81 protein-coding genes, 1 tRNA gene and 5 pseudogenes (1 of these 87 only partly in view) are annotated in these 93,174 nt (G+C 69.6%); 41 read left to right on the top strand and 46 right to left on the bottom strand.

Annotated elements, in window-relative coordinates:
* Positions 1–613 carry the 5' portion of an IclR family transcriptional regulator gene (locus tag ABZX65_RS22320; protein ID WP_355342653.1) on the bottom strand. It extends 353 nt beyond the left edge of the window, so only the first 613 of its 966 coding nucleotides appear in the window; its start codon is at positions 611–613; its stop codon lies off the left edge, out of view.
* Between the two features lie 364 nt (positions 614–977).
* On the opposite strand from ABZX65_RS22320, the gene ABZX65_RS22325 reads away from it, so the two are divergent.
* From ABZX65_RS22325 to ABZX65_RS22360, 8 genes are read left to right on the top strand one after another with little or no spacing between them, the layout of a single operon-like run.
* Entirely contained in the window at positions 978–2,075 is a 1,098-nt protein-coding gene (locus tag ABZX65_RS22325; RefSeq protein ID WP_355342656.1) for an ABC transporter permease, read from the top strand.
* Entirely contained in the window at positions 2,072–3,007 is a 936-nt protein-coding gene (locus tag ABZX65_RS22330; protein WP_355342659.1) for an ABC transporter permease, read from the top strand. Before ABZX65_RS22325 ends, ABZX65_RS22330 begins: the two co-directional genes overlap by 4 nt.
* Complete coding sequence (locus ABZX65_RS22335; RefSeq protein ID WP_355342662.1) at positions 3,004–3,900, top strand: ABC transporter ATP-binding protein; 897 nt, start codon at positions 3,004–3,006, stop codon at positions 3,898–3,900. The genes ABZX65_RS22330 and ABZX65_RS22335 overlap by 4 nt, the downstream gene beginning before the upstream one ends.
* Positions 3,897–4,997, top strand: a complete 1,101-nt coding sequence (locus ABZX65_RS22340; RefSeq protein WP_355342665.1) for an oligopeptide/dipeptide ABC transporter ATP-binding protein — start codon at positions 3,897–3,899, stop codon at positions 4,995–4,997. Before ABZX65_RS22335 ends, ABZX65_RS22340 begins: the two co-directional genes overlap by 4 nt.
* Positions 4,987–6,639: an ABC transporter substrate-binding protein gene (locus ABZX65_RS22345; protein WP_355342668.1), complete on the top strand. Its 1,653-nt coding sequence runs from the start codon at positions 4,987–4,989 to the stop codon at positions 6,637–6,639. Before ABZX65_RS22340 ends, ABZX65_RS22345 begins: the two co-directional genes overlap by 11 nt.
* On the top strand, positions 6,636–8,075 hold the full coding sequence (locus tag ABZX65_RS22350; RefSeq protein ID WP_355342671.1) for an amidase: 1,440 nt from the start codon (positions 6,636–6,638) through the stop codon (positions 8,073–8,075). The genes ABZX65_RS22345 and ABZX65_RS22350 overlap by 4 nt, the downstream gene beginning before the upstream one ends.
* Positions 8,072–9,325 (top strand): ring-opening amidohydrolase, encoded by a 1,254-nt coding sequence (locus ABZX65_RS22355; protein ID WP_355342674.1) that lies wholly within the window; start codon positions 8,072–8,074, stop codon positions 9,323–9,325. Before ABZX65_RS22350 ends, ABZX65_RS22355 begins: the two co-directional genes overlap by 4 nt.
* Positions 9,322–10,386 carry a hypothetical protein gene (locus ABZX65_RS22360; protein WP_355342677.1) on the top strand — a complete coding sequence of 355 codons (1,065 nt, stop codon included), beginning with the start codon at positions 9,322–9,324 and terminating at the stop codon, positions 10,384–10,386. Before ABZX65_RS22355 ends, ABZX65_RS22360 begins: the two co-directional genes overlap by 4 nt.
* Positions 10,387–10,640: 254 nt before the next feature.
* Here the strand turns inward: ABZX65_RS22360 and ABZX65_RS22365 are convergent, their stop codons facing one another.
* From ABZX65_RS22365 to ABZX65_RS22390, 6 genes are all read right to left on the bottom strand, one after another.
* Positions 10,641–12,602 carry a hypothetical protein gene (locus tag ABZX65_RS22365; protein WP_355342680.1) on the bottom strand — a complete coding sequence of 654 codons (1,962 nt, stop codon included), beginning with the start codon at positions 12,600–12,602 and terminating at the stop codon, positions 10,641–10,643.
* Positions 12,603–12,921: 319 nt separating this feature from the next.
* The gene (locus ABZX65_RS22370; RefSeq protein ID WP_355342683.1) at positions 12,922–14,301 is read right to left on the bottom strand and encodes a SpoIIE family protein phosphatase; all 1,380 of its coding nucleotides are present in this window, start codon (positions 14,299–14,301) and stop codon (positions 12,922–12,924) included.
* 8 nt (positions 14,302–14,309) lie between these two features.
* Entirely contained in the window at positions 14,310–15,623 is a 1,314-nt protein-coding gene (locus tag ABZX65_RS22375; protein ID WP_355342686.1) for a SpoIIE family protein phosphatase, read from the bottom strand.
* Positions 15,620–16,033: an anti-sigma regulatory factor gene (locus ABZX65_RS22380; RefSeq protein ID WP_355342689.1), complete on the bottom strand. Its 414-nt coding sequence runs from the start codon at positions 16,031–16,033 to the stop codon at positions 15,620–15,622. Before ABZX65_RS22380 ends, ABZX65_RS22375 begins: the two co-directional genes overlap by 4 nt.
* Positions 16,030–16,434, bottom strand: a complete 405-nt coding sequence (locus tag ABZX65_RS22385; RefSeq protein WP_355342692.1) for an STAS domain-containing protein — start codon at positions 16,432–16,434, stop codon at positions 16,030–16,032. The genes ABZX65_RS22380 and ABZX65_RS22385 overlap by 4 nt, the downstream gene beginning before the upstream one ends.
* A complete protein-coding gene (locus ABZX65_RS22390; protein WP_355342695.1) occupies positions 16,431–17,285 on the bottom strand; it encodes an STAS domain-containing protein in 855 nt (284 codons plus the stop codon). Before ABZX65_RS22390 ends, ABZX65_RS22385 begins: the two co-directional genes overlap by 4 nt.
* 587 nt (positions 17,286–17,872) lie before the next feature.
* Between ABZX65_RS22390 and ABZX65_RS22395 the strand changes: the two genes are divergently transcribed.
* On the top strand, positions 17,873–18,100 hold the full coding sequence (locus tag ABZX65_RS22395; protein ID WP_355342698.1) for a hypothetical protein: 228 nt from the start codon (positions 17,873–17,875) through the stop codon (positions 18,098–18,100).
* 112 nt (positions 18,101–18,212) lie between these two features.
* Here ABZX65_RS22395 and ABZX65_RS22400 read toward each other — a convergent pair.
* From ABZX65_RS22400 to ABZX65_RS22410, 3 genes and pseudogenes are all read right to left on the bottom strand, one after another.
* A pseudogene (locus tag ABZX65_RS22400) lies at positions 18,213–19,195 on the bottom strand (aminoglycoside phosphotransferase family protein).
* 232 nt (positions 19,196–19,427) lie between these two features.
* A pseudogene (locus ABZX65_RS22405) lies at positions 19,428–19,583 on the bottom strand (MarR family transcriptional regulator); the annotation flags it as partial.
* Between the two features lie 191 nt (positions 19,584–19,774).
* On the bottom strand, positions 19,775–21,301 hold the full coding sequence (locus ABZX65_RS22410; RefSeq protein WP_355342701.1) for a multicopper oxidase family protein: 1,527 nt from the start codon (positions 21,299–21,301) through the stop codon (positions 19,775–19,777).
* Between the two features lie 289 nt (positions 21,302–21,590).
* Here ABZX65_RS22410 and ABZX65_RS22415 point away from each other — a divergent pair, with 289 nt between their 5' ends.
* Complete coding sequence (locus ABZX65_RS22415) at positions 21,591–22,418, top strand: class I SAM-dependent methyltransferase (RefSeq protein WP_355342704.1); 828 nt, start codon at positions 21,591–21,593, stop codon at positions 22,416–22,418.
* A 183-nt stretch (positions 22,419–22,601) separates the two neighbouring features.
* Here the strand turns inward: ABZX65_RS22415 and ABZX65_RS22420 are convergent, their stop codons facing one another.
* Positions 22,602–23,213, bottom strand: a complete 612-nt coding sequence (locus ABZX65_RS22420; RefSeq protein ID WP_355342707.1) for a hypothetical protein — start codon at positions 23,211–23,213, stop codon at positions 22,602–22,604.
* A 668-nt stretch (positions 23,214–23,881) separates the two neighbouring features.
* Here ABZX65_RS22420 and ABZX65_RS22425 point away from each other — a divergent pair.
* Positions 23,882–24,031 carry a hypothetical protein gene (locus ABZX65_RS22425; protein ID WP_355342710.1) on the top strand — a complete coding sequence of 50 codons (150 nt, stop codon included), beginning with the start codon at positions 23,882–23,884 and terminating at the stop codon, positions 24,029–24,031.
* A gap of 454 nt (positions 24,032–24,485) precedes the next feature.
* On the opposite strand, the gene ABZX65_RS22430 is transcribed toward ABZX65_RS22425, so the two are convergent.
* Complete coding sequence (locus tag ABZX65_RS22430; protein ID WP_355342713.1) at positions 24,486–24,926, bottom strand: hypothetical protein; 441 nt, start codon at positions 24,924–24,926, stop codon at positions 24,486–24,488.
* An 851-nt stretch (positions 24,927–25,777) separates the two neighbouring features.
* Here ABZX65_RS22430 and ABZX65_RS22435 point away from each other — a divergent pair.
* From ABZX65_RS22435 to ABZX65_RS22455, 5 genes are all read left to right on the top strand, one after another.
* A complete protein-coding gene (locus ABZX65_RS22435; RefSeq protein ID WP_355342716.1) occupies positions 25,778–26,218 on the top strand; it encodes a hypothetical protein in 441 nt (146 codons plus the stop codon).
* A gap of 382 nt (positions 26,219–26,600) precedes the next feature.
* Positions 26,601–26,804 carry a cold-shock protein gene (locus ABZX65_RS22440; RefSeq protein WP_311297653.1) on the top strand — a complete coding sequence of 68 codons (204 nt, stop codon included), beginning with the start codon at positions 26,601–26,603 and terminating at the stop codon, positions 26,802–26,804.
* 329 nt (positions 26,805–27,133) lie between these two features.
* Positions 27,134–28,675 (top strand): DEAD/DEAH box helicase, encoded by a 1,542-nt coding sequence (locus tag ABZX65_RS22445; protein WP_355342720.1) that lies wholly within the window; start codon positions 27,134–27,136, stop codon positions 28,673–28,675.
* A 71-nt stretch (positions 28,676–28,746) separates the two neighbouring features.
* Positions 28,747–29,055, top strand: coding sequence for an SCO5918 family protein (locus tag ABZX65_RS22450; RefSeq protein ID WP_355342723.1), 309 nt, complete (start codon positions 28,747–28,749; stop codon positions 29,053–29,055).
* 466 nt (positions 29,056–29,521) lie between these two features.
* A complete protein-coding gene (locus tag ABZX65_RS22455; RefSeq protein WP_355342726.1) occupies positions 29,522–29,725 on the top strand; it encodes a cold-shock protein in 204 nt (67 codons plus the stop codon).
* A gap of 575 nt (positions 29,726–30,300) precedes the next feature.
* On the opposite strand, the gene ABZX65_RS22460 is transcribed toward ABZX65_RS22455, so the two are convergent.
* Positions 30,301–30,633 (bottom strand): MerR family transcriptional regulator, encoded by a 333-nt coding sequence (locus ABZX65_RS22460; protein ID WP_355342729.1) that lies wholly within the window; start codon positions 30,631–30,633, stop codon positions 30,301–30,303.
* Positions 30,634–32,134: 1,501 nt separating this feature from the next.
* Between ABZX65_RS22460 and ABZX65_RS22465 the strand changes: the two genes are divergently transcribed.
* Positions 32,135–32,362 (top strand): hypothetical protein, encoded by a 228-nt coding sequence (locus ABZX65_RS22465; RefSeq protein ID WP_355342732.1) that lies wholly within the window; start codon positions 32,135–32,137, stop codon positions 32,360–32,362.
* A 2,440-nt stretch (positions 32,363–34,802) separates the two neighbouring features.
* On the opposite strand, the gene ABZX65_RS22470 is transcribed toward ABZX65_RS22465, so the two are convergent.
* On the bottom strand, positions 34,803–35,330 hold the full coding sequence (locus tag ABZX65_RS22470; RefSeq protein ID WP_355342735.1) for a hypothetical protein: 528 nt from the start codon (positions 35,328–35,330) through the stop codon (positions 34,803–34,805).
* A 478-nt stretch (positions 35,331–35,808) separates the two neighbouring features.
* Here ABZX65_RS22470 and ABZX65_RS22475 point away from each other — a divergent pair.
* Positions 35,809–36,942 (top strand): annotated as a pseudogene (locus tag ABZX65_RS22475) (IS110 family transposase); the annotation flags it as partial.
* A gap of 62 nt (positions 36,943–37,004) precedes the next feature.
* Here ABZX65_RS22475 and ABZX65_RS22480 read toward each other — a convergent pair.
* Positions 37,005–37,193, bottom strand: coding sequence for a hypothetical protein (locus ABZX65_RS22480; protein WP_355342738.1), 189 nt, complete (start codon positions 37,191–37,193; stop codon positions 37,005–37,007).
* 494 nt (positions 37,194–37,687) lie between these two features.
* The gene (locus ABZX65_RS22485) at positions 37,688–37,912 is read right to left on the bottom strand and encodes a hypothetical protein (RefSeq protein ID WP_355342741.1); all 225 of its coding nucleotides are present in this window, start codon (positions 37,910–37,912) and stop codon (positions 37,688–37,690) included.
* Positions 37,913–38,093: 181 nt separating this feature from the next.
* Here ABZX65_RS22485 and ABZX65_RS22490 point away from each other — a divergent pair, with 181 nt between their 5' ends.
* The 4 genes from ABZX65_RS22490 to ABZX65_RS22505 all read left to right on the top strand — a co-directional run bounded on the left by ABZX65_RS22490 (position 38,094) and on the right by ABZX65_RS22505 (position 40,696).
* Positions 38,094–39,332: an IS701 family transposase gene (locus ABZX65_RS22490; RefSeq protein WP_355342867.1), complete on the top strand. Its 1,239-nt coding sequence runs from the start codon at positions 38,094–38,096 to the stop codon at positions 39,330–39,332.
* Positions 39,333–39,511: 179 nt separating this feature from the next.
* Positions 39,512–39,682, top strand: a complete 171-nt coding sequence (locus ABZX65_RS22495) for a hypothetical protein (RefSeq protein WP_355342744.1) — start codon at positions 39,512–39,514, stop codon at positions 39,680–39,682.
* Positions 39,679–40,122 (top strand): hypothetical protein, encoded by a 444-nt coding sequence (locus tag ABZX65_RS22500; protein ID WP_355342747.1) that lies wholly within the window; start codon positions 39,679–39,681, stop codon positions 40,120–40,122. The genes ABZX65_RS22495 and ABZX65_RS22500 overlap by 4 nt, the downstream gene beginning before the upstream one ends.
* A gap of 262 nt (positions 40,123–40,384) precedes the next feature.
* Positions 40,385–40,696: a hypothetical protein gene (locus tag ABZX65_RS22505; protein WP_355342891.1), complete on the top strand. Its 312-nt coding sequence runs from the start codon at positions 40,385–40,387 to the stop codon at positions 40,694–40,696.
* Between the two features lie 49 nt (positions 40,697–40,745).
* Here ABZX65_RS22505 and ABZX65_RS22510 read toward each other — a convergent pair.
* The 3 genes and pseudogenes from ABZX65_RS22510 to ABZX65_RS22520 form a co-directional block, all read right to left on the bottom strand.
* Positions 40,746–40,961, bottom strand: a pseudogene (locus tag ABZX65_RS22510) (helix-turn-helix domain-containing protein); the annotation flags it as partial.
* Positions 40,962–41,260: 299 nt separating this feature from the next.
* The gene (locus ABZX65_RS22515) at positions 41,261–41,473 is read right to left on the bottom strand and encodes a hypothetical protein (protein WP_355342750.1); all 213 of its coding nucleotides are present in this window, start codon (positions 41,471–41,473) and stop codon (positions 41,261–41,263) included.
* 40 nt (positions 41,474–41,513) lie between these two features.
* Positions 41,514–44,927, bottom strand: a complete 3,414-nt coding sequence (locus ABZX65_RS22520; protein WP_355342753.1) for an RHS repeat-associated core domain-containing protein — start codon at positions 44,925–44,927, stop codon at positions 41,514–41,516.
* Between the two features lie 499 nt (positions 44,928–45,426).
* Between ABZX65_RS22520 and ABZX65_RS22525 the strand changes: the two genes are divergently transcribed.
* Positions 45,427–45,621 (top strand): hypothetical protein, encoded by a 195-nt coding sequence (locus ABZX65_RS22525; RefSeq protein WP_355342756.1) that lies wholly within the window; start codon positions 45,427–45,429, stop codon positions 45,619–45,621.
* Positions 45,622–46,304: 683 nt separating this feature from the next.
* Positions 46,305–47,072 carry a transposase gene (locus ABZX65_RS22530; RefSeq protein ID WP_355342759.1) on the top strand — a complete coding sequence of 256 codons (768 nt, stop codon included), beginning with the start codon at positions 46,305–46,307 and terminating at the stop codon, positions 47,070–47,072.
* A gap of 230 nt (positions 47,073–47,302) precedes the next feature.
* On the opposite strand, the gene ABZX65_RS22535 is transcribed toward ABZX65_RS22530, so the two are convergent.
* Positions 47,303–48,133: a class I SAM-dependent methyltransferase gene (locus ABZX65_RS22535; RefSeq protein ID WP_355342762.1), complete on the bottom strand. Its 831-nt coding sequence runs from the start codon at positions 48,131–48,133 to the stop codon at positions 47,303–47,305.
* 73 nt (positions 48,134–48,206) lie between these two features.
* Between ABZX65_RS22535 and ABZX65_RS22540 the strand changes: the two genes are divergently transcribed.
* Positions 48,207–48,794: a TetR family transcriptional regulator gene (locus tag ABZX65_RS22540; protein WP_355342765.1), complete on the top strand. Its 588-nt coding sequence runs from the start codon at positions 48,207–48,209 to the stop codon at positions 48,792–48,794.
* A gap of 707 nt (positions 48,795–49,501) precedes the next feature.
* On the opposite strand, the gene ABZX65_RS22545 is transcribed toward ABZX65_RS22540, so the two are convergent.
* The 3 genes from ABZX65_RS22545 to ABZX65_RS22555 all read right to left on the bottom strand — a co-directional run bounded on the left by ABZX65_RS22545 (position 49,502) and on the right by ABZX65_RS22555 (position 52,055).
* A protein-coding gene (locus ABZX65_RS22545; RefSeq protein WP_355342768.1) for an IS5 family transposase occupies positions 49,502–50,304 on the bottom strand; the annotation gives its coding sequence in 2 pieces (ribosomal slippage) (positions 49,502–49,960 and positions 49,963–50,304; 801 coding nt in all).
* 54 nt (positions 50,305–50,358) lie between these two features.
* A complete protein-coding gene (locus ABZX65_RS22550; RefSeq protein ID WP_355342771.1) occupies positions 50,359–50,808 on the bottom strand; it encodes a HEAT repeat domain-containing protein in 450 nt (149 codons plus the stop codon).
* The gene (locus ABZX65_RS22555) at positions 50,805–52,055 is read right to left on the bottom strand and encodes an IS256 family transposase (RefSeq protein ID WP_355342774.1); all 1,251 of its coding nucleotides are present in this window, start codon (positions 52,053–52,055) and stop codon (positions 50,805–50,807) included. Before ABZX65_RS22555 ends, ABZX65_RS22550 begins: the two co-directional genes overlap by 4 nt.
* 126 nt (positions 52,056–52,181) lie before the next feature.
* Here ABZX65_RS22555 and ABZX65_RS22560 point away from each other — a divergent pair, with 126 nt between their 5' ends.
* From ABZX65_RS22560 to ABZX65_RS22585, 6 genes are all read left to right on the top strand, one after another.
* Complete coding sequence (locus ABZX65_RS22560; protein WP_355342777.1) at positions 52,182–52,352, top strand: hypothetical protein; 171 nt, start codon at positions 52,182–52,184, stop codon at positions 52,350–52,352.
* Between the two features lie 160 nt (positions 52,353–52,512).
* Positions 52,513–53,373: an aspartate/glutamate racemase family protein gene (locus ABZX65_RS22565; RefSeq protein WP_355342780.1), complete on the top strand. Its 861-nt coding sequence runs from the start codon at positions 52,513–52,515 to the stop codon at positions 53,371–53,373.
* Positions 53,374–53,439: 66 nt separating this feature from the next.
* On the top strand, positions 53,440–54,678 hold the full coding sequence (locus tag ABZX65_RS22570) for an MFS transporter (RefSeq protein WP_355342783.1): 1,239 nt from the start codon (positions 53,440–53,442) through the stop codon (positions 54,676–54,678).
* A gap of 195 nt (positions 54,679–54,873) precedes the next feature.
* On the top strand, positions 54,874–56,241 hold the full coding sequence (locus ABZX65_RS22575; protein ID WP_355342785.1) for a PLP-dependent aminotransferase family protein: 1,368 nt from the start codon (positions 54,874–54,876) through the stop codon (positions 56,239–56,241).
* Positions 56,242–56,950: 709 nt separating this feature from the next.
* The gene (locus tag ABZX65_RS22580; RefSeq protein WP_355342788.1) at positions 56,951–57,727 is read left to right on the top strand and encodes a VOC family protein; all 777 of its coding nucleotides are present in this window, start codon (positions 56,951–56,953) and stop codon (positions 57,725–57,727) included.
* 1,527 nt (positions 57,728–59,254) lie between these two features.
* Entirely contained in the window at positions 59,255–59,800 is a 546-nt protein-coding gene (locus tag ABZX65_RS22585; protein WP_355342791.1) for an RHS repeat-associated core domain-containing protein, read from the top strand.
* Between the two features lie 807 nt (positions 59,801–60,607).
* Here ABZX65_RS22585 and ABZX65_RS22590 read toward each other — a convergent pair.
* From ABZX65_RS22590 to ABZX65_RS22615, 6 genes are all read right to left on the bottom strand, one after another.
* Positions 60,608–61,375: an IS5 family transposase gene (locus tag ABZX65_RS22590; protein WP_355342794.1), complete on the bottom strand. Its 768-nt coding sequence runs from the start codon at positions 61,373–61,375 to the stop codon at positions 60,608–60,610.
* A 161-nt stretch (positions 61,376–61,536) separates the two neighbouring features.
* Positions 61,537–62,133, bottom strand: coding sequence for a hypothetical protein (locus tag ABZX65_RS22595; protein ID WP_355342797.1), 597 nt, complete (start codon positions 62,131–62,133; stop codon positions 61,537–61,539).
* 426 nt (positions 62,134–62,559) lie between these two features.
* Complete coding sequence (locus tag ABZX65_RS22600) at positions 62,560–62,766, bottom strand: hypothetical protein (protein WP_355342800.1); 207 nt, start codon at positions 62,764–62,766, stop codon at positions 62,560–62,562.
* Between the two features lie 14 nt (positions 62,767–62,780).
* Positions 62,781–62,975, bottom strand: a complete 195-nt coding sequence (locus tag ABZX65_RS22605; protein ID WP_355342870.1) for a hypothetical protein — start codon at positions 62,973–62,975, stop codon at positions 62,781–62,783.
* Positions 62,976–63,464: 489 nt separating this feature from the next.
* Positions 63,465–65,516, bottom strand: coding sequence for an RHS repeat-associated core domain-containing protein (locus ABZX65_RS22610; RefSeq protein WP_355342803.1), 2,052 nt, complete (start codon positions 65,514–65,516; stop codon positions 63,465–63,467).
* A 756-nt stretch (positions 65,517–66,272) separates the two neighbouring features.
* Entirely contained in the window at positions 66,273–67,154 is an 882-nt protein-coding gene (locus ABZX65_RS22615) for a DUF5655 domain-containing protein (RefSeq protein ID WP_355342806.1), read from the bottom strand.
* 702 nt (positions 67,155–67,856) lie between these two features.
* On the opposite strand from ABZX65_RS22615, the gene ABZX65_RS22620 reads away from it, so the two are divergent.
* Entirely contained in the window at positions 67,857–68,054 is a 198-nt protein-coding gene (locus ABZX65_RS22620) for a helix-turn-helix domain-containing protein (RefSeq protein ID WP_355342873.1), read from the top strand.
* A gap of 845 nt (positions 68,055–68,899) precedes the next feature.
* Entirely contained in the window at positions 68,900–69,280 is a 381-nt protein-coding gene (locus ABZX65_RS22625) for a tyrosine-type recombinase/integrase (RefSeq protein WP_355342809.1), read from the top strand.
* A 196-nt stretch (positions 69,281–69,476) separates the two neighbouring features.
* On the opposite strand, the gene ABZX65_RS22630 is transcribed toward ABZX65_RS22625, so the two are convergent.
* Positions 69,477–69,550: transfer RNA gene (locus ABZX65_RS22630), tRNA-Pro, on the bottom strand.
* Between the two features lie 159 nt (positions 69,551–69,709).
* On the opposite strand from ABZX65_RS22630, the gene ABZX65_RS22635 reads away from it, so the two are divergent.
* Entirely contained in the window at positions 69,710–70,000 is a 291-nt protein-coding gene (locus tag ABZX65_RS22635; RefSeq protein WP_188280171.1) for a YiaA/YiaB family inner membrane protein, read from the top strand.
* Between the two features lie 82 nt (positions 70,001–70,082).
* Here ABZX65_RS22635 and soxR read toward each other — a convergent pair whose 3' ends face one another.
* A complete protein-coding gene (gene soxR / locus ABZX65_RS22640) occupies positions 70,083–70,631 on the bottom strand; it encodes a redox-sensitive transcriptional activator SoxR (protein ID WP_355342812.1) in 549 nt (182 codons plus the stop codon).
* 54 nt (positions 70,632–70,685) lie between these two features.
* Here soxR and ABZX65_RS22645 point away from each other — a divergent pair, with 54 nt between their 5' ends.
* Positions 70,686–71,411: a transketolase gene (locus tag ABZX65_RS22645; protein ID WP_355342815.1), complete on the top strand. Its 726-nt coding sequence runs from the start codon at positions 70,686–70,688 to the stop codon at positions 71,409–71,411.
* Between the two features lie 31 nt (positions 71,412–71,442).
* Here ABZX65_RS22645 and ABZX65_RS22650 read toward each other — a convergent pair whose 3' ends face one another.
* Positions 71,443–71,571, bottom strand: coding sequence for a hypothetical protein (locus ABZX65_RS22650; RefSeq protein ID WP_355342818.1), 129 nt, complete (start codon positions 71,569–71,571; stop codon positions 71,443–71,445).
* Positions 71,572–71,584: 13 nt separating this feature from the next.
* Between ABZX65_RS22650 and ABZX65_RS22655 the strand changes: the two genes are divergently transcribed.
* Positions 71,585–72,487: a transketolase C-terminal domain-containing protein gene (locus ABZX65_RS22655; RefSeq protein ID WP_355342876.1), complete on the top strand. Its 903-nt coding sequence runs from the start codon at positions 71,585–71,587 to the stop codon at positions 72,485–72,487.
* A 288-nt stretch (positions 72,488–72,775) separates the two neighbouring features.
* Here ABZX65_RS22655 and ABZX65_RS22660 read toward each other — a convergent pair whose 3' ends face one another.
* Positions 72,776–73,531 (bottom strand): hypothetical protein, encoded by a 756-nt coding sequence (locus tag ABZX65_RS22660; protein WP_355342821.1) that lies wholly within the window; start codon positions 73,529–73,531, stop codon positions 72,776–72,778.
* A gap of 356 nt (positions 73,532–73,887) precedes the next feature.
* On the opposite strand from ABZX65_RS22660, the gene ABZX65_RS22665 reads away from it, so the two are divergent.
* On the top strand, positions 73,888–76,878 hold the full coding sequence (locus tag ABZX65_RS22665) for a glycoside hydrolase family 2 TIM barrel-domain containing protein (RefSeq protein ID WP_355342824.1): 2,991 nt from the start codon (positions 73,888–73,890) through the stop codon (positions 76,876–76,878).
* On the top strand, positions 76,875–77,495 hold the full coding sequence (locus tag ABZX65_RS22670; protein WP_355342827.1) for a GNAT family N-acetyltransferase: 621 nt from the start codon (positions 76,875–76,877) through the stop codon (positions 77,493–77,495). Before ABZX65_RS22665 ends, ABZX65_RS22670 begins: the two co-directional genes overlap by 4 nt.
* Here the strand turns inward: ABZX65_RS22670 and ABZX65_RS22675 are convergent.
* The 4 genes from ABZX65_RS22675 to ABZX65_RS22690 form a co-directional block, all read right to left on the bottom strand.
* Positions 77,471–78,781 (bottom strand): MBL fold metallo-hydrolase, encoded by a 1,311-nt coding sequence (locus ABZX65_RS22675; RefSeq protein WP_355342879.1) that lies wholly within the window; start codon positions 78,779–78,781, stop codon positions 77,471–77,473. The two genes, ABZX65_RS22670 and ABZX65_RS22675, sit on opposite strands and share 25 nt — an antisense overlap.
* Before the next feature lie 229 nt (positions 78,782–79,010).
* A complete protein-coding gene (locus ABZX65_RS22680) occupies positions 79,011–79,976 on the bottom strand; it encodes a GNAT family N-acetyltransferase (RefSeq protein ID WP_355342830.1) in 966 nt (321 codons plus the stop codon).
* Between the two features lie 66 nt (positions 79,977–80,042).
* Entirely contained in the window at positions 80,043–82,061 is a 2,019-nt protein-coding gene (locus ABZX65_RS22685) for a M3 family metallopeptidase (protein WP_355342833.1), read from the bottom strand.
* Positions 82,062–82,249: 188 nt separating this feature from the next.
* Positions 82,250–82,510, bottom strand: a complete 261-nt coding sequence (locus tag ABZX65_RS22690) for a DUF5302 domain-containing protein (protein ID WP_355342836.1) — start codon at positions 82,508–82,510, stop codon at positions 82,250–82,252.
* Between the two features lie 102 nt (positions 82,511–82,612).
* Between ABZX65_RS22690 and ABZX65_RS22695 the strand changes: the two genes are divergently transcribed.
* A complete protein-coding gene (locus ABZX65_RS22695) occupies positions 82,613–83,647 on the top strand; it encodes a saccharopine dehydrogenase NADP-binding domain-containing protein (RefSeq protein WP_188279675.1) in 1,035 nt (344 codons plus the stop codon).
* A 76-nt stretch (positions 83,648–83,723) separates the two neighbouring features.
* On the opposite strand, the gene ABZX65_RS22700 is transcribed toward ABZX65_RS22695, so the two are convergent.
* From ABZX65_RS22700 to ABZX65_RS22720, 5 genes and pseudogenes are all read right to left on the bottom strand, one after another.
* Positions 83,724–83,921 carry a DUF6126 family protein gene (locus tag ABZX65_RS22700; protein ID WP_355342840.1) on the bottom strand — a complete coding sequence of 66 codons (198 nt, stop codon included), beginning with the start codon at positions 83,919–83,921 and terminating at the stop codon, positions 83,724–83,726.
* A gap of 149 nt (positions 83,922–84,070) precedes the next feature.
* Positions 84,071–84,697: pseudogene (locus tag ABZX65_RS22705) on the bottom strand (XRE family transcriptional regulator); the annotation flags it as partial.
* A 70-nt stretch (positions 84,698–84,767) separates the two neighbouring features.
* Entirely contained in the window at positions 84,768–85,574 is an 807-nt protein-coding gene (locus ABZX65_RS22710) for an SAM-dependent methyltransferase (RefSeq protein WP_355342843.1), read from the bottom strand.
* 121 nt (positions 85,575–85,695) lie between these two features.
* Positions 85,696–85,911, bottom strand: coding sequence for a DUF397 domain-containing protein (locus tag ABZX65_RS22715; protein ID WP_355342882.1), 216 nt, complete (start codon positions 85,909–85,911; stop codon positions 85,696–85,698).
* A gap of 105 nt (positions 85,912–86,016) precedes the next feature.
* On the bottom strand, positions 86,017–86,841 hold the full coding sequence (locus tag ABZX65_RS22720) for a helix-turn-helix transcriptional regulator (protein ID WP_355342885.1): 825 nt from the start codon (positions 86,839–86,841) through the stop codon (positions 86,017–86,019).
* Between the two features lie 178 nt (positions 86,842–87,019).
* Here ABZX65_RS22720 and ABZX65_RS22725 point away from each other — a divergent pair, with 178 nt between their 5' ends.
* The gene (locus tag ABZX65_RS22725; RefSeq protein WP_355342846.1) at positions 87,020–87,481 is read left to right on the top strand and encodes an ATP-binding protein; all 462 of its coding nucleotides are present in this window, start codon (positions 87,020–87,022) and stop codon (positions 87,479–87,481) included.
* On the opposite strand, the gene ABZX65_RS22730 is transcribed toward ABZX65_RS22725, so the two are convergent.
* Positions 87,482–88,273: an SGNH/GDSL hydrolase family protein gene (locus ABZX65_RS22730; RefSeq protein ID WP_355342849.1), complete on the bottom strand. Its 792-nt coding sequence runs from the start codon at positions 88,271–88,273 to the stop codon at positions 87,482–87,484.
* A gap of 259 nt (positions 88,274–88,532) precedes the next feature.
* Here ABZX65_RS22730 and ABZX65_RS22735 point away from each other — a divergent pair, with 259 nt between their 5' ends.
* Positions 88,533–89,345 carry a tyrosine-protein phosphatase gene (locus tag ABZX65_RS22735; protein ID WP_355342888.1) on the top strand — a complete coding sequence of 271 codons (813 nt, stop codon included), beginning with the start codon at positions 88,533–88,535 and terminating at the stop codon, positions 89,343–89,345.
* Positions 89,346–89,405: 60 nt separating this feature from the next.
* Here the strand turns inward: ABZX65_RS22735 and ABZX65_RS22740 are convergent, their stop codons facing one another.
* From ABZX65_RS22740 to ABZX65_RS22750, 3 genes are all read right to left on the bottom strand, one after another.
* The gene (locus tag ABZX65_RS22740; protein WP_355342852.1) at positions 89,406–90,860 is read right to left on the bottom strand and encodes an aspartate aminotransferase family protein; all 1,455 of its coding nucleotides are present in this window, start codon (positions 90,858–90,860) and stop codon (positions 89,406–89,408) included.
* A complete protein-coding gene (dxs, locus tag ABZX65_RS22745) occupies positions 90,847–92,859 on the bottom strand; it encodes a 1-deoxy-D-xylulose-5-phosphate synthase (protein WP_355342855.1) in 2,013 nt (670 codons plus the stop codon). The genes ABZX65_RS22740 and dxs overlap by 14 nt, the downstream gene beginning before the upstream one ends.
* Before the next feature lie 36 nt (positions 92,860–92,895).
* Positions 92,896–93,174 (bottom strand): flavodoxin-dependent (E)-4-hydroxy-3-methylbut-2-enyl-diphosphate synthase (locus ABZX65_RS22750; protein ID WP_355342858.1); only part of this gene is annotated, 279 nt, incomplete at its 5' end.

A 93,174-nucleotide genomic window follows, 5' to 3' on the forward strand; every position in this document is an offset into this window, starting at 1 on the left:
GCCGGTTGATCTCCCGGACGGTGCCGGAGGTGAAGGACGCGCGGGGGTAGGACGACAGCAGCGTCTCGACGAAGGCCGGGTCCTGGTAGGCGAGGATCGCGCGGGCCGAGGCGGCGGCGTGCAGCGGCACCTCCTGGCCGAGCCTGACGAACAGCCGCAGCGGGCGCTTGGTGCCCGCGATGGACACCGCGACCACCCGGCCGTCGATCAACTGGGTGAGCACCACGCTCTCCCCGCACCGCCGTTCGGCCTCCACCAGCGCAGAGGGCGGCTGGATCACGAACGGCTCGTAGTCCTCGACATGGCCGAGTTCGAGCGCGTTGGGGCCGAGCACGTACCGCTTGGTGGTGGGCGACCGGCTGACGAAGCCGGTGTGCTCCAGGGTGCTCATCACCCGGTGCATGCTGCCGACGGGGATCTCCAGTTGCTGGTGGAGCTGCTGGAGGGTGAGGCCCTGGCGGTACGCGGACAGGTGGGTGAGCACCGACAGGGCCCGCACCACCACGTGCATCGGCTTGTCTGCGCCCGACCGCTCCGGACCCGGCTTGTCCGAACCCGCCGTCTCCGCACCGGACTTGTCAGACCGTGGTCGCTGGGCGCCGGTCTTCTTCATGAGGTGTCCCCATCCCGTTGATCCCGTTGATCCCGCAGATCGCCTGGATCGCATCGTCGCGCAGGTCGCGTCCGTCCCGCTGGTCGCCACTGGATCCCTTGGATTTCCCCGCCGTTACCGCTGAGGTGTCGGCGAGAGTCATTCCGTAACACGGAATCAACATATCGGCTCCGCACCACTGGAGTATCGGAGCCTCACCGGCCCCCTGTCAATGACACTTCCTCAGACTGCGCAGCGGGAATGCCGATTCGCAAGGTCATCGGGCACGAAACCCTTGACAGCCGGACCGGGGCCTTCCAATACTGTCGAATCCGCAGTGCGGAATATTCGTTTCCGTCTCACGGAAATAAGGGAAGGGGGGTTGATGACCGTCTCCGACATCGAGGTGGCCGTACCTCCGGCCGCCGCCAGGCCGCCGAACCGGTCCCCGTCCCGTGGCCTGCTGCCACGAGGCGCCCTGCTGCTGGTCGCCCGCAAACTGGGCGGCGCGGTGCTGGTCGTCTGGGGCGTGGTCACCTTCACGTTCGTCGTGGCCCGCGTCGTGGCGCCGGACCCGACGGGCCTGCTGGTACCGCCCGGGGCGAGCGAGGAGGTCCGGGCCCAGGTGCGGTCCTCCCTCGGCCTGGACCACAGCATCCCTCGCCAGTACCTCATCTACCTGCGCGATCTGCTGCACGGCGACCTCGGTACGTCCTTCGGCACCGGCCGCGCCGTCAGCGCCGACCTGACCAGCAGGCTCCCCGCCACGCTGGAGTTGGCCGTACCCGCCCTGATCATCGGCGTCCTGCTCGGCACCGCGCTCGGCGTGATCAGCGCGGTCCGCCGGGGCAAGGCCGCCGACCACGCGATCCGGGTGGTCACCGTGGCGGCGCTCGCGATGCCGCAGTTCTGGCTCGGCCTGGTGCTGTTGTCGCTGTTCTTCGTCCGGTTCGGCATCCTGCCGGGACCCATCGGCCGACTGCCCGCGGGCCTGGCGCCGCCGCCCGGCGTCACCGGCAGCTACGTCATCGACGGGCTGCTGGCCGGGCAGTGGGACACCGTCCGGCAGGCCCTGCTCCAACTGGTGCTGCCCTGCGTCGTCCTGGTCTGCGGCATCTTCGCCCCCATCACCAGGGTGGCCAGGTCCGGCATGGTCGAGGCGCTGCGCAGCGAATACGTCAGGACCGCGCACGCCTACGGTTTCAGCCGGTCCCGTATCTACCGCAGCTACGCGCTCCGCAACGCGCTGCTCCCGGTGATCACCATGATCGCCGGCGGCGTCGCCTTCGCCTTCACCGGCGCGGTGCTGGTCGAGGGGGTCTTCGGCTGGCCGGGCATCGGCCAGTACGCGCTGACCGCCGTCCAGCAGTCCGACTTCCCCGCGCTCCAGGGCTTCGTGCTCTACGCGGCCGTCGTATACGTCGCCCTGTACGCACTGGTCGATCTCGCCTACTCGCTGGCCGACCCGAGGATCCGCTCATGACCGCCCCGGCCCCCGTGCCCTCCGCCGACCTGACCGCCGCCCCCTCAGCGGGCCCGCCCGCGGGGCCCGGCGGCCCGGACCAGGACCGGCGCCCGTCCGGCCGTCGGCTGACCCGCCTGCTGCCCGGCGCCGGCGGCGCCGACTCGCTGACCGTACGCCTGGGCCTCGGCCTGATGGCCGTGCTGCTGGTGGCCGCCGCGGTCGGCAGGATCTGGACGCCGTACGACCCCGAGCAGCCCGGCGTGGGGCTGCCGTACCAGTCCCCGGGCGGGAAGCACTGGTTCGGCACCGACCAGGCGGGGTCCGACGTCTTCTCCAAGACGCTCGCCGCCACCTGGACCGACCTGTGGCTGACCCTGGTGGCGGTCGCCATCGCCTTCGTGATCGGCAGCCTGCTCGGCGCGGTCGCCGGGTACTGGGGCGGCTGGGCGGACGCGGTGATCATGCGGGTCACCGAGATCCTCCAGTCCTTCCCCGCGCTGCTGCTGGCGTTGCTGCTGGTCACCACGCTCGGCTCGGGCCTGGCCAATGTGATCGTCGTGGTCGCCTTCGTCGGACTGCCCGGCTATCTGCGGCTGTTGCGCGCGGAGGTCAAGGGCCGCAAGTCGTGGGAGTTCGCCGAGGCCGCCGTGCTGGCGGGCAACAGCGGACGGCGTGTCCTGGCCCGGCACCTGGTGCCCAACGGCCTGACCCCGCTGGTGTCCTACGCGGCGGTCAACGCCGCCTGGGTGGCGATCGTGGTCTCCAGCCTCGGCTTCGTCGGCGTCGGGATCGAACCCGGCAGCCCGGAGTGGGGCTCGATGATCGCGGGCGGCAAGGACTCCCCGGACGCGTACTGGATCTCGCTGTTCCCCGGCGTCTGCATTCTGCTGCTCGCCGCCGCCTTCTACCTGCTCGGCGACGGCCTGCTGGAACGGGAGGACGACCGATGAGCGCCACCTCCGGCGCGGCCGTACAGCCGCCCGCGCCCCTGGCCGACGGAGCCGGGAACGCGTCCGGCGCCGACCCCGGCGTCCCGCTGCTCACCGTGGCCGGCCTGTCCGGCGCCTTCCGCTCCGGGCACGGCGACCGGGCGCGCGCCGTCCAGGTGCTGCGCGATGTGAACTTCGAGCTGCCGCGCGGGCAGATCACCGCGATCGTCGGCGAGACCGGCAGCGGGAAGTCGCTGACCGCGCTCACCGTGATGGGACTGTGCCCGCCCCGGCTGGCCGTCGAGGGCTCCATCCGCTTCGACGGGAAGGAACTGCTGGGCCTGGACGAGGCCGGCTACCGCGGACTGCGCGGCGGCCAGATCGCGATGGTCTTCCAGGACGCCCGCTCCTCGCTCAACCCGGTGCTCACCGTCGGCCGCCAGCTCACCGACGTGGCCCGGCTCCACCACGGCCTCGGCAAACGCGCGGGCCGCGCACTGGTGGCCGAGACGCTGGCACGCGTCCGGATCCCCGATCCCGTGCGGCGGATGGCGCAGTACCCGCACCAGTTCTCCGGCGGCATGGCGCAGCGGGCGATGATCGCGATGGCACTGCTGTGCCGCCCCCGGATGATGCTGCTGGACGAGCCGACCACCGGGCTGGACGTCACCACCCAGGCCGACGTGATGGAACTTGTCGTGGAGCTGGCCCGGCAGGACGGGCTCACCGTGTGCCTGGTCACCCACGACCTGGGCGTCGTCGGCGAGACCTGCGACCGGGTGGTGGTGATGCGGGGCGGCACGGTGATCGAACAGACCGCCGCCGAGGACTTCTTCCGGGCTCCGCAGGCCGACTACTCCCAACTCCTGCTGGCCGCCAACCGCGTTGACGACGACTCCGGGAGGCCGTCATGACCTCGTCCGCCGTACCCGCTTCTTCCGCCTCAGTCAAAGCCTCCGCCGCCGACTCGGCCGCCGTCGGCGCGTCCGCCCCGGCCGGGTCCGAACCGGTCCTCCAAGTGGACGGCCTCCGGACGGAGTTCACCGTCCGCAGCCGGGGCCTGCGGCACACCCTGCGCGCCGTGGACGGCGTGGACCTGGTGCTGCGGCCGGGCGAGACGCTGGCCATCGTCGGAGAGAGCGGCTCGGGCAAGTCCACGCTGGCCCGGTCGATCCTGCGGTTGGTCGAACCGGCCGCGGGCCGGGTGACCGTCGCCGGGCGCCCGCTGTCGTCCTTCCGCGACCGGCGCGAGGTGTACCGGGACGTGCAGATGGTCTTCCAGGACCCCCGCTCCTCCCTCGACCCCCGGCAGAAGATCCGCTCGATCCTGGACGAGCCGCTGCGGCTGCACCTGCGAATGCCCGCGCCGCGGCGCGAGGCCCGAATCCGTGAGCTGCTGGCCTCAGTTGAGCTGTCCGAGGACCTCCTGGACCGGCGGCCGGCCGCGCTCTCCGGCGGCCAGCGGCAGCGGATCGGCATCGCCCGCGCGCTGGCCGTCCAGCCCAGGGCCGTCATCCTCGACGAGCCCACCGCCTCGCTCGACGCCTCCACCCGGGGCGTCGTGCTGGACCTGCTGGCCCGCCTCCAGCGCGAGACCGGCATCGCCTACCTGCTGATCTCGCACGACCTCCAGGCCGTACGCCGGATCGCGCACCGCGTGCAGGTGATGTACGTGGGCCGGGTCGTGGAGTCCGGCACCACCGAGGAGGTGCTGCGCCGTCCCGCTCACCCCTACACCCGCGCGCTGCTGGACGCCGCCCCGGTCGCCGCGTACGGCGGCCACACCCGCGCCATCCGGCTCAGCGGCGAGAACCCCGGCCCCTTCGACCTGTCCGCCGGCTGCGCGCTGGCCCCCCGCTGCCCGCTGGCGGAGGGGTCCTGCACGGCCGGAAGGCCCCCGCAACTGTCCTTCGGCGGCACGCACGACGCCGCCTGCCCCATCACCCACCGACAGGTCAGCGCCGACCTCTCGGCCGCGCGAAGAGAGAGGCAAGACTCAGATGACCAGTAGATCTCCGCGGCGCGCCCGGCTGTTGGCCGGTACGGCCGCGGTCGCGGTCGCCGCCGTCCTGACGGCCTGTTCGTCCTCGGCAGGCACCACCGGACAGAGCGCCGCCAAACCGCCCGCGGCGCTGGTCGCCGCCTGGCCGAGCGACATCTCCACCATGGACCCGGGCAACGTCAACACCGACCAGGACAAAGAGCTGGCGATGAACGTCTACCAGAACCTGGTGGGCTACAAGACCACGGCCCAGGGCGGCCACTCCGCCTCCAACGGCCTCGCCGCCGCACCCGCCCTCGCCTCCTCCTGGACCATCGCCGGGGACACCGTCACCTTCACTCTCCGCGACGGCTTGAAGTTCTACCCCAGCGGCAACCCGGTCACCGCCAAGGACGCCGTCTGGTCGCTCCAGCGGGCGCTGAAGCTCAACGGCGCCGTCGAGCTGAACAACAGCGGTATCTTCGACGCCGCCCAGATCACCGCCCCCGACGCCACCCACGTCGCCATTCGCTACCAGGACAGCGCGGGCAAACCGATCAAGGCCAGCGAGGTCAACATCGCCACGCTGCGCACCTGTTGGTACGGCGTCATCGACTCCGCCGCCGCCCTCAAGAACGCCGGCCCGTCCGACCCGATCGCCGCCGAGTGGCTGAAGAGCCACGTGGCGGGCAGCGGCCCGTACTACGTCAAGAGCCGGCAGACCGGCCAGTCGCTGAACCTCGCGGCGGTGCCCGGCGCGGCCCTGAACGCACCGAAGTTCTCCGCCGTGACACTGCGCGTCGTCAACGACGGCAATGTGGCGGGCCTGTTGCGCGGCGGCAGCGTCAACATCGCCCAGTACGGCCTGAGCCCCCGGGACGCGACCTCGCTGAAGTCGGCCGGCTTCAACGTCCAGCACGCCAACACCTCCAGCTACCTCTACCTCCAACTCGCCTCCGACGCGGGCCCGTTCAAGGACCCGCTGGTGCGGCGCGCCGTCGCCGAGGCACTCCCGTACGACGCGCTGGTGAAGAACGTCTACTACGGCCAGGCCGAGCGTGCCGACTCCTACGTCTCCGCCGGCGCCCCCGGCTACAGCGCCGCCTGGAAGGACTACGGCGACGCCGCGAAGGCCAAGAGCCTGATGGCGCAGGCCGGGAATCCGTCGGTCTCCACCAAGCTCCGCTACCCCAGCGAGAACACCGACTTCGCGACCGCCGCCCAGCTCATCAAGAGCGCGCTCAAGCCGATCGGCGTCGACGTCACCCTGCAACCGCAGACCTCGGCCGCGCTGATCACCTCGATCATCGGCCGCGCCACCGCCAAGACCGGCGGCAGCGCCGACGACGGCATGGTGCTCACCACGCTGTCGACGTACGTGGAGGACGCCAAGACCCCGGTGAAGCTGTGGACCGTGACCGGCGGGGTCGTGAACTTCTCCCGCACCAGCATCCCGGAGATCGACCGGCTCCAGGGCGAGTTCGCCATGGCGGCGCCGAGCCCTGCGCGTGACCAGGCGTACGAGAAGATCCAGCAACTCGCCGCGCAGGACGCCGCGTTCCTGCCGCTGGTGGTCACCGGCCGCACCCTGGTCAGCGCCTCAGGGGTGTCCGGCCTGACCTTCACCCCGGAGCCCGTCACCCTCTACTGGACGCTGGAGCCCAAGAAGTGACGGCCGGGCAGGCCGGGCCGTCGACCGGGGAGTCCGGCTCCGAGCCGTTGTGGCGCCGCTCGGCGCGGCAACTCGCCGCCTCCTACGCCGAAGGCTCGGCCACGCCCGCCGAAGTGCTGGAAGCGGTGGTCGAGCACGCCGAGCAGGTCGACCGGCGTCTGAACGTCTTCGCCCACCGCGCCTTCGACGCCGCCCGGCGGTCCGCCGCCGCCAGCGGTGAACGGTGGCGCGCGGGAACCCCGTTGAGCGCGTACGACGGCGTGCCGCTCACGGTCAAGGACAACATCCCGGTGGCCGCGATGCCCTGCGCCTGGGGCAGCCGGCTCTACGCCGACCGCACCCCGGAGCGCGACGAACTGTGCGTCGGACGGCTGCGGGCCGGCGGCTGGGTGATCCTCGGCAAGAGCAATGTCTCGGAGTTCACCCTCGGTCTCGGCAATGTCAGCACCCTGCTGCACGGCACCACCCGCAACCCGTGGAATCCCGCGCTCACCACCGGCGCGTCCACCGGCGGCGGCGCGGCGGCGGTGGCCGCGGGCGTCGGGCCGGTGGCGCTGGGCACCGACGGCGGCGGCTCGATCCGCTGGCCGGCCGGGTACTGCGGGCTGGTCGCGCTCAAGCCGACGCTGGGCCGGGTCGCCCGGCTCGACGGCCTGCCGACCGTGCTGCACGACCTGGAGGTGATCGCACCAGCCGCCCGTACGGTGGCGGACCTGTCCGCGCTGCTCGGGGCGGTGGCCGGGCCCGACGCGCGGGACCGCCGTTCGCTCGGTGTGCCGGACGGCCCCGCCTTCCGCGGCCGGCCGCTGCGGATCAGGATGGTGGGGCGGTTCGGCGACTATCCGGTCGAACCGGAGATCACCGCGTCGCTGACGGCCGCGGCCGACCGGCTCAGCACGCTCGGCCACCGGGTGGAGACCGGCGAAGTGCCCTTCGACTTCGGCCGGTTCGACACCCACTGGCGGACCATCGGCACCACCGGCCTGGCCTGGCTGATGCGCCGTCACCCGGACTGGCGCGCGGCGGTCGGCGACATCTACCCGCCGATGGTCGAGCACGGCCGCTCGTTGAGCGCCGCGGACTACGTGGACGCGCTCGACGCCTTCCGTGACCTGTTCGCGCAGCTCGCCGACTTCTTCACCGGCACCGACCTGCTGCTCACCCCGGTCGCCGGGGCGATGCCCTGGGCCGCCGACCAGCTCGCCCCGCCCTACCAGCGGGTGTTCACCGGCATCGCCAACGCCACCGGTGTGCCCGCTCTCAGCCTGCCGGGACCGCCGTCCCCGGCCGGCCTGCCGATCGGTTTCCAGCTCGTCGGCCCGTACGGCGCGGACCGGGCGCTGCTGGACCTCGCATCCGACTACGAGGCCGCGTACGGCTGGGCCGACCGCTGGCCGGCTGTCGCCGCCCCCCTTCCGAAAGGCGCCCGAGCATGACAGTCAGGATCGACTCCTTCGACACCGCGGGGCCCGGTGACACCGACGGGCTGGTGGCTGTGCTCAGCGCCCACGACCCGGCACGGATACGGCGGCTCGCTCTGCTGGTGAAGACCGAGGGCAGCGCCGAGACCAACGACTTCTCACGCGAACTCGCGTCCTGGCGGGCCCGGGAGGCCGTGCTCGCGCACGGCGGCGGGGACCTGCTGGAACGCTCGGTGTTCCTACACTCCACGGGCGCCGAGGGGGCGATGACGCCGTTCGGCTATCTCGTCGTCGAGCTGGACGACGCGGACGACGCGGACGGCTCGGACGGTTCGGGTGCCGCAGAGGCCGTTCCCGTGACGGACGGCGCGGGTGCCGTTGCCGTGACGGACGACGCGGAGTCCACCGGCGGGGAGGCGGCCCCGGCTCCTCGCGGGGCGCCCGGCCCAGCGGGCACGCTCTGCGTGGGCATAGGGCGCAGCCGCCGGATCCGCGGTTCCGAGATCGGCTCGGCCGAACACGTCGCGCTGGCCGAGCAGGCCGTCGCGGAGGCCGTCGCGGACGCGGGTCTCGACCCCGCCGACGTCGCGCTGGCCGTCGTCAAGACGCCGCTGACCGCACACGACGAGCCCATGCGGGTCACCTCCGCCGAGGCCAAGGCGGTCGGCGCGCTCGGCGCGGCGCTCGCGCTCGGCGAGGTGGAGCGGGCCGACGTCGTCCCGGCCGCCTTCGGCCGTGACCTGACCCTGCACTCGCGCCGCACCATGGTCTTCTCCAGTTCGGAGGCCGCGTGTGTCGAGGTCCTGGTGTTCGGCAACCGCCCCGGCGCGGGCGGCGACCTCCGGATCGTCTCCGGCCTGCTCGCCGACGTCCTGGACGCGCCCGGCATCCGCCGCGTCCTGGCCGCGGCGGGCGCGGAGTTGACCGCCGACGGGACGGTACGGGAGCCGGGACAGGTCGCGGCCCTGCTGATCAAGGCGGGCAACCGGCGGGACGGCACTCTGCGTGGCGCCCGGACCACCGTGCTGACCAGCCAGTTGGACCCGGACAAGCACGTCCGGGCGATCATGAGCGGGGTGGCGGGAGCGGTGCTCGGCACCGGGCGGATGTTCATCTCCGCCAACTCCGTCCACCAGGCGCCGGACGGGGGCGGCCTGTGCGTCGCGATCGTCGGGCCGCCCGTCTCCGGCGCGCCGGCCACCGACGTGCCGCCGCGCGGCGTACCGGCTTCCGTCGCGGCCTCCCCGGCGGGTGGCGCCGTATGAGCCTGCCGACCCTGCCCATGGTCGGTGACGCCGACGTACGGTCGGTGATCACCGTCGCCGACGCGCTGGAGGTGGTCGAGGCCACCTACGCCGACTTCGGCGCCGACCGGCTCTCCCTGTCCGCCCCCACCATCACCCGGCTCGGCGTGAGCGGCGGCACGCGGGGCTTCGGCCTCAAGGGCGCGCTGCTCGACCGGTACGGGGTCGCCGGGGTGCGGGTCACCCCGACCCACACCGCCGGGCGCAACAGTTGGTGCCTGGTGCTGGAGACCGAGTCCGGCCGCCCGTTGGTCGCCGTCGAGGAGACCTGGCTGCACCGGCTGCGGACGGCGGCCTCCGCCGCCGTCGCCGCGCGGCTGCTGGCCCGGCCCGACAGCAAGGTGCTGACGCTGGTCGGCGCCGGACAGATCGCCGCCTTCGTCCCGGCCGCGTTCGCCGAGGCGTTCGCGCTGGAGGAGATCCGGGTGGTGGCGCGCACGGCCGGCTCCGCCGCCGACTTCGTCGCCCGGCAGCCCGTCGCACCGGGCGCCACCCTCACCCCGTACGACGGCCTGGACGCCGCCGCACCGGGCTCGGACATCGTCGTCGCCCTCACCTCGGCCCGCCAACCCGTCGTCCACCCGCGGCACTTCGGGCCCGGCGTCACGCTTCTCGGCCTCGGCGGCGGCGCGGAGATCGCGGCCGAGATCGTGACTGGGCCGACGCCGTACGGCAAGCGGGCCCCCGCCCCCGACGCCGCCGAGGCAGCCGGGTGCGGAGGCGTCGCGGGAGCCGTGCTCGCCCCGGAGGCCACCGGGCACGGGACCGGGACGGCCGACCGCTTCTTCGTCGACGATCTCGGCTACGCCCGGGAGATCGGCTCGGTCGCCTCCTGGCTCGCGGCGGGCCTGCCCCCGCGGACCCTTGACGCCCGGCTCACCGGCTCCCTCCCCGCCGTCGCCGCCGGCTCCCTCCCCGGCCGCACGCACCCCGACGAGCGGGTCCTCGGCATCGTCCAGGGCGTCGCCGCCTGCGACGTGGCCCTGGCCTGCCTGACAATGCGCCGCCTCGGCATCGGCTGAACCGCCCCCGCTGATCCCGTCAGCGGGCGGCGCACCTCACGGAACACCGTCCCCGCGGGTCAGCGAGGCAGGCGACCGGGCACGGAGGCCGACCCTTCGGCCCCGGTCGCCGCCGTGGCGTCGCCCGGCCTCCGGCGCTGACGCGCGCGGCGTTCGCCCACCTGGACATGCCGACTCGGGGCTGGCCCACCACCTCTGAGTCGACCGGGCTCCGGACCGGCGGACGCGGGCCGGTGGTACCGGCCCGCGTCGGGTCAGCGCACGGTGACGGGCTTTGTGGTGGCCGCGCCGTTGGTCCAGCCGCTGCGGTGGGCCGTGATCGTGACCGTGATCTTCCGGCCGCGGTCGGCCTTCACCAGGGCGTAGGCGGACTTGGTCGCACCCTTGATGGTCTTGCCGTTGCGCTTCCACTGGTACGTGTAGGAAGTGGCGGACGGCGACCAGGTGCCGCGGGCAGCCGTCAGCTTGTGACCGACCTTGACGGAGCCGGAGATCGACGGCGCGGTGGTGGTCTTCAGCGCGGGGCCGACCTCGACCTTCCGCGCGGGCGAGGTGGAAGCGACGGAGCCCGCGCCGTTGCTGACCGTGACCCGGCAGGACACCTTGTGGGCGTAGTCGGCAGAGGTGAGGACGCGGGTCTTGGCGGTGGCACCGGAGATGACCGCGCCGTCGCGCAGCCAGGCCAAGGCGGCCTTGGCGTTGGTGCCGTTCCAGGCGGCGGAGCAGGTGAGGGTGGAGCCGGTTCGGGCCGTTCCGCTCACCGCGGCGTTGGTGGTGATCTGTGGCTTGACCATCAACAGGGTCTGCGCCTCGGACCACACCTGGGAGGTGTAGCCGCCGCTGCCGACGTACTCGGCCTTGCGCCACAGCACCGTGGCCCGGCCGTCCGGTCCGGCAGCCACCTCGCCCGCGAGGGCGTCGGTGTTGGGGACGTCGACGACAGGTGTGCTGTTCAAAGCGGTGGCCTGGCTCCAGGTGCCGTCGGCGCGCACCGCCCACTCGAGGTAGTGGTCGTTGCCGTTGTCGATGCTCGGCACCTGCGGCCACACGACCTGCACGGTTCCGTCAGCGCCGATGGAGGCGTCCACCCGCCAGTTCACGTAGCCGGTGGACAGCGTCTTCGGCGCCGACCAGGTCCCGGTGCTCGCGGTACGGGTCACGGTCTGCACAATGGGGACACCGGCGGTGGGGCTCCAGCCCGTCCACACGTAGGTGACGTCACCGTTGGGCGCGGCCAACGGTTCGCTTCCGTCGCTGTAGTTGATGGCGGAAACGGCGGTCTGAGCTGCGCTCCAGCTACCCGAAGGAGCGGTGCGGGTGGCGGATTTGAGGTCGTTGGCGCCGTTGCGCCACAGCACGGTGGAGGCGTTCTTGGCGTCCATCGCCACCTGTACGTCGCTTGACGTGGCGTCGGTGCCGGGCAGCACGGAGGCACCGCTCCAACCGGACCGGGCCGAGGTGCGGGTGGCGGTGGAGACCGTGTGCTCGCCGGTGAAACGGTTGAGTTCATCCCAGACCGCGGTGGCGGCGCCGCCGGGGGCCACCGCGAGGTCGATGCTCCAGAGGGATCCGGTCGTGGTGGAAGCCAGCGTCCGGGGTGCGGACCACGCCTGGTCGCCGGGGGCGAGGGCGGCGGTTCTCACATCGTAGTTACGGTACCCGTCGCCCTGGTCCCAGACGGCGGTGAAGGTGCCGTCGGCCGCCGCGGCCAGGCGGGGCGTGGACATGTCCAGGCCGTCCCAGGCGGCGAGGGTGGCCGGGGCGGACCAGGCCGCCGTGGCCGGGTTCCAGCCCGCGGCCAGGGCGACCAGCGAACCGTCCGCGCCACTGCCGTCCAGCCAGGACACCACGGCCCGTCCGTCGGCGCTCACGGCAAGGACGGCCGCGGAATTCTCGGCACGCCCGGTCGCCAGGGTGTGCGGCGCACTCCATGTCGTGGTTCCGGCAGGCCGTACGGCGGTCCGGAAGTCCCAACCGGTGGCCCCGGCGGCCTTGTCCCGCCACAGCGCGAACGCGGCGCCGTCACCGGCCACCTGGACATCGATGAGAGACTGCTGGCCGTCCGCTCCGGTCAGGGCGACGGCCGCGCTCCACGGTCCCGCCGAAGCGGTGTACCCGGCGGCGGCCGAGGGAAGGGCGGTGCCCAACGAGACCGCGGCCACGGTGACGGCGAGCGCCACGGCGGCAGTCTTCGGTGTGCGTATCTTCAGTGCCATTACGGCTCCTGTCTCAGGCGAGCGCTCTTGCGCCCGGCATGCTCGCGCACATCGGAGCGAGGCGGCACAGCACCGGTGGAAGGCACATGGCGCGGATGCCCTCATGCGGACCACGACGCCCCCACTCCCGCGCCGTGGTCATGATGACAGGACGGAGCAACGGACCACGATGCCGGGTGCTGGCAACCCTGTACGGCCCCCCACGTCATCGCCGAAGTCGGCGGCACGGGCCGTCGACACCGTCGATCGCCGGCGGTGCGGCGGGTCTCACCCGGCGGCCCGGCACGGCCCCGGGCAGGACCACGGCCGACGGCGACACTCACCCCTCCGCTGGCGGCGGGGTGAGGCGGGTGGTGAAGACGATGATGTCGTCGTCGGGCTCGGCGCCGAAGGTGTCGAGCAGTTCCGAGCACAGGGCGTCGGGTTCTTGGGGGCCTGCCGCGGCGGTGGCGGCGAGGAGTTCGAGGCGTTTGTCCAGGATGCTGTCGCGGGTCTCGATGAGCCCGTCGGTGATCATGAGGAGTCGGCTGCCGGGTTCGACGGGGTGCGCGGTGGCGGGGGGATGGGGCAGGCCCAGGCCCAGCAGCGGGCCGTGTTCGGTCAGGTAGCGATAGGTGCCGTCGGGGTGGAGGAGCAGCGGCGGGAGATGGCCCGCGTTGGCGATACGCAGGCAGGCGTTGCCGGGCTCGACCAGCGCGATGCAGACGGTGGCGGTCCATCCGGGCCGATGAAGACCCAGGAGGCGGTCGAGCTGCTCCAGCAGTACGTGCGGGGGGTGGTCCTGGGCGGCGTAGGCGCGCAGTGCGTGGCGGAGTTCGCCCATGACCATGGCGGCTTGCAGGGAATGGCCGACCACGTCACCGACCGCCAGGAGGAGCCCTCGGGAGGTGTCGACGGCTTCGTAGAAGTCACCGCCGATCTCGGCCGTGGTGGCGGAGGGCAGGTAGCGCACGGCGAGTTCGGCGCCGGGGACCTGTGGGAGGGTGGCGGGCAGGAACGTACTCTGCAGAGCCAGGGCGAGCTCGTGTTCCTGGCTGTAGCGCTCGACGACGTCTTTGTGCTCGACGGAGAGTTCCGCGTACATGGCCATGACGCCGGCGTTGGTCTCGGTCAGTTCGTCGTTGAGCCGTTCGAGTTCGTCGCGCTGGGCGTGTGCTTCCTGGAGTGAGGCGATCAGGTCGCGGGTCTGGGCCTGGAGGTCGTCGATCGCGCTGGCCGGGCTCGCGGACGCGAGGAGCGAGCGGACCTGCTCAATCCTCAGGTCGCGGGCGGCGAGTTCGGGGATCGGGCAGGCGATCTCGACGCGGCCGGGGCCTGACGGGGGCCGCGCGGGAGCGGCGGGGGCGGTCTCGTAACGCGTCTGGGGCAGCAGCCGGGTGACGGCCGTCAGCGACTCGCGGCTGGGGGCGCGGTCGTCGCCCCACTGCAACACGGTGAGGAGAACGGGTGGTTCCTGCCGCATGCTGAAGACCGCGGTCATCGGCGCCGGGCGGAGCAGGTCCCGGCCCGGTTCGCTCACCGCGGGGCGGAGCAGGTCCCGGCCCAGTTCGCTCACCGCGGTGGCCAGACGTACCTGGTCGCGGCTGTCCAGGCCGACCGCCTCGGTGATGGTCTTGGCGTGGCGGCGCAGCGCGAACACGTCCCGCTCGGTCCTGATGGGGGTGACCAGCAGCGGGGTCGGGCTGAGGCGGTCGGACACGGGCGGGCTCACTGGGCCGCTTTGGCGATCACTGCGCTGGCGTCGTCACGGCGGGTCGCGGCCAGGCGCAGCAGCCCCGTGGCGATCACCGCGGGCGGATGGTGCAGCATCCCGGCCAGATCGGCGCCTTTCCAGCGTTCGCTGAGCCCGTCGGAGTGCATCACCAGCGCCCCCTGTGCGGGCATGCGGTATTCATGGGTGCGCAGTTGGTGCGTCTGGTGGCCGACGATGCCGGGGTGGGACAGCAACGTGGTGCGGGTGGTCCGGGTGAGCAGGACCGCGGTGATGTTTCCGACGCCGCAGAACAGCACCCGCCCGTCGGGCTCGAGACGGGCGACGGCCACGGCGGCGCCGCGGGTGCCGCGTAGCGCGCGGTGCACTTCTTCCATCACCTGCTCGGGCGTATGACCGGATCCGGTGCGGAACGCCTGGACGGCCGCCTGTGCGGCCAGCGCGGCCAGCGGGCCGTGGCCCAGTCCGTCGCAGGACATGACGAGCAGGCCCTCGCCGGGCCCTGGCACGGCGCCCCGCACGGGCGCGGGACGTCCGCCTCCGCGCACCGACGCCGGACGTCCGCCCCCGTGCACGGGCGCAGGACGGCCGCCTCCGTGTGCCGACGCCGGACGGCCGCCCGAACCCGGCCACGGACCGGCCCGGAGGCCGGCGTCCGCGGCGCTGACCGCGGTGGGACGGGGGCTGGTCAGGTCCGACCAACTGGGCGGTGCGCCGGCGGCCTGGTCAGGGGCTGTCGGCGCTTGGCCGCGCGGCGCCGTTGTCCGCGCGTCCATACGCGCGGCCCACGCGTCGCCGCAGGACTGTTCGCCGCTGATCGGGCGGGTGATGCCTCCGACGGCGGGTTCCCCGGCCGTGGCGGGCGCCGCGGAGCGCGGCCAGAAGCGGGCCAACTGGACGGTGCCGACGCCCGGTTGGGAGTGGATGTCGAAGGTGTCGGCGAGACGCTGGACGGCGCCCAGGCCGATGCCCAGCGTGCCCGCGGTCGACATCCCGTCCCGCAGGGCGGCGGAGACGTCGGCCATGCCGGGACCGCTGTCGACAGCGATCACCTCCACACCTGCCACCACGTTCCCCGCGGACTCGGCGTGGCTGCGCAGCACCCGCAGCAGCAGGGAGCCGTCGACGGCGTGCTTGGTGATGTTGGCCGCCAGTTCCGAGACGGCCAGCACCAACTCGGCGGTGCGCTGATCGCCCAGGCCGATCCGGCGGCCGAGCGCCGCCGCCGCGCCACGCGCGGCGTCGAGCCGGTCGCGGAACCAGGCCACGTCCTCGCAGTCGGCCAGCCCGGGGGAACCGGGGGTCGTCATCGGACCCACTTGGTGATGGTGACGGTGGTGCCTTCGCCGGGCGTCGTCTCCAGTACGAAGTCGTCGACCAGCCGCTTGGAACCGGGCAGTCCCAGGCCCATTCCGCTGTCCGAGGTCCAGCCGTCGGTCATCGCCAGGTCGATGTCCGCGATGCCCGGTCCGTCGTCGGTGAAGACGAGCCGCACGCCGCGCCGTCCGTGCTGCTCCACCAGCAGTGCGGTCATGGTGCCCCCGCCGCCGTGGATGAGGGTGTTGCGGGCCAGTTCACTGGCCGCGGTGATCAGCTTGGTCTGCTCCACCAGGGAGAACCGGCATTCCTGTGCCAGCGCGCGCACCAACTGGCGGGCCTGTACGACCTGGGTGGTGGCGGTGATCTCCAGTACCTCCGGGGTACGGGAGGCGCCGTTCATGCGTCAGCCGCTGCGTCCGGCACGGTGCTTTCGAAGCCGTGCCCGACGCGGTCGTGTTCGAGCATGCGCAGGCCCTTGTCCAAGGTGAGCGCGGTCCGTACGTTGCCGAGCGAGAGGCCGAGTTCGACCAGGGTGATCGCGACGGCGGGGCGCATGCCCACCACGACGGTCTGGGCGTCCAGCAGCCGGGCGAGGTTGGCGATGGTGGCCAGCATGCGGCCGACGAACGAGTCGACGATCTCCACGGCGGTGATATCGATGATCGCCCCGTGCGCGCCGGTGTCCACCACCGCGGCGGCGAGGTCGTCCTGGAGTCGCATCACGGCCTGGTCGTCGAGGTCGGTCTGGATCGAGACCAGAAGTACCTGCCCGATCCGCAGGACGGGTACCTGCTCGCTCATCGGCCACCGGCCTGCGGCGCCGTACGGGAGACCGTGACTCCGGAACGGCGCAGCGCGTGCCGCAGGGCGTCCGCCAGCGTGGCCTTGGTGACGATGTCACCGAAGTCGATGCCCAGCGCCACGATGGTCTGGGCGATCTGCGGGCGGATGCCGGAGATCGTGCACTCGGCGCCCATGAGCCGGGCCGCCACGACGGTCTTCAGCAGATGCTGGGCGACCTCGGTGTCCACGGCGGGCACACCGGTGATGTCGATGATCGCCTGCTCCGACCCGGTGTCGATCAGTGCCTGGAGCATCTTCTCCATGACCACCATGGTGCGCGCCGAGTCCAGGGTTCCGACCAGGGGGACGCCGACCACGCCGTCCCACAGCTTCACGACCGGGGTGGACAGCTCCAGCAACTGCTCCGCCTGCGCCGCGATCAGCCCTTCGCGGGTACGGGTGTAGACCTCGATGGTGAACAGCCCGAGCGTGTCCAGCAGCGCGGCGAACTGCAGGTACGCCTGCGGGTCGCTGTCCTCGCCCTCCAGCGCCGGCGCCAGGACCTCCCTGAGCGCGAACACGCTCACGGCGGTCTCGGTGGGAGCGAAGCCCTGCATGGCCCGGTTCCGCGACAGTTCGGTCAGCAGCGCACGTACCTCGCCGAACGCCTCGTCGTGCCCGTCCACGCTTCCGCTGCCGAGCGCGGCCAGCAGCGCGGCGTAGATCTCCCGGAGTTCCCGCTCGACCTCGGAACGGCTCACTCGTCCGCCGAGCGAACCGGTCACCTTGTCGGCCCACTCGGCGGCCAGATCCTCACCCCGGACGGACAGCAGACCGATCAAACGCTTAGCGATGTCTTTGCCAGCCACAGGGAATCCTCTCTCAACGGGATCAAGCGATCCTCGCGGAACTCTAAGCCATACGGGTGAGAGGCAGCCGGGTGATCCCCCGAGGCGCCGCCGCTCCGCTCCCCCACGAAGCGACGCCCCTTCCGCCCCCCGTACCACCGACGATCACGAGAGACGCCAAGCCCACCAACCGGGTCAAACCCTTCTGGTCGACGGCGCCGAAGCCAAAACGCCCCGCCCCCCGAGCACGAGGCGGCGTCGCCGACCCTCCCGCGCCTCGGCCTCTCCTGCGCATTGCGCCTCCCCCTGGCCGGGCGGCCTCGCTTCTCCGGCCGCGCACGGCCATTCCCCGGGTAACACGGGTCATGTCATGAGGAAGGTCACGCCGAAGTTCTTCGCGGAGACGTATGCCGTCGGCGGGGCGCGGGATCTGCTCAATGGCGCTACGGCGCCCCTGAAGCAGACGGCATCCGACGTTACGGTCCGCACCGTGACCTACGCCGTCAACGGCTCCGGGGACCTGGCCTCGGTGAACGACACCCTCAACCGCACGACGTCCTTCGGCTACACCGCGCACAAGCCGACGTCGATCATCAGCCCAGCCGCCGGTGCGGCCCGGCGACTCGGTGACCCGGCTGTACTACCCCTCCGCGACCCGGACCCTGCCGGTCGCGCCCAACACCGACCAGGCCCAGCCGGTCGCCTCGGTGCCGCACACCACCTACGACCTCGCCGAGCGGTGCCTCGCAGTCCGCGCTCTACGGCAACAGCGCCGCCGCCTGCACCGCGGGTCGGGGACCGGTATCTCCTGGGGCCAACCTCGGTCAGGCAGTTGACGAGACGGTCAACGCCCACCGCTCCCGCGTGGCTGAGCCGCTTGCCGCAGCGGGAGACCGCCGCTGATCGCGTCCGCCCAGGACCGCTGGCGGCCGGGCCACCGGTCCGGATTCATGCGTACCGGTCGAAAAGGGCCTGGAGGTATCCCTCCAGCCGCCTGGTCAGCACGGTGGGGGTCAGATCAGCACGGCCCACCTCGCGCCAGGGGATGGCGACCTTCTCGGCGTCCGGAGCGAAGGCCAACGCGTCCAGCAGACGCCAGTAGAGATGAGCGGCGCGGTCCTCGGCCAGCGTTCCTCCCGCATCGAGGTAGCGGTCGGCGAAGCGCATGCCCGCGGGAACGCCGTGCAGCAGGGCCAGGGCCGTCGAGCAGTGGGCCACGTCCAGGTCGGCCGGCCCCCAGGAGGTCTCCACCCAGCCGACGACGCCGCTGATCCGCAGACCGTCGCCGTCACCCGTGAAGAGGACATTGCCGGGATGGAAGTCCCGGTGCAGGAAACAGGCCCGGTAGTCCGGGGGCTCGCGGCGGATCACGTCCACGGCCCGTTGCCACAGCTCAGGCCGCTCGGTGTCTTCGGGCGGGCTCACCCGCTCGGGAGAGGTCCACGCCTGATAGGTGCGCGGCCGGGCCTCCGCGGTCACCGGCAGCCGGTGGATGCGCAGCAATTGACGGGCAAGCAGTTCGGCACGCCGCTCGGCCCCTTCATCGCCCAGGCGCACGGTCCCGGGCAGCAGGGACATCAGCAAGGAGGGATGGTCGCAGTAGCGCGCCGTTGCGTCCACCGCCACAAGCGTGGCTGCGGGCACGTCCTGTCGCCGAGCAGGCGCAGGACGGCTGCCTCGTGGGTCAGCAGGCCCTCCGCGTGCCGGACGAAGAAGGGCTTCGCAAAGGACCGCAGGACTAGTGAGCGTCGACCGCCCGGCCCGCAGATGCCCAGGCGGCGCATCTCCGACGTCCAGCCGCCACGCAACCGTACGACGTCCTCGATGCGCTCGGCCGCTGACAGCCCCTTCTCCACCCAGGCACGCGTCGCACCCCAGCCCTGACCCTCAAGATCGGCACCGATGTGCCCGGCCCCCTCGCCCGAAACCATGAAGGCAGGCTACCGACCTCACCGACGGACGCATCCCATGCCCGCGACGCCCGCAACGGTCCCGTTCGCCCGCTCGGCGTGCGCCGCCTCGAACCTGTACCCCTCAGACGTCGATTCGACCATGCCCAAGACGCTGGCCAGCGCCGCCGTCAACCGGCTTCCGCACCCTACGCACATGGTCTCCCCCGACCGGTTCGCAGACAGGCCGAGAGGAAGAAGTTGGCCCGGAGGCTTTGCTGCGCTGGACATTGGCGACCATCTTGCGCAGCACCTTGAGCGCGGCTACGTACCCTTCGTCGCTGATGCCCTCGTGGACCACACCGCGCAGCTCGGTCACCGGCTCGCGCAACCGCGCCCTGGCAGCGTCCCCGGCATCCGTGAGCCGCAGAGCGCTGCCCCGACTACCTGGTGGCGGGCACCGACGGGCGTCGTAGCCGACGTCCAGCACGGTCAGGGCCTCCGGATCGGCCTCGGTCCGCTGGCCTGCGGCGAAGAGCGGCTCGACGGCCGGTCTCCGGGGCAGGGACGACCGAGTAGGGCCGGCCGGGCGTCGAGCAACAGACTTGGTCCCCGCCCTGGTCATGAGACGTATTCGATGAGTTGCATCATGCCGCGGTCTTCGTGCTGGAGGTGATGGCAGTGCACCAGGGCCCGGCCGGGAAAGTCCTTGAAGCGGACGCGGAGGGTCACCGAGCCGGACTTGTTGATGGCGACGGTGTCCTGCCAGACGGGTGTGTCGAGTGCGCGGCCGTCGACGGCGGTGACCAGGAAGTGGTTGGTGTGCAGGTGGAAGGGGTGATTGGCGTGGCTGGCGGAGTCGTTGGTGAGCGTCCATTCCTCGGTGTCGCCGAGCCGCAGCGTGTGGTTGACGTAGGAGGGGTCGAATCGCCCGTAGGTCGGATCCGACGGGTCAGCCGCGTCGCGGGTGGCGGGGGTCGCGCCGTCACCGGTGATGCGGAAGGCGTGGGTGAACGCCTGTCCGGGGAAGGCGTCCATGTCGCTGTGGAAGGTCAGGGCCCGACGCCGGGTCACCTCGGCAGGGTCGATGAACGGCGCGGGGCCGGGCAGCTCGGTGGGCAGGTCCATCCGTACGCCGGGTCCCGACTGCACGGTCATGGTGGCCAGCAGGGTGTCCCCGGCCATGATCCGGTAGTTGCCCGGGTGCTGTGCGCGGATCATGACGTCCGCGCGGTTGCCCATGGCCAGGGTGACGCGCTCGCGCTCCACGGGCCGGGTGAAGGCGATGCCGTCCATGGCGATCTGGTGCAGGGTGTGCCCCTCCACCTCGATCGGCAGGACGGTGAACGCGGAGGCGTTGACCAGGCGCCAGCGCTGTACCTCGCCCACGCGCAGCCGCACCTGCGGCCGGTAGTTCCCGTTCACGACGAAGGTCGAGGGAACCGAGCTGAGATCGTCCTCGGCGTGCAGGTCGGGTACCTGGCCCCGGGCGAGCTTCAGTTCGCCGACGCACATCACCAGGTCGCTCGCGGCGGCCACCTGCGGGACCTGGTCGATGGCCCCCTCGACGATCAGGGCGCCCATCAGCCCGCTGGACAACTGGACGGCGGCTGCTCCGTGTACGTGGGGGTGGTACCAGAACGTGCCGCCCTCGTGATCCGCGGGAATCTCGATCCGGCTGCGGTAGCTGCGCGTGTTCAGGCCGTTGCGCGGGTCGTAGGGGGTGAACTCGCGGAAGACGTTGTCCGCGTTCCCCGTCGGCGAGACGTGCAGGCCATGAGTGTGAACATTGATCGAGTTGAACTTGTGCGGGACGTTGTGGTCGGCGTGGGAGGTCTGGTCGGGGTTGGGCGGCAGGTCGTTGACGTGCTCCAGGTCGAGGACGTCGCCCGGGCGCAGCCGAAGTGTCGGCCCGTTCACATGCCCGTTGTAGAGCCGGAGGTTGACGTTGCCGACGCCGGGCAGCACGCCGCGGGTGAACGCGACCCGCAGAGAGGTCGACAGGACGCCGCCCTGGGAGCGGATGACCGGCGGCTGCGGGAACGGCGCGGGCGCGGCTGCGGCCCGGGGCGCGAGCAGCGCCCCCGTCGCCAGCGCCGGGGCCGACGCCAGCAGCGCACGCCGGCTGACACCACGTGATGAACCCATGAAACGCCTCCACACGATGCCGACCAATGTCGCGTCAAGCATTGCGAAATGCGCAAATGCCTACAAGCACGACACGCCTGACCCTTGATGCGCCGCGTCACTCCGGGAAGCTCTGGCCGTCGGCGCCGACCCGCCGCACCTCGCCCCGGCCTTCCACCTGTCCCCCACCGCCGCGACCGCTGCGCGGCCATCGCCCAGGGCAGACAGAGAGGACCGACACGGCTGCTGTCGAGGAGCCGCCGTTAAACCAGTGGCGTCCCCGTGGACGAACCTCATAGCTTGTACGCCCATGACCGATACTCCGGAGATGCGCCCGAATCCGCGCGACCTCGGCCGGGTGTTCAACGAGGTGCCGGAGCTCTACGACCGGGTCCGGCCGGGCTACCCCGACGAACTGTTCGCGGACCTTGTCGCCGTCACCGGCACGGACGACAGGTCGTCGGTGCTGGAAGTGGGCTGCGGCACCGGTCAGGCGACGCGCTCGCTGGCAGCACTCGGCTGCTCAGTGACGGCCGTCGAGCCGGGCGCGGAGATGGCCGCGCTCGCTCGCCAACGGATCGCGTCCTTCGGCAACGTCGACGTCGAGACGTCGACGTTCGAGGAGTGGGACGACCGCGGCCGACGCTTCGACGCTCTCGTGGCCGCGTCCTCGTGGCACTGGGTCGACCCGTCGATCGGCTGGCAACGGGCGCACGACGTGCTCCGTCCCGGAGGCTGGATGGCGGTGCTCGGCCACGTCGTCGTCCGCCGGCCGGGAGAGCAGGAGCTCTACGCCGAGACCGCCGATCTCCACGAGCAGCTCTGCCCCGGGGACCCCGACTGGCGTCATCCTCCCCTGGAGGACGACGTGCGCGCCACCGACCAGGGCTGGGGCCTGGTCGACGATCCCGGAGGACTGTTCGGCCCACCGATCGTGCGCTGGTACCCGACCGTGCAATGGTTCGACGGAGACGGCTTTGCCGATCACCTCCGCTCGTTGTCGCTGTACCGGAGGCTCGACCGCGACATCCGTGAGCCCCTGCTCGACGCGGTAGCCGAGCGCGTCCGCACGCGGATGGGCGACCGAGCAGCACGCCGCTATCTGAGCGTCCTCCGGGTCGGCCGGCGCGCCGAGTGAGCCACCCGCGCCGTGCGCGCGGATCGGCCGTGGACTCGGCCGTGGGCGTGGAGATTCCGCATCGCCACGACTGGGCGCGCTCCACCGAATGGCGGCGGGCCCAGGCATTTCCCGCGAACAGCGGCTCGACAGCGCCCCGCCGCGCCTCCCCTCGCGCGGCAGGGCATGGGGCACCCGTTAGCGCTACTTTTCGAGGTAGTCCCGGGCTGCATCCAGCGTCCCTGCGACGTAACCGCCGACCGGCAGGTTCAGCCCCTCGTACTGGCCCTCCTCGTCCAGGCTGCCGTCCGGCTGGTAGAGACGCACGATCGGCGTGGGAAGCTCATTGCGATCCAGCGGCGGATCCCACCCGACGACCCGGCCGAGGTAGGACCGGTCGTCGTCACGGGCCGCGTAGTACAGCAGGTAGTGCGCCGGATCGACGTAGAAGGGTGCCGCGGGGTGCTGTCCCGGCCCGCCGGTCTGCGGCTGCGGCCACTCCCCGGTCGTGGATGCCGCCCGCCACGCCTGTTCGACGTCCTCGGCGGTCCGGCCGATCCACCACCGCTCGGTCACCTCACCCAGCGAGACGTACTCGGGCTCGCCCTCCACCCCGCCGGTGCCGACGAAGCGCACGACCGGCTCTACGGCAGAGGTGTTGATGGGATGCAGGTACCGGTAGAAGGCCACGACGCGCCCCACCCGCAGGTGGCCGTCCCGGTCCTCGCCGTAGAAGAAGCGGCCGTGCCGGTAGTAGGTGTCGGTGATGTCCTCGTAGACCGGCCAGTGCTCGAAACGGGGATTCCGGTAGTGCATCGTGATCTCCCTGTGGTCGCCGCAAAGCACCACAGGGTACTGCCCGGAGGCTCAACTCACCTTATTGCGCTGGTAGTTCACCGGCAGCCCCGGGCCGCGCGGGCTCACCGCCGGTTGAGACGATCTTGGTCCAGGGTGAAGTGGCGCTGACCTGGCCGGCGGGCCCTTCGTGCACCGTCGGGACGACAGGATGTGAACCTGCGACTCCTTGATCACCAATTCGCGAAGTCCTCCTTCGCTCGCTACCGCGCACCGCAGGTGGTCCCCGGTTGCTCCCTGGCAACCTGGGCCCGCACCTCACAAGACGTCCCTTTTCCGGTCTGCCTCACCGGGCGGCATCTGACAGTCGAACATCGGCGCCGTGTCCCAACGCCCCGCACGCAATGCGTTGTTCAGGGCGGTCGCGAGACTCGGTCCAGCGCCAAGGGGCTGGACGTAGTGGGCACTGTCCGTGCCCGCCGTGCCCGCGTGGAACCCCATGCAGCGGCGGGCTGTACTCGGTTGGAGTAGGCGATGCCGATGTGGGGGCGCAGCGTCGGGGTGGGGTGTAGGCCGGGCAGCCCCGCGGCGCGAGTCGACGTGTCGAGATGGGAGTGGAGCCGACGGACGGGGGTCCAGGGTGCAAGGCTGTATCGGACGGCGCCGCGGGAGCCTGTCATGGGGATGGCGTGCACGGTAGCCGCCGACGGCACGTGGTGTCCGGCCAGGTCAACGAGACGGGCGAGTTGGTGTTCGGTGACGTCGTGGGCCCGTCCGATGCGGCCGAGAGCGAGGTGGAGGCCGGTGCGGTCGATGGCGTCGAAGCCCCGGACCGGTGAGGACGGTCCGGCTGCGCTCTGCCTGGTCTGCCAGGTCCGGTGCATCGGTGAAGGGCACGAGCCAGTAGTAGGCGCGTGTCGCTTCGGTCCAGCCCGGCCGGTCCCGGTGGTTGGTCGGAACCGGATCTTGACCGCCCGGCCCTCGTCCTCGCCGCCCAGGAGATAGCAGTCCCAGGGGCTCGGCAGCGCCGCACCGGCCTGTAACCGATGGCCGCTCCGCCCACACCGCGCGGCCGGCCCTTCTCCCGCAGCCTCAGGAATACCGCCCCCAGGGCTGCGCGCCGCCACGGCCGAAGGCCGCGAGACGCCGGAGCGGGCGCCGCCCGAAGGCCCCAGCATCGCTGACGTGGACGAACCGGCCGTCGACTGCCGACAGCTAGAGTCAGGCGCCGCGCCGCGCCGCGCCGCGCCGCGCCGACCAGCCCTGCCCGCCCGACTGGCGCCGGGCCGCGGCCTACCAGAGGGAGTTTCTGACCTGCCCGTCGTGCAGGGTCACCACCTGCGTGCCCGGGGTGTGCATCCAGTCGAGGACAGCCTGGAACTCGGGCCACCGCGTGGAGGTGATCTTCCAGTGCTTGCTGATGTCGGCGCTGGTCCGGTAGCACTCGTTGAGGACGTACACCGTCCGACCCGTCAGCGCCGAGGCCGGGTCCAGCGGGTCGGCCCGCTCCGGACCCTTCGCAAGGCCATAGGCGACCAGGAAGGACTGATGAGTGCTCCTGACGAAGCGGGCATGGCTGTCCCACAGGCGGTCACCGACAGCGACGTTCTTGGCATCCGTGGTAACGGCGATGGTGAGCAGATGGTCCTGGGCTGTGCAGGGGTTCGGCGATGCGGTGTGCCGCGCCGCTGCCTGCGGAACCGCTGCGGCCGTACCGTAGCCCAGAGCAGCCACACCCCCCGCCGCCACAACCGCTCCTACGGCAGCGCACAGTGCAAGCCGCTTGCCACGCGTGAGTTGACTTGGCACAGGAACATCCCTTCGTGCGAACAGATCTCCGCGGGTCCCGGAAGCCGGCTCGAAAAGCGGGCCCGGCACCACGCACCCATCCCCAGTAGGCGGCTCCCCGCGTGCCCACGCCTGCCGGACCGGTCAAACAGGTGACTACGAATCCAGCCCCCGCCACAGAACTCGCGGACTTAAGGCGGCTGGGAAAGCTTCCAGTTCCCGACGGATGGCCTCTTCGTCGCGCAGAGCGAGCGTGACCGGAAGATCAGCAACGGAAGATCCCACGCCCCGGATGCCGCAAGGTGGTACCGGCTCGGATGTGGTAATGGGTCGAGCGCCCGAACCTGCGGCGAGTCAGGCGATGCACCTGCCCTGTCCCCCAGCGGAGCAGGGGGACAGGGTGTGGCCTGCGGATGGTCCGGCTGACGGGTGGTCGGGGGCGGTCTCGGGATGGCGGCTCGGGGACGTGGTGGAGGAGGGATGACAGGCGGAGGAAACGGAGGGAGCGCGTCGACCGTCATGACGCCTCCGGCAGCGGCCGGGAATTCCAGACCGACCGGGATGAACTGGCGATACGCGCGTACGGCTCAATGCCTGTTGCGTTCACGTTCTCCGTGTGACCGGGTATGAACGCGGTCGTTTATTGGCCGCCTGCCATCGCGGCTGATTGGAGATTACAGGTGGGTTTTCGTCGGTCTCTTGGCTACGGAGAGTCGCCTTGCCCGACTGACGGCTGGACCCTCGCCCGCCGCGGCCCAGGTGCGCGGGGTACCGGCTGGGCGCGGTAGCTTACCCGGGTGAGCCTCCTTGATGATGTGGCCGAGCGCGACGGCTGGCGGTGCTGGGTGTGCGACGAACCGGTCGACCCCGAGATGTCGGTGAACGACCCGCGGGGGCCCAGCGTGGACAGCCGGACCGCCGACCGGAAGGCCAAGGTCGCCGAGCGGCTGGCGCACCGCGGCTGCAACACCCGCAAGGGCGCGGTCGAGGTGGTCATCGCCTGGCCGGACCGCCTGTACGTGGTCGAACCCGCGCCGCTGATTACCGTTGCCGGAAGACTGGAGCGCAAGGGGGGCCGCGAGATGGTGGGCCGTTGTCCGACCCGGCGGGACGCCCAGGAGGCCGCGGATTGGCTGGTGGACCGGTTCTCCCGACTGGTTCCCGGGCTGCCGGTGACCGCCGAAATCGAGCCGGGCGGCGGCCAGTTCCTCGTCATCCTGGCCACCGGCCGCCGCTGACCGGGCAGTTCGCCAGCCCCCGCACGCGTCGCCCGCCTGCGCGCGAGGGGCCGGTCGGTGACCGCCTCCCCCGGCATCCTGTCCGCCGACCCTGTCAAAGCCCAGGTGGAATATCTGACACCGCCGGCACAGAAATACCAGCAGACCGACCGCAGCATTTCGTGCCTTTAGCGGCCAGTAATCGGAGATCCAGCATTACCGCTGGTGGCATGCTATGGTTTCCCCAGTTGCAGTTGTGGTTCCCAAAGACTTCAAGTGCCTTCACTGCTGTAAGCGGTGGAAGCACTTTTGTATTTCCGGTGCATTCCGGATGGGGCAACCTCGCGGCGACGCGGAGGCCGCACAGTGCGGGCTCCGGGCACTGCCCCGAAGGAGATATGACATGGCTACTGGCACCGTGAAGTGGTTCAACGCGGAAAAGGGTTTCGGCTTCATCGAGCAGGACGGTGGCGGCGCTGACGTGTTCGCTCACTACTCGAACATCTCCGCTTCCGGCTTCCGCGAGCTGCAGGAGGGCCAGAAGGTTTCGTTCGACGTCACGCAGGGCCAGAAGGGCCCGCAGGCCGAGAACATCGTTCCCGCCTGACGCTCACGCGTAGCAGTAGGCCGGGGCCCGCACCTTGGGGTGCGGGCCCCGGCCTACTTGGCTTCCCCCGCCGCCCCCGGCCGCCATGGCGGCCCGCGCGCCTTCCCGGCCGCCCGGAGGAGCACCTCTGCCGCAGCGGGGAAGTCCAGCCCCGGTCCGCCATCAACGTGTGAGTACCGCTGGTGCCCGCGGGAACGACCGGACAGCTCGTCGAGAGCTCCAGATGGCCCGCTTCGTACATTCACTTTCATCGGTTCGTTCCTGTGCTCCCTGTGCGGCTCGTCTGCCGCCGGGGATCCCTCGACGCACCGCATCGAGGAAGGTTCTCCGTGAACCGCACTGTTCGCTCCACCGACCGCTACTCCCGCACCCGCTCCCCGGGCTCCGGCTCCGGCTCCGGCCGTGGTGGATACCGCGGCGGCCAGGCCCCGAGCCGTTCCGGCGGCCCTTCCCGCTCCGGCGGCTACGGCGGTCGGCGGCCCTCGGCCCCGCTGGGCGAGTTCGCCCTGCCGGTCTCCGTCACTCCGGCCCTGCCGCCGGTGGAAACCTTCGCCGAGCTCGACCTGCCCGCCACTCTGCTGACGTCGCTGGCCACACAGGGAATGGCCGTGCCTTTCCCGATCCAGGCCGCGACACTGCCCAACTCCCTCGCGGGACGTGACGTGTTGGGCCGCGGGCGCACCGGCTCCGGCAAGACCCTCGCCTTCGGCCTGGCCCTGCTGGCCCGTATTGCGGGTCAGCGCGCCGAGTCCCGGCAACCGCTGGCCCTGGTGCTGGTTCCGACCCGCGAACTGGCCCAGCAGGTCACCGACGCTCTCACCCCGTACGCCCGCGCCCTGCGGCTGCGGATGACCACGGTCGTCGGCGGCATGTCCATCGGCCGGCAGATCAGCGCGCTGCGCGGCGGAGCGGAAGTCGTCGTGGCGACGCCCGGACGGCTCAAGGACCTCATCGACCGCGGCGCGTGCCAACTGGGCCAGGTCGGCGTCACCGTCCTGGACGAAGCGGACCAGATGGCCGACATGGGCTTCATGCCGCAGGTCACCGCGCTGCTCGACCAGGTGCGCCCCGACGGCCAGCGGATGCTGTTCTCCGCCACCCTGGACCGCAACATCGACCTGCTGGTGCGCCGCTACCTCAACGACCCGGTGGTCCACTCCGTCGACCCGTCAGCCGGCGCGGTCACCACCATGGAGCATCACGTTCTGCACGTGCAGAACACGGACAAGCACGCCACGACGACCGAGATCGCCGCGCGCGACGGCCGGGTGCTGATGTTCCTCGACACCAAGCACGCCGTCGACAAGCTCACCGAGCACCTGCTCAAGAGCGGTGTACGGGCGGCGGCGCTGCACGGCGGGAAGTCGCAGCCGCAGCGCACCCGTACCCTCGCGCAGTTCAAGACCGGGCACGTCACGGTGCTGGTGGCCACCAACGTGGCCGCCCGCGGCATCCACGTCGACGACCTCGACCTGGTGGTCAACGTCGACCCGCCCGCCGACCACAAGGACTACCTGCACCGCGGTGGACGCACCGCCCGCGCCGGTGAGTCCGGTCGCGTCGTCACCCTGGTCCTGCCTCACCAGCGCCGCGAGATGACCCGTCTGATGACCACCGCAGGCATCACCCCGCAGACCACCCAGATCCGGTCCGGGGAAGCCGAGTTGAACCGCATCACCGGAGCCCGCACGCCTTCCGGCGTGCCCGTCACCATCACCGAGCCAGTCGCCGACCGCACCAGGCGCAGCACGTCCGCCGCCTCCGCGCGCGGCCGGCGCAGCCGCCCCGCCGCGGCCCGGCGCTCCGCCCGTCCGACCACGGCCTCGACGGAGGCCCAGGGCCGCCGTACCGCACTCAGCCCGGCGGCCTGAACGCCGCCGGACCGCACTCACCAGGGCGAACCGGCTCCTGTCCCCATCCCCCCTCATCTCCGCGAGGTCCCATGCGCTGCATCATCGCCCACTTCCCCTTCGACCTCACCAAGAGCGGCGTGCAAGCGTCCATGAAGGGCATCAAACCCGAGGTCGTCACGGGCGAGTACGTGATCATCGGCCGACGCCACTACCCCGTGAAGCAAGTGGGAGAGGTGATCACCCGCCAGGACCGCCGCGACTTCAGCGCCGCCGAGATGACCCGCGCTCTCCTCAGCCTCGGCTACACCTGCCGCAACACCGCCACCCACGTCCCCGTCACCGCCTCCAGTCCACTCCGGACAGCCCAGTCACTGCTCGGCATCCCCGTGACAGCCTGACCCACGAGGAGAACCCACACTCGCGGCACACCGGCGGGCTCCTGGCTCCGAGCAGCAGGCGCCCGATCCCGCCTCGTCCCAAGCGCGGAGGTCACTCCTCGGCCCGCGCCAACCCGGCCAACGGCCGTGCCAGGCTTCCGATTCGAGCGGTCGCCGACCCATGCATGTCGCGGGCGGATGCTCAGCCCGCGGTCGCCGACCCTCGCATGTCGCGGGCGGACGCTCAGCCCTCTGCCCCACCAGCCGCCGGCGGGGCAGACGCCAGGGGCCTCTCGGGCGACGCCCGAGGAAGAGGGCTGCGGGCGGCCTCGCCGCAGATGCCCGCGTCCACCAGCCCGTGGGGCCGCGCCAGCCGCGTGATTGACGACTGGTTCTTCCTTTTCACCGGTGCACGGACAAGAAAATTCCACAAAGATGCGGAGTTCGCGAATCTGTTGCCGCACGCCGAGCGAGCAGGAGTTACAGAATGGCCACAGGTACTGTGAAATGGTTCAATTCAGCTAAAGGATACGGATTCATCGAGCAGTCGGGCGACGGTGAAGACGTCTTCGCGCACTACTCCAATCTCGTCAACGACGCTCTTCCTGGGCTGACCGAAGGCCAGAGGGTCCACTTCGACATCGGGCAGAACCCAAGGGGTCTGTACGCGGAGAACATCACCTGCGACTGACGCCGGGCCACTCCCGGCCCGTCCCAGTCGGCTCGCTGTCCGGTGGCTCCGTAGCGTGGACACGGCGGTCTTCCCGGTCCGGACCCCTCCGCGATCCGACGGTCGCGGCCCGCCCCCCTACACACGGCTCGTCGAGCCGGGCGCCTGTACCGGAAAAGACCCGCGGCTCTCGTGAGAAGTGCCGATCTTTCTCCGTACGCTTGGTCAAGCACCCGAGCACAGCGGGCCCCTCGCGGTCGATCACCTTCTCTCCTGGCAGGCCCAAGGATTGGCCGTCGCCGGCACACCACAAAAGCGGATTCGACCACCCGCGTGCAGCGAGCCACGCATCCCCGGCTTCGGCCCGGCGACCACCCGCTCCACGACGCCCCCGCGGCGGGGGCCGGAAAGGACCGGTGGCCGGGCCCGCTGGCGGAAGGTGCACCAGCGGTGTCCGGGACGATGTCGGGTGGCGTGTCGGCACCAGACCGGGAATCACGCTCAGGAGCCGGCGGCTGAACGTCTTCGGCGATCATGTACACATATGAGGAGCACTTCCGCGAGCCGCAGAGGCTCCCTCGTGTCAGGGAGACCGGTCAGACGTCGGCCCGGTCGCCGGGTTGGGAATGGCGTAGTTGTTCGTTGATGCGCTGCGCTTCCTCGAGCTGGTCTTCGAGGATCACGATGCGGCAGGCCGCCTCCACCGGGGTGCCTCGGTCGACGAGTTCCCGGGCGCGTGCGGCGATGCGCAACTGGTAGCGGGAGTAGCGCCGGTGGCCGCCCGCGGAACGCAGCGGGGTGATCAGGCGGGCTTCGCCGATCGCGCGGAGGAAGCCCTGGGTGGTGCCGAGTATCTCGGCGGCCCGGCCCATGGTGTACGCGGGGTAGTCGTCGTCATCGAGACGCCCGTTCGTGTCGCCTGCTGTCATCGCACCTCTCTGCGGAACGCGTGGAGGGGCCCCGGTGCCATACCGGCACCGGGGCCCCGAAGGAACTGCTACACCATCTGCCGACCTGCTATTGCGTCGGCCTACTGTGTCCGCACCGCCACCAAAGGGTGAGCGGCAGGTGCGGGGATCGCGGTTGCTTGACCGGAGACCACCTCACTATCGATGTCCTGCGGTACCCGGACTCAACACTCCGCCCGGGCGATCCCGATGGCGCTCAACTCCTCCGTTCTTCCCTCTGGATCAACTGCCTGCCAAACGTGAACTGCACACTTCTCGTACTGCTGATGGCCTCTACCAGCACCACTCTTCGACAGCCAGCCCCGTCGCCCGTCCTGCGTCTTCTCTGGCTTGGAACCCCACTGCCGAACCTCCCGGTGCGCGCGCCCGCAGCCGACGCCTTCACCGAGGTACTGCTCACTGACTTCGCTGCTGGTTACCGCACACTGCACTTACCGCTGCTACCGCTGCGGTCCTTCTCACGGCGGCCCCTGATCACTGCGGGCCGCCCGGTCCGGTCGTCAGTCCCATCGCCCGTCTGGCAACATCCCTGGCTTTGGAACTCCACCACCGTACCGACCTGCGTCATGTGCGTACTGCCTCCCGGCAGTTCGTCTCTGCCGGGCCCTCTGTCTCTCTGGGTACAAGAGAAACCGTACCCACGCCACCACCAAATGTCTACTCCGGCCATCACAGATTTTCAGTCACCGGGGGCCGAGGTAACCTGCCACCAACTCCGACGCCGGCCTCTTTGCTAGCCCCCACCGGGGACGGATCACCACCACCGTCCTGCGCGACGCCACCCACTGGGACGACATCGTCCAGACCCTCGGCTACGAACACCCGCGCCGACACGACCTGAGACACACCGGCCCGACCTGGACGCCGGACGCCGGAGTCCCCCTGCACGTCCTCCGGTTGATCGCCGTCCACGGCTCCCCGCAGACCACCCAGCGCCGCCTCCGACGCCTCATCACATGGAAACCGCTGCCGACAACCCGAAGGGCCCGCTGGCCTGGCTAAATGCCAGTCCAGCGGGCCCTTCGTGCACCGTCGGGACGACAGGATTTGAACCTGCGACCCCTTGACCCCCAGTCGCGAAGGCCAAGGGAATTTCCCCGCCATTCGGGACCAATCCCCCGCGCATTACGCCTAGTTATGCGTCCATCGCTCACTACCGCGCACCGCGTGTGGTCCCCGGTTGGTCCCCTGCCGTAACGGACGAGACGGTCGCCCGAGCCCGCACTGCGGCCGAGTGCCTGTTCGAAGCCGGTGATCAGGCTCAGGGTCTGACGGCACTTGCGGGCAACCGCAAAAAGGTCCTGGGCGCATACGGATGGTGGCGCCACGACTGGTCGGGCTGCTGCAGCAGCTGGCCGACGAACCATGGTCCGTCCCCCGAGCCCTGTTCGCTCAGACCACTCCAGGTCCACCACTGCTGTTCGCGGGTCTGGTCCCGGGGAAGCCGATTTCGACGCACTCCATGACACAGAAGCTGAACCGGCACAGAATCTCGTGCCGCGCGGCCCGCACCTCCGCCCTCGCCACCAACCTCCCCAGCCCCATCCTCGCCGACCTGACCGGCACGCACCGCCACACCGCGATCCACTGGGTCGCCTACGTCAGACGCGACTGGACCGAGTACGTGGCGGCACGAGCCGAGGACGAGGGCCACAAGCGGGAGAAGAAGCCATCCACCAATTGCAGGTAACCCATATCGTCGTGTCATGAGCGAGGCGATCCGGGCACACGGCCTCTACTACCCCTTCTTCCGGATACGTGATGACGGTTGGCTGAAGGTGACGCCCTTGTACTGGCCCAAGATTGTACGTTTAGTCCCTGCGAGCGATGACCTCGCAGCCTATACGGCCCGCCCGTCTTCCAACCCTGCGGTGCCGACGCACGCACTCACACGAAATGTCGCCCACACCATGCGGGTGCTCACGGAGGAACTCGGTGTCGTCGAACGGGTTCCTCCCCGCATGGTCCGGCTGGGTGTGCGGCGTCGACCGAACAGGTGCCTCAACACGACCCCTCACCTGTCAAGACAGGTGAGGCGGGGTGCCAGCCGGGGCGGCGACCGCGGCACGGCGTCGCGCGCGCAGCGGCAGTGGAACGGCTCAAAACCCTGAGCGTCGTCCGCAGCGGGAGGGGAGCCAGCGCGTGGCCGTTCGGCTGGGAAGCAGTCCCGTACGCCCCCAGGCGGTTTTCCCGGCTCTCTCGGCTTCGGTGCCCGCGCGGGTCGGCGGCCTGACGCCCGCCGAGGGATTCGAAGTCCGCGGCCAGGAACCGGAAATCGGACCTGCTCCCGACCACGTGTGCCGCCGCCTGGGCATGCAGGAAGGAGAGCAGGCCGCTGTCCGGCGATGGACCTATTTCGTCAACGACACCGTGATCCGCACGGTGGACACGACGGCACCGCTGCGGCTTGTCCGGGGCAGCGCCTGGATGCAGGACGACCGTACGCCAGAGAATCTGACCGAGACGCTCGCCGGCCCCGGCCACACCGTGTCGAGTGTCGTCGACGAACTCCGTCCACGGCTGACGCAGCCGGTGGAGGCCACCCGTCGGGGGCCTGAGCGGCGACGACTCGCTCCTCGCGATCGAGATCATCTCCACCGCCTACACGAATACGGGCCAGGCAGTCCAGGTCACCGTGACTACCCTGCCAGCACATCTCAACGTCACCGTCTACGAGCGGGGGCGGATGCGCCGGGCACCTGCGGGTGACCGTCCGCCGTACCCGGCCTGCATACGCCGGATCCCGGCGGGACGCACTCCTCGACGGGTACCGGCGGCCACAGCTCGCACGCACTCTGCCCGCGCGCAGGCCCTTGCCCCGAACCGCCCCAACTGCGGAAACCTGGGCAACCGGAAACGGCCCTCATCTGACAGAATTTCCGCCCCGGCCCAAAGGAATGACCGAGTCGACGGGGAGGTGCGGTCCTCCCTGGAGGAGCACGCGAATCAGGAAGGAAAACTCCCGTTGCCCCAGCTTGCGTCAGCCAGGGCGCCCAGGGCGTCATCACCCGTTGCTGATATGCCCGCATTCATGATCGACCATTCAAACTCCCTCAACCGCGACGATGCCGTCACGGTCGCCGCCCCGGGGGACTCAGGAAGACAACTGACCCTCCGTCACCGACGTAGCGTCCGGCGTCGCTGGTGTCAACAACGCCGACCATGGGGCGTTCCAGCGCGGGGAGTCGGCGTACGGCGGCGTGCGAGGCGCCCAGAAGACGCTTCCCCGGTCTCATACAAAAAGACGCATCGGTAGGCCATATGTCTAACGCGAGCGCATTTCAGACAGTAGCTGATTCTCCGAGATTAACCCGTTTCGGGGTGATCTTGAGTGCCGCTCTATTTGCACTGGTCGGATGCACGAGCGCCCACCCCCACGGCTCCATGGAGAATCGGAACCCGCAGCGGGCGGCAGGCGCAGGAGACGAAGCGGGAAGAGAGCGTCCCGGCCATCCGAAGCTGAGTGTTCCCTCGGCTGCACCCAGAAGGAATGGCTCATTCCGCTATCAGTCATATGATTCCCCACCCTCTGATGCTGCGGTGCCGCACAGGTATGAAATCGACGTCGACACAGGAAAGGCCTGGGAGGTCAGCGGCCCATGGCGTGTCCCCGTGCCAGCGGACACGGTCCCGGCCGACACGATGTCACCGCCCCGCCCGAGCTGCCCTCCCCCGTCGCCCCCCGCAGCCCCACCGCCGTGCGCCCGACGGTGAAGGGCGGTTCGGGGGATTCTTGCGACACCGGGCGCGCAGCTCCGCTGTGCCGTCTTGTGAAGCCAGCCGTGTCAGCGCCGGGTGATGGCAAGCCCCTGCGCTGGGACAACCCGCACGAGGTGCCGGATCACCGACGGAGCTGGCCGTGCACGCCCAGCGGGCAGAAAAACGAGGTCTGCGGCGGCTGCCGACGCTGTGCTGTGCTCCTGGCACCGCGAACTGGCCGATCAGTTCGTGCGCGTGGGCGATGGTCGGGGTGGTGTACCAGGCCGGGCGGCGGCCGTGCGGGGTGAACGGCGGCGGCAGACGCGGGTCAATGTCGATGCCGGTCGACCAGTCAGGAGTCGGGCACCGGGCTGACACACACGTGCCGGTCGCGGTGGCGCTCAGCGGCGACAGCTGCATCGCTGGAAGCGTCAGAGCCGGAAAGAGGAGAAGCCCGGCGGGAACCGGTGATCGTGGTCCAGGTTCTCGCGTATACGGGTCACTTCGGCGGCGGTCAGCCGCCGCTGCCCTCCGTTCGTGAACAAGTGCCACTGCCAGTCGGCTTCGTGCCAGCTGTACGCGACCACCGGGTCCAGCGGCTCCGCTTCCAGCTCTGCGGCCTCCTCCTCAGTGAGCGGCGGAAGCCCCCAGGCCAGGCCGGCCCAGCCGAAGCGGTAGGGCGGCTCGCCCGCGGGCTGGCGTGCCAGCTTCGCGTACGGCCGCCCGGCCTCGGCGGCACTGTGCCGCGGTGCCAGCACCGGTTCGAGGCCGATGACGATCAGCCCGCTGTCCGGGTCGCCGTCGTCGAAGGTGACCTCTTCCAGCGGCCAGGGCCACCACCGGGGCATGGGCCCGACCATGGCGCCGTCGTCGTAACGCGCCTGCCACCGGCGGAGCCGGTCGAAGAACGCGGCGTCCTCGTCCTCACCGAGGGCACTCTCACCCGTGTTCTCGCTCATGACCCCAGTAGAACCCACCCCACTGACATCGGCCGACGGCCTATCCACATGTGCAGCCTGTCCGGCGCGGCCATCGTCTACGAGCAGTCACCCCGAGGTGATCATCACGGTCGGCACCAGGTTCTACTCGTTCGACGGCCGGACACTGGAGGTCTTCGGCGGTGACCCAGTCCGCTTCTACATACGGAACATGTACGTACACGTCACCCGCATCCGAGACCTGTTGCCCGGACGTCGCCGATCGAACTTCCCTACGTTGTGGCACGGGTCCGGGCCAGCCCTTCGTACGGTTGGCCCGCCCAGGGGTGTCGGGTGTGGCTTCAAACTTCTGCCGCTTGTGGCTGCCATCGACTGGCCACACGACACCCCACGACGGCTCGGCTGCCAATTAGGAGATGCGCACGGTCGCTCCGTAGGGAATCGACAGCGAGGTCTTCCGTGGTACGTCCGCACAGCCCGACGCACGGAGGAACCGCGTGGCCGCCGGCTGCTGTCTCGACGGGTCGCCAAGGATGAGCCGGAGCTGCTCCATCTCCCCGCCGACATCCTGGACTTGGGCGACGAGGTGACGCGGGGCATCGACCTCGCCGACGGCGGGGCTGCCCTGGTGATCGCGGTGCTCCTCAACCACGGCCAGCGCGCCTTCTGCATCTCCGGACGGGCCATCAACCGTGCCTCCGAGGGCTACCGCGGCGAGGACAAGACTGATACCAAGGACGCGGCGGTGACCGCAGACCAGACCCGCATCCGCCGGAACCTGCAGGTCCTGCGGACCGGCGACGAGACCGCTACCGACCTCAAGCTCCTCACAGCCCACCACTCGGACCTGGTCGGCGACCGCACCCGCACCGTCAACCGCCTCCACATCCACCTGACCGGCATCTTTCCCGCGCTGGACCGGGTCCTGGACCTCATTGACGCCGGGCCGTTGATGCTTCTGACCGGCTATCAGACCCCGGCCGCCCTGCGTCGCCTGGGCACGAAACCGCTGGCGAGCTGGTTGCGGAATCGCGGCGTTCGTGGTGCCGGCCAGATCGTGGAGGCGGCGCTGGAGGCCGCCTCAGGCAAGCGCACCAGCGTCCCGGGCGAGAAGACCGCAGCCCGGATGGTCCATACCCTGACCGCCCAGGTCATAGCCCTCAACCTGCAGGTCGCCGAGATGGACAAGCTCATCGCGGCCCGGTTCCGTGATCACCGCGGTGCCAAGATCCTCGCCAGCCTGACGGGCCTGGGCCCCATCCTCGGAGCCGAGTTCCTGGCCGCCACGGTCGGCGACATGGCCGCCTTTGCCAGCCCGGACCGCCTCGCTGACTTCGGCGGAGTCGCGCCCGCGCCCCGCGACTCCGGCAAGATCAGCGGCGACCTCCATCGCCCGCAACGCGACAACCGCAAGCTCCAACGGGTCTTCCACACCTCCGCGTTGATCAGCATCCGCCGCTGCGAGGAATCCCGGCGCTTCCACGACCGCAAGCGCGCCGAGGGCAAGCGCCACACCCAGGCCGTCCTCGCCCTCGCCCGGCGACGGGTCAACGTCATCTGGACTCTCCTGCGCGACCAACACTGCCATCAGCCAACCCGGGCTGGGACGCCGGAGTTGGCTACGACGCGCTGAGCCTGCGGCGCGGTAAGTCACCAACCCCACATACTTCTTGGACGCGCCCGCACGGCTTCGATCTACGGCATGCCCTCTGCCATCTCGAATCCGGACATCTCATCCCAAGGGATGGCGTTCCAGAGGCGGATCAATGCCACCCAGATGCGGTTGACGAGCGGCCAGTCAGGAGTGTCCCCGGTGAAAGTGATCGTTGCGAGCATGTCGCAGCCCCAGATGCCCTGTTCGTTTTCCGGTGATGCAGCGATCACCGACTCCGCGATCCAATCCGCTCATACGTGGACCTCAAGTGCTAGCGAGTCAGCCGCGCGATGTCCGGCGAGTCCCCTGGTCGCCAGCGAGCACACGGCAACCTCGTCCCATAGGGACCAGACCGTTGTGTCAAGAGAAGATCACCAACAGGCAGGATTCGTCCAGGAGGCGGCTGATCGCTGCCTGCCCGCTCTCCTCGCCTGATCGACAGAAGAACGTGAGTTGGTATGCCACGTTCGGATCCCTCCTCCCCAACGACTCGTCCCGATCATGATAGAGGCCGTCACTCCATGCCTCTGGGGGTTAGGCGACGGCGCTCGCGAGGGCCAGCGGGGCTTGACATACGGCATGAGGAATCGGTGACACACGCTAAGTTCCATCGCGCAGGGCACTCGCAGCGAAGGTTGAGCAATTTCACCGAACTGTCCCGTCTCAAGCGATCTGGCCCTAGTACGGCAGCTGTAGATCGTGATCTTGTCCTTCGAGTGGCCCTCTATCCTGCCGACCCGCCTGCTGAGTCCTCTGCGCCGTCGACGACCGAACGAACGCACCTCATCCAGTCCTCCCAGGCAGCGGGGTCTGTCGTTCCGCCGTCCGCCTCGATGCCGATGTCGCCCAGGAGCGTGAGAAGGTCGTCCCCGGCGCGGTTCGCGAACTGCCACACGAACCGCGACATGGCGACGAAGGCCTCGCGCTCGTTCAACTCGTAGCGACTCATCAGGGCTTTCCAACCTCGGGCGGAGCCCGGTAGTCCAGGGCCGAGGGTCGTGATCTGCCTGCCTGGGCAACAGCGCGGCCACCGAAGATCATCGTGGTTTGTGAAGACAACGAAGGATCAAGCAGTGGCCGCAGGTCACAGCGTAGACGTTGAACGATGGCAGGTGATGTTCGAGGGCCTGATGGCCCGCGTCGCAGGTCGGTTCGCCCGGGTGGAACCCCGCCGCCGCGCCCGCTCGCTGGTGCTGGGGCTGCTGTCGGATCTGCCGCGCAAGAATTGCTGGACGATCGCGGAGCATGCCGGAGACACCACCCCCCACGGGATGCAGCACCTACTGGGCCGTGCCAAGTGGGACGCCGATGCGGTCCGCGACGACATCCGCACCTACGTGGTGGACCACCTGCGCGACGAAGAGGCGGTCCTCGTCGTCGACGAGACCGGCGACTTGAAGAAGGGCATCGCGACGGTGGGCGTCCAGCGCCAATACACCGGCACCGCGGGCAGAATAGAGAACGCGCAGGTAGCGGTCTACCTCGTTTACTCCGCGCGGGCCGGACACGCCGCCATCGAGCGGGAGCTGTATGTCCCGCGTTCCTGGACCGAGGACCGCCAGCGGTGCCGGGCGGCCGGCATACCCGCCGCTGTGGGCTTCGCCACCAAGCCCGCTCTGGCCGCACAGATGATCGCCCGCGCCCTGGACTCCGGCGTCGCGGCGCGATGGGTGGCAGGTGACGAGGTCTACGGCGGCAATCCGACCCTTCGCACCGCACTGGAACGCCGCGAGGTCGGCTACGTCCTCACGGTCGCCTGCGACCACCAGATCGCCACGAGGGGAGGAAGACTGCGGGCGTCCGCGCTGGTCAAGAAGATGCCCAAGCGGGCCTGGCAGAAGCTCTCCGCCGGGACCGGCGCGAAGGGCCACCGCTTCTACGACTGGGCCGTGGTCCACATCGCCGATCACCGCCCCGGACACCACCAACTCCTGGTCCGCCGAAACCGGCGCACTCGCGAACTCGCCTTCTACCGCTGCTATTCGCCCATCGCCGTGCCACTGTCCACACTCGTACGGGTAGCCGGGCGCAGGTGGACGGTCGAGGAGACCTTCCAGACGGGAAAGGAACTGACCGGATTGGACGAACACCAGGTCCGCCGGTGGACGTCCTGGCACCGCTGGGTCACCCTCGCGATGCTCGCGCACGCCTTCCTCGCCGTCGTCACCGCAGACGAACGCACTCACCGGCCCGCACCAGACGGGCTGATCCCATTGAGCAGCAACGAGATCGCGCATCTGTTCAACAGACTGATCGCACGGCCCGCCCACGCTGCAGCGCACCGCCTCCGCTGGTCCCACTGGCGACGACGCCACCAAGCTCGCGCCCGCGACAGCCACTACCTGAGACAAGCAGCAGCTCAACCATGATCACGATCTACAGCTGCCGTACTAGTCTCAGCTGATCTGGTCCGTGGACGGGGAAGCTGTGTCAGCTGTATCCCGCAACTCGTGCCAGGGATCCGCGCCTGATGCGTTGTCCGTGGTGAATGCGATGATCGAGGTTGGCAGCGTGAGCACGCTGGTTTCACGACTCGGGGACGGCTCGTATGGACAGGTGGCAGGAGCTTTCGGTACTGGTGGAGGAGCGGCTGAAGGCGGCGTCGACCGGCGAGCGTGGCGTGTTCACTGCTGGCGTTGCGGAACGGCTCATGAGCTGGCACGAGGCCCTGCCCGATGACGAGCAGGCGCCGTTCACCATGGGCCTTCGCCCCTGTTGAACTCGGTATGGGACGGCGTCCTCGGTGACACGACGGCCTTCTCGGCGGTGAAGCGCGGTGTCGCCGAGTCCATGCTCAGTGAGTACTGCCACAACGACGGGCAGGACGGCCCCGATGACGCGGACGAGGCGGCCGCAACTGCGACGTTGGATGCCGCGCACGCCTATCTGTTCGGCTGCTACGACCTCGCCAACTGGACCAGCCGCCGGGCGGTGGACGCCATTGACCAACACCTGGAGTACCCCGCCGAACAGGAAGAAGGCGAACTCGTCCCTGATACGGACGAAGCGCTGGCTTCCGAGTTGCAGCGGCAGCTGCGGGATCTCGACCTCATTGCGAACTACTCGAAGGAGCTTCGCCACTCCACCACGGGACTGCCCATCGACACCTCGATCCGACTCCGCGTGGAGCTTCGAACTCCTCTCTCTAGCCGGGCATGAGCGCCGCAGCAGACCTCGCAGCGCCGCAGCCCCTGCATCAGGCCGGCCGCCAGCAAGGAGGTCGCGAGCCGCCCGCCGCAAGGAAGTGCAGCAGACTCGGAAGTACCAACTGTCTGGTTTCCTGCGGTGCGGCAGAGTGAACCTGTCAGGTGAGATCTGCGCGTCTACCCTGGTCGGGAACCCAGTGACCCAAAGGACGCCGCATGGCGCCTACTCGTGCAACTCGTCCAACAGTCGCGGTCTCGCCCGGCGGATGGACAAGGTGGATGAAGCCATCATCGAACTCGTCCTGAAGGTGCTCTCGGAGCAGTACGCGGCCAAGAGGCCGGAGATTCGGATCTGGCACGAACAGGGCACTCTCGACTCTTTGTTGGAGCGGAAGCGCCTTCTCAAAGAGGCGTACAACGCTGGGACGATCCAGCCGGCTGACTTCTTCCAGATGCTTCCCGACCTGGAGGGGCAGATTCAGGAGTCGGAGAGCGACCGGGCCGCGTTCCTGGGCGAACAGGAAGCGCGGAACTTCCTAGCGGTTTCACACGCGAGCGTTGGGAGCAGTTCGACCTGCGACAGGTAATTTTTCGCGGCGCCGCTGAACGAGGCCGGTCCACCAGACCCTCCAGCCGGCCGGCGACGAACCGGCACCGCCATTTACGCACCGTCTCCCGAGAGACACCCAGGTCATCCGCAACCTGCGCGTTCAAGCAGCCCTCCGCACACGCCAACACGATCCTCAACCGCAACACCAGCGCCTGAGAGGCGGTCTGCTTGCGCAACCAGCCCCGCAACACACGGCGTTCGTGAGCAGACAAGTCCAACGGCAACGGCTTAGGACCAGGCACCGACCTAGCCTACAACCGCAAGTGAACTACCGACTCAGGACACTAGATCGCGTGACCGAAACTGTCGCCCACCCTGCACGACACCCGAGCCGGTCGTACGATATCGACACATTCCGAAGAAAGCAGACTATAGCCCCGGCTCCACTTGATGGCGCTTCCGATACGACTCGACAGGCGTGCGACCAGAGCCTCAGCTTGATGTCATGCGATCGGTCGGCGTAAGCGTCGAGATGCCCCTGACTAGGGTGACGTTCCCTTGCAAGGGAACGTCACCCTAGCTGGATTTCACTGCTCTTCTACTAACGCTTTCCCGCGACCAAGGCGTAGATAGCGGCGGCGAGACTGAGAACACCGACCCACATGAAAAGGGTGCGGTTGACAAACTTGAGAGTTTTTCCTGCCGCCTCGCCACTATGCCGAGTGGCCGCCTTGGCAGGTCCATTTGTAGCGAAAAGAGCCAAGGCGATGAAGATTAGCCCAAGTGCGGTCGCAAATATGACGAATCCGATCATCGCCAAATCTCCTCTCTATGTGAATTCGACCTCTTGCCGTTTAGCCGAATTCCCTATTGACAAAATCCTCGCCAGCGTAGGAGGCAAATCCTTCGGCAACGAGACAGCCAGTTCCCACTGCAAGTCCGCCCACGCCGGTTGTTACTCCGAATCCCACTGCGATCGATGCGCAGGTCGCACCTGTCATGGCACCCGCGGCTTCTCCGGCCAGTGAGGCGACGGCACCCACGTAGTTGCCACTGCGGATGTTTGTACCGATTTCGTACACGGTCTTGATCTTGTCCAGACCATCGACGAGATCGCCCAGAACATTCTTTCCGGTGGGATCGGTGTTGTTGATGGGGTCGTCGCCTGCGTAGGCGTAGCGGTTGCCCTGGGCGGGGTCGGCGAGGAACGAAAGTGCGTCCTGGCTGGTGAAGCGGCCGGTGGTGGGGTTGTACCAGCGTTGGCCGTATTTGATCCAGCCGGTGGTGCGGTCGTAGGTGCCGCCGACGAAGCGGTAGGGGTTCTGGGCTGCCGCGGAGCCGGTGGCGGTGGTGGTCTGGTAGGCGCCGTAGGGGTCGTACTGGTAGACGGTGGAGGTGACCGTGGACTGGTTGATGAATTCCACGGGGCTGCCGAAGCCGTCGATGATGTAGTACGCCTCGGTGCCGGTGGTGGTGCGCAGGACCAGGGGCTGGCCGGTGGTGGGGTCGTGGTCGATGTAGGCGGTGCCGGCGTCGAGTGTGACCTGTTCGATGACGGGCTGGCCGTTGCCGTCGGGGCGGCCGTAGACGTAGTCGATGTTGTCGCCGGTGTCGGTGGTCTGGTGGGTCAGCTCGGTCTGGCTGGTGCCGGCGTAGGTGTAGGTGCCGGTCCCGGCCGGTGTGGTGGCCGCGGTCATCTGTCCGGCACCGTTGTACGTGACCGAGGACAGTGACGGGGTTTTCGTGAGGTTCCCGGCGGCGTCGTAGGTGTAGCCGCTGGTGGTGATCTGGTTGGCGGCGTTGTGGGCGAGGGTGATCGCGCCGGTGGCGGTGGTGCGGTTGCCGCGTGCGTCGTAGCCGTAGCTGTACGTGGTCCCACCCCCCGAAGTCGCCACTGACGTCAGCCGGTTGCCCGGGTCGTATCCGTAGGTCGTCGTTTTCCCCGTCAGGTTGTCCTTAGACCACTGCAGGAGGCTGCGGTCGTCGGTGGTGGCGGCGGAGCAGGTGGCGCCGGGTGTGCCGCCTGCGGTGCGGCAGTAGGTGACGTCGAACTGGCGGGTGGGTGAGGTGGCGGGGCCCTGGTCGGCCCAGACTCGGGAGGGGCGGCCGGAGGCGTCGTAGTCCTGGTGGACGTGGGCTTTGTAGAGGGTGTGGTTGTTGTCGGTGCCGTACCAGGTGTCGGTGCGGCGGCCGTGGTCGTCGTAGGCGAAGCGGATCTTGGTGGAGGCCGGCGCTGCGGTGATGAGCTGGGTGAGGAGGTTTGCGTCGTCGTAGGTGTAGGTGGCGGTGCCGCGGGCGTCGGTGAGGGTGACGAGGTTGCCTGACTTGTCGTATCCGTAGGTGAGGGTGCCGCCGCCGGAGGTGGCGGTGCGGGTGGCGAGGTGGCCGAGGTCGTCGTAGGTGTAGGTGGTGGTGCCGGTGGCGTCGGTGCGGGTCCGGACGCGGCCGAAGCTGTCGTAGGTGTACCCGACGGCGTGAGTGCTGTCGGAGTAGGTGACCGAGGTGATGCGGTCCGCGTCGTCGTAGCCGTAGGTGGTGGTGATGTTCCGGCCGTCCTTGGCCGTGGCCAGGCGTCCGTACTTGTCGTAGCTGAAGGTCTGCCCGCCCAGGGAGCCGCCGGTCACCGGGGTGACGGAGGTGGCCTGGTGGGTGGCGGAGTCATAGCCGTAGGTGGCGCTGGTGCTGTTGCCCGGGTCGGTGGAGGTGGCGACGGTGCCGTCGCTGTTGTAGGTCACCTTGGCGACCGCGGCGTTGGCGTCAGTGGTCTGGTCGCGCTGCCCGGCACCGGAGTAGTGGTAGGAGCTGCTGTTCGACTGCGCGTCGGTGGACGCCGAGGGCAGGTACTTCGTCCCGGCAGCGGTGTTGCCGTACAGAGCTGACTGCGACGAGCCGGTGGGGGAGGTCGTCTTGGTCAGCGACTCGCCGCCGTTGGCGTTGTACTCGTTCGACGAGGTCGAGGCTCCGCTGCCGGACCCGACGGTGCTGGTGGAGGTGTCGAAGTTCGCGGTGTACGTCTTGGAGCGGACGTTGCCGTCGGCGTCGGTGGCCTTGGTGACGTGCGCGGTGTTGTCCGAGGTGAGGTCGTAGGTGGTGTGCGGCACCGTAGCGACCGACTGGGCCTGGTTGGTGTTCGGCGCCGCCAGCAGGGTTTGCGTGGCCGTCGGGTAGGACAGCCGGGTGATGGAGTCGCCGGGGGAGCCGGTGGCGGTGTTGTGCTGGGTGACGGAGGTGACCCCGCGGGCGCCGTAGGTGAAGTTGGTGATGCCGCCGCCGGGGTTGGTGATCGACGTCAGTTGGTGGGCGGTGTAGCCGAAGGACGTGGTGCGGTTGAGGGTGTCCTTGACCGAGGCCAGGTCGCCGCTGCTGTTGACGGTGTAGGTGACGGTGCGGACCGAGCCGTCGGAGGCGGTCTGCTTCAGCGTCGTCACATGGCCCGAGGCATTGGCATAGACGCCGGTGCGCTGGCTGGTGGTGCCGCGGGTGGCCACGATCGAGGCCGGCAGGCTGCCGCTGTAGCCGAGTGTGGTGGTGTTGCCGTTGCGGTCGGTGATCTTGGTGAGTTTTCCGGCGGAGTCGAAGGTCTGCTTGGTCTGGCTGGCGTGGTCGGTCAGCGTGTAGGTGCCGTCGCTGTTCTTGACCAGGTCCGCCTTGAACCCGCCCGGCGCGGTGAAGCTGCTGCCGCTGGACACGAACAGGCCCGTTACACCGGCCTGGCCGCGGTAGGTCACCGATCCTTCCTCATGCACCGTCAGCGAGACGTCGTACGGGGTCAGCAACCACCCGTACCCCGCGGCGGCCGAGGTCGAGGTGAACCCGGATCCCACCGACTCGCTGTTGTACGACGCGCCGAGACCGACATCGCCGTTGATCCCGGGCAGCGTCAGATCGCTGGTGGACACCAGAAGGTTCCCCGAGCCCACGTCGACCTGCGCCGAGACATGGTCGCCGGCGGAGAACGACAGCCGCGTCGCACCCGGCCGTGCACCCGCGCCCAGCATCGGCGAGACATGCGTGTCCTGAAGCGTCGTCAACGCCGAGCAGGTGCCGCTTTGGCAGGCCTGCACCTGCCAGTCGAACTCCGTACCGATCGGCATAGACGTCGGCAGCGTCAGCCGGGCGACCGAGCCCGAAGCGACCGTCACCGTACCGCCGTTGACCAGATCCCACGCCCCGTACGCGGCATACGTCCCCGCGAAGAATTTCGCCGTGACCTGCCCGCCCGACGGGCTCGACACCTTCGCCGTCAGCACCGGCTTCACACTGTCCACCAGCGCAACAGCCTGCGTCGGAACGTCCGGCGCGGCAGCCACCGCCGGCGCACCCGCCGCGATGACCACCCCCGTGGTCACCACACCAACAACCGCTCCCCAGCGGCCGAGTATGCGTTTCCGCACGTGTAGCCCACCCCCATCACAGTCCGTGCCGCACCAGTCGGCGGGCACGCCTGAAACATCCTGGAGGGGCCCGGCAGTGGAACGTTGTTCTCCGGCAAACGAATGCGATGCGTGACAGTGATGGCATTCGGTCACCTCAAGATCTTTCGCGCGATGCACCGCGGTTTCGACAGAGCAATGGTGCTCCAATCCAACACGTCGCAGCGCTAATTGGCGTGTCGACCGAGGATTCGACCGCGTCATCGCCCAGGGTGACGTTCTTCACGGCATAAGCCCACTCAATCCGGGAATCGCACGCAATTGCGATTCTCTTAAGGTTCTGTGCACAGGAGTGGGCTAGTTCAAGAAGAACGCGCCCGAGTGGTACGAGGAGATGCACGAGCGTCAGCGCAAGGCCCATTCTTCACGCCGCATCCGAGTCCAGCACGGCATCGGCCATATGAAGAACTGGAGATCCCTCGCCCGCCACCACGGCCGCCGCGAAGACATGAGCGACATCATCCAAGCCGTCGCCGCACTGCTCTCCCACCAGCAGGCCGCCACGTCGGCGATCAGCACGCAAAGGTGAGCACAACCGCCGACCCACGGTCCTCGACGCGCCACCGCCAACCATGCACGAGCTCGTAAGGGTTGTCCCGCTATTTGTGCGTCCGGCCCATCGTGTGGTGGCGCGGACACTGACCGGGCGGCCGACTGGCCAGATCGGGCTCTAGGAATCCGGTTGGGCCCGCCCGCGGACGATGCGTATCCTCTCGGACCATGTGCTACCACGCGTTCAACGGTGCCTTCCGGCACTACGTGTGCATCGCGTGCCGGCTCTCCTTCAAAGGCACCACATGGCCGATCCGGAAGCGCATCTGTCCTGGCTGTCGTGAACAGCTCGTCTTCGCCGGCTACGACTTTGCTGCGCCCCGGCGACGCGACACGAAGGCATGGTCAGTTGTTGCGACTGTGCTCGCGGAGGGGCTGACCTACGATCACCACCCCGGCTGCGGCTGCTCACGGCTCCCCTCTTTCCGGCCCCGGACCCGAGCTCAGGTGCGTGTCCGGCGCCGCGCAGCCGAGCGGCTGGGCCTGCCTCTGTCGGTGACTCTCGCTCGACGCGACGCCTTCACCTCAGAGAGCCGCGACGAGCAACCGCCCTCTCCGTCGGCCGCGAAGCGCGATACGACCTGAGCGCCGCGGCGACGCGGCAAGCCGCGCTGGCCATGTGAGCGGTCAGGGCGTGGTTCGCCTTGAGAAGATCCCGCTGTGGCGGGAATGATCACGGCAGCGGAGCCGTCCTGGATACCCCCGTTCACCGGGCTGCGCTCGCGCGACTTTCGAAAGCTGGTCACGCTGTCGCGCCGAGAAGGCGCCGATCGAACTCGCCGCGGGCGTCCCTGGTCACTGCCGCTGGAAGAGCGGGTACTCCTGGTCACCGCGTACTGGCGGACCAACCTGACGTTGCGGCAGCTCGCCCCACTGTTCGGTATCTCCAAGTCATCCGCCGACCGGATAATCGGCCACATCGGGCCGCTGCTGGCACTCAAGCAGCGGCAGCGGTTCCACGCCGGCACCGTGCTCATCGTGGACGGCACACTGGTGCCTACCCGCGATCACAGCATCGCCGAGCAGTCCAAGAACTACAGGTACGCGACCAATCACCAAGTGGTCGTCGACGCTGACACACGGCTGGTCGTTGCGGTCGGACGACCAGTGCCGGGCAACCGCAACGACTGCAAGGCATGGGCAGAATCGGGTGCGAAGGCAGCCGTCGGCAGGACCACGACCATCGCCGACGGCGGCTACCAGGGCACTGGCCTGGTGGTCCCGCATCGTCGGCCCGCGGGCGGCGAACTGTGCGGATGGAAGCATGAGCACAACCGCTCCCACAAACAGGGCAGGGCTCGTGTAGAGCACGTCTTCGCGCGCATGAAGACCTGGAAGATCCTTCGCGACTGCCGACTCAAGGGTGACGGTGTCCACTACGCGATCTTGGGTATCGCCCACCTGCACAATCTTCGTCAGGCCCGCTGATCGGACGGCCGACCGGCAACCAGGAGCGCACAAGATCAATTGCGGGACAGCCCTTACTCCCTGAGTGTCGGCGTTCCGCCTCGATGCGCGCGATAGGGGCGCTGCTGCTGATGATGGCCGCGGCCCGGGGCAAAGGGCCGGAGAAACTTCCCCTCTTGCGAGTCTTCTTCCCGCTTCCCCCGGGAACGTTGCTGTGCTCATCGGTGTACTCGCGCCCGGTGTTGCGGCGGTCACGGCGTTTGGGAGCGGGTGGAGGTGATCACGATGGATGTGTAGGGCATGGTGGCGTGGCCGCCGAGCTTGTCGATCGCGGTCCCGGCGCTGTCCAGGACCTCCGCCATTTTGTCTGCGGGGAGTTGGGTGAGGCCGCCGAAGGTGGGGAGCTGGTCGAGCCACTCCTCTCGGGAGTAGGTGCGCTCCCAGGCGAAGCGCCACTGTTCGGGCTCGCTGAAGCTGCCAGTCTGCCGGATCCCGTCGGCGATTTTCGCGAACAGCGGCTGGTAGGCGTCCACGGCCGAGCCCCTGAGCAGGCCGGGGTTGAACGGGGAATCGGGGGCGACCCGTTGGAGTGCTTCTGCGAGGGCGTCGATCACCTCGGCCGGGAGCTGGGGGACGTGGTGGAAGGGGGCGAGTCGGCCGCCGGGCTTAAGCACCTGGGCCGCCTTGGCCGCGCCGGCGACGGGGCCCACCCAGTGCCAGGCGGTGCCGGCGATGACCGCGTCGAACTGCCGCCCGGCCGGCTGCCAGTCCTCGAACGTGGCGACCTCGACCTCGATACGGCTGCGTCGCGCGAAGGCGGCCATCCGCTCGTCGGGCTCGACACCGAGCACCGTGCAGCCGGCCGCCTGGAACTGCCGGGCCTCGATGCCGGTCCCGGCTCCGACGTCGAGGACGTGCCGGCCGGGGCTTGCCGCGACGATCCTGTCCACCAGGGCCTGGGGATACGGCGGTCGGGCGCGGTCGTAGCGTTCGGCGTCCACTCCGAACGACTCGGCTGTCTGCCGGTGGCGGTGGGGCTCGGGGCCGGACTCGGACGGCTGTCCCTGCGATAAAGTGGGCATGCGCCCACACTAGTGGGCGCATGCCCACTAGTTAAGGCAGAGCGGCGCGGAGAGGGAGACAATGCCGTCAGGGGTGCACATCCACAACGTGCGCGGTCAGCTGTTCGAAGCCGCCGAGCGTGTCCTGCTTCGGGACGGGCCCTACGCGTTGACCAGCCGGGCGGTCACGGAGGAGGCGAACTGCGCCAAGGGTGTGCTGCACCGGCACTTCACCGATTTCGACGCATTCCTGGCAGGACTGGTCCTCGACCGCGTCCGCGGCATCGAGGACCGGACCACGACTCTGCGCGCGGCCGCCGGCACCGGGAGCGTGGTGGACAACCTCGCCGACGCGCTGCAGGATCTGTTCGGGCCGGTCACGGTGGCGATCGTCGCGCTCATCACTTTCCGTGACGGCCTCCGTGCCCGGCTGCGCGAGGCCGGTCTGACCGGCATCCCACTCGCCATGCAGGGCACCGCCATGATCGCCGCATACCTCACCGCCGAGCGGGAGGCGGGGCGTCTGGCCGGTGACGCCGACATCGACACACTCGCCCCCACCCTCGTCGGGGCCGGGCACCTGCTATTCGCCGACCGGACAAGCGCCCCACCGCAGACCGCCGCCGTCCACAAGATGGTGACCACCGTCGTCGCCAGCGCCCTGCGACCACTCCCATCGTGACCTGAGCGCACAGGCCGCACGCCGCCGCCAGCGGCAGACAGCTCCCAGATGAATCGTACCGGGAGCAGCATGAGGCGCAGTCAGAAGCAAAGAGCGGAATAAGGGGGCGCTCTCTTCCCCCCGCACGCCCCGGTGTGAGCGCCCGCACCTTTCCGCCCGAGTCCCTCTTCACGCCAGAGATGCAGAGAATCCCGCCCCATCGGAGAGCCTGCCGTGCCGGAGAAAAGCGGCACTTCAGTGAGCGTTTTCAGAGTGGCCGCCGATGGGGTGATGGCGGCGAGGGTGCGACGCACGAGGCACCCGTGCCGTTGAGGGAGGTGTTCGACGTCTCAACTCATCAGCGCAGGTGCCTCGTTGGTTCCCTGTCCTGCCGAGCTCGATCTGCCTCATCGAGGGAGGCCAGAACCCCGACGACGCGCTGATGGTCCGGCGTCAGCGCCGCCACCCCCATGCCTTCACTCCCTGGCCGGCATCACCGTCCCCGGCACCGCCCCACCCCTCAACGACGGTGAGGGCGCCTCAACCCGCTGCCGGACCCACGTCCCCCTCACGATCCTCCGGCGAACCCACTGCCGACGACATCACCGAACCTCCACGACCGAGACGACATGTCTTGTCCTGTCGGCCACGGAACTCACGACGCCACGCCTGACCAGCGGAAAGTCAGCGATCCGATGGGGAAAGACAACGGCCTTTTAGAGATCGTCTCAGTTGGTCAACCTCCGGTAGCAGATGAGGGTCGCGGCGATGCCGGCGAAGGCGAGGAAGTGCTCGGCCTTGCGTTCGTAGCGGCGGTGAAGACGACGGCACCCGGACAGCCAGGCCACCGTCCGCTCCACGGTCCAGCGGTAACGGCCGAGACGCTGGGAAGATTCGATGCCCCTGCGCGCGATGCGCGGCGTGATGTTCCGAGAACGGAGCCATTTCCGCGGGTGGTCGTAGTCGTAGCCCTTGTCTCCGTGCAATTTGGCCGGACGGCGGCGACGCGGTCCACGGCGGGAGCGGATGGGCGCTATGCCTCGGACGAGGGGTTCGAGACCCTGGCTGTCGTGGGTGTTGGCAGCGGAGATGCCGATGGAGAGGGGCAGACCTGTCCGTTCTGTGATCAAGTGGATCTTCGAGCCTTTCTTGCCGTGATCAACAGGATTCGGGCCTGTCAGCTCCCCCCTTTGAGGGCTCGCATGTTCACGGAGTCGATCGCGCACCTCGACCAGTCCAGCTCCCCGCGGGCGCCGAGCTCGTCCAGCACCAGGCGGTGGAGCTTCGCCCACACCCGCGCCGCGGTCCACTCGGAGAACCGCCGGTGGACCGTCTGCCATGAGGCACCGAAGACAGGCGGCAGCTGCCGCCAGGTGCACCCTGACGTGGCGACAAAGATGATCGCGGCGAGCAACGCGCGATCGTCGATCCGTCGACGACCGCTGCCTTGCGGCCGCGTGGGGACCTGCGGTCTCACAGCCCGGGACAAATCCCATAGTCCCTCTGGCACCAGCCCCTCAACGAAGGCCATCGAGTACAGCCCCCTCCATCGGTGCCGGAGCCACCGAGGTGTCCGGAGCAATAGTCAAGACTTGTGGGTGGGGCCCTCCGACTCGGATGCGGTGATTTCGTCGGTCGCGAGCCGGGCTTCTTCGCGCAGCTCCGGGTCGGGGTGGTCGAGGAACGGCTCGATCAGCGGCCGGGCCCGCGGGTTGTGGGTGGCTCCCAGGATGTAGATCGTGTGGGCGAGGAGTTCAGGTTCCATCGTCGACAGAGCGGCCGCCAGCGGTTCGACGAGGTCCAGGGGCAGGTGGTGATGGTTGAACGCCTCGCTGATCGAGTTCAGAGCGGACTCGCGGACCCTGGCCACCGGTTCGTTGACGGCCAGGCTGACCAGGCGGGCGACGACCAGGCGGGCGGTGTCCGTGTCGAGTGCGGTGCCGCGCAGGAGGTCCCCGAGACCGCCAGCGGCGACATCCCGGCGGCTCGGATCGTGGTCGGTCAGCCCTTCGAGTGCCGCGAACATGTCGTTCATGCCGCCACCTCGGACCGCTCGACCAGGACGCCGTTCTCGAAGCGTGCGCCGGCGCGGACCAGGGGCACAAGGTGGGCGCCGGTGATCGCGCGCCATCGCGCCTGGGCGGACTCGACGAGCTTGAACACCATCGCGAGCGCGGCCGCCGGGCTGCCGGCACCGCGTGTGACCTTGGTTCGGAGCTTGACGGTGGAGAATGTCGACTCGATGGGGTTCGTGGTCCGCAAGTGGATCCAGTGTTCGGCCGGGAATTCGTAGAACGCGAGGAGTTCGTCCCGGTCTTCGGTGATCTTCGCGACGGCCTTGGGGAACTTCGCGCCGTAGGTCTTCGTGAACGCCTCGATCGCCTTCTCGGCGTGGCCGCGGTCCTCCGCGTTGTAGATCTCCTGCATTGCCTTCACCGCGCCGGGTTGCGCGGACTTGGGCAGGCAGTTGGTGACGTTGCGGGATTTGTGAACCCAGCACCTCTTCGGCCTGGCGGCTGGGAACACCTCGGCGAGCGCCCGCCAAAGGCCCATCGCGCCGTCGCCGATCACCAGCTCGGGGTCGCGCATGCCGCGTCGGCGGCAGTCCCGCAGCAGGTCGGCCCACGACTCGGTGGACTCCCGCAGGCCCTCAGCCAGGGCGATGAGCTCCTTGGTGCCGTCCAACCGGACGCCGAGCAGGACCAGGACACACGAGTGCGCCTGCCCGAGCCGGACCTTCGGGTGCACGCCGTCGGCCCACACGTAGACGAAGTCCCGGTCGGACAGGTCCCGGGTCTGGAAGACAGCGTGGTCGTCGCTCCACTGCCTGGTCAGCCGGGCGATGGTGGCCGGCGACAGGCCTGCGGCGCCGCCGAGAAACTGCTCCAGGGCGGGGACGAAGTCCCCGGAGGACAGTCCGTGCAGGTAGAGCAGCGGCAGCACCTCGGAGATCTTCGGGGACTTGCGGCACCACGGCGCGAGGATCTTCGAGGAGAACCGCTTGCGCTCGCCCGTGGCATCGTCGACGCGTCGGTCATTGACCCGCGGGGCCCTGACCTCAACCGGGCCGGCAGCGGTCACCACGGTGCGGGGCCGGTGGTGGCCGTTGCGGACCACCAGACGGTGCCCGCGCTCGTCGGTCTCGGCAGTCAACTCGGCTATGTACTGGTTGACTTCCGCCTCCAGCGCGGCGGCCAACATCCGCCGGGCACCCTCGCGGACGATCTCGTCGATCAGGGAGCCGGTCTCGGTGGAACCATCGGCATTCACTACGCTGAGCAAGGGCGTACCTTCCCGACCTGCGCTGCAACGCGGGTCTACTCGGTGACTTCTCGATCATCACCCTGGAAGGTACGCCCTTCACGTGCCCCCAGGAGCTGATCCACAAGTCCTGAGCATTGCTCCGGCATGTTCAACAATCCGCACTACGCCGCCCGCTGGGACGCCAAGCGCCAGGGGTACGCCCAGCACGGGATCCTTCCCGGCCCCGGCGGCGGCCCCTCCGTAATCCTGCTGGTCACCGACGACCGCGACGGAGTCTACGAGCCCGCCTGGGAGGCGGAGTTCAAGGCGCTCTAACGGAGCCAGTGCCCTCCACAACACCCGTCGCCGACCCCGGTCCTGACCCGGCTGATCGAGCTCAAAGCCACTTCGGGCCAATTGGATCTGTCCTTCGTACCAGCCCGCGCCGCAGACTGCCGCTGGTGATGTCGAAGAAGCTACGCGGGAGAGTGCAGGCATGACAGGGAGTTCCCTGAGCCACCAGTTCGGCGGGCATCCGCACGGGTCCGGTAACAGGCAGCCTCGTGTCGCCATCATGGATGTGGGGTTGGGCATGTTGGCCACAGCCGCAGCGGTTCGACGATTGCGTCCTGATGCCGATCTGGTGCTGGCTACCGATCCGGATGGCATGCCCTGGGGGGTGCGCTCCCCGGAGGATCTGCGAGGGCGGGCGCTGATGGTGGCTGAGTCGGCCTTTGCCTATGAACCGGACTTGTTGATCGTTGCCTGCAACACGGCGACTCTGCATGCTCTGCCTGCTATCAAGGAATACCTCGAGCCGAGAACGCGCGTGGTGGGGACGTTGCCCCCAGTCGAGGCCGCAGCCGCAGCGGGTGGTCCGCTGGCGGTGTGGGGCACCGCAACGGGGATCGGCAGCCCGCAACTGCGAGACCTCATAGAACAGTTCGCGGCAGGCTTATCGGTGACGCAGGTCGCATGCCATGGTCTGTCAGATGCGATCGAACGCGCAGACAGCGCAGCCTTGGCAGATGCCATCGCCACCGCTGTGGAACGTACTCCGGTCGATGTTCAGGCGGTTGCGCTCGCATGCACGCACTACGAACTGGTCGCTCCCCAGATCCACGCAGCTTTGCAGGCCGCAGGCAGAAGCGCGCCCGTTCTCCATGGTTCGGCGGCCCAGTTGGCTAACCAGGCCCTTGTTCTGTTGGGACTTCAGCCGGACCCAGGTGTGCCAACGACCGGGAGTCTGACGGTCTTGCGCAGTGGCCGGACGGAGTCTCTTCCCCAGGCTGCAGGCGCATACCTGGAGGGCCGCGTTTTGCAGTCATTCCCCGCTGTGGACACAGGCGTGGCCTGACGAGCCGTAGCTGCTGCGCCGGAGCCCCTTTTCCACAACTGGTCAGTTGATCCTGCTGGAGTTGGTGTGAAGCTTGCAGAGCAGGTGAGCGAACACGAGGGCGTACGTTCTGACAGCTATCGCTGGGTGGTTCTCGCGATTGCTACGTTCACCCAGGCTTGTGCTTGCTTCTTCGTCCAGGGCATCGGGTCGATCACCGTCGTCCTGCAGCGTGATCTGCATCTGAACACGACGCAGATCGGGCTGCTGGTGACTTCCGCGCAGCTGATTCCACTGGCGGGACTGCTGGTGGCGGGCGAGCTGCTGGACCGCTATCCCGAACGGTGGGTAGTGGGCGGAGGCAGTGTCATCGTGGCCCTTGGACTTTTGGCTGCGGGCTTGGCGCCCGGGTATGGGTGGCTGCTGGTGTTCTTGCTGATAGTGGGAGCGGGTTACAGCACTGCTCAACCCGGGGGGAGCAAGTCGGTGGCGTCGTGGTTCGCTCCCTCGCAGCGCGGGTTCGCGATGGGCATCCGTCAGGCCGGCTTGCCTTTGGGCGGTGCGCTGGCGGCGGCGACTCTCCCATGGCTGGCGAACTCTTACGGCTGGCGGGCCCCGCTGGTGGGCTCAGGAGCGCTGGCACTGGTCGGCGGTGCAGTCTTCATGGGGTTCTACCGCTCACCCGCTGTTTCCTCGACGCCCTCAAGGGACGGTCGCTCGGTTCGTGCGCAGGTCGCGGCGCGTCTGGACGTGGCCCGCACACCGGAGATGGTCACCATCATGCTGTCCGGAGTGGCCATGACGTCGGTGCAGTACGGGCTGCTGCTGCTGACGGAGCTTTACCTGCATGCAACGGCATCGGTGACCGCAGGCGGTGCTGCTTCCTATCTGTTAGTGGCCCTCAGCTTCGGTGTCGTCGGGCGGATCACGCTGGCAGCCTGGAGCGATCGCTCCTCCAGCCGGTCCGTACCCGTCCTGACGTGTATGAGTTGCGCGATCGCTGGTCTGGTGGCCCTGGCATGGGTGCCGTTGCATTCCGGGCTCGTGATCGGTTGCCTGATGGCCTGGCTCGGGTTCTTCGGGTTCGGCTGGTACGGGCCTTGGGTGGCCTACGTGGCGGACTGCGCACCCCCGGGCAAGTCCGGCTTCGCGCTGGGGTGGGCGATGGCGGTCAACCAGATTGCCGTGATCCTGGTGGCGCCGGCCCTTGGGTTGGTGAGAGACACAACCGGGAGTTTCACTCCCGACTGGACCGCCCTGTCCCTGCTCGCTCTTACTGCCCTGGGCGCGATCGGCTGGAAGAGCCGAACCCGCAGACCCGCCTGATCGGCTTCAGCGGTCTCACACATCGCCGAGGAACCCGTACGCCTGTGCGCCTGCCGTTGCCATCCAGGGCCCTCTGGAGGGAAGTTGACTGACCGAAACCGCCCGCCGTCCACCGCAGGTACCAAACGGAGCCTGGGGAGCAAGCAACTTTCTGCCCTGCTCCCGCAGTCCTCTGAGCGCGAACTCTCCTATCGGATGCTGGCCGATGCCATCGGCCGGCTCATCCTGGACGGACAGATCGCCCTGCGGGTCCGACTGCCGTCAGAACGCGGTCTCGCGGTTGTCCTCGGTATAAGCCGCACCACTGTCACAGCTGCCTACAACCGCCTGCGGGAGGCCGGGTTCGCGCACAGTCAGCGCGGCTCGGGTACGTGGACAGCCCTGCCCAGCGGCCGGACGCTGGCAAATATCGCCCGCACCGTCGCAATCGACGGTGCCACGATCGATCTCGCTCGCGCCGCGCCAGGTCTATCGGACGATGTCATCGCCCAGGCTCTGATCGCGGTGACACCGGATCTGGCCGCCCACGCCCGCACCCCGGGCTATCACCCGCACGGCCTGCTCGAACTCCGCGAAGCCATCGCCGCGCACTACACCGTGCGAGGTCTTGCCACCACCCCCGAGCAGATCCTTGTCACCAGCGGCGCTCAGCATGCACTCACCCTTGTCCTCTCGCTCCTCTGCGGTCCAGGCGACCGCGTTCTCATCGAAACTCCTTCCTACCCCAACGCACTTGAGGCCCTGCGCCGGCACCGGTTGCGCCCGGTGTCGGTGCCGGTCGGCGACCATGGTTGGGATACCGGTGTCCTGGACGCCACGCTGCGACAAAGCGTCCCCCATCTGGCTTACCTGATCCCCGATTTCCACAACCCCACGGGCCTGTTAATGCCCGACGCGACACGCGCCCATCTCCTGCACGTTGCGCAGCACACCGGCACCTGGCTCGTCATCGACGAAACCCTGGCCGAAGTCGCCCTCGATGTTCCGCCGCCCGTACCGTTCGCGTCGCACGCTCCCCCTCGCGATGCTTCACGCGTCATCACTCTCGGGTCGATGAGCAAGACCTATTGGGGCGGGCTGCGCATCGGCTGGCTGCGTGCCCCCTCCGACCTGGTCGACGAACTCGCCTCGGAAAGGATCGCCAATGATCTCGGCGGTTCTGTCCTCGACCAGCTCATGGCCCTGCATCTGCTCAAACAGGCAAGAACACTGCTGCCGCCCCGCTTGGAGCAACTCCGCCTCCAACGAGACGCCCTGAACGCCGCACTCGCCACGCACCTGCCCGAGTGGTCCTGGCATCTTCCCCCAGGCGGCCTGTCCCTATGGGTAGACCTCGGCCATCCGATTGCCAGCACCATCGCCGGACAAGCCCGCGACCGCGGCATCCGCATCGAGAGCGGCTCCTGTTTCTCCATCGACCCTGGTGTTTGCGAAACCCGTCTGCGTATTCCCTACACCCTGTCCCCTGCTGTATTGAACGATGCGGCCGAACGCCTTGGTGCAGCAGTCGCAGAGGGCGGTACCAACCCGCCGCCGCGCCGCCGACCGCAATGGATTGCCTGAAGGCATGAATGGTCCCCAGCAGTCCGCTGACCCGGCTGCTGGGGTGAGGTGCGCAGGTAGGCGTGGCCGCGCTCGGCGTAATGAAGCGGATAGGTTCCCAGCGACTATCGCGGCACGTGATCAGACGGTTGTTGCGGTGAGCCCGCTGGTGACCGCCGGTCCGGGTCCTGCGGAGCGGTAACCGGGTTCGGTGACGAAGTGAGGCAAGGGTTTCCGTGCTGCAGACCGACAGGAGCCGCGCCTTGGGGGCAGGTGGGGCGGCCGTACGCGTTGCGGACATGTCCGGCCGGCAGCCGTCGCAGAAGCACAAGGCTCGGCGTAGCCGGTGGTGAGGTCGCCTTCGAAGTGCCTGGGATCCTGGATCGGCTGCTTCCACTGACCGCTGTCTGGTCAGCGTGCCGCGGCCGACGAGTACGAGTGGGGCAGTTCCTGATTCTTACGGGCCGGCGGCTACGCCGGGAGCGAGTTGCTGGGCCGCTAACCAGATCTAGCGCGGTGGCGGTCGGCCGCACGGGCACGGGGACCGACATGATCTGCCGATGTTTGTTCAACTGCCGCGATACGCAGTTGAACAAACCGCTGTCAGGAACCAGCCATGGTTGATCGTGGATCGGGCACCGGTCATGCTGTTCTTCCAGTCTCTTCTGGAATCGCACATCGAAGAGAACCGAATCGAACACTAGACGAATTTTTATGAGGCATCCCCGAAATGACAATTCTTGGCATATCGCACATAGAGCTGTACACACAAAGGGCTTCTACCAATATCGCCTTTTTGATGTCCCGCCTCGGGTTCACACGGGTCGCTGACGTGGTTGAGGTCGACGGGAGCTCCGTTCTTCTCAGACGCGGCCAGGCCCATGTGATCGTGACTTCAGGCTGGGCGGCAGCTCAACCGGCGCGTCAGCCCGGTCCGGTGGTGGCGGGCATCGCCCTGCAGTGTGAAGACGTACACGAAACTGCCAGCGCAGCTGCCGCTTGCGGTGCCATGGTCGAATCGGGTTCACGTGGTCAGGTCATCGTGCGGACGGGCGGGATACATCACACACTCACGCTGGAAGGCCCTGAGGCAGCCCTCTCCCTGGGTCAGCGCAACTGGATACCGCATCCCCACGCCGTGGAGCAGGCGGCCCAGGCCCACATAGGCGGTATAGAACTGGATCTCGGCGGGGATGAGTTCGATATTTACTCCGCCCTGTGCGAGAAAGCCTTCACCATGACAAAAATTGACTCGCCTATCAATGGTTACCGAAGGCTCCGCTTTTACACCAGCGGAGCGGACCAGATCGAGTTCACTGTCACAGACCGCCGTTCATCGGCAGCGGGATCCAGTTCCGGCGTGACGGGGATATATTTCCTCTCCGGAGGAACATCTCCGGGAATCCAGGAAGACAGCAGGCAGGGGCTGTTGTTCGTTTCCGGTTCCATGGTGCTGGCACCAACAGTCAGCAACTGCGCGGCTGTGCTGAATTCAATGCAGAAGTGAGCGCTTCAACGTCCCGTATGCGGGTGGAGGCGGCTGTCGCAATTAACGTTAAGCGGTTGGTCTGGACTGTACCGGCGGAGGATCCGCCAGAATTTCGGCCATGCCGGGCAACGTGGCGAGGCTGAGCAGTGGACAGGGACTTCACGCTGAGATGCGCCAGGCGCACACGCTTCCGGTGCAAGGCCAGCCACGTTGGGCTCAGTTTTTCCGTCATCACCCTTGTAACGGGGAATGAGTTCTGGCCTGCCGCGGCCCCCTTCCCTCCCGTGCGGGTCCCCACATCCAAGCCTGTGCAACGGTCCTTCTCAGCCAGTCCGGACCGGCCTGTGCGGGATTCCGGGCCGGTTTTAGCCCGGCTGGCAACCATCGCCGCATGACTGGCTGTTAGCAGCTCTAGACAGATGGCAACGATGGCACGACCATGAATGCTGCGCACATCGACTGACGTATGCCCTAGACGTATTCACAGTAAGCCGGATGCAACCGCCGAGAACGCACGTGGGCTGCCGGGACAGCCGGACCGCTCGGTGCAATGCCGTCGGAGCCGACTGACACTTGTTGTGTTCCTGTCGCGAGCAGCAAAACATGTCCTATTTGTGAAAAATGACCCCAAGGGGGAAGGATGTCTCAACCTGATGTTGAGACAGACGTTCCAGCACCACAGTTCGGACCAGCAGCGCGAAGAAGACCGGCCAGCAAATCCACATTGCCGACTGGCAGAGCACCGACAGCTTTCGTACCGGTCACGTCAGTTCTGCCCGGGGAGTCACCACGCTTGCGGGGGATCGACCAGGAGCACCTCAACAGGCTGGTGGAAGTGGAGGAACCTTTCCCTCCTATCGTGGTGCATCGGGTGGGCATGCAAGTGATTGACGGCATGCACCGTCTCCTGGCGGCCGTTGCGAAGGGCCTTGACGTCATCGAGGTGGAGTTCTTCGACGGGTCACCAGAAGACGCCTTCCTGCGTGCGGTCGAGAACAACGTCGCGCACGGCCTCCCCCTCTCACTCGCGGACCGGCGGGCGGCCGCAGCTCGGATCATCGCCTCCCACCCCCAGATGTCGGACCGTGCTGTCGCGGCGGCCTCCGGGCTCGGCGCGAAGTCGGTTGCCGCGATCCGCCGGCGCTTACCTGCCCCTGGACAGCCGCTGAACGCACGCGTCGGGCGCGACGGCCGGATGCGCCCCGTGAACAGCACTCAAGGACGGCTGCGCGCCGCTCAGGTACTCAAGGAAAAGCCCGACGCCCCGGTACGTGAGCTGGCACGGATTGCCGGCATTTCTCCTACGACAGCAAGCGACGTGCGCCGCCGCGTCCGAGCTGGTGAAGTGCCTGTCCCGGAGAGACAACCGCCCACCCCTGCGCAGCCGGATCCGATGCCGCCATCTGAAGGCGGGGCTCCTTCCGCGGATGAGCCCAGCAGTCTTGTGCTCGAAAAACTCACGACCCCACCACCGGCCAGCCCCTGGTCCTGCGCACCACCACCGGCACCGAGGCGTACTACATCATCGACGGCTTCGGATCCCCCGTGGAATTCATCAACCAGTCCACGGTCACCTCCACCGTCTACCAGTACGACCCCTACGGCGCCTACCAGACCACCACCGCCACCGGCTCCGCCGCAGCCCAGAACCCCTACCGCTTCGTCGGCGGGACCTACGACCGCACCACCGGCTGGATCAAATACGGCCAGCGCTGGTACAACCCCACCACCGGCCGCTTCACCAGCCAGGATGCACACTCCTTCCTCGCCGACCCGGCCCAGGGAAACCGCTACGCCTACGCCGGGGACGACCCCATCAACAACGTCGATCCGACCGGCGAGGTGCCCTGGTCGAAATACGCGACGTCCTGCTTCAAGGGTGGAGCTCAAGGAGCGCTCGTCGCAGGACTCACAGGAACCGCCACCACGGGAATCGGCCTCGCCACTGAGGCCGCGACCGGCTGCGCCATCGATACAGGGCTGGACATCGTGGGCGACTACGGGCCCAGCGGTTCCGGCGACGCCTCCGAAGCCGTGAGCTTCCTCAACGACGCAAAGGACGCCTTCAAACTAGGGGCAAGCCTGTTCTGACCTGGTACGCCTGGGGGCCGGGTACCCTTGCCCGGCCCCTGAACCGAAAGGAACCCGGTGAATATCTTCGTCTGGCTCGTCATCGTGGTGGTTGTCGCCGCCCTCATAGCATTCCAACTTTTCATGCGAACCGGAGGTATGCAAAAATACAGGAAACGGAGGGGCAAAAAGTGGTGACCGATAGCACGGCAATCAGCTCCGGGCAGGGGACCGAACCCCAGGCGTATTATTTGGCTTTCAGCGGGGCCGTTCTGGGAATAACCGTGCTCGTAGTTGCCCTAGTGGCTTTCTTCTATTTTCTTATCGTTCTACTCACTCGAAAGCGCTAGGAGAACCAAGCCGTATCGGGAGGGGCCGGAGCCACCGTCAAATGCGCGAAAAACGCGCTGCGCAGCTCGTAGTCAGTCAGCCACCAGGAGGAGCAGTGAGAACCTACAGGACCAGAGTCGTTGCGTGGTTCGCATCTGTGGCTGTGGCCATAGTGGCTATGTTCCTGTTCGTCCCCTGGGCCCAGGACGAGCTCAGCAAGCCGCTCCGCGTCACTATCGCAATCGTCCTCCTTGTTGCAATCCTGGCATCGCTGATCTGGGTCAGCCGAGGACAACGCAACAAGAAATGACCGGGAGCATTGATCTATGAGGGAAGCGGGAAATTTCATTTCCCGCTTCCCTCATATTAAAGAAAATAGCAGATCGAACCCTTCTGTTTTCATCAGAGGTGGCGAGAAGGCCAATATGCCGACCTCGCCCGGCGGCCGACTCTTCAGCCGCCGCCCTGGGACTCGCCGCTGTCAGTGAGCCTTTTCCATCATGGGTTTGAGCTGGTCAGATGCAGGGTGAGGACGGCTTGGATGAGGCTGGTGATCCGGGTGGTGGAGCACCGGAGTTTGCGCAGGAGTCGCCAGTTCTTGAGGGTCGCCATGGCCTGCTCGACGAGGGCGCGGATTTTCGCGTGGGAGCGGTTCACCGCCTGCTGACCGGCAGAGAGGGTCTCCCATCGTCCCCGGTACGGGATGCGGACGGTTCCGCCGGCGCCGCGGTAGCCCTTGTCGGCCCAGCAGGGGATGTCGGCCTGGGCGAGGGCGTCGATGATGCCGTGTTCGCGGGCTGCTCGGATGTCGTGGACGGCGCCGGGCAGGGTCGGTGAGGCCCACAGCAGTCGGCCGGACGGATCGGTGAGGACCTGCACGTTCATGCCGTGTTTGTTGTGCTTCCCGGAGTAGAAGGGCCGGTCCGCGGCGATGCGGTCGATGGGCAGGAGCGTGCCGTCCAGGAGGACGAACGCCTTCGTCGACGCGGCGCGCACGGCATCGGCCAGGGTGGGTGCGAGGGCGGCCAGGGAGTCCACGGCCTCGGTGACGTAGCGGTATGCCGTCGTGGTCCCGATTTCGAACCCGGCCGCGAGCTGGGCATACGGATGGCCGTTGCGGAGATGGACGAGAGTGAGCAGGGCCTGGCGGCCGGCACTCAGGCGCCGCCAGCGGGTGCCGAGCTCCCGGCGGCGCTGACGGAGCTTGGCGGACAGGAAGCGCAGGGCAGAACTGGACACGTCGACGCCCGACGGGTAGACAAGCACACGAAGCCTCTGGTGGAGACGGATTTCTTGGTCGAAAACCCATCTACCAGGGGCTTCGCCACGTTGTCACCCCAACTGCACGCGCCCACCGGCAGGTTGGAAAAGGCTCAGTGACGGTGTTTTTCCGCACCTCGGACAGTTGCGCTGGAAAGTAGCTTCCTTTACTGGTCGGCGTGCGTCCGGCCGAAAGTCCAGCCTTGCGTGGCGAGGGCGGTATCCGACGGAGCACTGGAGGTGGTGACGACCACGTACAGCGTGGTCGGAGAGAACGTGGTATCAACCGACAGCGAGTACGCCAGTTCCGCGTTGAGTGTGTCCATGGAGTCCAGCACGGCGCTCACAGGGTGGTCCGCCACGACGCCGATCAGGGGCGGCTGCACAGGGGGCTCTGGTGCTGTGCCGTCGTCTGGAAGGTGCGCAAAGCCAAGGTAGGCGAATCCGCCGGTCAGCAGGATCAGGACCAACAGGCGAACCGCCGAGGCCTTGATCTTCAGACTCTCTTCGCCAGCCTTGCGGCGGCGTATTCGACGTCGTAAGTGTGCCATGCAGAGCGAGCCTTCCCGTGCGGTTCGCGCCGACCCTATCCATGGCGATCGGTCCGGGATGCGGTTTTCGCGGATGTTCAGGAGCAGCGCGAGGACCGGCCAAGCGCGCTCCGGCGTGGTCAGAGGGTTGGTTAAGGGGGTGTCGCGCCGGGGGACCCGCGGCGGAAACCGTCCGGAAGTAACACCCGTCTCTCCCGCTTCGTTTTTGTTCATTGACGCCAGGAAGCACCGGCTTGTGTCACCGGCGGCCTATGGGCGGGCGCAATCGGCCCCCGCTACCCGACCGAAGGAGACGGCCATGAGGCGCACCCCGAGGATCGAACACCGGGCATGGCTGGTGGACAACCTGCTGGACGGCTTGGCCGCGCATGGCTGACCGGCGCCGACCGCGCCCCAGATCCGCGCGGCCCTGCCAGAACTCCAGCGCGGCCGCGGCCGCCGTACCCACCGGCCCGCAGCAGCCGGTGGCTCTCGCCCGCGTCAGAGCACAGCGGCGGCGCTTGCTACATGCCGTGACTGCTCGTACTCAACTACGGTCACGGACTCCCCGCTCGTGATCTTTTCTACGGCGTCGGAGTATCGGTCTGCGAAGTCAAGACCGATGCTGGCGCGGGAGGTCGACCCCGCGAGGCTCGCCGGTCATGCGATCACCGCCCCGGCCGCCATGGTGCGCGGCGACGCTTCGTGCAGCAGTTCCAGTCGCTCGTTGAGCAGGTACAGGGCGGTGCGCTCTCTCGCGGTGTCCGCGGCCTTCTCCGCCGCGGCCAGGGCGTCCGCGTACAGGTGCAGCCTGGTGACGCGCTTCGCCGAAACCGGCCGTGCGGTTACCGGCCCTGCGTACGGCATCGCACCACAAGGTGTCAGATGTGGATCTGCGAGACGCTCTGAGCAAGCTGATTCAGGGCGTGAAGGATCCCGTGGCCGAACTTCGTCGGGGCGATCAGCACGCCCAGGACCAGCACAATGACCGCAGACATCTGTTCATCGGTACGGCTCCTGGCCTCAGTGCGGCGGCGCAACCGGAGCACCATGATGACCGTCAGCAGGAGCGTCATGTTGATCGTCAAAGTCACGGTCAGTCCCTCCGCCAGCCGACCCACACATGAGACTTCGGGCGCTGCCCGGCCTCACCGCTCCCGAGCATGAGCGCTGACACGGCCCCTCACCCCGGAAAGTGTCCACACCGCCTTGAGTCCGTCAGAAAGGGGCCGATACCGCCCTCTTGAGCGAGGACACCGGTCGGCAGTCAACTGCCCGATCGCCCCAAGGCGTAAGGGCAACGCGACAAGTCCGCCAGCCGCTACGCGGCTGGCGGACTTGTCGCGTTGTCAGCGGTCAGGAAGCCGACGTGGGCCGACGCTTCCGCATGGCTAGCCCCAGGATGCCAAGTACCGCTCCCAAAGCGAGGATTCCTATGCCCATCCCCCGCTCGACGCCGCCGTTGGCTGCGGCAGCCACCGCTGCGCCGGCCGCTATGAGAATGACGGCTGCGACGATCACGATCATGGCGGACTTACCTGTCACTGGGTTTCCTCTCTAGCCGGTCAGGTATACATGGCGATTCCGTAGCCGATCAGGAATCCTCCTGCTGCCACGGCGAGGACGCCGACGCTGAGGACGCCTAGTGCCAGTCCGGCAGCTTCGGCCGCATACGGTGCACCCAGGTAGAGGGCTGAGATTGCACCGACTCCGCCGAGAATGCTGGATACACCGCCTACTACGTCTTCCAGCAGGTCAGTGCCGTTGGGATCGGTATGGTTCACGGGATCACCGCCGAAGGCGGCGTAGGGGTTGGTTTCCTGGCCGGACGGGTCGGTTTGGGTGAAGCGGCCGAGGGTGGGGTCGTAGTAGCGGGCGCCCATTTTGTACAGGCCGGTGGGGTCGAGGTAAGTGCCCTGGAAGCGGTAGGGCTGGGGGACAGTTTCGGTGGTGGTGGGGCCCTGCTCGGGGCTTCCGGTGGGGTCGTAGTGGTAGTTGTCGACCCGGTTTCCGGCGTTGTCGACGAGGGCGACGACGGAGCCTTCCGCGTCGGTGAGGTAGTAGTACGAACTTCCCCCGGTCCTCATGGAGTTGAGTGTGCCCTGGGGGTCGCGGGTGAATCCGCGGTCGCTGCCTGCGGTGGTGGAGGCGGCCAGGCCTTCGGGTCCGTTGTGGAAGGCTGTTGTGCCCAGGCGGGTGCGTTCGCCGTTGTCGGTGCCGGAGTACGCGGCGGTGTACGTCGTCCCGCCGGTAGTGAGGGAGGTGAGCTGGTTGAAGTCCGACCAGGTCTCGCCGGTGCGGGCTCCGGCGGATGAGCCGGCGGCGGTTTCGTCACCGTCGGCGTTGTAGGCCCAGCCGGTGGTGGAGCCGTTCTTTGCAGTGACCTGGCTGGCGTCGTTGTAGCTGTAGGTGGTGGTGCCCGGGCAGGACCTGAAGCCGCGGGAGGTGAGGTTTCCGGCCGCGTCGAAGCAGAAGTGATCGCCGCCCAGTGAGTCCCAGTAAAATACCTGGGCGTCGGTGAGGCGGTTCTGGGAGTCGTAGGTGTATGTGGCGGTCGCGGCCATGTTGTTGCCGTCGGCGATGTTGTCGGTGCGGGTGTGGATGAGCGTGCCGTCGGCGCCGGAGGGTCCGGAGGTGTAGGTGTAGGCGAGGTCGGTCAGGGTCGTGGTGCCGTGGACGGTCTTGATGGCTTTGGGGCGGTTGGAGTTGTCCAGGGTGACGGTCTGGACGGTATTGCCGGGGTAAGTCGTGGTGGTGCGGGTGTCGTCGTTGTTGTAGCCGTAACTGGTGGTCGCCCCGGACGGGTCCTTCAAGGTGGTGAGGCGGCCGGCTGTGTCGTAGCCGTAGTCGACCAGGCCCGTGGGGTCGGTGTAGGTGTCGACGTGGCCGTCGGGGGTGTAGGTCAGCAGCGTGGTGGAGCCGTCGGTCAGCGTCCGCAGGGTCTCGCAGTTGAGCTTGTCCATCCCGTAGGTGGTGGTGCCCGAACTGTCAGTGCGGGAGCGCTGGTTGCCGTCCCCGTCGAAGACGTAGCTGACGGATGCGCCGCCGGAGGTGGCCACCTTGGTGGTGCGGTCGCGGTTGTCGTAGGTGTAGGTGGTGGTGATGCCGCGGCCGTCGGTGGCGGTGTGCGGGCGGCCGAGCGCGTCGTAGGTGTACGTGGTGGTGCCGAGGGGGGAGGGCGGGGTGACCTTGTCGAGGTTGCCCTGGGTGTCGTAGTGGAAGGTGGTGGTCTTGTTGTTGCCGTCGACTGCGGTGCAGCGCTGGCCCGGGAAGCCGCCGCAGGTCGTGGTGGCCGGGTTGTAGGTGTAGGAGCGGGTGGCTGCCGCGTCACCGGTGACGGCGACGGTCTTGGTGTTGCCGGCGGTGTCGTACGTGGCGTTGGTCTTGTTGCCTTGGGCGTCGGTGAAGGTGGCGGGCAGGTCTGCGCCGGCGATGGTGGCGTATCCGGAGAACGCCGAGGTCGCACCGGTGGGGATCTTGGTTGTCGTGGGGTTGTTGCGGGAGTCCCAGCCGTAGACGGTGGTGTTGCCGCTCCCGCCGGTGCCCATGGCATCGACCACGGTCTGCACGTTGTGGTTGGCGTCGTAGGAGACGTTGAACACCTCTCTCAACGGCACTGGAGCCCTGCCCGTTGCTCATCCCGACCCAACAGCACCCCGTCACCCGATCGGTGGCCACACTGAAAAGGCTCACTTCCGACGATGGCGTTGATGGACACGTAGGCGGGCCAGATCAGGTCGAGCGTGTCTGTATCAATGGGAGGAGTGGAGAGCAGGCCCACCTGCGCGGGACTGGCAAGGTGACCGCCGACCTCGCCGTCCACACGGAGAGAAATCTCGGCTCCCGGGTGCATCGGAGCAGGAGCAGCGCGTCAGCTCGTCCTAGATGCAGGCCCATCGCAGCCAGCAGAGTCTCCGCCACGTGGAGCCCTCGCGGCCAGTCAGCGCGGCGGCCGAATTCTTCTTTCAGTCCGAAGTGCAGGTCGCTGCCAAACTCAAGGTCAATCACACAACGTGTCTACCGCCCGCCTGGTCACTCGCCACGGCGACTCGCGGCGATGTCACCTAGTAGGTGCTGCCGACGTACCGACCGCCTCTGCCACGGTCCCTGGCGCTCGTTAACACGGAAAATACCGTCAGGCAAAACGCGTTTTCTCAGCATCATGGAATACACACCGCCACGCCCCGTCCGCACCACGAAAGGACCCTCCGCCTGACCCGACTCACGCCGGCCACGCCGAGAACTCCGCCCGTGAAAGACCGCCAGCGGGTCCAGGCTGCAGCCGCACCGGCCGCAGGGTGCACAGCCCCGGGCGCGTCGATGGGTGTGGCCCGGTCCGGCCGACACCCGTCGACGCCATCCGCAGCAACTGGCTACGCCGCGGCGTAGCTGAGCCGCAGCAGGTCGCCGGCGCGCTCCAGGTCCTTCTCGGTGCGCAGCCGGACCTCCAGGTCTCCGGTCCCGTGATGGCCCAGGCCGGTCACGTCCCGGGTGAACCCGGGGACGAGGTCGACCTTCTTGGGATCTGCCCGCAGGTAGACCAGTACCTCGCTGCGCTGGCCGCGGCCGACGCAGGCGATGTTCCGCAGCCTGCGGTAGGCCCGGTACTGCTGGCGCTCGATCCGCCGCACATCCTCGCCCAAGGACACCAGCACCTCGTCCAGGGCATCCCGCAGCTCGCCGATCGCACCTACGGCCGGCTGCTTCTTCGGCGTGTGGCCGGCGAGGCCCGATCCCGCTCCGGGGCTGCGGTCGCGGGCTGCGGAGGTGACGACCGGCTCAAGGCCGAGCAGTTCGTTGCCGAAGAGGCGGTAGCGGACCAGGTCGATGCAGCGGCGGATCTCACCGACCGCGTGCCGGTCGTAGCGGGTGAAGTCCTCCGCCACGCAGATCAGCCTCGGCGCGCTCCACAGCACCTGGGCCGCGGCCGGAACACCGAGCCGGTCGCGGACCAGGGCCTCGAACTCCGCCCGGTGATCAGCCAGCCACGCCAGATAGAACAGCCCCTGGGTGATCACCCCCGGGTCCCGCCCGCGCTTGTACTCCACGACCACCGGCGACCCGTTCTCATCGATCCCCAGAGAATCGTTCCGCCCGCCGTGCACCGGGCCCGTGCCGTACTCGCTCGCCAGGAAGCGCACGCCCAGCAGCGTCGGCATGTTCGCCTCGACCAGCCCCTGCAGATCTCGCTCGAACTCCAGCGCCCGCGGGACGATCTCGACAGCTTTTCCATCACCCAGCGTGAACAGCTTCAAATGCACCCCCTGCGGCCCTTCACATCGTGATCACCGACGTGACACCAACGCGGGAGGGACGTGGAATTATTTCCGGCACGAGGTTCGTCGCAGGCACCTGATGGGTAATCAGTTCTCAGGTCGGAGTGTGTGACGTATTTGTGACGCGGTGGACCCGACACTACGTCAAAAAGCCTTATGACCTGCGAAACGCCTGGGAGGGTAACGGCCTCCGGAGCCGTTGCTCTTTTCGTCACCGCTGGCTGCGTTAGCGTCTCCGCCCAGCGTGCCCGCTTTCGCGCGCGTAGGGCAGCGTCCGGCCTCGCGCGTGGTCACTCCTGGCCCGTCGTGCTGGAGCCATCGGCAGTACGGTCACCCAACGCTCCGCCCTTGTGGCCACCTCGCACTGGTACCGGGCGGTGCGTGGCTGAGCATGCGACAGCACGTCCTGCTCGGGCTGATAACACGGAAAATGCCGTCAGGCAAAACGCGTTTCCTGATGAAGATGGATGAAAGACCGCGGTTCAGCAAGCGGCCGTTCCCTCCTGTGGAGAACAGCCGCCTCACTGCTGGACTTGGAAGGGCTCCGGCCCGTCCTCGTGTCTTTCCGCTGACGCCGACATCAAGGAAGTGCATTGCCGCAGGACTCCGCTATGCCGGCCCCCGCCGACGTGCCCCGACACTGCCGCGGAAGCCCTCCCGACAGAACTACGGACCTCATCCCTGCTCACCACTGAGGAAGTGGCCCGGCTGCTGCGGGTCGATTCTTCCTCGGTGCGGCGGTGGCGTGCCGAACGGCCGCCGCAGGGACCGCCGTTCATCCGCCTGTCCGACCGGGTCGTCCACTACGACGCCGGGGATCTGCAGGACTGGCTGGATGAACGGCGCAGCATACCCGGCCGACGGCAGAAGGTGGCCTGATTGCCCTACCGCCACCAACTGCCCGCAGCCGTCCCGCTGGCGCACGACATCGAGCACCGACCCGGCCGCAAACTCCCCTACAAGGCCCGCGTGCGCTGGGTGGACCCCCACACCAAACGCCGCCGATCCATGGCCAAGATGCACGCCGGCGTTGACGCCGCGCAGGAGTGGATCGACGCCCTCCTGGCATCGGCGGGCCGGGGAATCGACCCCGCAACCGCCAACCGGACGCTCGCCGAGTACGGCACCGCCCACATGCAGCTGGCCCTGCGCGGGCTGGAGCCCAAGACCACCGACCCCTACCTGGCCGGCTGGCGGCTGCGTGTCGTGCCCGCGCTCGGGCACCTGCAACTGAACATGATCACCAACGGGGACGTCGACCGCACCGTCTACGCGTGGATCGCCGACGGCGAGGGCCGCTCCACCGTCAAGAACACCCTCGCCGTACTCGTCCGGGTCATGGAACAAGCCGTCCGCGACGGACTCATCACCGCCAACCCCGCCCGCATCAAAGGCTGGCAGAGGCTGTACCAGCTCGCCGAGGACGAACTGGACGACCCCCGCTCCCTGGCCCTGCGCGACTGGGACGCCCTCCAGGAACTCAGCCAGGCCCTGGTCGCGCGCTCATTCGACCAGTACCCCGGCTGGGGTGATGTGGTGACCTTCGCCGCCTGCACCGCCGCACGCATCGGCGAGGTCTCCGGCGTGCGGGTCAAGGACATCGACACCACCAACTGGATCTGGAACCTGCGCCGCCAGACCACCCCCTCCCCGGCGGGCTGGCCGACAAGAACACCAAGGGCAAGGTCGCCCGCCGCGTCCCGCTCATCGACGAGGTACGCCCCATGGTCGCCCAGCGCGTGCTCGCCCTCGGCCACAGACCAGACGCCCGGCTGTTCACCGGCCCCCACGGCGGACGGATCACCACCGCCGTGCCGCGCGACGCCACCCACTGGGACGACGTCGTCCAGACCCTCGGCTACGAACACCCGCGCCGACACGAGCTGAGACACACCGGCCCGACCTGGACGGCGGACGCCGGAGTCCCCCTGAACGGCCTGCGGTTGATCGCCGGCCACGGCTCCCTGCAGACCACCCAGCGCTACCTCCACCCCGACCTGCAGTCCGTGGTCCACGCCGGCCGCACGCTCAGCAACCACCTGAGCACTACCCCCGGCCTCCCGCCGCCCTCCCCCGGCATGTCCGCGACCCTGCGGAGATTGTAGGAACCAGACAACTCCGCGTAGGGCTGAGATGAACATGGCCCCCGGCGAAATCACGCTGACCTGCGGCTTTTCCACGACCGTGGTCCCCAGGCGGTCCCCAGGAACCTGACGCCCCATCACATGGAGACAGTTGCCGACAAGCCGAAGGGCCCGCTGACCTGGCTAAATGCCAGTCCAGCGGGCCCTTCGTGCACCGTCGGGACGACAGGATTTGAACCTGCGACCCCTTGACCCCCAGTCAAGTGCGCTACCAAGCTGCGCCACGTCCCGGTGCTTGGTCGGTCGGGGTGGTGGCCCCGGGTGACCGTGCACGAGAACGATACCGCACCTCGGGGGGTGTTTGTGCGCAGAGGGGGTGGGGGCCGGGGCGGGGGGAGTTGAGTAGGGGTACTCATGTGGGGTGGGGCGGGGCGGGGAGAAGGTCGGGGCATGACGAAACCGATTCAGCAGGAGACGACGGCGGCGTATGCGGCGCAGGCGGCGATCTCGTTCGCGGTGGCGCTGGGGGCCATGGTGGTCGGGGTGGCGTATCTGCCGGTGGGGGGATGGGAGCGGGCGTTTCTGGGGCTGGGACTGCTGTATGTGGTGACGGCGGCGTTCACGCTGGCGAAGGTGGTGCGCGACCGGCAGGAGGTCGGGCAGGTCGTGAGCCGGGTGGACCAGGCGCGGCTCGACAAGCTGCTCGCGGAGCACGACCCCTTCAAGATGGAGGGCATCTAGTCGGCGACCCGCGCGTGACGCGTGCGGGTGAGGGACTTCCGACGGTCGGGGGCCTCCACGGGGATCGCCCCGGCGGGGGCCCTCAGGGCGTAACGGGGGCGTCGGAGGCGTCGCACGGGGAGGACGCGGAAGACGGGGAGGGGGCGTCAAGAGGAGAGGGCGCGGAAGCCGTTTCGGGAGGCGTGTCGCCCAGCAGATAGCGGGCTCCGGGGCCCGCCGCCCCCGCCGCGTCGTCGACGTTGTAGAGACCGCAGCGCGTCAGGGAGAGGCAGCCGCACCCGACGCAGCTGGTCAACTTGGCCTTGAGGCGTCGCAGCTCGGCGATCTGGTCGTCGATGCGCTGCTCCCAGGACCGGGCCACGCCGTTCCATTCGGCGGTGGTGGGGACGTGGTCGACGGGGAGCCGGGCGAGGGACGCGCCGACCTCGTCGAGCGAGAGCCCGATCCGCTGGGCGGCGCGGATGAAGGCGAGCCGGCGCAGCGTGGAGCGGCGGTAGCGGCGCTGGCCGCCCGAGGTGCGCTCGGAGTGGATCAGCCCGAGGTCCTCGTAATAGCGCAGCGCGGAGGCGGCGATGCCGCTGCGGGCCGAAAGCTCGCCGATGGGCAGCAGGTCACGGGTGGAGAGGGTCACATCGGCCCAGCATACGCTTGACTTCAAGTCGGCTTGAAGTTGCAAGGTCGTCCCATGACGATGACGCACCGCACCGGGCCGTCCGGCCACTCAGAACAGCCCGAGCGCTACGGGTACGACGACCTGCGCCACCTGATGTCACGGATGACCGGCGACGAGAAGCACGACACCGCCGCCACATCCACCCTCGACGTCCTGTGGGTGCTGTACGACCGGGTACTGCGGGTCGAGCCCGAGAGCGCCGACGCCCCGGACCGGGACCGCTTCCTGCTGTCGAAGGGCCACGGCCCGATGGCGTACTACGCCGTTCTCGCCGCCAAGGGCTTCATCCCGTACGAGTGGCTGGCCGGTTTCGGGACGTACGACTCCCCGCTCGGCCACCACCCGGACCGCACGCTCGTACCGGGCGTCGAGATCGGTTCCGGGTCGCTCGGGCACGGGCTCGGTCTGGGCGTCGGCAGCGCGCTGGGGCTGCGGGCCCAGGGGCTGGACGAACCGGCGGTATGGGTGCTCGTGGGCGACGCCGAGATGGACGAGGGCAGCAATCACGAGGCCGTGCAGTACGCGGGGGCGGTCGGCCTCGACCGGCTCCACGTCGTCGCGGTCGACAACGCCTCGGCCACGTACGGCTGGCCCGGCGGACTGGCCTCGCGGTTCGCCGCCGAGGGCTGGTCCGCGGTGACCGTGGACGGCCGGGACCACGCCGCGCTGTACGAGGCGTTCACCGCGCCGCATCCGGGACGGCCGCACGCCGTGGTCGCCCGCGTCGAGCCGAAGTGACCGCCGGGTCCACGGGCGACGACAAGCGACGTCACCCGAAGGTCGACACCCGAGCGACAGCGGCCGAGACCGCGACCGAGGCCGAGGCCGAGGCGGAGACCGCGACCGAGGCGGAGACCGCGACCGAGACCACGGCTGAGGGCAGGCGAAGAAACGACATGACTGGGGATTCCATGGACACCATGCGGGAGCGGTTCGCCGCCGTCACCACCGAACTGCTCGACTCCGATCCGCGGCTGGCCGTCGTCCTCGCCGTGATCTCTTCGGACCGCTTCAGTGACGCCGCCCGCGCCCACCCCGACCGGGTGATCGACGTCGGGATCAGGGAGCAGTTGCTGGTCGGCGCGACGGGCGGGCTGGCGCTCGCCGGGCTGCGGCCGATCGCGCACACCTTCGCGAGCTTCCTGACCGAGCGGGCCTTCGAGCAGGTCAAGCTCGACATCGGGCACCAGGGCGTGGGCGCGGTCCTGGTGAGCGCGGGGGCCTCGTACGACGTCGCCGCGGGCGGGCGTACGCATCAGGCGCCGGGCGACGTCGCGCTGCTCGACACGCTCGACGGCTGGACCGTCCATGTGCCGGGGCACCCCGACGAGGCCGACGCGCTGCTGCGGCACGCGGCGGCGGACGGCGACAGCCGCGTCTACGTACGGCTCAGCGATCACTCGAACGTGGCGCCGCGACCCGTCTCGCCCGGCCGCTTCCAGGTGCTGCGCGAAGGGCGCGCCGGGGTCGTCCTGGCCGTCGGGCCCATGCTGGACGCCGTCCTCGACGCGACGGCCGGGCGCGATGTGACGGTGCTGTACGCCTCGACGGTACGGCCGTTCGACGCGGCGACCGTACGGGAGGCGACCGCTCGGACCGATGCGGCCGACCTCGTCGTCGTGGAGCCCTACCTCACCGGTACGTCCTCGGCGCACGCCGCCGAGGCGCTGGCCGACGTCCCGCACCGCGTGCTCGCGCTCGGCACCCGCCGCGCCGAACTGCGCCACTACGGCACCTGGCAGGAGCACGTGGCCGGGCACGGCCTGGACGCGCGGTCGCTACGGGCCCGGATCGACGCGTTCCTGCGGGTCTGACCCGCGAGGGGACGTGGCGGAGGGCGGCACCGCCCGCCCGCGGACCGAGGCCGGAACCGTACGACCGGGGCGCGGGCGGCAAGGCCGGGGGCGCGGTCCGAATGCCTGGAGCTGAGGGCCGTTGACCCCGGCCGCGGTCGGAAAGTTCGGGGCCCCGTACCGCCCCGGCCGCGGTCGGGAAAGCCTCGGCCCGTACGCGCCCGGCCTCGGTCCCGGGCCCGGCTCCGGCTCTGGCTCCCGGCTCCCGGCTCCCGGCTCCCGACCTGGAGCCGACTCGGCGAGAACCCCTCAGGCCCCGTGCCCGCCGTCCGGCGCCGGTCCGGCCCCCTGCCGCGGTACGCCCGCCGGGTGCGTCGGCTGCGCGGCGGCGGGTCCGCCCTCGAAGGCGCCAGCACCCGCCGGAGCAGCCGGACCGCCAGGAGCCCCGACAGCGCCCGGACCACCAGGCGCGCCCGGCCCCGGCGCGGGCGGCACCGCCCCCTTGCCGCTCCCCCCGGCGGCACCCCCGCCGGAGGCGCCCGGCTTCGGCGGCGCCGCAGAAGACCGCCCCACCTGCCGCCGCGCGTCCTCCGCGCTGTTCTGCGCGCCGAGCGAGCCGAAGTAGAAGCCGGAGACGGTGGCGAGGACGGTCATCAGCGAGGTGACGATGGTCTTGCGGAGGTCGCCGGAGTCGGCGCCCGACGACAGCATCGCGACGGCCAGCGCGAAGGCGACGAGCGCGAGGATGAGGACGGCGATGACGCTGCGGGTCAGACCGCGGACGCCGCGCGGCTCGCGGAGGTCGCGCAGCAGGTCGCGTACCTCGTGGTCGCGGGCCGCGTCCTCGAGCAGCCGGTCGGTGATCTGCTGGCGCCAGGCCGTGGCCCGCCGCACATCCATGATCAGCGGTATCACCGCGACCGCTGCGACGGCCACGACCACCACCGAGATGAGGACGAGCGCGGAGCCGCCGTTGAGCCCGCTGATCGGCTCGGCCGCCGCGGCCGGCCCCCGGCCGGTCCCGGCATTCGCCGCCGCGACGTGAACGGTCGTGAAGTCCGTCATGGTGAAGCGCCCCCCTCGTCCGCACCACGGGTCCGCCCCCCGCGCCCCGGGCGGGCATGCTCCCAGCGCCGCCGTACGCCGGTCAAATCGGCAGGTACCGCCAACTCCCTTACGGCGGACGGCAGTACGTCACCGCCGCGCCCGGCGCGGAGCCGACCCGCTCCCCCGGACAGGCCCTAGCCACGCGGGCCCTCACCTCAGGAGAATCATCCGTGACCGACCAGGCCACCGGCATGTCCCAACGCCGTTGGGGGCCGCGGAGCCTGGCGGCCGTACAGCCCGATACCGCCCCATACCCGTACAGCCGCATGCGATACAGCGGGCACACCACCAGCATCCTCATGAGGAGCAGCACGATGCGCGACGCGTCACAGTCCGGGGTAGTTCCGTACTACGAGGATGTGTCGCCCGGCACCGGCGCGCTCGCGCCGCGCGCGTGGTGGGCGGTGTCGGACGCGCGGCGGGTGAATCTCGGCGGCGCCTGGCGCTTCCGGCTGTCGGCGACGGCGGACGCGGAGGACGACTCCTTCGCCCAGCCGGGGTTCGACGCGACGCGCTGGGGCGCGGTGACGGTGCCGTCGCACTGGCCGCTCCAGGGGCACACCCATGAGCACGAGTACGGGCGGCCCGCGTACACCGACGTCCGTTTCCCGTTCCCGGTCGACCCGCCGCACGTGCCGACGGAGAATCCGACCGGTGACCATCTGCGCGCCTTCGACCTGCCGGACGACTGGCCGGGCGGCGCGGCGGTGGTGCGTTTCGACGGCGTCGACTCGTGCGCGCGGGTGTGGCTGAACGGGCAGGAGCTGGGGACCTTCAAGGGCAGCAGGCTGCCGGTGGAGTTCGAGGTCGGCGAACTGCTGCGCCCGCGCGGCAATGTGCTGGCGGTACGGGTCCATCAGTGGTCGTCCGGAAGCTACTTGGAGGACCAGGACCAGTGGTGGCTGCCCGGCATCTTCCGCGATGTGACGCTGATCGAGCGGCCCGAGGGCGCGGTGACCGACTTCTTCGTGCACTGCGGCTACGACCACGCGAGCGGCACGGGCACGCTGCGGGTGGACTGCGAGCCGGGCGGGACGGTGACCGTACCGGAGTTGGGGCTCGACCTGGCGACCGGTGAGGAGGTGACGGTGCCGGTGGAGCCGTGGTCGGCGGAGGTACCGCGGCTGTACGACGCGGAGTTGGCGACCGAGGGCGAGCGGATACCGCTGCGGATCGGCTTCAGGACCGTCGCGGTGGAGGACGGTGTGCTGAAGGTCAACGGCCGCCGGATTCTGCTGCGCGGGGTGAACCGGCACGAGTTCGACCCCGACCACGGCCGGGTGGTGGACGGCGAGACGATGCGCCGCGACCTGCTGCTGATGAAGCGTCACAACATCAACGCGGTCCGCACCAGCCACTATCCGCCGCATCCGGCCTTCCTCGATCTGTGCGACGAGCTGGGAATGTGGGTGATGGACGAGTGCGATCTGGAGACGCACGGTTTCGAGGTGGTCGGCTGGCGCGGCAACCCGGTCGCCGACGAGCGGTGGACGCCCGCGCTGCTGGACCGGGCCGCGCGGATGGTGGAGCGGGACAAGAACCATCCGTCGGTGGTGATGTGGTCGCTGGGCAACGAGTGCGGCACGGGCGCCGGGCTCTCCGCGATGGCGGACTGGATCAGGCGCCGTGACCCGGCCCGGCCGGTCCACTACGAGGGCGACCTCAGCTGCGCCGACACCGACGTCTACTCCCGGATGTACGCCAACCACGCCGAGACCGAGTTGATCGGCCGCCGCGAGGAACCGCCGCTGGCGGACGCGGAGTTGGACAAGCACCGGCGCGAACTGCCCCTCATTCTCTGCGAGTACGCGCACGCGATGGGCAACGGACCCGGCGGGCTCAGTGAGTACCAGCGGCTGTTCGAGGCGTACGAGCGCTGCCAGGGCGGCTTCGTCTGGGAGTGGATCGACCACGGGCTGCGGCAGCGCACCGCGGACGGGACGTCGTACTTCGCCTACGGGGGCGACTTCGGCGAGGAGATGCACGACGGGAATTTCGTCTGCGACGGGCTGGTCTTCCCCGACCGCACGCCGTCACCGGGGCTGACCGAGTACAAGAAGGTCGTCGAGCCGGTGAGGATCGAGGGCGACGCGGAGCGCGGCACGGTCACGGTGACCAATCTGCACGACTTCACCGACCTGTCGTATCTGGCGTTCCGCTGGTCGTACGAGGTGGCGGGCGCGCGGAGCGACGCGGGCCGGTTCGAGGTGCCGTCGCTCGGCCCCGGGCAGAGCGCGGTGCTCGAACTGCCGCGGGCGGCGCGGACGGTGGGCCGCGGCGAGGGGTGGTGGACGGTGCGGGCGGTGCTCGCCGAGGACACCGCGTGGGCGCCGTCGGGTCACGAGGTGGCGTGGACGCAGTTCGCGGCCCCCGCGCCGGCGGACGCGGCCACCGCGCACGCCGGCGATCCGCACTCCCCGCGGCTCGCCGAGGGCGGTCTGATCGTGCTGGGCCCCGGCGTCTTCGACGCGGCGGACGGCACGCTGCGCTATCTGGAGGGCGCGGCGGTCACCGGACCCGTGCTGGACGTGTGGCGTGCCCCGACCGACAACGACCGCGGCGCGGACTGGAATCCCGAGGGGCAACTGGACCGGCTGTGGCGAGAGTTGGGCCTCGACCGGATGCGGCACCGGATCGTCTCCGTGGCCGTCGGCGGTGACGCGCTCACCGTCACCACCCGGGTCGCCCCGGCCTCCTCCGACCTGGCGCTGCGTACCGTCTACACCTGGACGGCCACCGGGGACCGGCTGCGCCTGGGCGTCGAGGTCACGCCCGAGGGCGACTGGACGCTGCCGCTCCCCCGGCTCGGGGTACGGCTCGGCCTGTGCCAGACCCTGGACCGCGTCGAGTGGTACGGCGGCGGCCCAGGCGAGGCGTACCCCGACACGCGCGCCGCGTCCCGGATCGGCCGGTACACCGGCACCGTGGACGGGCTCCAGACGCCGTACGTACGCCCGCAGGAGAACGGCGCACGCGCGGACGTGCGGTGGGCGCGGCTGCGCCGCGCGGACGGCACCGGGCTGCACGTGGAGGGCGAGCCGCCGTTCTGGTTCACCGCCCGTCCGTGGAGCACCGGGGAACTCGACCGGGCCACGCACACCCACGAGTTGACGCGTTCCGAGGTGCTGTGGGTGCACCTCGACCACGCGCTGCACGGCATGGGCAGCGCGGCCTGCGGCCCCGACGTACTCCCCCGGCACCAACTGCGCGCGGCGCCCGCCGCCTTCGCGTTCACCTTCATGAGCCTGCCCGCCGCCGCGGACCCCGAGGAGCCCGCGGACCTCCCGCTTCTGGAGACCGAGTGACCACCGCGATACGCCCGTTCGAGCCGGAGGACCTGCCCGCGCTGTACGACATCTGCCTGCGCACGGCTGACGCGGGCGGGGACGCGAGCGCGCGGTATCCGGAGCGGGACCACGAGCTGCTGGGGGCGATCTTCGCGGCGCCGTACGCCGTGCTGGAGCCGGAGGCGGCCTTCGTGCTGGACGACGGGCACGGCCGGGCGGTCGGTTACGTGCTGGGCACCGGTGACACGGCGGCCTTCGTCGAGCGCTTCCGCGACGAGTGGCTGCCGACGGTCGCGGACCGCTTCCCCGAGCCGGCCGGGGAGCCGGGGACGCCGAGCGAGACGATGGCCGTGCTGCTGCACCACCCGGAACGGATGGCGCAGCAGCCGGAGTTGGCCGCGTATCCGGCGCATCTGCACATCGATGTGCTGCCGGACTTCCAACGCGGCGGCCACGGGCGGGCGTTGATGGAGGCGTTCCTCGGCGCCCTGGCCGCCAGGGGCGTATCGGCGGTGCATCTGGGGATGCTCACCGCCAACGCTCCCGCGCGGGCCTTCTACGACCGGCTCGGCTTCCACGAGATCGCGGTGCCGGACGCCGGGGAGCTGACCTACTTGGGCCGCGCCACCTCGTAGTCGCCGCTGTCCGTACGACCGGCGTCCTCGGAATCGGAGCCGGAAGCGGACTCGGACCCGGACTCGGAGCCGGAAGCGGACTCGGACCCGGACTCGGCCGCCGCGTCCCCGTCCACGCTTCCGGCGGCCTCGGGAGCCTCGGCGGTCTCCGACCCGTCCGGTGCGTTGATCCGCTCGGTCCCCTCCGCGTGCTCCGGCCGCTCGGGCCAGCCGCCCGCGGGCGGCATGGCGACGGCCCGCCACCACCAGTCCTCGGGCTGTTCGTCGGCGGGCTCGAAGGGCGCGCCGGGCCGCGGGGTGGCGATCTTCGCCCCGGTCTCGCGCGCGGCGGCGACGCTGCCCTCGGCGGGCACCGCCCAGGAGTGCATGGCCAGGTTGAAGGTGGCCCAGTGGATCGGCAGCATCGTGCCCGCGGGCGTGCCGCCCGACAGGTCGCTGTGCGCCAGCAGCCCCTCGGCCGGGGTCATGTGGATGTCGGGCCAGTACTCGCTGTAGGCGCCGATCTGGATCATCGTGGCGTCGAACGGGCCGTGCTGCGCGCCGATGTCCGCGAAGCCGGGGAAGTAGCCGGTGTCGCCGCTGTGGTAGATGCGGTGGGTGCCGTCGGTGACGGCCCAGGACGCCCACAGGGTCTGCTGGCGACCGCGCAGGCCGCGTCCGCAGAAGTGCCGGGCCGGGGTAGCGGTCAGGGTGAGCCCCGCGATCTCCGTGGACTCGTTCCAGTCCAGCTCGCGCAGCCGCTCGGGCGGTACGCCCCAGTGCTCCAGGTGCGCGCCGACGCCCAGCGGCACCGCGAAGACGGCGTCGCTGCGGACCAGCGCGACGATGGAGGGCATGTCCAGGTGGTCGTAGTGGTCGTGCGAGATGACGACCGCGTCCAGGCCGGTCAGCGACTCCAGCGGGACCGGCGCGGGGTGCACGCGCTTGGGGCCCGCGAAGGCGAAGGGCGAACAGCGCTCGCCCCACACCGGGTCGAACAGCACGCGCCTGCCGCCGATCTCGGCGAGCACCGTGGAGTGGCCCATCCAGGTCAGCCGCAGCCCGGAGGCGGGCGGGCGCGCGATGTCGGCGAGCGTGGTGGGGTGCAGGGGCACCGGCCCCGCGGGCTTGCGCGGCTGCCTGGCCTCCTTGCGGAAACTGGCCGGAAGCGCCTTGAACATGCTGCCGCTGGGGACGCTGCGGGCGCCGACGGGGTTGACGAAGGCGCCGTCCGCGTAATTCGGTGAGGAAAGGATGCGTTCCAGCCGGGCGCCCGTGGGGTCCGCGCCGAACGACGGGGGGCGCATCTTCACGAGGCGGGACGGCTGTCGGCCGGCGCCGGTCACGGGTCCTCCAGAGCAGATGACGACGAGCGGCGGGGTCCCGCCACCACCCATTATGCGGCGGTCCGCCGCGCCCGCCTGGGCGCCGAGGCCCCGGGCCGGGCCGCCTTCACCGGTTCTCCCCCGTCCCCGGTGTCACATCTGCCGTCATATCCGCTTACGGTGGCCCGGCCGCCGCGACGGCCGTTTCGCGTCACTCCCCCGGTTCGCCGCTCCCGCCGTCGGCCAAGGCCCCGCCGCTCTCCACGCCCCCGCCGCCGGCCAGCGCCCCGCCGCCCGACACGTCCCCGTCCCCGTCCCGATCCCCGTCACCGAAGGCCAGCGACACGTGGTCGCGGACCGGCCGGAACCCCAGATGCCGGTACAGCGCGTTGCTGACCGGATTGGCGAGGTCGGCGAAGAGCACGACATCGCGGGCGCCCGCGTCGAGCGCGGCGCGCGAGACGGCCGCGGTGGCGCCGCCCGCGTACCCGTGGCCCCGGTGCGCGGGCGGGGTGTAGACGGCGACCACCCGGACGGTGCCCGACGGGTCCGCCGCGTCGGCGGCCCTCCCGGCCATCGCGACGGGCTCGCCGTCCCGCTCCCACACGGTGCGTCCGCCGAGCGCGATGGCGTCGTCCATGGCCCGCTCGTCGTCCACGGGCGGCTCGCCGATGTCGACGGTGAAGGCGCGGTGCCAGCGCAGCAGCAGCTCGCGGTCGGCGGGGCCCGCGACCCTGGCGCGGCCGGGCGGCGCGGGCCTGCGCGGGGTGAGGTCCCCGAGCCGGTAGAGCCGCATGGCGCGCTCGACCGTGACCTCGGCGCCGGTCCTCGCGGCCCAGGCCGCGCCGAACGCCTCGGCGCTCTCGCGCTCGCCGCGCACCCCGCCAGGGGCCTCGCCGGGCCAGACCTCGGCCAGCTCACCGGCCGCGGACGGCGGGCCGCCGGTCAGCAGCGGCGGATGCGGCGGCGTACGGAGGAAGGCCGCGGCGACCGCGGCGCCGGGTTCGGGGCGCCACCAGCCGAACAGCGGCGGCTGCCCGCCGTACGCGTCGAGCCCGCGGCGGCGCAGCGCGGCGGTGACGGTGACCGGCACCGAATTCTCCACCGGGCGCTCCCGCAGGAACGGTCCCGCCTCGGTCTCGAACGCGGCCAGGTCCGCGGTGATCGTCCAGCTCATCGGCCCATGGTGGCCCCGCGCCCGGGCGCGCGCACGCCGTTTTCCGGCGTCGGCCGCGCGGGGCGGTCACGGCGTCAGCAGCCCCCGGCGCTCCAGCAGCGGCTCGGTGCGCGGCGGCCGGCCGCGGAAGGCGGCGAAGGCCGCCATCGGGTCGACGCTGCCGCCCCTGGAGAGCAGCGCGCGGCGGAAGGTGTCGCCGTTGGCGCGGCGCAGGCCGCCGTTGTCCTCGAACCAGGTGACGGTGTCGGCGTCCAGGACCTCGCTCCAGATGTAGGAGTAGTAGCCCGCGCTGTACTGGCTGGCGAAGATGTGCTGGAAGTACGTGGTCCGGTAGCGCGGCGGGATCGCGGGGTGGGCCAGTCCCGCCTTCTTGAGCGCCGCCGCCTCGAACGCCAGCGCGTCGCCGGGGTCGGTGCCCGCGGGCAGGGTGTGCCAGGCCCAGTCGAGCAGGGCGGCGGCGAGGTACTCGACGGTGGTGAAGCCCTGTCCGAACCGGGCTGCGTCCCGCATGCGGTGGACGACGTCGGCGGGCATCGGCTCGCCGGTCTCGTGGTGGACGGCGTAGCGCTCCAGGACCGAGGGCCACAGCGACCACATCTCGTTGACCTGGGAGGGGTATTCGACGAAGTCGCTCGGCACGCTGGTGCCGGAGAAGTACGGGTAGCGGACGGCGGAGAACAGGCCGTGCAGCGCGTGCCCGAACTCGTGGAAGAGCGTGTCGACCTGACTGAACGTCAGCAGCGCGGGCTCGCCCGCCGCGGGCTTGGCGATGTTGTGGTTGTTGACCACCACCGGTCGCTTGCCCAGCAGTTCCGACTGGCTGACCAGGGAATTCATCCAGGCCCCGCCGCGCTTGGACGCGCGGGCGAAGAAGTCGCCGAGGAAGAGACCGAGGGGGCTGCCGTCGGCGTCGAAGACCTCGAAGACCCGGACGTCGGGGTGGTAGCCGACCAGGTCGGGGCGTTCGGTGACGGTGATGCCGTAGACCTCGTGGGCGGCGTGGAAGACCCCGTCGTGCAGCACCTTGTCGAGCGCGAAGTACGGGCGCAGCGCGGCCTCGTCGATGTTGTGGCGCTCCTTGCGGACCTTCTCCGCGTAGTACGACCAGTCCCACGCCTCGACGGGCCCGCCCGCCAGTTCCGCGAGGGCGTCCGCCTCGCGCTCGGCGTTGGCCAGAGCGGGCGGCACCAGGCGGTCGAGCAGGTCGGTGACGGCCTGCGGGGTGCCCGCGGTGCGGTCGGCGACGACGTACGCGGCGTGGCTGGGGTAGCCGAGCAGCGCGGCGCGTTCGGCCCGCAGGGTGGCGATGGTGACGGCGAGCGGGCCGTTGGTGTCCTGGGCGCGGTTCAGGGACGCGGTGAGCAGGCGGCGGCGCACGTCGCGGTCGTCCAGCGAGCCGAGTTCGAGCTGGTTCGAGAAGTTGCGCAGGCTCAGTACGTAGGAGCCGTCGTGGCCGAGCGCGGTGCCGTTCTCGGCCGCGGCGGCGATCGCGCCCGCGGACAGGCCGGAGAGCTGGGCGGGGTCGTCGAGGACGAGGGCGGCGGCCTTGCTGGCGGCGACGATGTTCTGGCCGAAGGCGGTGGAGGCGGCGGCGATCTCGGCGTTCAGCTCGCGCAGCCGTCGCTGGCCGTCCGCGTCCAGCTCCGCGCCTGAGCGCTGGAAGGCGGTGCGGTAGCGCTCCAGCAGGCGCAGCGACTCGGCGTCGAGGCCGAGGGAGTCGCGGGTGTCGTACAGCGACGTGATCCGGGCGTAGAGGCCGGGGTTGAGGCGGACGGCGTCGTTGTGCGCGGCGAGCAGCGGGCTGATCCGCGACTCGGTCTCCTGCACGGCGGGGGTGATGTGCGCGGACGCCTGGTTGAAGAAGGCGGCGCTCACCCGGGCGAGCAGCGCGCCCGAACGCTCCAGCGCGACGAGGGTGTTCTCGAAGGTCGCGGGCTCCGGGTCGGCCGCGATGGCCTCGACCTCCGCGAGGTGCTCCGCCAGGCCCTGCTCGAAGGCGGGCAGGTAGTGCTCGTCCCTGATGTCGGCGAACGGCGGCAGCTCGTACGGCAGCGGACTCGGGCTGAGGAACGGATTCGTCGTCACCCCGTCGACCCTACGCGGCGCCCTGCCCGCCGTCAGGCCGTGACGAGCGCTCGCGCGGATCGTGAAAAGCGCCCGCACAGGTCACTGACCTGTGCGGGCGCCGATGTGATGCCGGTACGGCGGTGGGACGGTGATGTGCTGCCGGTACGACGGTGGGACTGCGGTGCCGTGCGGCTACGTTCCCGGTGTCAGCCGCCACTCTTGCGACGGAATTCCCGCTGTCCTCCGGCCTTGCCGTGCGCGCCATGGATCTTGGACTGGTTGTTGCCGCCCGAGGCGGATCCCTTGCGCGCGCTCTGCTTGCGCTCCAGTGCCTCGCGGAACTTCCGCTTCACCTCGTCCTCGTCCGGCGCCTGCGCCTCGGCGTCCGAATCGGTCTCCGGTTCCGCCGCGGCGTCCTGCGGTGCTGCTTCAGCGGCCACGGTGGCCTCCTGCTCTTGGTCGGTCATGCCACCAGAGTCGCATGCCGGACGGCGTGGGCCCACCCGATATCGCCGGGGCACACGGCGCGTGTACGGTTCCGTTCACCACTTCCGGGGAGGATCAGACTGATGACCTGGCTGTTGTACGGCGCCACCGGCTACACCGGCCGCTTGATCGCCCGCCGCGCCGCAGCACTGGGACAGCGCCCTGTGCTGGCCGGTCGCAACGCCGCGAAACTGGTGCCGCTGGCCGCCGAACTGGGCCTGGAACACCGGGTGTTCGGTCTCGGTGACCCGGCCGCGATACGCCATGGACTGGACGGCGTGGAGACGGTGGCGCACTGCGCGGGCCCCTTCGCGCGCACCGCGCTGCCGATGGCGACCGCCTGTCTCGACTCCGGTACCCACTATGTGGACATCACCGGTGAGATCGACGTCTTCGAGTCGCTGCACGCGCTCGACGCGCGCGCGGAGAAGGCCGGGATCACCCTGCTGCCCGGCGCGGGCTTCGACGTGGTGCCGACCGACTGCGTCGCCGCGCTGCTCGCCGCCCGGCTGCCGGACGCGACCCAGCTCGACCTCGCCTTCCTGATCGGCGGCGGGGCGAGTCCCGGTACCGCGCGGACCGCGCTCGAAGGGATGGGCGTGGGCGGCAGGATCCGTACCGGCGGCGAGATCCGTACGGTGCCGGTCGGCTCCCGACAGGTGCAGGCTGCCTTCCCTTCCGGCACCCGCAAGGTCGTGTCGATCCCGTGGGGCGATGTCAGCACCGCCTACTACTCGACGGGCATTCCCGACGTGACCACGTACACCTATGTGCCCGTGCCGACGCCCGCGCTCGCCGCGAGCAGGCTGCTGCGGGTCGGGCCGCTGCGCGGGGCGCTGGCGGGCGTGGTCGGCAAGCTGGTGCGCGGTCCCGGCGAGCGCGCCCTGAGCGGGAGCCGCAGCGAGGTGTGGGGCCGCGCCCGCGACGCGGCCGGCAACACGGTGACCGCGACCCTCACCGGCCCCGGCCCGTACGGTATGACGGCCGATTCCGTGCTGCGCATCATCGGGCGGCTGCCGGGGCTGCCGACCGGCTTCCAGACGCCGTCGCTGGCGCTGGGCGCGGACTACGCGGGCACGCTGGACGGGGTGACGGTCACGGTGGAGGCGCTGGGCTGAGCGCGGCGCCGGACGCGGTGTCCTGACGCGGCGCGGTGTCCTGACGCGGCGGGCGGTCCCACCCCGCAGGGGCCGCTCAGCCGCGGTTGCCGACCAGGAACAGCAGCCAGATGAAGAAGGCCAGGGCGTGGGCGACCACGACGTAGACCAGGACGCGCAGGACGACGCCGCGTTCCTTGCGCTTCTCGCTGCCGTTGGTGGTGCCGACCACGAGCGAGCGGGGCGGGGGCACCTGCTCGGGGGTCGGGGCGGGTGCCGGGTTCTGGCCGCTCATCGCCGGGCTCCTCTGGTCTCGTCGCCCCGGGCGCGTGCGCGGGGCTGATCCGTACGGTCCTGGTGGGCGCCGCGCGTGGGGTCGGCGCGGCCGGTACCGGTGCGCGGGGCGTCGGCGGGCGCGGGGCCCGCGGCGGCGTCCTGCGGGCTGACGCACAGGGCGGAGGTCTCGCTCTGCATGAGGGTGTGGACGAACAGCAGGTCCACTCCCCCGGCGTCCGCCGCCTCCAGCCGGTGCGGCACCAGCGAGTCGAAGTGCGCGGAATCCCCCGCACCCAGGGTGTGGCCGCGGTCGCCGAGGCTGAGCAGCAGCGTGCCCCCGGTCACGTACAGCCACTCCTCGCCGGGGTGGACGCGGACGAGCGCGCGCTGGGCGCCCGAGGGTATGTGCACGCGCAGGGCCTGCATCGCGCGGCCGGTGCCGCCCGCCCGCCAGTACGTCCAGCCGCCCGCGGGCACGGCCGTCATACGGTCGCCGCGTACGATGGGATCCGGCTCGGCCTCCGTCTCGCCCAGCAGGTCGGAGACGGTGGTGCCGTAGAGCCGGGCCAGGCCGAGCAGGACCGGCAGCGAGGGCTGGCGCAGGCCGGACTCCAGCCGGGACAGATGGGCCGCGGACAGCTCAAGCCGTCGGGCGGCGGTCTCCAGGGTGAGGCCGCTGGCGCGTCGCCGGTCCCGCAGGCGGGGCGCGAGGACGAGATGGTCCGTGGACAGCGCACCCGGGGGTGGCGCACTGTCCACGGAGTCGAGGATGTCCGTGCCGTGGGTGGCGTCCATGCCTTCCATGGAACAGCACGGCTTGCCTCTCAGGCAAACGAGTTACCTCAGAGGCAAAAACCCGCGGTGATCAGCGCTTGCAGCCGATACCCCCGTAGACCCCGATCTTGCGCAGCTCGGCGGGCTTGAGCTCCGGGCCCTCCGGGTGCCAGAGCGGGACCTGGACCAGACCGGGCTCGATGAGGTCGTACCCGTCGAAGAAGGCGAGCACGTCGGCGTGGCTGCGGGCGGTCAGCGAGGCGGTGGCCTTCTTGTAGACCTCCATCACCTCGGGCGCCACGTCGGTGTGGAAGTCCGCGGTGGCGTGCGAGAGCACCAGGTAGCTGCCGGCCGGCAGCGCCTCGCGCAGCGTGCCGAGCATGCCCGCCGGATCCTCGGCGTCGGTGACGAAGTGCAGCACCGACACCAGCAGCAGCGCGACCGGCTCGTCGAAGTCGATCAGCTCGCTGATGGTGGGGTGCTCCAGGATCGTGCGCGGATCGCGCATGTCCCCGAGGAAGAAGCCGGTGTTGCCGGTGCCGATCAGGCGCGCCCCGGCGTGGGTGGCCACGATCGGGTCGTTGTCGATGTAGGCGATCCGGACGTCGGGCGAGACCGAGTGCGCGACCTCGTGGGTGTTCGGCGAGGTGGGTATGCCGGTGCCGATGTCGATGATCTGCCGGATTCCGCCCTCCACCAGGTGGCGGACGGCTCTGCTCAGGAACGCGCGGTTGGCGCGGGCGCCCAGGACCACGTCCGGGGCGACGTCGAGGACACGCTGAGCGGCTTCCCGGTCCACCTCGTAGTTGTCCCAACCACCGAGGAAGTAGTCGTACATACGGGCCGGATGCGGTTTGCTGGTGTCTATCTCGTCGACGGGGAATCCCTGGTCGGTCACGCCGTCCTCCGCTTCCTTCGCTTCTGCTGTGCCGCTGTGCTCTGTGCGTCATACGTGGTGCGTCCCGCGTCGGACGCGGCGCTTCGCGCGTCGGGGACACGCGGTCCTTCGTGCGTGGTGCTCATCCGAGGAGGAAATCCGCTTCGCCGGCCTTGGCGCCCTGGATGAAGGTGGTGATCTCGTGATTGGTGTAGATCAGCGCCGGACCGTCGGGGTCGGTCGACTGGCGCAGCGCCACCCGTCCGTCGTTCAGCCGTTTCGCTTCCACGCAGGAGCCGCCGTTGCCGCCGCTCCAGGGTTTGCGCCACCCGTCGGGACCGAGTTCGGTGGCGGGCATTCCGTTGTAGATGCCGTCGTGATGTCTGCCGTGGGCGGCGTCGTGCACGGTGTCGTAGATGTCGCCGTACCCGTACACGCCGTCGTTGCTGACGCGATCCATGGTTCAGATCTCCTTGCGCATGCCATCGAGGATGGCCTTGGTGCTCTGTGCCGGCGCGGCCTGCGCGCACATCCGGTCGAGTGCCTCCAGGAAGGTGGACACGTCGTCCCGCTCGTCGAAGTAGACGCCGCCCACCAGGCTCTCCGCGTAGGCGATGTCCGGGATCTCCTGGAGCTGGAACCGGAAGATGTGGAAGGGCCCGTACATGGCGGGGTGCGGGCCGGAGGCGAACGGGATGACCTGGAGGCGTACGTTCGGCAGCTCGGTCGCCTCGGCGAGGGCGTCGATCTGCTCGCGCATCACCCGCCGGCCGCCGATGGGGCGGCGCAGCACGGTCTCGTCCATGACGACCCACAGCAGCGGGGCCTCGTGCTTGCGGACCAGCGTCTGGCGCTCGACGCGCAGTTCGACCAGGCGGTCTATCTCCTCGGCCGCCGCGTGCGGCATCCCCGCGCGTAGTACGGCGCGCGCGTACGCGGGGGTCTGGAGCAGGCCGGGCACGTAGTGCGGCTCGTAGGCGCGGATGACGGTGGCCTCGCCCTCCAGGCTGACGAAGGCGCTGAACCAGTCCGGCAGGACGTCGCGGAAGCTGTGCCACCAGCCGGGCCGGTTGGCCTCGCGGGCCAGGGCCAGGAAGCCGCCGATCTCCTCGGGAGTGGTGATTCCGTAGGTGATCAGGAGTTTTTCGACATAGGGGATCTTCAGCCCGACTTCGGCCTTTTCCATCCGCCGGATCGTGGCGTGGGTGACATCGAGGGCCTGCCCGGCCTGTTCGAAGCTGAGCCCGGCCCGCTCGCGGAGGTCCTGGAGTCGCTTGCCGAGCACCATGCGCAGGACGGTCGGAGCGCCGCCCGGCCGCGGGTCCATCACGTGGCTCAACCCCCAACTCCCTTGACTGATAAGCAGTGTGGCATGTCGTCAGCGTCAGCGACAGCGTGTTCTGTTGAATTTGCAAATTACAGAACGGACCTTGCCATGTGTCCGGCACGAGCCCCATAGTTACGGAGTGGTTCCTTCACCCAACGCTCTCCGACGCGAGCGCCATGACACCGGTGGCGGCTGTGGCCGCCACGACGTCTTTCGGCTGCCCGCGCAGAGCGCTTCGGTGGCCGACGCCCGGGGCCGGATACGCGACCGGCTGAGCGAGTGGAACGTGTGCCCCGAACTGGTGGACGACGCGAGCCTGGTGGTGACCGAACTGTTCACCAACGCGGTGCGGCACACCGACAGCGAGAAGATCACCTGCGTCGTGCACCAGCGCGGCGCGGTGATACGGCTGGAAGTGACCGACCAGGGCCGGGGCTCCAGCAGGCCCGAACCGTGCGACGCGGGCGCGGACGAGGAGGGCGGTCGCGGACTGCTCCTGGTGAGCGTGCTGGCGACGGCCTGGGGATCGGAACCCGCGGAAGACGGGACAGGGCGCGTGGTGTGGGCCGAACTGGCCGTACACCCCGCGCCCTCGTGTTAGCTACAGCGGCAGCAGATCGGGCCGCTTCGGCTCGACGTCGTCGCCGGAGGACTCCCCGCGCAGCCGCCGTCCGATCCACGGCACCAGATACTCCCTGGCCCACTGGATGTTGTCCTTGCGCACCGCGGAGGCCGGCCGCTGGGACAGCGGCGGCCACGCCTGGTCAGGGTCGGCGGGCACGTCGAGGCCGAGCACCTGCGCGGCGCGCAGCGCGACCCTGGTGTGCCCCTCGGGCGACAGGTGGAGCCGGTCGTCGCTCCAGGCCCTGCGGTCCTGCACCGAACGCAGCGACCACAGGTCGAGCACCGGACAGTCGTAGCGGTCGGCGATGGACCTGACATGCGCGGTGTACGTGGCGATCTTGCCGCGCAGGTGCCGCAGCACGGGTACGTCGCGGGTGTCGAAGCCCGTACAGACCAGCACCGTGCCGACGGCGCCGCTGAGATCGGCGACGGCGGCCTCGAAGCGCTCGGCGATGGCGTCGGGGTCACCGCCGGGGCGCAGGATGTCGTTGCCCCCGGCGCAGAAGGTCACCAGGTCGGGAGCGAGTTCCTTGGCGCGCGGCACCTGCTCGGCCACGATCTGGTCGAGCAGCCGGCCGCGGACCGCGAGATTGGCGTAGCGGAAGGTGTGTTCCTCGCGCCGGTCGGCGAGGAGTACGGCCAGGCGGTCCGCCCAGCCCACGTACATACCGTCAGGACCGGGGTCGCCGACGCCTTCGGTGAAGCTGTCCCCCACCGCGGTGTACGACCCGATCGCACCGTTGTCGTCTGTTTGCGAATCGTCAGCCACGTCGGACCATCTTTCTCCTCCGGGTGTGACTTACGCGACCGTAAGGAGGGGTTGACGCGACGTGATTCATCCCACCAGGTCAAAGCCGCCAGGAAGGAATACGCCGCAGGGTGACGGCGCACCGGACACATACCGTTCGGTACGTGGTGCTCCGCGCTGCCGTATCGTCGGCAGTGCCCCAGGTCGCGACGTATGAGAGGTAGGAGGATCACCGGTGACGCAGGAATTGCCGCGGACCGACCCGACCGGATCCGAGCCGATAGCCGAGGCGCTGTCAGAGCCCGAACTGACCGGTGTGCGGAATTTCCGGGACGTCGGGGGTCTGCCCACGACGGACGGGCGCCGGGTACGGCCGGGCGTGCTGTTCCGCAGCGGTCACCTCGCGCACGCCGACGCCGACGCCATCGCGTTCCTCACCGGGCTCAGCCTGCACACGATCTTCGACTTCCGCAACCGGGACGACATCCGCGTCGAGGGCCCGGACGTCGATCTGCCGGGCACCGTCAATGTGAACCTCCCGCTCAGCGACCCGGCGAACAACAACAACGCCGGTTTCTGGCACACCGTCCGCAACGGCGACCTGGCCGCGCTGGAGGAGGTGCTGGGCGAGGGGCGCGCCGCGGAGCGGATGGCGCAGTCCTACCGCACGTTGATCCGCGAGCGCACCGCGGAGCACGCCCGGATGCTCGAACTGCTCACCGAGCCCGCCGACCCGGCCGTCCCCGCGCTGCTGCACTGCGCCGCGGGCAAGGACCGCGCGGGTACGTCGATCGCGATCATCCTGCTGGCGCTGGGCGTCGAGCGCGCCGCCATCGAGGCGGACTACCTGGAGAGCAACGCGCCGCACCGCCGCTACCGGGTGCGCCGCGGCGACGGCAGCACCGGCTCCGAGATCGACCCGGCGGTGATGGCGCTGCTCGACCCGCTCTTCGAGGCGCGGGCGGAGTACCTGCGGGCCGCCTTCGAGACCATCGACGAGGAGTGGGGCTCGGTCGACCGCTATCTGGAGGAGGGCCTGGGCCTGACGAAGGAGCGGCGCGAGCGGCTGCGGGACGTGCTGCTGACGGACTGAGACCCCCGGGGGCCCGTACGCGCGGCGTACGGGCCCCCGTCCGTGTCCCGGCGGTGCGCCTCAGCGGTTGGCGACCGCCTGCTTGACCAGCGTGCGGCCGAAGTCCCACATCAGGCCGCCCCCGCCGTGCGCGTCGTCCATGACGGCGGTGAAGGCCGTCACGAAGCGGTCGACGTCCGCCTCGTTCACGACCAGCGGCGGGATCAGCTTGATGACCTCGACGTGGTCGCCGGAGACCTGGGTGAGGATGTGGTGCCGCTGGAGCAGCGGCACCACGACCATCTGCGCGAAGAGCCCCTTGCGGGCGGCCTGGAGCATCGTCCAACGGCTGCGCAGGCCGAGCGACTTGGGGCGGCCGAATTCGATGCCGACCATCAGGCCGCGACCGCGGACGTCCTTCAGGAACTCGTACTGGTCGGTGAGCGCGGCCAGCCGGGTGCGCAGCAGGTCGCCCATCAGCCGGGAGTTCTCGACCAGCCGCTCGTCCTCCACCACCGACAGCGTGGCCAGTCCCGCCGCCATCGCCTGGGCGTTGGACCCGAAGCTGGCGGAGTGCACCAGGACCCGGTCCATGGAGGAGTAGACCTTCTTGAAGATCCAGTCCTTGCCGAGCGTGGCGCCGACCGGCACGTATCCGCCGGAGAGCGTCTTGGCGACGGTCAGCAGGTCGGGCTCGACGCCCTCCTCCTGCTGGTAGGCGTAGAAGGTGCCGGTGCGGCCGATGCCGGTCTGCACCTCGTCGCAGATGAGCAGCGCCTTGTGCTTGTGCAGCAACTCCTGGGCGGCGCGCAGGTATCCGGGCGGCGGGATGTAGACGCCGTGGCCCTGGATCGGCTCGATGATCATCGCGGCCACGTCGCCGCGCTTCAACTCCCGTGCGAGCGCTTCGAGATCGCCCACCTCGATCGGGGTGTCGGGCAGCAGCGGTGCGAAGCCGTCCTGGAATCCGGCCTCGCCGTTGACGGACAGCGACCCGGTGGTCAGCCCGTGGAAGGAGTGCTTGCAGTACAGGACGCGCGTCTTGCCGGTGGCGTACCGGGCGAATTTCAGCGCGGTCTCGACGGCCTCGGTGCCGCTGTTGCCGAAGAACACCCGGTCCAGGTGCGGCGAGTGGGCGAGCAGCTTCTCGGCCAGCAGGCCGGGCAGCGGCTGGCAGTCGAAGCGGGTCAGGTCCGCGAGCCCCGCGTCGAGCACGTCGTGCAGCGCCTTGCGGACCACCGGGTGGTGGCGTCCGACGCCCATCACGCCGAATCCGGCGAGCATGTCCAGGTAGTCGTTGCCGTCGGCGTCCCAGAAATGCGCGCCCTCGGCCCGCTCGTAGACCTTGTCGAAGCCGATGGTGTGCAGCATCCGCGGAAGCTGGTGGTTCAGGTGCTTGGCGTGCAGGTCGTAGCGCTCGCCGCCGCGCTCGGCGAGCAGCGTCGCCAGGTCGAACCCCTTGGCCGGGCCGGGCACTTCGCCGCCGCCGGCCTGCGGGGCGGGCCCTTCGCCCACGCTGCTCTCAGACGATGTCATCGCTCACCTGCTCCTTGCGTACGTGAATGGGTACGGCCTCCCGCGCGGTGTCGTCCGCGGCCCCGGCCGGTTCCCCGACCGTCACCGTACGCGCGCCGCCGTTCCGGGTGCCGGTACGGGTGTCGATACGGGTCAGGGCCGCGCCGATCCGGCCCGCGATCTCGGCGGGGGTCAGTCCGATGTCGGCCAGCACCTCGGCGCGCTTGGCGTGCGCGAGGAACTGCTGCGGGATGCCGAAGTCGCGCAGCGGCACGTCCACGCCCGCGTCGCGCAGCGCCTGCGCGACGGTCGAACCGACTCCGCCCGCGCGGCCGTTGTCCTCCACGACGGCCACCATGCGGTGGCGCGCGGCCAGTTCGGGCAGCGCCGGGTCGACCGGCTTGACCCAGCGCGGGTCGACGACGGTGACGCCGATACCGCGGCCGGCCAGCAGCTCCGCGACCGACAGGCAGGTGGTGCCGAGCGCGCCGACCGAGACCAGCAGCACGTCGGACGTCTCGCCCTCGGACGGCCGGTGCAGCACGTCCATGCCGCCGACCCGGTCGACGGCGGGCAGCGGCTCGCCGACGGTCTCCTTCGGGAAGCGGATCACGGTGGGCGCGTCGTCCACGTCGAGGGCTTCGCGCAGTTGGGCCCGCAGTTGGTCGGCGTCGCGCGGCGCGGCGATCCGCAGCCCCGGCACGACCTGGAGGATCGACATGTCCCACATGCCGTTGTGCGAGGCGCCGTCGACCCCGGTCACCCCGGCCCGGTCGAGGACGAAGGTGACTCCGCACTTGTGCAGGGCCACGTCCATCAGGACCTGGTCGAAGGCGCGGTTGAGGAAGGTCGCGTAGACCGCGACCACCGGGTGCAGTCCGCCGGTGGCCAGGCCCGCGGCCGAGGTCGCGGCGTGCTGTTCGGCGATGCCGACGTCGTAGACCCGGTGCGGGTACGCCTTCGCGAAGGCTTCGAGTCCGACCGGTTGCAGCATGGCCGCGGTGATCGCCACGACGTCGGGCCGCTCGGCGCCGACCCGGACCATCTCCTTGCCGAAGACGGAGGTCCACGACGGACCGCCGACCGGGGCGAGCGGGCGGCCGGTGAGCGGGTTGATCGCGCCGACGGTGTGGAAGCGGTCCGCCTCGTCCTGCTCGGCGGCCGGGTAGCCGCGGCCCTTCTCGGTGAGGCAGTGCACCAGCACCGGGCCGCTGAACCGCTTGGCGCGGCGCAGCGCGGTCTCGACGGCGGCGATGTCGTGGCCGTCGATCGGGCCGACGTACTTCAGGCCCAGGTCCTCGAACATGCCCTGCGGGGCGAAGGAGTCCTTGAAGCCCTTCTTCGCGCCGTGCAGCGACTCGTAGAGCGGCTGCCCGATGACCGGGGTCTGCTGGAGGACGCTCTTGCCCCAGGACAGGAAGCGTTCGTAGCCGTCGGTGGTGCGCAGCGTGGTGAGGTGGTTGGCCAGACCGCCGATGGTCGGGGCGTACGACCGCTCGTTGTCGTTGACGACGATGATCAGCGGGCGGTCCCGGCCCGCGGCGATGTTGTTCAGCGCCTCCCAGGCCATGCCGCCGGTGAGCGCGCCGTCGCCGATGACGGCGACCACATGGTCGTCGCCGCCCTTGACCTGGTTGGCCTTGGCGAGGCCGTCGGCCCAGCCGAGGACGGTGGAGGCGTGGCTGTTCTCGATCACGTCGTGCTCGGACTCGGCGCGACGGGGGTAGCCGGACAGGCCGCCCTTGCTGCGCAGTTTGGAGAAGTCCTGGCGGCCGGTGAGCAGTTTGTGGACGTAGGACTGGTGGCCGGTGTCCCACAGGATCCGGTCGGCGGGCGAGTCGAAGACGCGGTGGAGCGCGATCGTCAGCTCCACCACCCCCAGATTCGGTCCCAGGTGGCCGCCGGTCCTGGCCACGGCCTGGACCAGGAACTGCCGGATGTCGGCGGCCAGTTCGTCGAGCCGGCCTTCGGGCAGTGCCTTCAGGTCGCGCGGGCTTCGGATGTTCTCCAGCATCGACATAAGTGGACCTCGTTCCCCCTGCCGGGATTGCTATGTTCAGCCGACCGTTCCCGCGACGGCTTGGCCGCCGACGGTCACGGAGGGTTCACCCGACGTGGTGCCGTCGGCCTCCATCTGCTCGGCGAGTTTCATCGCCTCTTCGATCAGCGTCTCGACGATCTTCGACTCCGGCACGGTCTTGATGACCTCACCCTTGACGAAGATCTGACCCTTGCCATTTCCCGACGCCACACCCAGATCAGCCTCACGGGCCTCACCCGGACCGTTGACGACACAGCCCATCACCGCGACCCGCAGCGGGACCTCCATACCGTC

Source organism: Streptomyces sp. NPDC003300, assembly GCF_040610915.1.
Lineage (GTDB): Bacteria > Actinomycetota > Actinomycetes > Streptomycetales > Streptomycetaceae > Actinacidiphila.

Excerpts from the sequence above, each read along its gene's own strand:
- ABZX65_RS22380 (WP_355342689.1), bottom strand. The coding sequence starts at position 16,033 with ATGAACGGCGCCTCCCGTACCCCGGAGGTACTGGAGATCACCGCCACC.
- ABZX65_RS22470 (WP_355342735.1), bottom strand. The coding sequence starts at position 35,330 with ATGAGCGAGAACACGGGTGAGAGTGCCCTCGGTGAGGACGAGGACGCC.
- ABZX65_RS22550 (WP_355342771.1), bottom strand. The coding sequence starts at position 50,808 with ATGAACGACATGTTCGCGGCACTCGAAGGGCTGACCGACCACGATCCG.
- ABZX65_RS22330 (WP_355342659.1), top strand. The coding sequence starts at position 2,072 with ATGACCGCCCCGGCCCCCGTGCCCTCCGCCGACCTGACCGCCGCCCCC.
- ABZX65_RS22650 (WP_355342818.1), bottom strand. The coding sequence starts at position 71,571 with ATGTCGTTTCTTCGCCTGCCCTCAGCCGTGGTCTCGGTCGCGGTCTCC.
- ABZX65_RS22385 (WP_355342692.1), bottom strand. The coding sequence starts at position 16,434 with ATGAGCGAGCAGGTACCCGTCCTGCGGATCGGGCAGGTACTTCTGGTC.
- ABZX65_RS22660 (WP_355342821.1), bottom strand. The coding sequence starts at position 73,531 with ATGACGGACTTCACGACCGTTCACGTCGCGGCGGCGAATGCCGGGACC.
- ABZX65_RS22515 (WP_355342750.1), bottom strand. The coding sequence starts at position 41,473 with ATGATCGGATTCGTCATATTTGCGACCGCACTTGGGCTAATCTTCATC.
- ABZX65_RS22625 (WP_355342809.1), top strand. The coding sequence starts at position 68,900 with ATGGTCGCCCAGCGCGTGCTCGCCCTCGGCCACAGACCAGACGCCCGG.
- ABZX65_RS22715 (WP_355342882.1), bottom strand. The coding sequence starts at position 85,911 with ATGCCCGCCACCGAACTCGGTCCCGACGGGTGGCGCAAACCCTGGAGC.
- ABZX65_RS22420 (WP_355342707.1), bottom strand. The coding sequence starts at position 23,213 with ATGCACTACCGGAATCCCCGTTTCGAGCACTGGCCGGTCTACGAGGAC.
- ABZX65_RS22365 (WP_355342680.1), bottom strand. The coding sequence starts at position 12,602 with ATGGCACTGAAGATACGCACACCGAAGACTGCCGCCGTGGCGCTCGCC.
- ABZX65_RS22360 (WP_355342677.1), top strand. The coding sequence starts at position 9,322 with ATGAGCCTGCCGACCCTGCCCATGGTCGGTGACGCCGACGTACGGTCG.
- ABZX65_RS22680 (WP_355342830.1), bottom strand. The coding sequence starts at position 79,976 with ATGAGCTGGACGATCACCGCGGACCTGGCCGCGTTCGAGACCGAGGCG.
- ABZX65_RS22490 (WP_355342867.1), top strand. The coding sequence starts at position 38,094 with ATGGCCCGCGTCGCAGGTCGGTTCGCCCGGGTGGAACCCCGCCGCCGC.
- dxs (WP_355342855.1), bottom strand. The coding sequence starts at position 92,859 with ATGTCGATGCTGGAGAACATCCGAAGCCCGCGCGACCTGAAGGCACTG.
- ABZX65_RS22635 (WP_188280171.1), top strand. The coding sequence starts at position 69,710 with ATGACGAAACCGATTCAGCAGGAGACGACGGCGGCGTATGCGGCGCAG.
- ABZX65_RS22335 (WP_355342662.1), top strand. The coding sequence starts at position 3,004 with ATGAGCGCCACCTCCGGCGCGGCCGTACAGCCGCCCGCGCCCCTGGCC.
- ABZX65_RS22595 (WP_355342797.1), bottom strand. The coding sequence starts at position 62,133 with ATGAACAAAAACGAAGCGGGAGAGACGGGTGTTACTTCCGGACGGTTT.
- ABZX65_RS22695 (WP_188279675.1), top strand. The coding sequence starts at position 82,613 with ATGACCTGGCTGTTGTACGGCGCCACCGGCTACACCGGCCGCTTGATC.
- ABZX65_RS22355 (WP_355342674.1), top strand. The coding sequence starts at position 8,072 with ATGACAGTCAGGATCGACTCCTTCGACACCGCGGGGCCCGGTGACACC.
- ABZX65_RS22565 (WP_355342780.1), top strand. The coding sequence starts at position 52,513 with ATGACAGGGAGTTCCCTGAGCCACCAGTTCGGCGGGCATCCGCACGGG.
- ABZX65_RS22525 (WP_355342756.1), top strand. The coding sequence starts at position 45,427 with ATGCACGAGCGTCAGCGCAAGGCCCATTCTTCACGCCGCATCCGAGTC.
- ABZX65_RS22655 (WP_355342876.1), top strand. The coding sequence starts at position 71,585 with ATGGACACCATGCGGGAGCGGTTCGCCGCCGTCACCACCGAACTGCTC.
- ABZX65_RS22560 (WP_355342777.1), top strand. The coding sequence starts at position 52,182 with ATGTTCAACAATCCGCACTACGCCGCCCGCTGGGACGCCAAGCGCCAG.
- ABZX65_RS22485 (WP_355342741.1), bottom strand. The coding sequence starts at position 37,912 with ATGAGTCGCTACGAGTTGAACGAGCGCGAGGCCTTCGTCGCCATGTCG.
- ABZX65_RS22720 (WP_355342885.1), bottom strand. The coding sequence starts at position 86,841 with ATGGTGCTCGGCAAGCGACTCCAGGACCTCCGCGAGCGGGCCGGGCTC.
- ABZX65_RS22455 (WP_355342726.1), top strand. The coding sequence starts at position 29,522 with ATGGCCACAGGTACTGTGAAATGGTTCAATTCAGCTAAAGGATACGGA.
- ABZX65_RS22665 (WP_355342824.1), top strand. The coding sequence starts at position 73,888 with ATGCGCGACGCGTCACAGTCCGGGGTAGTTCCGTACTACGAGGATGTG.
- ABZX65_RS22675 (WP_355342879.1), bottom strand. The coding sequence starts at position 78,781 with ATGCGCCCCCCGTCGTTCGGCGCGGACCCCACGGGCGCCCGGCTGGAA.
- ABZX65_RS22450 (WP_355342723.1), top strand. The coding sequence starts at position 28,747 with ATGCGCTGCATCATCGCCCACTTCCCCTTCGACCTCACCAAGAGCGGC.
- ABZX65_RS22345 (WP_355342668.1), top strand. The coding sequence starts at position 4,987 with ATGACCAGTAGATCTCCGCGGCGCGCCCGGCTGTTGGCCGGTACGGCC.
- ABZX65_RS22460 (WP_355342729.1), bottom strand. The coding sequence starts at position 30,633 with ATGACAGCAGGCGACACGAACGGGCGTCTCGATGACGACGACTACCCC.
- ABZX65_RS22375 (WP_355342686.1), bottom strand. The coding sequence starts at position 15,623 with ATGACGACCCCCGGTTCCCCCGGGCTGGCCGACTGCGAGGACGTGGCC.
- ABZX65_RS22700 (WP_355342840.1), bottom strand. The coding sequence starts at position 83,921 with ATGAGCGGCCAGAACCCGGCACCCGCCCCGACCCCCGAGCAGGTGCCC.
- ABZX65_RS22325 (WP_355342656.1), top strand. The coding sequence starts at position 978 with ATGACCGTCTCCGACATCGAGGTGGCCGTACCTCCGGCCGCCGCCAGG.
- ABZX65_RS22415 (WP_355342704.1), top strand. The coding sequence starts at position 21,591 with ATGACCGATACTCCGGAGATGCGCCCGAATCCGCGCGACCTCGGCCGG.
- ABZX65_RS22690 (WP_355342836.1), bottom strand. The coding sequence starts at position 82,510 with ATGACCGACCAAGAGCAGGAGGCCACCGTGGCCGCTGAAGCAGCACCG.
- ABZX65_RS22465 (WP_355342732.1), top strand. The coding sequence starts at position 32,135 with ATGACACAGAAGCTGAACCGGCACAGAATCTCGTGCCGCGCGGCCCGC.
- ABZX65_RS22495 (WP_355342744.1), top strand. The coding sequence starts at position 39,512 with ATGGACAGGTGGCAGGAGCTTTCGGTACTGGTGGAGGAGCGGCTGAAG.
- ABZX65_RS22440 (WP_311297653.1), top strand. The coding sequence starts at position 26,601 with ATGGCTACTGGCACCGTGAAGTGGTTCAACGCGGAAAAGGGTTTCGGC.
- ABZX65_RS22340 (WP_355342665.1), top strand. The coding sequence starts at position 3,897 with ATGACCTCGTCCGCCGTACCCGCTTCTTCCGCCTCAGTCAAAGCCTCC.
- ABZX65_RS22535 (WP_355342762.1), bottom strand. The coding sequence starts at position 48,133 with ATGCCCACTTTATCGCAGGGACAGCCGTCCGAGTCCGGCCCCGAGCCC.
- ABZX65_RS22600 (WP_355342800.1), bottom strand. The coding sequence starts at position 62,766 with ATGCCGTACGCAGGGCCGGTAACCGCACGGCCGGTTTCGGCGAAGCGC.
- ABZX65_RS22740 (WP_355342852.1), bottom strand. The coding sequence starts at position 90,860 with ATGACATCGTCTGAGAGCAGCGTGGGCGAAGGGCCCGCCCCGCAGGCC.
- ABZX65_RS22645 (WP_355342815.1), top strand. The coding sequence starts at position 70,686 with ATGACGATGACGCACCGCACCGGGCCGTCCGGCCACTCAGAACAGCCC.
- ABZX65_RS22410 (WP_355342701.1), bottom strand. The coding sequence starts at position 21,301 with ATGGGTTCATCACGTGGTGTCAGCCGGCGTGCGCTGCTGGCGTCGGCC.
- ABZX65_RS22575 (WP_355342785.1), top strand. The coding sequence starts at position 54,874 with ATGCTGGCCGATGCCATCGGCCGGCTCATCCTGGACGGACAGATCGCC.
- ABZX65_RS22605 (WP_355342870.1), bottom strand. The coding sequence starts at position 62,975 with ATGACGCTCCTGCTGACGGTCATCATGGTGCTCCGGTTGCGCCGCCGC.
- ABZX65_RS22580 (WP_355342788.1), top strand. The coding sequence starts at position 56,951 with ATGACAATTCTTGGCATATCGCACATAGAGCTGTACACACAAAGGGCT.